This window comes from Prochlorococcus marinus str. MIT 9312 (assembly GCF_000012645.1).
GTDB classification, from domain to species: domain Bacteria; phylum Cyanobacteriota; class Cyanobacteriia; order PCC-6307; family Cyanobiaceae; genus Prochlorococcus_A; species Prochlorococcus_A marinus_L.
Window position 1 is genome coordinate 1,364,515 of sequence record NC_007577.1, and the last position, 109,908, is coordinate 1,474,422.

The 109,908-nt window shown below is 30.8% G+C and carries 143 protein-coding genes and 1 tRNA gene (2 of these 144 cut by a window edge); 71 read left to right on the top strand and 73 right to left on the bottom strand.

All coding sequences use genetic code 11. The annotated features are described in order from the left end of the window. Positions 1–361, bottom strand: partial view of a phosphoglycerate dehydrogenase gene (gene serA, locus PMT9312_RS07500; RefSeq protein ID WP_011376996.1) — the beginning only. It extends 1,226 nt beyond the left edge of the window; the window shows 361 of its 1,587 coding nt (coding positions 1–361); the start codon lies at positions 359–361; the stop codon falls past the left edge of the window. 99 nt (positions 362–460) lie between these two features. On the opposite strand from serA, the gene PMT9312_RS07505 reads away from it, so the two are divergent. The 5 genes from PMT9312_RS07505 to PMT9312_RS07525 all read left to right on the top strand — a co-directional run bounded on the left by PMT9312_RS07505 (position 461) and on the right by PMT9312_RS07525 (position 3,168). After that, complete coding sequence (locus PMT9312_RS07505; protein WP_011376997.1) at positions 461–1,027, top strand: hypothetical protein; 567 nt, start codon at positions 461–463, stop codon at positions 1,025–1,027. Next, on the top strand, positions 1,028–1,819 hold the full coding sequence (locus PMT9312_RS07510; RefSeq protein ID WP_011376998.1) for a photosystem II S4 domain protein: 792 nt from the start codon (positions 1,028–1,030) through the stop codon (positions 1,817–1,819). Between the two features lie 49 nt (positions 1,820–1,868). Then, positions 1,869–1,940 (top strand) — tRNA-Val (locus tag PMT9312_RS07515). Positions 1,941–2,006: 66 nt separating this feature from the next. Continuing rightward, positions 2,007–2,624, top strand: coding sequence for a DUF1295 domain-containing protein (locus PMT9312_RS07520; protein WP_011376999.1), 618 nt, complete (start codon positions 2,007–2,009; stop codon positions 2,622–2,624). Next, positions 2,617–3,168, top strand: coding sequence for a pyridoxamine 5'-phosphate oxidase family protein (locus tag PMT9312_RS07525; protein ID WP_011377000.1), 552 nt, complete (start codon positions 2,617–2,619; stop codon positions 3,166–3,168). The genes PMT9312_RS07520 and PMT9312_RS07525 overlap by 8 nt, the downstream gene beginning before the upstream one ends. Before the next feature lie 244 nt (positions 3,169–3,412). Here the strand turns inward: PMT9312_RS07525 and PMT9312_RS07535 are convergent, their stop codons facing one another. Together PMT9312_RS07535 and PMT9312_RS07540 are read right to left on the bottom strand one after the other, a co-directional pair. Then, positions 3,413–3,961, bottom strand: a complete 549-nt coding sequence (locus PMT9312_RS07535) for a DoxX family protein (RefSeq protein ID WP_011377001.1) — start codon at positions 3,959–3,961, stop codon at positions 3,413–3,415. A 137-nt stretch (positions 3,962–4,098) separates the two neighbouring features. Beyond that, positions 4,099–5,253, bottom strand: a complete 1,155-nt coding sequence (locus tag PMT9312_RS07540) for an FAD-binding domain-containing protein (RefSeq protein ID WP_011377002.1) — start codon at positions 5,251–5,253, stop codon at positions 4,099–4,101. 152 nt (positions 5,254–5,405) lie between these two features. Between PMT9312_RS07540 and PMT9312_RS07545 the strand changes: the two genes are divergently transcribed. Next, positions 5,406–6,335 (top strand): oxidoreductase, encoded by a 930-nt coding sequence (locus tag PMT9312_RS07545; RefSeq protein ID WP_011377003.1) that lies wholly within the window; start codon positions 5,406–5,408, stop codon positions 6,333–6,335. On the opposite strand, the gene PMT9312_RS07550 is transcribed toward PMT9312_RS07545, so the two are convergent. Further along, a complete protein-coding gene (locus tag PMT9312_RS07550) occupies positions 6,330–6,596 on the bottom strand; it encodes a hypothetical protein (protein ID WP_011377004.1) in 267 nt (88 codons plus the stop codon). The genes PMT9312_RS07545 and PMT9312_RS07550 overlap by 6 nt on opposite strands. 100 nt (positions 6,597–6,696) lie before the next feature. On the opposite strand from PMT9312_RS07550, the gene murD reads away from it, so the two are divergent. After that, a complete protein-coding gene (gene murD, locus PMT9312_RS07555; RefSeq protein WP_011377005.1) occupies positions 6,697–8,103 on the top strand; it encodes a UDP-N-acetylmuramoyl-L-alanine--D-glutamate ligase in 1,407 nt (468 codons plus the stop codon). Positions 8,104–8,219: 116 nt separating this feature from the next. Then, the gene (locus PMT9312_RS07560; protein WP_011377006.1) at positions 8,220–8,534 is read left to right on the top strand and encodes a hypothetical protein; all 315 of its coding nucleotides are present in this window, start codon (positions 8,220–8,222) and stop codon (positions 8,532–8,534) included. Between the two features lie 8 nt (positions 8,535–8,542). Here the strand turns inward: PMT9312_RS07560 and PMT9312_RS07565 are convergent, their stop codons facing one another. The 6 genes from PMT9312_RS07565 to PMT9312_RS07585 all read right to left on the bottom strand — a co-directional run bounded on the left by PMT9312_RS07565 (position 8,543) and on the right by PMT9312_RS07585 (position 12,760). Next, positions 8,543–9,271 carry a pirin family protein gene (locus PMT9312_RS07565; protein WP_011377007.1) on the bottom strand — a complete coding sequence of 243 codons (729 nt, stop codon included), beginning with the start codon at positions 9,269–9,271 and terminating at the stop codon, positions 8,543–8,545. An 81-nt stretch (positions 9,272–9,352) separates the two neighbouring features. Then, on the bottom strand, positions 9,353–9,481 hold the full coding sequence (locus PMT9312_RS10065) for a hypothetical protein (RefSeq protein WP_263890847.1): 129 nt from the start codon (positions 9,479–9,481) through the stop codon (positions 9,353–9,355). Between the two features lie 83 nt (positions 9,482–9,564). Then, a complete protein-coding gene (locus tag PMT9312_RS07570; RefSeq protein WP_011377008.1) occupies positions 9,565–10,101 on the bottom strand; it encodes a DUF1643 domain-containing protein in 537 nt (178 codons plus the stop codon). Beyond that, complete coding sequence (locus tag PMT9312_RS07575; RefSeq protein ID WP_011377009.1) at positions 10,098–10,583, bottom strand: DUF2214 family protein; 486 nt, start codon at positions 10,581–10,583, stop codon at positions 10,098–10,100. The genes PMT9312_RS07570 and PMT9312_RS07575 overlap by 4 nt, the downstream gene beginning before the upstream one ends. Positions 10,584–10,675: 92 nt before the next feature. Further along, positions 10,676–11,425: a GAF domain-containing protein gene (locus PMT9312_RS07580; RefSeq protein WP_011377010.1), complete on the bottom strand. Its 750-nt coding sequence runs from the start codon at positions 11,423–11,425 to the stop codon at positions 10,676–10,678. A gap of 102 nt (positions 11,426–11,527) precedes the next feature. Continuing rightward, positions 11,528–12,760, bottom strand: a complete 1,233-nt coding sequence (locus tag PMT9312_RS07585; protein WP_036924043.1) for an NAD(P)/FAD-dependent oxidoreductase — start codon at positions 12,758–12,760, stop codon at positions 11,528–11,530. 188 nt (positions 12,761–12,948) lie between these two features. Between PMT9312_RS07585 and PMT9312_RS07590 the strand changes: the two genes are divergently transcribed. Then, complete coding sequence (locus PMT9312_RS07590) at positions 12,949–13,185, top strand: hypothetical protein (protein ID WP_036924045.1); 237 nt, start codon at positions 12,949–12,951, stop codon at positions 13,183–13,185. Between the two features lie 148 nt (positions 13,186–13,333). After that, positions 13,334–14,206, top strand: coding sequence for a DMT family transporter (locus PMT9312_RS07595; RefSeq protein ID WP_011377012.1), 873 nt, complete (start codon positions 13,334–13,336; stop codon positions 14,204–14,206). Positions 14,207–14,403: 197 nt separating this feature from the next. Here PMT9312_RS07595 and PMT9312_RS10070 read toward each other — a convergent pair whose 3' ends face one another. After that, a complete protein-coding gene (locus PMT9312_RS10070) occupies positions 14,404–14,538 on the bottom strand; it encodes a hypothetical protein (protein WP_263890848.1) in 135 nt (44 codons plus the stop codon). A gap of 120 nt (positions 14,539–14,658) precedes the next feature. Between PMT9312_RS10070 and PMT9312_RS07600 the strand changes: the two genes are divergently transcribed. After that, complete coding sequence (locus PMT9312_RS07600) at positions 14,659–14,934, top strand: cupin domain-containing protein (protein WP_011377013.1); 276 nt, start codon at positions 14,659–14,661, stop codon at positions 14,932–14,934. Positions 14,935–15,027: 93 nt separating this feature from the next. Beyond that, on the top strand, positions 15,028–15,198 hold the full coding sequence (locus PMT9312_RS09875; RefSeq protein ID WP_193741809.1) for a hypothetical protein: 171 nt from the start codon (positions 15,028–15,030) through the stop codon (positions 15,196–15,198). A 65-nt stretch (positions 15,199–15,263) separates the two neighbouring features. Here PMT9312_RS09875 and PMT9312_RS10075 read toward each other — a convergent pair whose 3' ends face one another. Next, complete coding sequence (locus PMT9312_RS10075; RefSeq protein ID WP_263890849.1) at positions 15,264–15,395, bottom strand: hypothetical protein; 132 nt, start codon at positions 15,393–15,395, stop codon at positions 15,264–15,266. Between the two features lie 282 nt (positions 15,396–15,677). Between PMT9312_RS10075 and PMT9312_RS07610 the strand changes: the two genes are divergently transcribed. The 3 genes from PMT9312_RS07610 to PMT9312_RS07615 all read left to right on the top strand — a co-directional run bounded on the left by PMT9312_RS07610 (position 15,678) and on the right by PMT9312_RS07615 (position 17,041). Next, positions 15,678–15,860: a hypothetical protein gene (locus tag PMT9312_RS07610; protein WP_036924047.1), complete on the top strand. Its 183-nt coding sequence runs from the start codon at positions 15,678–15,680 to the stop codon at positions 15,858–15,860. Between the two features lie 612 nt (positions 15,861–16,472). Further along, complete coding sequence (locus tag PMT9312_RS09880) at positions 16,473–16,637, top strand: hypothetical protein (RefSeq protein WP_193741811.1); 165 nt, start codon at positions 16,473–16,475, stop codon at positions 16,635–16,637. 41 nt (positions 16,638–16,678) lie between these two features. Continuing rightward, positions 16,679–17,041, top strand: a complete 363-nt coding sequence (locus PMT9312_RS07615; RefSeq protein ID WP_011377014.1) for a DUF805 domain-containing protein — start codon at positions 16,679–16,681, stop codon at positions 17,039–17,041. 127 nt (positions 17,042–17,168) lie between these two features. Here PMT9312_RS07615 and PMT9312_RS07620 read toward each other — a convergent pair whose 3' ends face one another. Further along, a complete protein-coding gene (locus PMT9312_RS07620; RefSeq protein WP_036924048.1) occupies positions 17,169–17,495 on the bottom strand; it encodes a hypothetical protein in 327 nt (108 codons plus the stop codon). Between the two features lie 210 nt (positions 17,496–17,705). Between PMT9312_RS07620 and PMT9312_RS07625 the strand changes: the two genes are divergently transcribed. The 3 genes from PMT9312_RS07625 to PMT9312_RS07630 all read left to right on the top strand — a co-directional run bounded on the left by PMT9312_RS07625 (position 17,706) and on the right by PMT9312_RS07630 (position 19,388). Beyond that, positions 17,706–17,924, top strand: coding sequence for a hypothetical protein (locus PMT9312_RS07625; protein WP_011377016.1), 219 nt, complete (start codon positions 17,706–17,708; stop codon positions 17,922–17,924). A gap of 117 nt (positions 17,925–18,041) precedes the next feature. Next, on the top strand, positions 18,042–18,197 hold the full coding sequence (locus tag PMT9312_RS09885; RefSeq protein WP_193741812.1) for a hypothetical protein: 156 nt from the start codon (positions 18,042–18,044) through the stop codon (positions 18,195–18,197). Between the two features lie 84 nt (positions 18,198–18,281). Next, the gene (locus PMT9312_RS07630; protein ID WP_011377017.1) at positions 18,282–19,388 is read left to right on the top strand and encodes a fatty acid desaturase; all 1,107 of its coding nucleotides are present in this window, start codon (positions 18,282–18,284) and stop codon (positions 19,386–19,388) included. Positions 19,389–19,391: 3 nt separating this feature from the next. On the opposite strand, the gene PMT9312_RS09890 is transcribed toward PMT9312_RS07630, so the two are convergent. Continuing rightward, a complete protein-coding gene (locus PMT9312_RS09890; protein WP_193741813.1) occupies positions 19,392–19,544 on the bottom strand; it encodes a hypothetical protein in 153 nt (50 codons plus the stop codon). Positions 19,545–19,834: 290 nt separating this feature from the next. On the opposite strand from PMT9312_RS09890, the gene PMT9312_RS09895 reads away from it, so the two are divergent. Continuing rightward, a complete protein-coding gene (locus PMT9312_RS09895; RefSeq protein ID WP_011377018.1) occupies positions 19,835–19,993 on the top strand; it encodes a hypothetical protein in 159 nt (52 codons plus the stop codon). Then, positions 19,986–20,138, top strand: a complete 153-nt coding sequence (locus PMT9312_RS09900; RefSeq protein WP_011377019.1) for a hypothetical protein — start codon at positions 19,986–19,988, stop codon at positions 20,136–20,138. Before PMT9312_RS09895 ends, PMT9312_RS09900 begins: the two co-directional genes overlap by 8 nt. Positions 20,139–20,452: 314 nt before the next feature. Here PMT9312_RS09900 and PMT9312_RS09905 read toward each other — a convergent pair whose 3' ends face one another. Beyond that, entirely contained in the window at positions 20,453–20,593 is a 141-nt protein-coding gene (locus PMT9312_RS09905; RefSeq protein ID WP_193741814.1) for a hypothetical protein, read from the bottom strand. 562 nt (positions 20,594–21,155) lie between these two features. Here PMT9312_RS09905 and PMT9312_RS07635 point away from each other — a divergent pair. Both PMT9312_RS07635 and PMT9312_RS09910 read left to right on the top strand, forming a co-directional pair. Further along, positions 21,156–22,331, top strand: a complete 1,176-nt coding sequence (locus PMT9312_RS07635) for a fatty acid desaturase (protein ID WP_011377020.1) — start codon at positions 21,156–21,158, stop codon at positions 22,329–22,331. A gap of 101 nt (positions 22,332–22,432) precedes the next feature. Next, positions 22,433–22,594: a hypothetical protein gene (locus PMT9312_RS09910; protein ID WP_193741815.1), complete on the top strand. Its 162-nt coding sequence runs from the start codon at positions 22,433–22,435 to the stop codon at positions 22,592–22,594. Between the two features lie 47 nt (positions 22,595–22,641). On the opposite strand, the gene PMT9312_RS07640 is transcribed toward PMT9312_RS09910, so the two are convergent. After that, positions 22,642–23,265, bottom strand: coding sequence for a DUF938 domain-containing protein (locus PMT9312_RS07640; protein WP_011377021.1), 624 nt, complete (start codon positions 23,263–23,265; stop codon positions 22,642–22,644). Between the two features lie 580 nt (positions 23,266–23,845). On the opposite strand from PMT9312_RS07640, the gene PMT9312_RS07650 reads away from it, so the two are divergent. Both PMT9312_RS07650 and PMT9312_RS07655 read left to right on the top strand, forming a co-directional pair. Continuing rightward, positions 23,846–23,953: a high light inducible protein gene (locus PMT9312_RS07650; protein WP_011132751.1), complete on the top strand. Its 108-nt coding sequence runs from the start codon at positions 23,846–23,848 to the stop codon at positions 23,951–23,953. After that, entirely contained in the window at positions 23,953–24,093 is a 141-nt protein-coding gene (locus PMT9312_RS07655; protein ID WP_011377023.1) for a high light inducible protein, read from the top strand. Before PMT9312_RS07650 ends, PMT9312_RS07655 begins: the two co-directional genes overlap by 1 nt. A gap of 641 nt (positions 24,094–24,734) precedes the next feature. Here the strand turns inward: PMT9312_RS07655 and PMT9312_RS07660 are convergent. Then, complete coding sequence (locus tag PMT9312_RS07660) at positions 24,735–24,941, bottom strand: high light inducible protein (protein ID WP_011377024.1); 207 nt, start codon at positions 24,939–24,941, stop codon at positions 24,735–24,737. Positions 24,942–25,932: 991 nt separating this feature from the next. On the opposite strand from PMT9312_RS07660, the gene PMT9312_RS07665 reads away from it, so the two are divergent. Then, complete coding sequence (locus PMT9312_RS07665; RefSeq protein WP_011377025.1) at positions 25,933–27,135, top strand: LptF/LptG family permease; 1,203 nt, start codon at positions 25,933–25,935, stop codon at positions 27,133–27,135. Between the two features lie 82 nt (positions 27,136–27,217). Here PMT9312_RS07665 and PMT9312_RS07670 read toward each other — a convergent pair whose 3' ends face one another. Then, a complete protein-coding gene (locus PMT9312_RS07670) occupies positions 27,218–27,802 on the bottom strand; it encodes a DUF1543 domain-containing protein (protein ID WP_011377026.1) in 585 nt (194 codons plus the stop codon). A 124-nt stretch (positions 27,803–27,926) separates the two neighbouring features. After that, the gene (locus tag PMT9312_RS09915) at positions 27,927–28,070 is read right to left on the bottom strand and encodes a hypothetical protein (RefSeq protein WP_193741816.1); all 144 of its coding nucleotides are present in this window, start codon (positions 28,068–28,070) and stop codon (positions 27,927–27,929) included. Between the two features lie 547 nt (positions 28,071–28,617). Here PMT9312_RS09915 and PMT9312_RS07675 point away from each other — a divergent pair. Continuing rightward, positions 28,618–29,067, top strand: coding sequence for a hypothetical protein (locus PMT9312_RS07675; RefSeq protein WP_011377027.1), 450 nt, complete (start codon positions 28,618–28,620; stop codon positions 29,065–29,067). 2 nt (positions 29,068–29,069) lie between these two features. Here the strand turns inward: PMT9312_RS07675 and PMT9312_RS07680 are convergent, their stop codons facing one another. After that, the gene (locus PMT9312_RS07680) at positions 29,070–29,546 is read right to left on the bottom strand and encodes a hypothetical protein (protein ID WP_011377028.1); all 477 of its coding nucleotides are present in this window, start codon (positions 29,544–29,546) and stop codon (positions 29,070–29,072) included. A 203-nt stretch (positions 29,547–29,749) separates the two neighbouring features. Between PMT9312_RS07680 and PMT9312_RS07685 the strand changes: the two genes are divergently transcribed. Continuing rightward, the gene (locus PMT9312_RS07685) at positions 29,750–30,130 is read left to right on the top strand and encodes a DoxX family protein (RefSeq protein ID WP_011377029.1); all 381 of its coding nucleotides are present in this window, start codon (positions 29,750–29,752) and stop codon (positions 30,128–30,130) included. Between the two features lie 125 nt (positions 30,131–30,255). Here the strand turns inward: PMT9312_RS07685 and PMT9312_RS07690 are convergent, their stop codons facing one another. Further along, a complete protein-coding gene (locus PMT9312_RS07690) occupies positions 30,256–30,417 on the bottom strand; it encodes a hypothetical protein (RefSeq protein ID WP_225866663.1) in 162 nt (53 codons plus the stop codon). Positions 30,418–30,743: 326 nt separating this feature from the next. On the opposite strand from PMT9312_RS07690, the gene PMT9312_RS07695 reads away from it, so the two are divergent. The 4 genes from PMT9312_RS07695 (at position 30,744) to PMT9312_RS09925 (ending at position 35,387) form a co-directional block, all read left to right on the top strand. Continuing rightward, on the top strand, positions 30,744–31,130 hold the full coding sequence (locus tag PMT9312_RS07695) for a DUF3804 family protein (RefSeq protein WP_011377031.1): 387 nt from the start codon (positions 30,744–30,746) through the stop codon (positions 31,128–31,130). Between the two features lie 2,522 nt (positions 31,131–33,652). After that, positions 33,653–33,808, top strand: a complete 156-nt coding sequence (locus PMT9312_RS09920) for a hypothetical protein (protein WP_193741817.1) — start codon at positions 33,653–33,655, stop codon at positions 33,806–33,808. 495 nt (positions 33,809–34,303) lie between these two features. Further along, positions 34,304–34,429: a hypothetical protein gene (locus tag PMT9312_RS10080; RefSeq protein WP_011377032.1), complete on the top strand. Its 126-nt coding sequence runs from the start codon at positions 34,304–34,306 to the stop codon at positions 34,427–34,429. Between the two features lie 787 nt (positions 34,430–35,216). Further along, positions 35,217–35,387 (top strand): hypothetical protein, encoded by a 171-nt coding sequence (locus tag PMT9312_RS09925; protein WP_193741818.1) that lies wholly within the window; start codon positions 35,217–35,219, stop codon positions 35,385–35,387. Positions 35,388–35,435: 48 nt separating this feature from the next. Here PMT9312_RS09925 and PMT9312_RS07710 read toward each other — a convergent pair whose 3' ends face one another. Next, positions 35,436–35,543 carry a high light inducible protein gene (locus PMT9312_RS07710; protein ID WP_025915039.1) on the bottom strand — a complete coding sequence of 36 codons (108 nt, stop codon included), beginning with the start codon at positions 35,541–35,543 and terminating at the stop codon, positions 35,436–35,438. 865 nt (positions 35,544–36,408) lie between these two features. Between PMT9312_RS07710 and PMT9312_RS09930 the strand changes: the two genes are divergently transcribed. The 5 genes from PMT9312_RS09930 (at position 36,409) to PMT9312_RS07725 (ending at position 39,879) form a co-directional block, all read left to right on the top strand. Then, positions 36,409–36,573: a hypothetical protein gene (locus tag PMT9312_RS09930; protein ID WP_011377035.1), complete on the top strand. Its 165-nt coding sequence runs from the start codon at positions 36,409–36,411 to the stop codon at positions 36,571–36,573. Positions 36,574–36,773: 200 nt separating this feature from the next. Then, positions 36,774–36,920 carry a hypothetical protein gene (locus PMT9312_RS09935; RefSeq protein ID WP_193741819.1) on the top strand — a complete coding sequence of 49 codons (147 nt, stop codon included), beginning with the start codon at positions 36,774–36,776 and terminating at the stop codon, positions 36,918–36,920. Positions 36,921–36,995: 75 nt separating this feature from the next. Continuing rightward, a complete protein-coding gene (locus PMT9312_RS07715; RefSeq protein ID WP_011377036.1) occupies positions 36,996–37,514 on the top strand; it encodes a hemagglutinin in 519 nt (172 codons plus the stop codon). A gap of 49 nt (positions 37,515–37,563) precedes the next feature. Then, positions 37,564–38,955 carry a PhoH family protein gene (locus tag PMT9312_RS07720; protein ID WP_011377037.1) on the top strand — a complete coding sequence of 464 codons (1,392 nt, stop codon included), beginning with the start codon at positions 37,564–37,566 and terminating at the stop codon, positions 38,953–38,955. Between the two features lie 48 nt (positions 38,956–39,003). Beyond that, positions 39,004–39,879: an LOG family protein gene (locus PMT9312_RS07725; RefSeq protein WP_011377038.1), complete on the top strand. Its 876-nt coding sequence runs from the start codon at positions 39,004–39,006 to the stop codon at positions 39,877–39,879. A 326-nt stretch (positions 39,880–40,205) separates the two neighbouring features. On the opposite strand, the gene PMT9312_RS07730 is transcribed toward PMT9312_RS07725, so the two are convergent. Then, positions 40,206–40,514, bottom strand: coding sequence for a hypothetical protein (locus tag PMT9312_RS07730; protein WP_036924072.1), 309 nt, complete (start codon positions 40,512–40,514; stop codon positions 40,206–40,208). 317 nt (positions 40,515–40,831) lie between these two features. Between PMT9312_RS07730 and PMT9312_RS07735 the strand changes: the two genes are divergently transcribed. The 6 genes from PMT9312_RS07735 to PMT9312_RS07755 all read left to right on the top strand — a co-directional run bounded on the left by PMT9312_RS07735 (position 40,832) and on the right by PMT9312_RS07755 (position 43,889). Then, positions 40,832–41,548 carry a dienelactone hydrolase family protein gene (locus tag PMT9312_RS07735; protein ID WP_011377040.1) on the top strand — a complete coding sequence of 239 codons (717 nt, stop codon included), beginning with the start codon at positions 40,832–40,834 and terminating at the stop codon, positions 41,546–41,548. 50 nt (positions 41,549–41,598) lie between these two features. Continuing rightward, positions 41,599–41,748: a hypothetical protein gene (locus PMT9312_RS09940; protein WP_193741821.1), complete on the top strand. Its 150-nt coding sequence runs from the start codon at positions 41,599–41,601 to the stop codon at positions 41,746–41,748. An 850-nt stretch (positions 41,749–42,598) separates the two neighbouring features. Then, positions 42,599–42,940, top strand: coding sequence for a DUF1330 domain-containing protein (locus PMT9312_RS07740; protein WP_011377041.1), 342 nt, complete (start codon positions 42,599–42,601; stop codon positions 42,938–42,940). Positions 42,941–43,073: 133 nt separating this feature from the next. Beyond that, positions 43,074–43,376, top strand: coding sequence for an RNA recognition motif domain-containing protein (locus tag PMT9312_RS07745; RefSeq protein WP_011377042.1), 303 nt, complete (start codon positions 43,074–43,076; stop codon positions 43,374–43,376). Between the two features lie 126 nt (positions 43,377–43,502). Beyond that, entirely contained in the window at positions 43,503–43,640 is a 138-nt protein-coding gene (locus tag PMT9312_RS07750) for a gibberellin regulated protein-like (RefSeq protein WP_011377043.1), read from the top strand. Next, positions 43,641–43,889, top strand: a complete 249-nt coding sequence (locus tag PMT9312_RS07755) for a hypothetical protein (RefSeq protein WP_011377044.1) — start codon at positions 43,641–43,643, stop codon at positions 43,887–43,889. It abuts the gene before it with no gap. A 753-nt stretch (positions 43,890–44,642) separates the two neighbouring features. Here PMT9312_RS07755 and PMT9312_RS09545 read toward each other — a convergent pair. The 4 genes from PMT9312_RS09545 to PMT9312_RS07770 all read right to left on the bottom strand — a co-directional run bounded on the left by PMT9312_RS09545 (position 44,643) and on the right by PMT9312_RS07770 (position 46,279). Further along, complete coding sequence (locus PMT9312_RS09545; RefSeq protein WP_011377045.1) at positions 44,643–44,957, bottom strand: hypothetical protein; 315 nt, start codon at positions 44,955–44,957, stop codon at positions 44,643–44,645. An 86-nt stretch (positions 44,958–45,043) separates the two neighbouring features. After that, positions 45,044–45,442, bottom strand: a complete 399-nt coding sequence (locus PMT9312_RS07765) for a hypothetical protein (RefSeq protein ID WP_011377046.1) — start codon at positions 45,440–45,442, stop codon at positions 45,044–45,046. Between the two features lie 117 nt (positions 45,443–45,559). Next, a complete protein-coding gene (locus PMT9312_RS10085) occupies positions 45,560–45,694 on the bottom strand; it encodes a hypothetical protein (RefSeq protein WP_263890851.1) in 135 nt (44 codons plus the stop codon). A gap of 75 nt (positions 45,695–45,769) precedes the next feature. Further along, positions 45,770–46,279, bottom strand: coding sequence for a hypothetical protein (locus PMT9312_RS07770; protein ID WP_036924078.1), 510 nt, complete (start codon positions 46,277–46,279; stop codon positions 45,770–45,772). A 477-nt stretch (positions 46,280–46,756) separates the two neighbouring features. On the opposite strand from PMT9312_RS07770, the gene PMT9312_RS07780 reads away from it, so the two are divergent. Then, positions 46,757–47,182: a cupin domain-containing protein gene (locus PMT9312_RS07780; protein WP_011377049.1), complete on the top strand. Its 426-nt coding sequence runs from the start codon at positions 46,757–46,759 to the stop codon at positions 47,180–47,182. Positions 47,183–47,215: 33 nt separating this feature from the next. Here the strand turns inward: PMT9312_RS07780 and PMT9312_RS07785 are convergent, their stop codons facing one another. The 6 genes from PMT9312_RS07785 to PMT9312_RS07810 all read right to left on the bottom strand — a co-directional run bounded on the left by PMT9312_RS07785 (position 47,216) and on the right by PMT9312_RS07810 (position 49,961). Beyond that, positions 47,216–47,395 carry a hypothetical protein gene (locus PMT9312_RS07785; RefSeq protein ID WP_011377050.1) on the bottom strand — a complete coding sequence of 60 codons (180 nt, stop codon included), beginning with the start codon at positions 47,393–47,395 and terminating at the stop codon, positions 47,216–47,218. Between the two features lie 96 nt (positions 47,396–47,491). Continuing rightward, on the bottom strand, positions 47,492–47,692 hold the full coding sequence (locus PMT9312_RS10090) for a chlorophyll a/b-binding protein (RefSeq protein ID WP_263891584.1): 201 nt from the start codon (positions 47,690–47,692) through the stop codon (positions 47,492–47,494). Further along, positions 47,653–47,805: a high light inducible protein gene (locus PMT9312_RS09630; protein ID WP_011377052.1), complete on the bottom strand. Its 153-nt coding sequence runs from the start codon at positions 47,803–47,805 to the stop codon at positions 47,653–47,655. The genes PMT9312_RS10090 and PMT9312_RS09630 overlap by 40 nt, the downstream gene beginning before the upstream one ends. 109 nt (positions 47,806–47,914) lie before the next feature. Beyond that, complete coding sequence (locus tag PMT9312_RS07800; protein ID WP_011377053.1) at positions 47,915–48,124, bottom strand: high light inducible protein; 210 nt, start codon at positions 48,122–48,124, stop codon at positions 47,915–47,917. Next, on the bottom strand, positions 48,124–48,231 hold the full coding sequence (locus PMT9312_RS07805) for a high light inducible protein (protein ID WP_011132751.1): 108 nt from the start codon (positions 48,229–48,231) through the stop codon (positions 48,124–48,126). Before PMT9312_RS07805 ends, PMT9312_RS07800 begins: the two co-directional genes overlap by 1 nt. Before the next feature lie 434 nt (positions 48,232–48,665). Further along, on the bottom strand, positions 48,666–49,961 hold the full coding sequence (locus tag PMT9312_RS07810) for a hypothetical protein (RefSeq protein WP_011377055.1): 1,296 nt from the start codon (positions 49,959–49,961) through the stop codon (positions 48,666–48,668). A 342-nt stretch (positions 49,962–50,303) separates the two neighbouring features. Here PMT9312_RS07810 and PMT9312_RS07815 point away from each other — a divergent pair, with 342 nt between their 5' ends. Continuing rightward, a complete protein-coding gene (locus PMT9312_RS07815) occupies positions 50,304–50,936 on the top strand; it encodes a 2OG-Fe(II) oxygenase (RefSeq protein ID WP_011377056.1) in 633 nt (210 codons plus the stop codon). A gap of 237 nt (positions 50,937–51,173) precedes the next feature. Here PMT9312_RS07815 and PMT9312_RS07820 read toward each other — a convergent pair whose 3' ends face one another. Both PMT9312_RS07820 and PMT9312_RS07825 read right to left on the bottom strand, forming a co-directional pair. Next, the gene (locus PMT9312_RS07820; protein ID WP_011377057.1) at positions 51,174–51,791 is read right to left on the bottom strand and encodes a hypothetical protein; all 618 of its coding nucleotides are present in this window, start codon (positions 51,789–51,791) and stop codon (positions 51,174–51,176) included. Between the two features lie 135 nt (positions 51,792–51,926). Then, positions 51,927–53,081: a carbohydrate porin gene (locus PMT9312_RS07825; RefSeq protein ID WP_011377058.1), complete on the bottom strand. Its 1,155-nt coding sequence runs from the start codon at positions 53,079–53,081 to the stop codon at positions 51,927–51,929. A gap of 74 nt (positions 53,082–53,155) precedes the next feature. Between PMT9312_RS07825 and PMT9312_RS07830 the strand changes: the two genes are divergently transcribed. The 4 genes from PMT9312_RS07830 to PMT9312_RS07840 all read left to right on the top strand — a co-directional run bounded on the left by PMT9312_RS07830 (position 53,156) and on the right by PMT9312_RS07840 (position 54,437). After that, the gene (locus PMT9312_RS07830) at positions 53,156–53,413 is read left to right on the top strand and encodes a DUF3721 domain-containing protein (protein ID WP_011377059.1); all 258 of its coding nucleotides are present in this window, start codon (positions 53,156–53,158) and stop codon (positions 53,411–53,413) included. Between the two features lie 7 nt (positions 53,414–53,420). After that, positions 53,421–53,864 (top strand): hypothetical protein, encoded by a 444-nt coding sequence (locus PMT9312_RS07835; RefSeq protein WP_011377060.1) that lies wholly within the window; start codon positions 53,421–53,423, stop codon positions 53,862–53,864. Between the two features lie 63 nt (positions 53,865–53,927). After that, positions 53,928–54,137: an alkaline phosphatase PhoX gene (locus tag PMT9312_RS09515; protein WP_225866686.1), complete on the top strand. Its 210-nt coding sequence runs from the start codon at positions 53,928–53,930 to the stop codon at positions 54,135–54,137. Between the two features lie 30 nt (positions 54,138–54,167). Continuing rightward, positions 54,168–54,437: a TatA/E family twin arginine-targeting protein translocase gene (locus PMT9312_RS07840; protein ID WP_011377062.1), complete on the top strand. Its 270-nt coding sequence runs from the start codon at positions 54,168–54,170 to the stop codon at positions 54,435–54,437. A 37-nt stretch (positions 54,438–54,474) separates the two neighbouring features. Here PMT9312_RS07840 and PMT9312_RS09635 read toward each other — a convergent pair whose 3' ends face one another. Then, positions 54,475–54,630, bottom strand: coding sequence for a hypothetical protein (locus PMT9312_RS09635; RefSeq protein ID WP_155105306.1), 156 nt, complete (start codon positions 54,628–54,630; stop codon positions 54,475–54,477). A gap of 188 nt (positions 54,631–54,818) precedes the next feature. Next, positions 54,819–55,073 carry a hypothetical protein gene (locus PMT9312_RS07845; RefSeq protein ID WP_011377063.1) on the bottom strand — a complete coding sequence of 85 codons (255 nt, stop codon included), beginning with the start codon at positions 55,071–55,073 and terminating at the stop codon, positions 54,819–54,821. A gap of 269 nt (positions 55,074–55,342) precedes the next feature. On the opposite strand from PMT9312_RS07845, the gene PMT9312_RS07850 reads away from it, so the two are divergent. Then, positions 55,343–55,801, top strand: coding sequence for an EVE domain-containing protein (locus PMT9312_RS07850; protein ID WP_011377064.1), 459 nt, complete (start codon positions 55,343–55,345; stop codon positions 55,799–55,801). Positions 55,802–55,809: 8 nt separating this feature from the next. On the opposite strand, the gene PMT9312_RS07855 is transcribed toward PMT9312_RS07850, so the two are convergent. From PMT9312_RS07855 to PMT9312_RS07865, 3 genes are all read right to left on the bottom strand, one after another. Beyond that, on the bottom strand, positions 55,810–56,061 hold the full coding sequence (locus tag PMT9312_RS07855; protein WP_011377065.1) for a DUF2811 domain-containing protein: 252 nt from the start codon (positions 56,059–56,061) through the stop codon (positions 55,810–55,812). A 314-nt stretch (positions 56,062–56,375) separates the two neighbouring features. Further along, on the bottom strand, positions 56,376–56,747 hold the full coding sequence (locus PMT9312_RS07860) for a DUF1818 family protein (RefSeq protein WP_011377066.1): 372 nt from the start codon (positions 56,745–56,747) through the stop codon (positions 56,376–56,378). A gap of 2 nt (positions 56,748–56,749) precedes the next feature. Next, positions 56,750–56,986, bottom strand: coding sequence for a DNA-directed RNA polymerase subunit omega (locus tag PMT9312_RS07865; protein ID WP_011377067.1), 237 nt, complete (start codon positions 56,984–56,986; stop codon positions 56,750–56,752). Positions 56,987–57,082: 96 nt separating this feature from the next. Between PMT9312_RS07865 and PMT9312_RS07870 the strand changes: the two genes are divergently transcribed. Next, positions 57,083–58,651, top strand: coding sequence for an Hsp70 family protein (locus tag PMT9312_RS07870; protein WP_011377068.1), 1,569 nt, complete (start codon positions 57,083–57,085; stop codon positions 58,649–58,651). A 7-nt stretch (positions 58,652–58,658) separates the two neighbouring features. Here PMT9312_RS07870 and pyrR read toward each other — a convergent pair whose 3' ends face one another. Continuing rightward, the gene (pyrR, locus tag PMT9312_RS07875) at positions 58,659–59,195 is read right to left on the bottom strand and encodes a bifunctional pyr operon transcriptional regulator/uracil phosphoribosyltransferase PyrR (RefSeq protein ID WP_011377069.1); all 537 of its coding nucleotides are present in this window, start codon (positions 59,193–59,195) and stop codon (positions 58,659–58,661) included. A gap of 136 nt (positions 59,196–59,331) precedes the next feature. Here pyrR and gpmI point away from each other — a divergent pair, with 136 nt between their 5' ends. Both gpmI and secG read left to right on the top strand, forming a co-directional pair. Then, positions 59,332–60,954 carry a 2,3-bisphosphoglycerate-independent phosphoglycerate mutase gene (gene gpmI / locus PMT9312_RS07880; RefSeq protein ID WP_011377070.1) on the top strand — a complete coding sequence of 541 codons (1,623 nt, stop codon included), beginning with the start codon at positions 59,332–59,334 and terminating at the stop codon, positions 60,952–60,954. A gap of 23 nt (positions 60,955–60,977) precedes the next feature. Next, positions 60,978–61,205: a preprotein translocase subunit SecG gene (secG, locus tag PMT9312_RS07885; protein ID WP_011377071.1), complete on the top strand. Its 228-nt coding sequence runs from the start codon at positions 60,978–60,980 to the stop codon at positions 61,203–61,205. 72 nt (positions 61,206–61,277) lie between these two features. On the opposite strand, the gene groL is transcribed toward secG, so the two are convergent. Continuing rightward, positions 61,278–62,915, bottom strand: a complete 1,638-nt coding sequence (groL, locus tag PMT9312_RS07890) for a chaperonin GroEL (RefSeq protein WP_011377072.1) — start codon at positions 62,913–62,915, stop codon at positions 61,278–61,280. A 51-nt stretch (positions 62,916–62,966) separates the two neighbouring features. Then, positions 62,967–63,278 carry a co-chaperone GroES gene (groES, locus tag PMT9312_RS07895; protein WP_011377073.1) on the bottom strand — a complete coding sequence of 104 codons (312 nt, stop codon included), beginning with the start codon at positions 63,276–63,278 and terminating at the stop codon, positions 62,967–62,969. Positions 63,279–63,497: 219 nt separating this feature from the next. Here groES and atpD point away from each other — a divergent pair, with 219 nt between their 5' ends. Both atpD and atpC read left to right on the top strand, forming a co-directional pair. Continuing rightward, complete coding sequence (gene atpD, locus PMT9312_RS07900) at positions 63,498–64,958, top strand: F0F1 ATP synthase subunit beta (RefSeq protein WP_011377074.1); 1,461 nt, start codon at positions 63,498–63,500, stop codon at positions 64,956–64,958. A gap of 41 nt (positions 64,959–64,999) precedes the next feature. After that, entirely contained in the window at positions 65,000–65,404 is a 405-nt protein-coding gene (atpC, locus tag PMT9312_RS07905) for an ATP synthase F1 subunit epsilon (protein WP_011377075.1), read from the top strand. Positions 65,405–65,407: 3 nt separating this feature from the next. Here the strand turns inward: atpC and PMT9312_RS07910 are convergent, their stop codons facing one another. From PMT9312_RS07910 to PMT9312_RS07915, 3 genes are all read right to left on the bottom strand, one after another. Then, positions 65,408–65,884, bottom strand: a complete 477-nt coding sequence (locus tag PMT9312_RS07910; RefSeq protein ID WP_011377076.1) for a 30S ribosomal protein PSRP-3 — start codon at positions 65,882–65,884, stop codon at positions 65,408–65,410. 105 nt (positions 65,885–65,989) lie between these two features. Next, a complete protein-coding gene (locus tag PMT9312_RS09945) occupies positions 65,990–66,148 on the bottom strand; it encodes a hypothetical protein (RefSeq protein WP_011377077.1) in 159 nt (52 codons plus the stop codon). Between the two features lie 55 nt (positions 66,149–66,203). Further along, positions 66,204–67,529 carry an aminopeptidase P N-terminal domain-containing protein gene (locus tag PMT9312_RS07915; RefSeq protein ID WP_011377078.1) on the bottom strand — a complete coding sequence of 442 codons (1,326 nt, stop codon included), beginning with the start codon at positions 67,527–67,529 and terminating at the stop codon, positions 66,204–66,206. Positions 67,530–67,603: 74 nt separating this feature from the next. Between PMT9312_RS07915 and PMT9312_RS07920 the strand changes: the two genes are divergently transcribed. Genes PMT9312_RS07920 through PMT9312_RS07935 form a run of 4 tightly spaced genes read left to right on the top strand, consistent with a single transcriptional unit; the run spans position 67,604 to position 72,107 of the window. Further along, the gene (locus PMT9312_RS07920; protein WP_011377079.1) at positions 67,604–68,581 is read left to right on the top strand and encodes a CNNM domain-containing protein; all 978 of its coding nucleotides are present in this window, start codon (positions 67,604–67,606) and stop codon (positions 68,579–68,581) included. Positions 68,582–68,584: 3 nt separating this feature from the next. Continuing rightward, entirely contained in the window at positions 68,585–69,826 is a 1,242-nt protein-coding gene (locus PMT9312_RS07925; RefSeq protein WP_011377080.1) for a DUF697 domain-containing protein, read from the top strand. 8 nt (positions 69,827–69,834) lie between these two features. Next, positions 69,835–70,413, top strand: coding sequence for a nicotinate-nucleotide adenylyltransferase (locus PMT9312_RS07930; protein WP_011377081.1), 579 nt, complete (start codon positions 69,835–69,837; stop codon positions 70,411–70,413). Then, the gene (locus tag PMT9312_RS07935; RefSeq protein WP_011377082.1) at positions 70,410–72,107 is read left to right on the top strand and encodes an NAD+ synthase; all 1,698 of its coding nucleotides are present in this window, start codon (positions 70,410–70,412) and stop codon (positions 72,105–72,107) included. Before PMT9312_RS07930 ends, PMT9312_RS07935 begins: the two co-directional genes overlap by 4 nt. Here the strand turns inward: PMT9312_RS07935 and PMT9312_RS07940 are convergent. The 11 genes from PMT9312_RS07940 to PMT9312_RS07990 all read right to left on the bottom strand — a co-directional run bounded on the left by PMT9312_RS07940 (position 72,104) and on the right by PMT9312_RS07990 (position 79,463). Further along, positions 72,104–73,162 (bottom strand): DUF3326 domain-containing protein, encoded by a 1,059-nt coding sequence (locus tag PMT9312_RS07940; RefSeq protein ID WP_011377083.1) that lies wholly within the window; start codon positions 73,160–73,162, stop codon positions 72,104–72,106. The two genes, PMT9312_RS07935 and PMT9312_RS07940, sit on opposite strands and share 4 nt — an antisense overlap. A gap of 30 nt (positions 73,163–73,192) precedes the next feature. After that, positions 73,193–73,384: a hypothetical protein gene (locus PMT9312_RS07945; RefSeq protein ID WP_011377084.1), complete on the bottom strand. Its 192-nt coding sequence runs from the start codon at positions 73,382–73,384 to the stop codon at positions 73,193–73,195. Beyond that, entirely contained in the window at positions 73,381–73,707 is a 327-nt protein-coding gene (locus tag PMT9312_RS07950) for a 2Fe-2S iron-sulfur cluster-binding protein (protein WP_011377085.1), read from the bottom strand. Before PMT9312_RS07950 ends, PMT9312_RS07945 begins: the two co-directional genes overlap by 4 nt. A 20-nt stretch (positions 73,708–73,727) precedes the next feature. Beyond that, entirely contained in the window at positions 73,728–74,678 is a 951-nt protein-coding gene (locus PMT9312_RS07955; RefSeq protein WP_011377086.1) for a F0F1 ATP synthase subunit gamma, read from the bottom strand. A 19-nt stretch (positions 74,679–74,697) separates the two neighbouring features. Continuing rightward, complete coding sequence (gene atpA, locus PMT9312_RS07960; RefSeq protein WP_011377087.1) at positions 74,698–76,215, bottom strand: F0F1 ATP synthase subunit alpha; 1,518 nt, start codon at positions 76,213–76,215, stop codon at positions 74,698–74,700. Between the two features lie 30 nt (positions 76,216–76,245). Continuing rightward, positions 76,246–76,788 (bottom strand): ATP synthase F1 subunit delta, encoded by a 543-nt coding sequence (gene atpH, locus PMT9312_RS07965; RefSeq protein WP_011377088.1) that lies wholly within the window; start codon positions 76,786–76,788, stop codon positions 76,246–76,248. Further along, positions 76,788–77,300: a F0F1 ATP synthase subunit B gene (locus PMT9312_RS07970; RefSeq protein ID WP_011377089.1), complete on the bottom strand. Its 513-nt coding sequence runs from the start codon at positions 77,298–77,300 to the stop codon at positions 76,788–76,790. Before PMT9312_RS07970 ends, atpH begins: the two co-directional genes overlap by 1 nt. After that, positions 77,297–77,758 (bottom strand): F0F1 ATP synthase subunit B', encoded by a 462-nt coding sequence (locus PMT9312_RS07975; RefSeq protein ID WP_011377090.1) that lies wholly within the window; start codon positions 77,756–77,758, stop codon positions 77,297–77,299. Before PMT9312_RS07975 ends, PMT9312_RS07970 begins: the two co-directional genes overlap by 4 nt. A gap of 68 nt (positions 77,759–77,826) precedes the next feature. After that, positions 77,827–78,072: an ATP synthase F0 subunit C gene (gene atpE / locus PMT9312_RS07980; protein ID WP_002805169.1), complete on the bottom strand. Its 246-nt coding sequence runs from the start codon at positions 78,070–78,072 to the stop codon at positions 77,827–77,829. Positions 78,073–78,237: 165 nt separating this feature from the next. After that, complete coding sequence (gene atpB, locus PMT9312_RS07985; RefSeq protein ID WP_011377091.1) at positions 78,238–78,963, bottom strand: F0F1 ATP synthase subunit A; 726 nt, start codon at positions 78,961–78,963, stop codon at positions 78,238–78,240. Between the two features lie 23 nt (positions 78,964–78,986). Then, positions 78,987–79,463, bottom strand: a complete 477-nt coding sequence (locus PMT9312_RS07990; RefSeq protein ID WP_011377092.1) for an ATP synthase subunit I — start codon at positions 79,461–79,463, stop codon at positions 78,987–78,989. Between the two features lie 259 nt (positions 79,464–79,722). On the opposite strand from PMT9312_RS07990, the gene PMT9312_RS07995 reads away from it, so the two are divergent. The 3 genes from PMT9312_RS07995 to PMT9312_RS08005 all read left to right on the top strand — a co-directional run bounded on the left by PMT9312_RS07995 (position 79,723) and on the right by PMT9312_RS08005 (position 82,984). Then, entirely contained in the window at positions 79,723–80,958 is a 1,236-nt protein-coding gene (locus tag PMT9312_RS07995; RefSeq protein ID WP_011377093.1) for an FtsW/RodA/SpoVE family cell cycle protein, read from the top strand. An 82-nt stretch (positions 80,959–81,040) separates the two neighbouring features. Continuing rightward, positions 81,041–81,697 (top strand): cytochrome c biogenesis protein CcdA, encoded by a 657-nt coding sequence (locus PMT9312_RS08000; RefSeq protein ID WP_011377094.1) that lies wholly within the window; start codon positions 81,041–81,043, stop codon positions 81,695–81,697. Next, the gene (locus PMT9312_RS08005) at positions 81,698–82,984 is read left to right on the top strand and encodes a cytochrome c biogenesis protein ResB (protein WP_011377095.1); all 1,287 of its coding nucleotides are present in this window, start codon (positions 81,698–81,700) and stop codon (positions 82,982–82,984) included. It begins immediately after the preceding gene. On the opposite strand, the gene queF is transcribed toward PMT9312_RS08005, so the two are convergent. Next, entirely contained in the window at positions 82,981–83,391 is a 411-nt protein-coding gene (queF, locus tag PMT9312_RS08010) for a preQ(1) synthase (RefSeq protein ID WP_011377096.1), read from the bottom strand. The two genes, PMT9312_RS08005 and queF, sit on opposite strands and share 4 nt — an antisense overlap. 177 nt (positions 83,392–83,568) lie before the next feature. Here queF and PMT9312_RS08015 point away from each other — a divergent pair, with 177 nt between their 5' ends. Both PMT9312_RS08015 and PMT9312_RS08020 read left to right on the top strand, forming a co-directional pair. Then, positions 83,569–83,814, top strand: a complete 246-nt coding sequence (locus PMT9312_RS08015) for a hypothetical protein (protein WP_011377097.1) — start codon at positions 83,569–83,571, stop codon at positions 83,812–83,814. 24 nt (positions 83,815–83,838) lie between these two features. After that, positions 83,839–84,177, top strand: coding sequence for a P-II family nitrogen regulator (locus PMT9312_RS08020; protein WP_011377098.1), 339 nt, complete (start codon positions 83,839–83,841; stop codon positions 84,175–84,177). Position 84,178: 1 nt separating this feature from the next. Here the strand turns inward: PMT9312_RS08020 and PMT9312_RS08025 are convergent, their stop codons facing one another. Next, positions 84,179–84,991 (bottom strand): TlyA family RNA methyltransferase, encoded by an 813-nt coding sequence (locus tag PMT9312_RS08025; RefSeq protein ID WP_011377099.1) that lies wholly within the window; start codon positions 84,989–84,991, stop codon positions 84,179–84,181. A 282-nt stretch (positions 84,992–85,273) separates the two neighbouring features. Between PMT9312_RS08025 and purB the strand changes: the two genes are divergently transcribed. Then, a complete protein-coding gene (gene purB, locus PMT9312_RS08030; RefSeq protein ID WP_011377100.1) occupies positions 85,274–86,569 on the top strand; it encodes an adenylosuccinate lyase in 1,296 nt (431 codons plus the stop codon). 48 nt (positions 86,570–86,617) lie between these two features. Continuing rightward, positions 86,618–88,003, top strand: coding sequence for a class II fumarate hydratase (locus tag PMT9312_RS08035; RefSeq protein ID WP_011377101.1), 1,386 nt, complete (start codon positions 86,618–86,620; stop codon positions 88,001–88,003). Between the two features lie 7 nt (positions 88,004–88,010). On the opposite strand, the gene PMT9312_RS08040 is transcribed toward PMT9312_RS08035, so the two are convergent. Continuing rightward, positions 88,011–90,737 (bottom strand): DEAD/DEAH box helicase, encoded by a 2,727-nt coding sequence (locus PMT9312_RS08040; RefSeq protein ID WP_011377102.1) that lies wholly within the window; start codon positions 90,735–90,737, stop codon positions 88,011–88,013. 139 nt (positions 90,738–90,876) lie between these two features. On the opposite strand from PMT9312_RS08040, the gene PMT9312_RS08045 reads away from it, so the two are divergent. The 5 genes from PMT9312_RS08045 to bioA are packed head-to-tail and all read left to right on the top strand — an operon-like array spanning position 90,877 to position 95,444. Beyond that, complete coding sequence (locus PMT9312_RS08045) at positions 90,877–92,016, top strand: aminotransferase class I/II-fold pyridoxal phosphate-dependent enzyme (protein ID WP_011377103.1); 1,140 nt, start codon at positions 90,877–90,879, stop codon at positions 92,014–92,016. After that, on the top strand, positions 92,013–92,717 hold the full coding sequence (locus PMT9312_RS08050) for a hypothetical protein (RefSeq protein ID WP_011377104.1): 705 nt from the start codon (positions 92,013–92,015) through the stop codon (positions 92,715–92,717). Before PMT9312_RS08045 ends, PMT9312_RS08050 begins: the two co-directional genes overlap by 4 nt. Beyond that, positions 92,710–93,480, top strand: a complete 771-nt coding sequence (locus tag PMT9312_RS08055; RefSeq protein ID WP_011377105.1) for a methyltransferase domain-containing protein — start codon at positions 92,710–92,712, stop codon at positions 93,478–93,480. The genes PMT9312_RS08050 and PMT9312_RS08055 overlap by 8 nt, the downstream gene beginning before the upstream one ends. Beyond that, positions 93,477–94,142, top strand: a complete 666-nt coding sequence (gene bioD / locus PMT9312_RS08060) for a dethiobiotin synthase (RefSeq protein ID WP_011377106.1) — start codon at positions 93,477–93,479, stop codon at positions 94,140–94,142. The genes PMT9312_RS08055 and bioD overlap by 4 nt, the downstream gene beginning before the upstream one ends. Then, complete coding sequence (gene bioA, locus PMT9312_RS08065; RefSeq protein ID WP_011377107.1) at positions 94,143–95,444, top strand: adenosylmethionine--8-amino-7-oxononanoate transaminase; 1,302 nt, start codon at positions 94,143–94,145, stop codon at positions 95,442–95,444. 8 nt (positions 95,445–95,452) lie between these two features. Here bioA and PMT9312_RS08070 read toward each other — a convergent pair whose 3' ends face one another. Together PMT9312_RS08070 and PMT9312_RS08075 are read right to left on the bottom strand one after the other, a co-directional pair. Beyond that, positions 95,453–95,710, bottom strand: a complete 258-nt coding sequence (locus PMT9312_RS08070; protein WP_011377108.1) for a DUF3143 domain-containing protein — start codon at positions 95,708–95,710, stop codon at positions 95,453–95,455. Positions 95,711–95,726: 16 nt separating this feature from the next. Next, entirely contained in the window at positions 95,727–96,167 is a 441-nt protein-coding gene (locus PMT9312_RS08075) for a J domain-containing protein (RefSeq protein ID WP_011377109.1), read from the bottom strand. 89 nt (positions 96,168–96,256) lie between these two features. Between PMT9312_RS08075 and rsmG the strand changes: the two genes are divergently transcribed. Beyond that, positions 96,257–96,970 (top strand): 16S rRNA (guanine(527)-N(7))-methyltransferase RsmG, encoded by a 714-nt coding sequence (gene rsmG, locus PMT9312_RS08080; RefSeq protein WP_011377110.1) that lies wholly within the window; start codon positions 96,257–96,259, stop codon positions 96,968–96,970. 2 nt (positions 96,971–96,972) lie between these two features. Here the strand turns inward: rsmG and PMT9312_RS08085 are convergent, their stop codons facing one another. The 11 genes from PMT9312_RS08085 to rpoB form a co-directional block, all read right to left on the bottom strand. Next, complete coding sequence (locus tag PMT9312_RS08085; protein ID WP_011377111.1) at positions 96,973–98,166, bottom strand: aldo/keto reductase; 1,194 nt, start codon at positions 98,164–98,166, stop codon at positions 96,973–96,975. An 8-nt stretch (positions 98,167–98,174) separates the two neighbouring features. Further along, positions 98,175–98,534: a ferredoxin gene (locus PMT9312_RS08090; protein ID WP_011377112.1), complete on the bottom strand. Its 360-nt coding sequence runs from the start codon at positions 98,532–98,534 to the stop codon at positions 98,175–98,177. A gap of 9 nt (positions 98,535–98,543) precedes the next feature. After that, the gene (locus PMT9312_RS08095; protein ID WP_011377113.1) at positions 98,544–98,936 is read right to left on the bottom strand and encodes a DUF1257 domain-containing protein; all 393 of its coding nucleotides are present in this window, start codon (positions 98,934–98,936) and stop codon (positions 98,544–98,546) included. After that, a complete protein-coding gene (locus tag PMT9312_RS08100; protein ID WP_011377114.1) occupies positions 98,923–99,138 on the bottom strand; it encodes a DUF2997 domain-containing protein in 216 nt (71 codons plus the stop codon). Before PMT9312_RS08100 ends, PMT9312_RS08095 begins: the two co-directional genes overlap by 14 nt. A 149-nt stretch (positions 99,139–99,287) precedes the next feature. Further along, a complete protein-coding gene (locus PMT9312_RS08105) occupies positions 99,288–100,055 on the bottom strand; it encodes a HEAT repeat domain-containing protein (RefSeq protein WP_011377115.1) in 768 nt (255 codons plus the stop codon). Between the two features lie 18 nt (positions 100,056–100,073). Further along, on the bottom strand, positions 100,074–100,199 hold the full coding sequence (locus PMT9312_RS10095) for a hypothetical protein (RefSeq protein WP_263890856.1): 126 nt from the start codon (positions 100,197–100,199) through the stop codon (positions 100,074–100,076). A gap of 69 nt (positions 100,200–100,268) precedes the next feature. Further along, the gene (gene rlmN, locus PMT9312_RS08110) at positions 100,269–101,315 is read right to left on the bottom strand and encodes a 23S rRNA (adenine(2503)-C(2))-methyltransferase RlmN (RefSeq protein WP_011377116.1); all 1,047 of its coding nucleotides are present in this window, start codon (positions 101,313–101,315) and stop codon (positions 100,269–100,271) included. A 29-nt stretch (positions 101,316–101,344) separates the two neighbouring features. Further along, positions 101,345–101,497 (bottom strand): high light inducible protein, encoded by a 153-nt coding sequence (locus tag PMT9312_RS08115; protein ID WP_011377117.1) that lies wholly within the window; start codon positions 101,495–101,497, stop codon positions 101,345–101,347. Between the two features lie 53 nt (positions 101,498–101,550). Next, positions 101,551–105,651: a DNA-directed RNA polymerase subunit beta' gene (locus PMT9312_RS08120; protein ID WP_011377118.1), complete on the bottom strand. Its 4,101-nt coding sequence runs from the start codon at positions 105,649–105,651 to the stop codon at positions 101,551–101,553. A 33-nt stretch (positions 105,652–105,684) separates the two neighbouring features. Beyond that, positions 105,685–107,589: a DNA-directed RNA polymerase subunit gamma gene (locus PMT9312_RS08125; protein WP_011377119.1), complete on the bottom strand. Its 1,905-nt coding sequence runs from the start codon at positions 107,587–107,589 to the stop codon at positions 105,685–105,687. Between the two features lie 38 nt (positions 107,590–107,627). Next, a protein-coding gene (gene rpoB, locus PMT9312_RS08130) for a DNA-directed RNA polymerase subunit beta (protein WP_011377120.1) crosses the window boundary here: on the bottom strand, positions 107,628–109,908 show its 3' portion. 1,013 nt of this gene lie beyond the right edge of the window; the window shows 2,281 of its 3,294 coding nt (coding positions 1,014–3,294); its start codon lies off the right edge, out of view; its stop codon occupies positions 107,628–107,630.

Consider the following 109,908-nt stretch of genomic DNA (forward strand, 5'->3'; position numbering starts at 1 on the left):
TACTATTAGCTATTGGAATATTTCTAGATAAGGCCAACATCATAGCTATGGTGTGTTCAGCAGCAGCAATAGTATTTCCTCCTGGCGAATTAACAACAAGAACCCCTTTTTGTGTAGCAGCTTTAACATCTACATTATCAACTCCTACTCCTGCTCTTCCAATAATCCTCAGTTTATTTGAAGAGTTAATAATTTCTTCAGTCACTTGAGTGCCAGATCGTATCATTAGGGCATCATATTCTTTGATAATTGATGCCAATTCAGAGTTTGAGATTCCTATTCGCTGATCTACTTGCGCTACCTGTGAAAGAATATCAATTCCTGTTTGATCAATTGGATCTGTAATGAGAACTTTTGTCATTTACGAGTTGTTCTTTAATCTTTTACTTTAACTTAATCTATAGTAGTTATATCTTATTTTATTAATTTGAATAAAACACAAACATTTGAGGAATGAACTTTGACTAAAAGTATAGTGATATTTGAAGACCTTGAAAAATGTATCCAACTATTTAATGTTTTCAAAGAAAAGTCAGTATTGCTCCAAGAAGCTATATTAATTCCGCCCTCAAATGCGAAAATCTCCCCTGATAAAACTAAATTGCTAAACGAATCAGCCAATAATTTCATTAAATCTCAATTAATTGAAGAGATAAGAATCCTCAATCCTAAACTTGACCGGAAACTAAGGCAAAAAGATATGAGTAGATGGCTCATGCCGTTTGGTTTTATAGCTGGGATAGCTTTTACTAATATGACTAACTTATCTACTTTCAGCTTTCTTGGTTTAAATAACATAGGTGAAACGTTAATAGGAGGTCTCTTAGGAATGGGTTCAGGATATTTAGGAAGCGTTTTTTCTGCTGCAAGTATAAATCTAAATAGAAATAAAGAATTGAGATCAATTATTAACTTGAATAAAGAGGGTAAATGGCTTGTAATGCTTGAAAATCAAATTGGAACTGAATTACCTTGGGCTTTGATAAAGCAATCAGAAGCAAAAGATATAATTTTTTTAGAAGGCTGAATGATTGACTTAAAAGAAATCTTAATAAACTCAAACTACAAAGAAGAAACTGAGGAATTAATAAATATTGCTAACTTAGCTTACAAACACTGGGAAACTTATTGGACTGGATTTAACTCAACTTATGTTTGCGAGGAGATTTCAAAAGATTTTGAAAATTTAAATGATTTCAAATTTTTTGTTTATGGAGGATTCTCTTCCTCTCAAAGATCAAGAATAGCTTGCTTTAGAGGAGATAACATTCCTGAAGAGGATGCACTAAAAAGTAATTTTCCAGCTCAAGGGATAAAAATTAATGGCAATTTTTTATTTGATAATGCTACACAAGACGATTTTAGATCCCTCTTAATTGAAAATGGGGTACATAAAGTAAAAGTAGGCGATATATGGACTATTGGAGATAGGGGGGCACAAGGAATAATTGATAATTTAGATATTGAGCATCTAAATGAAAAGATTTTTTATTTGAGAGACGTAAAAGTAAAAATTAATTTAGTTGGTATAGATGAATTACAAATACCTTCTGGAAGAACAAAAAAACTTGTTAATACAGTAGAAGCTTCAACAAGATTAGATGCTATAGCTTCAGCAGGTTTTAGGATATCACGAACCAAAATCATTGAAAGGATAGAAAATGGAATGCTCAAATTAAATGGAAGCAAAGTTAACAAGCCAACTATTAATCTAAAAATTGGCGACAAACTAGAACTAGAAAATAAAGGATTTATCGAAATTCTAAATTTAGAAATCACCAAAAGAGAAAGATGGAAAGTTAAATTACTTAGAAAATGAAACATAACCTGCTATTTTCTTATAAGGGGGATTTAATATTCTTCAATTTGGGCGATTAGCTCAGTGGTAGAGCACTACCTCGACACGGTAGTGGCCACTGGTTCGAATCCAGTATCGCCCATTAAAACTTTGACGAACTAGCTTATATCCACATAAAATAATTTCATTTTTTAGATTATTAAAAAAGATGAAACTTAATCAAATAATTAATCTTCATAAGGGGCTCACAGCATTTGTAGTTATAGGTCTTATGATTTTTTTTGATAATTTTACAATCGCTCCCTACGTTTATTTAGCTCTGCATGGTACTTATGGATTACTTTGGCTTCTAAAAGAAAAGATATTCCCGGATCCTTATTTTAAAGAAAAAATCAATTTTTTAACTTCAGTCACTGGTTTTATTTTCCTTGGAAGTTACTGGGTAGCGCCATACATTCTTATTTCATCTCAGAAATCTGTTCCGAATATCGTAATAGCTGCATCTGTATCTATAAATATAATTGGTGTGTTTTTACACTTTGCTAGTGATGCTCAAAAATATTTTTCTCTTAAATTAAAAAAAGACCTAATTAAAGAAGGATTTTTCAAAAATATAAGGAATACAAATTATCTAGGAGAAATACTAATTTATCTATCCTTCGTAATCCTTTCAATGAGTTTCATTCCATTAGTAATTCTTGCAATATTTTTCTTTATAGTTTTTCTGCCAAGAATGATAAAAAAAGATAAGTCGCTCTCAAAGTATGATTCATTCAAAGAATACAAAAAGAAAAGTGGTCTTATTTTGCCTAAATTAAATGCTTGATAACAACTTACCAAGTTGGAGACAAGATTTAAAATCTTCTAGGAAAAAAGAGGGTAAATCACCCTCTAATAAATGGATACAGCTTGCAACAGTTAGCGAAAAAAATGAGCCAAGATTAAGAACAGTTGTTTTCAGAGGATGGCATAAAGATAGTTCAATGATTATTTTTACAGATAGAAGAAGTGAAAAAATTGGTCATTTGAAATCTAACCCTAATGCAGAAATATTATGGTTCTTTTTGAAAACCAAATCACAATATAGATTTAAAGGAAAAATACGTGAATTAAGTAATAACAAAAATTATTGGGATTCATTATCTGAAAAATCAAAATCTTCTTGGTATTGTGGATCTCCTGGAGAGAAAATAAACCCAAAAGTGCAATCTGCTTATGAAATATTATCCAATCTACCAAAGTCAGAAAATTTTGTAGTTCTAAATTTTGAAATCTATTCAGTAGATCTTCTTAAATTAGAACAGCCTATTCATAAAAGATATCTATGGGAAAAGATTAAGAAATGGGAAAAAACAGAAATCAATCCTTAAATATTTCTAAATTGTATATTTAGGTTGAAAAAGATGTATTGATCGGTCAATTTTTAAAAAGAAGTATTTTTGATATGAATTTTTCAGAAATTCCAGATAACCCTTTTATCTTTTTATCTTGGGTAACTGCTATAGGTCTTTTTATAAGTCTTTCTGAAGCAACGATTAAGATAAAACTCGAGAAGAGAAACAATTATCTTAAAAGGGTAAAACTGATTAACAGTCTTTACCCTAAAAAATTAGCTTAAATATCTGAGAGGATGTTAGCTTGAATATATTGGAATAAACCGCCTTTCTTTGATTCTTCTTTAATTTCAGATTCCTTAGAGGAAGGTTTTAATTTTGCTGAACGAATACTTTCTTCATCATCTTCTGATCTAAGAATTCTAATAATAACCTCATCTAAGGAGAAATTACCAGGACCTGTCAAAACAATTGAAGTTGCTGAAGCAAAATAAAGAAGTAAAAGCTCTAATAAAAAAATATTAAAACCTGAGGTAACAAGTGCGTGATATATAGCGACAGAAATTGTTCCTACAATAGCTAAAGCTCCAAATCTTGTAGCTAACCCGATAATTATTAACCAACTACCACCTATCTCTGAAAATGCAGCAATATATGATAAAAAGATTGGGAATGGAAGATGCAATGGTCTGACAAAAGCATCAGCAAAATTTTCTATATTTGCTAATTTCTCATAACCGTGATGAATAAGAACTGTACCAGTTATAACTCTAAGAATTAATAAAGCAGTATCTTTGCTAAACGACTTAGTAAGAATTGTTGAAAGCACTATAAAAAAATTATCCTTAAGTAAAAATAACTAGTCACAGATTTCATCGTGGATTAAACAGCAAAAGTCATACCTAATTAAGTATTTATACTTAGTTACCTAAAGAATTCTTTTTTCTAGTTAAGAATTTACTGCAGTTAAAAATCATTTTTTGAATAATTTTCTAATATTCTTTGATTTATTTCGGGAATGTTTTCTTTAAATTTAAAGAAGCCTTTTTTAGCAAATTTCCATGCGAATAAATCTACATCTCTGACGAGATTAAATATCTTCTTATTGTGTAAATTTTTGAACTTAATTATAAAGTCATAATTTTCTCCCACCCCAGGATAAATAATATCTATTTGATTAATATTTTCAAAGGTGAGTTCTAGTGAATTAGGCTCAATCTGTTCAACATTATCAAATTGCTCTGCAAATTCAGAGACCAATGCATGTTTAAATTTCAAAACAGATTCAGACAATTTAATTTGTCTTTGTTCATTCTTTAGAAGAATAATGAATACCTTTTTATAGCTTGGAAGTAAATTTTTAAGAGTTGCAACGTTCAGATCATTTTCAAACAAAATCAAATTATCTGATTTAGGATCCATATTATTTTTATAAATCTCATCTTCTAATGGAATTTGATCCAATTCCTCAATAGAAATTTGTTTGTTAATTATTTTTTCTACATTAAATCTATTATTTGAAAATTTTCTGAGGTTTGAAGATGAAAAAAGATATCGCTTCCCTTTAGTTTGTAATCCTGCGACCCATCTCCAACTAAGAAGATTAGATGCAGCATCACCATCAAAGAGATATTTAAAGAAAAACTTTGCTCCTAATTGCCATGGAAGGCCTAAATTAAATATCCAAGTACTCGCAAACCACATTCTTGTGTGATTATGCAAATAGTTATACTGCTTTAATTCAAGGACCCAAGAGTTAAAAAAATCTAATTCTGTATTTCCACTAATTGCATTTTCATACAGCTCATAATCAAAATCAAGATTTTTTTCTAAAGTAAAATATTGCCAAACTTTAGGTCTATTTTCCATCCACCCTTTCCAGTAAACTCTCCAAAATATTTCTTCAACAAATTTAGTTGAATTTTTGATTTTGTACTTACTTTTAATATCATTAATCAGATCATATTCCGATAATATTCTATGCGTAATGAAAGGTGATAATTTTGAAACTGAACCTTCATTATTTGGCCCAAAATCGAAATTTCTTAACTTTGAATAATCATTAATTTTGTATTTTGCAAAATTGTCCCAAACATTTTGAGCTTCTAATAAAAATGACATTTTTTTGATAACTATAAAAATATTTTTTGTTTATTGAAAAAAATTTGAAAAATTAGAGGTTAAATTTAGCTCACGATACTGAATTCAATTATTTACAGTAATTAGGTAATTAAGTTTTAATTAAATCTCTAAACAATTTGCAGGATTACTAAATGACTGCCACTATTTCTAGACCTACGATTTCTAATTGGGAAACATCTGATATTCCTAATCTTAATGGAAAAACTGCACTTATTACTGGTGCAAATAGTGGCCTTGGATATTACACGGCAAAGGCCTTAGCCGAAAAAAATGCCCATGTAATCCTGGCATGTAGATCACTTGAAAAAGCTAATAAATCTATTCAAAAGCTTAGAGCTTCAAATCCTGAAGGAATATTTTCTCCACTTGAATTAGATTTATCAGATTTAAATAATGTTGTTGAAATTCAACCCAAAATTTTTGATGATTTTGAAAATCTGGATTTACTAATCAATAATGCAGGCATAATGCACCCGCCTAAAACACTTAGTGCTCAGGGATATGAAATACAATTTGCAGTTAATCATTTAGCTCATATGCTTTTGACCCTAAAGCTTCTTCCAATTATTGAAAAAAAAGAGGAGTCGAGAATAGTAACGGTTACTTCTGGTGCACAATTTTTTGGCAAAGTTGGCTGGAAAAATCTGAAAGCAGAGAACTATTACAACAAATGGGAATCTTACTCCAATAGCAAATTGGCAAATGTAATGTTCGCATTGGAACTAAATGAAAACTTAAAGCCCAAAAATATACTTTCTTTAGCTGCTCACCCAGGGATAGCAAAAACAAATCTTTTTACTGCTCAAAAACCTAAACCTAGTCCAATCGAAACATTCTCCATGGAATTATTTAGCCCTATTTTTCAATCCGCTGAGATGGGTGCCTTACCTCAACTTTTTGCAGCTACTTCTCCAGAGGCAAGAGGCGGAGATCATTATGGTCCTAAATTTAATTTCAGAGGTTATCCAAAACTATCGCCTACTTCTCCTGTTGCCATTAATAAAAAAGAAAGAAAAAATTTATGGGAAAAAAGCCTTCAAATACTGAGTAATTTCTTATAAATTTTTCATTTTTACTAACTTTAGAAAATACTTCAATATATGTAACTCACTCTCTGAGAGTTTCATAAATTCTATTAAGACATCATAATTTTTTTCATCAATTTTTTTTGATAATTGAATAAAACTATCATGGTTTTCATTAACAAAGCGCTCAGCAATCTGAGATGGGGTTAAACCCTTTTCTATTAATTCACCTGGAGCATTTTTCTCCCACTTTTCATAAAACCAAGAGAACCAATATTTTGCAGTATTATCTTCCATTAATTAACTTTTATTTGGCGAATTCTATAAATACTAAAGAGTGATCTCATGATTGAATTAACCCTCAAACACATTTAATATAAATTCAATTATAAATTTAATGATAGATAATAATCATTTAAGAAAAAGAAAAAATATTAATCTTGTAATTGGATTAGGTAAATCTGGAGTTTGGGCTGCCAAGTATTTGAGAAGTATCGATAAGAGAGTAATTATTTGGGAAAGTAAAGATGGGAAAGAATTCTTAGAAATAAAAACAGAATTGGAGGAACTTAATATATTAGTTTCTCTGAATAAAGAATTTGTATTTAAAGAAATTCATCCCTTTATAAAAGAGATTGAATCTGTTGTTGTAAGTCCATCAATACCTTATGACCATGAAACTATTATTAAATTAAAAAAAAAGGGAATAAAAGTAATTGGAGAAATTAATGTTGCATGGGAAATTTTAAAAGAGACAAATTGGATAGGTATTACTGGCACTAATGGTAAGACTACTGTTACTCATTTACTAAGTCATATACTCTGCGAGAATAAATTATATGCTCCTTTTGCTGGAAATATTGGTACACCTTTATGTAAATATGCTTACTCCAAAAAATACGAAAAAATTGACTGGGTTGTAGCTGAATTAAGCAGTTATCAAATAGAAATATCTCCAGAAGTAAAACCTAATATAGGAATCTGGACAACCTTCACAGAAGATCATCTTGAAAGACATAAAACACTTGAAAACTATTTCAACATAAAAAAAAGCTTGCTAGAAAAATCAGATTTCAGAATTTATAATTATGACGATAAAAATCTAAGAAATCACTATAGTTCACTATCAAAAGGGGTTTGGATAACAACTAGTCTAGATAAATCAAATTTCATTCAATGCGATTATTGGATAGATGATCAAGCATTCATTATTGAGAGAGGAAAGAGACTATTCAAACTTGAACATTTTTCTTTAAAAGGAATTCATAATCTTCAAAATCTTCTATTAGTAATAGCAGCAGCAAGAAAAGTTGGATTGTCAGGAAAGAAGATTAAAGATTCTTTATCTAATTACAAACAATTACCGCATAGGATGGAAACAATTTACAAAAATAATGATCTGGAAATAATTAATGATAGTAAAGCTACGAATTTTGATTCATCTATTGCAGGAATAAATTCAATTGAAGGTCAAATAATAATAATTTCTGGAGGCAGATTAAAAGGCAATAAATACAGTGAGTGGGTACAAGTTTTAAAGCAAAAAGTTAAATGTATTTTTCTTTTTGGAGAAAGCTCAAAAGTCCTAAAGATGGCCCTTATTAATGAAGGATTTAAAAAAGATATTTTTGAATTTTCAGAACTCAAAGAGCTTTTAAATTTTGTTTTTCATTATTTACAAAATAATAAAGTTGGAACATTATTATTCTCACCATCATGCTCAAGTTTTGATCAATTTAAAAATTATGAAGAGCGAGGAGATCATTTCAAGAAACTAATAAGTGAAAAATTAAAGGTTAATTAATTCAGTTTTTATTTAAAGATCATTAAGTCATTTTCAGGTCGGTCATCACAACCGTCTCACCCCTAGCGAATATTCACTTAATTAGTTAGATTTTGACTATAAATTTATTACTAACAATGAGTGAATCTAACAATTTACCTCAAGCAATAAGTCATAAAAAATTAAGTTACTTAATGCTGAAGGCACAAAAAGATTCTCATTTTTCTGATGAATTAGCAGAAATAGAAAGTCCCGAAAAAAGAGAATTTGACGAGTTAATAAACAAATGGGAAGCTTCAACTAAGAAATTAATTAACGATTTATCAAAAAGAAAAGAGAATATACTAAAAGATAAATCACCAAATTCTTTAATTGCTCTTGGTGCTATGGAAGTTCACCTTAACATGGCTTTGCAAGCCTTAAATGCATTTAATAAAGGAGTTGATGAGTAATAGATAAACTATAAGGAAGGCATTGAAAATAAAAGAAAATCTAGTTTTTTTTCAGTCTCTATAGAAATATCATCATAATTAATAACTTCAAATCCCAAGCCATCTCCAGAAGAGAGACATATATTTGAATTAGTGTCTTTATTTTTTAATAAAAGATTACCTTCTATTATTTGTATCCAATTATATTTATCGATTTTTAATGGCAATTTTTTTTCTTTAATAGGTTTATATTTACAACGCCATAAAGATATATCTTGATTTATTAAAAGTTTATTTTTCAGATCTAAGTAATCAATAATGAGATTCTCACCTATGACATTTTTAAATGATGTTTGCTTGTAGACAGGTTTAAGATTATTTTTTTTGGGATAAATCCAAATCTGAAACAACTTGCAGGTCTCATTTTCTTCATTCTTCTCGCTATGAGAGATCCCAGTACCTGCAGACATAACTTGCACTTCATCTTCATGAACCTTTCCAAAGTTGTTTAACGAGTCTCTATGCGTTATTGCTCCTTTTGTTACGACAGTAATTATTTCCATATTTGAATGAGAATGTGAATTAAAGCCCGCATTCGGAGAAATAATATCTTCGTTTATAACTCTAATATTCCCAAAATTATCCCATTTTGGATCTCTATGCTCTGCGAAAGAAAATGAATGTTTCGAACTTAGCCATTCTCTACTTGTGCTAAATCTATCTTGAGATTTCCTTATTTTAATAATTTGCAAAGACACTAATGCTTAGAAATAAATATTTAGATTATTAGTTAGACAAATATATTTTGGGGATAATCAATGACGAATAAGTAATTTTATTTATTGGTTAATTTTACTTTGTGCTTTATTTGCTTTATAGATTATTTTTTTTGCTTCTTCTCTTGTAGAACATTTTTCTGCCTCAACATTTAAATTTTTTAGTTTATTTATTTGCTTTGAAACTTTCATATAAAGTTTGAATTAACAACTAGAAATTAACACATATTTAATGGAAAAGCTAAAAATAATAGATTGCATTTCAGCCTTGTTACCTAAAAATAAGATTGAAGGATGGAATTATCGGAACAGTAGAGAGGATGTATTGGATTATCTTTGATTGTTTTCTTAATAAGAAGCGGTCCAAGAGGTTTATCAAAATTATTTTTCCTAATTGAATTATATTCCATTATTTTTTTTGATATTTTTTTATTTCTATTTAAAAATTTCCCTTTGTTACCCCAACCCATCCATAAATCACAATTTTTATTTTCAGACCAGTGTTTTAAGTTTTTATAAATATGATTATTGTTTAGATAACCAACAGGGTTTTTGTGATTAAAAAGTTTTTCTGGATTACTTGAAATAAGAGCAAATAAATTTATTAATTTTACTTTGCCATAATTATTGTTTTTCAAAATTTTGATTATCTTTTTTGTTGTATTATCCAAGAAAACTGCATCTGATAATGAAGGATTTAAACCAATAAAAATAATTTCTTTTTTAGATTTAGAAATCTTATAGCTTAAACTCCATCTATATTGTTTGTTCTGACTTATTAAACAATTTCTTTCTAAAAATAAATTTTTCAACCTAAACCTACACCTCTAGCCATGAGAGTTGCAAATAAAGGTATTATTGAAAAGCCTACTAACTCGGTCGTGATGATGAGTCTAAACCTCTTAACAAGGTTCTCAGAAATTTCAGGTAATTTATTCTTACTCAATGGAATTGCCCATAAAATATATGTTGTTGTTGGGTATAAAGAAAGTAATCCTACCAAAATGTAAAGAGAAACCTTTATCCAAAACACAGGATTACCTGTATAAAAATCACCGCCTTGTCCAAAATACTTAACACGCAATATACCAGTAACTAATATTGCAACTCCTGCCAAACCATAAACCACATCTGCAATTATCATTGAGATCGTTTCATTTCTATTAAGACCTACTTTGAGAGTCAATCTTTCAAACAAAAGAGAACCAAAGCACAAAATAATTCCCAAATAATGAACATATGCTACCAATGCACTTTTAGCTAATTCGCCTGTTAATAAAGTTCCTAATAACATTTTCTAGTCAAAATTTATACAATACTAACCACCAAATAAAGAATTTGTTTAGAAATAGATTAATAACTTAAAAGCAAGGTATTGAATTTAAGCTAAGACTCTAAATACCTTTTTTGACCATCTTCAAAAAAATCCTTTTTATTCCATACTTCGATTACATCAGGGAAATGTTTTTCCATGCAATTATCACAAACCCCATGACTAAATCTAATATCACTAATTTTTGAAAGATATTTTTCCAAATGCATCCAATCTCCCTCCTTATTTTTTACTTCTCTGCAATATGAACATACAGATAAAATCCCTTCCTGTTTATGCAAATTAGACAATGCATCTAGCAAGTTTAATGACTTTTTTCTAAGCTCTAAGAATGAAACTATTTGCCTGGATAATAATTCCATGATGTTGAATTGTTGTGTAGTTAGATTTCCTGGCTTTCTGTCTATTACACAAAGAGTTCCAAGCTTATTACCATCACTAGTTTTTAGGGGGAAACCTGCATAAAAACGAATCTTTGGGTCTCCTGTTACCAATGGATTATTTATAAATCTTTCATCTTGGAAAGCATCATGAATAATTAGTGGACTATTTTCTTTTATTGCATGGGTACAAAAAGACCAATCTCTTCTAGTTTCTGATATTTGAAGTCCAACTTTGGACTTAAACCATTGTCTATCTTTGTCAACCAAAGTCATTAAAGAAATAGGCACATTACAAGTTGCAGCCGCAATTTTTGTAATATCGTCATAACATGATTCTGGCTTGGTTCCCAAAATTCTATATTCTGCTAAAGATTTTAATCTTCTTTCCTCATCTTCTTTTTTTGACACAAGATTCTGCATTAATCTTCACCAATTAATTAAAACTTTAAAATTAAAGTTTCTTCAAAAAACTTTTTCCGTCTAATACTTAATAAAAAAAAGATAAACTTATTGATTTGTTACTTATTGATTTAACTTTGAGACTGCCATCCCAGCGATCCATCCACTTGTCCAACAATGTTGAAAATTAAATCCACCTGTAATCCCATCAACATCTAAAACTTCTCCAGAAAAATATAATCCTGGGCAAATTAAGCTCTCCATAGTTTTAAAATTAACTTCATTAATTTTTACGCCTCCAGAAGTAACAAATTCCTCTCCAAATGGTCCTTTGCCCGAAATTATATATTTATCCCGCATAAGAGTATTTATCATTTTGTCTCTTTCATAAGCCATTAAATCAGCCCACTTTTTCTCTTTATCAATGCCTATTTTATTTAATAAAAAAATCCATAATCTTTTTGTTAATAATGAAACCGGTCTACTATTTATTAAATTTACCTTACCTTTATTTAATCTTAAAAAATTAATTTTTTCTTTCAACTCCTCATAACTTAAAAATGACCATTTAATGATTAGGTTGAATTTATATTTTTGGCTAAAAAGTTCCCTTGCTGCAATTGATGAAAGTTTTAACACCGCTGGTCCACTAAAACCCCAATGAGTAATAAGTAAATCTCCTCTGTTTTGAAAGGTCTTGTTATTTAATTTAATTTCAATATCTATACCTTTTATCGATACGCCACTACATTCATCTAAATTTGGTTCTTTTGTGGAAAAAGTAAAAAGTGATGGTACTGGTTTAACAATACTGTGGCCAAGATTTTGAGCCAATTTATACCCGCTGGGGTGACCTCCAGTAGAAAGAATAATATTTTTTGTAATTACCGTTTCTTCTTTAAGACTAAAAATTTTAAATATATTATCTGGAGTTTTTAAAATTTCCTTCACAAAACATTTTGTTAATATCTCTACATTTTTTGATAAAGCACTTTTTCTCAAGCACTCAATAACATCCGAAGAAGAATTTGACGCTGGGAATACTCTTAGATCTTCTTCAATTTTTAATTTCAAACCTTTTTTCTCAAACCAATCAAATACATCTCCTGAAGCAAAACGGTTAAATGATTCCAATAGCTGAATACCACCTCTGGGATAATTCTCAACTAGTTCATTTGGTATCCATGTTGCATTAGTAACGTTACATCTTCCACCTCCACTAATCCTTATTTTCTCCATAAGTTTTGAAGTCCCTTCTAAAATTATTATTCTTTTGACTCCATTTTCAGCAGCAGTTATTGCCGTCATGAAACCAGCAGCACCACCTCCTACAACTGCTAAATCATAAGGTTCCAAAAACTTATCCTGCAATATTTCCTAATCTAATAATAGCAAGGAGATACCAAGAAAAATTATTCCAAAAAACTATAAAAAATATTTAAAAAACATAATTAAATCCTTAATAAATAGCTTCAATTAACTAATGTCTTGAATTTTTTTAAAAAATCAACGCAGTCGTTATTTTTATGCTCTATTTTAATTAAATGAGTCTAATATTTTCTTACGTTAAATATTCTGAGGCCAGCTTTCCTATGACTGGCCAATACACCGCTCTTCTTTTAATTACCTCTATTATTTGGGTTTTACTTTGGTTTGGATATAGGCAAAACAAGATAAATGATGAGATCAAGAAAAAAGAAAAAGATGAAAGAATTAATGCAAAAGTTCAAAGAAGAAAAAAATTAGAAAGTCTATACCCTATTAGAAAAAAAACAGTTTAAAATAAATAGATTATTTTTAGAGTAAATATGAAAACAAATAATTTTAAATCTTTAATTCAGTACTTACCAGGGATCTTGATTCTTATTTATGTATTCTTTTTAGCATTAACACAATTTATAAAATAAAATTTTCTAAAAATTATTCGTTTTGATTGGAATACTTTCTGCTTTTGGCGCGGCTACATCTTGGACTTATGCATGCTTTATTTGGCGATCACAAACTCAAAAATATAACTCAATAGATATTAATTTAATAAAAAATTTAATAGCTTTTTTAGTTTTTATTCCTGCCTTTATCAATCTCAGTTCTGCAACTGAATTGAAATACATATTTATCCTACTATTTAGTGGAATAATAGGTATTGGTTTAGGTGATACCTTCTACCTAAAGTCATTACAAACAATAGGCACAAGAAAAACTCTATCTGTAGAAACTCTTTCTCCTTTAATAGCTGCTTTGTCGGGAGAAATTTTTATTAATGAAACTTTAACACCCAAGTCATGGATTGGAATAATCATAGTATCTATTTCACTTTTCATAATTCTAAAAAATGGGATTAATTTTAAAGAGGGAAGCTCCTCTTTTTCAGATAAAAATAACTTTAAGATTTATGCATTTCCTTTTTTATCAGTTTTATGTGCTGTTTTAGGAGGTCTTTTTTCAAGGATAGTTTTCCTTCAAAGTAATTTATCTCCTTTCCTTACAACTGAGATTAGATTATTAGGTGCAATAATTTTTTTGATTACTTTAAAAAGATTTAAGATTAATTTTTTCTTAAAAAATCTAGAGAAAAAACAACAAAAAAGATTTTTGCTCTCAATATTTCTTGGAACCAATATAGGAATATTGCTTCAACAAATTGTATTTAAAACTCTTCCCTTAGGAGTAGGATGGGCTTTATTAAGTACATCTCCATTGATTTCTTTATTTTTTGCTAAGAATGAGGAAAGAGAAATTACAAACAATATAATATTTTTTACTTGTTTTTTATTTTTTGGCTTGACATTAATAATTCTTTAATCTCTGAGTTAATGTAATAAATACTCATGTTAATGGAAATCACATTAAATAAAATTATCCTATAAATAGTCAGAAACAATGAAAATTTTAAAGAAAAAAAAACTTGGGGCACTTGAAGTTTATGTTATTTTCCTAAGCTGTATTTATGCAGGCTTTATAAGCTACAAATCTCTATTGAAAGTTTTATTTACTTGAAATTAATTAATTTTTTGGACTGACTTAATCAACTTACCCCCATCTTCGTCATCATCATCATTTGAGGCGAAAAATAAAAAAAATATTCCAAGAGAAGCTATAGATAAAGAAATCGATAATACAGAAAGTTCATCCATAAATTAAATTTTTTTTTATAATAAACTAAAAAAAATAAAAGACAGTAAAAAAATACACATTCTCGAAAACAAAAATTTCTTTTATTTGTAAAATATAAAGAAATATATCCGAACTAATTCGTGAAAGTTCTAATCACTTCTCCCTGTAGTGCTAGCTTAATAATTCAGTATGGCATAAAAAGTTGGCCTATTTGGGAATGTGAGCCAAGCAAATTTCAATGGAATTACGATGATAAGGAGATTTGCTTAGTTATTGAAGGCCAAGCGATTATAAGTACCCAAAAAGGTGATATTTATTTAATTAAAGCTGGAGATCTAGTTGAGTTTCCAGCTGGGCTTTCCTGCGAGTGGGAGATAACCAAGAGTATTAAAAAACATTATCGGTTAGGTAGCTAAATATAAGAAAAAAGATTTTTTTCTTGTTTTACTATTAATTCAATGCAGATAAAATATAGTTAATACATAATTTTCAAAAGGGAAAAGAATATTATGCCTTTTACTGATCAAGAATATTTTGAGGTTCTCGATAAAAACAAAACCGTAAAAGAAGCTTATGAAAACATTAAGCAAATTTGCTTTGATTTACAAAAACAAACAAATTGTCCTGAAGAGGACTTAAAAGAGTTTCTTGAGTTTATTTCTAGACAATGGAATAAGTAATTATATCAAGCCCTCTAAAAATACTAGATTCAAACTCTTAATTTATTTTTACGAGGGAACAAGTTCTAATCTAATTCCTTTTTTGGCTTAGTATTGATACTTGAAGTGCCCTTAGCTGCAGAAACATAGAAAAAGAAGCCTACAATTCCTGATATACCAAATATCGCAGCCAAAGGATCAAAAGTGAAAGAAAACATAGAATTTATAAAATCAAGATAAATAATAGTTTTTGAATCAAAATTGTACAATTATTGTTAAGTATAAAAAATAACAATTGGGCGATTCATTATGTCATTATTAGTTTCTTATTAGGTAGAAGTAAATTATTATCCAAATTCATATTTAAAAATAAAAATATCAATATATAACTAATATTTATTCGTATGACAGCAAAAAGTTTTAAATAATATTAATAGAAATCTAGAATAACACTACCCAATGAATCCACAATATTTGTTTCTTTTGATTAATATTGATTTATGACAGATTTGTACTCAGCTTCTTCTTCAATTAATCCTTTTACAGCAGTAATATGGTGTTTTTATCCAATTGCTTTACTTATTATCATTGAATTAATTCTAGGTGGAGGATTTGATGATGATAATAATGATGACCAAGATGGTGGCATGCTAATACCGGCTTATTCAAGATCAAATGTTTAATTTGAATCTTAAGATTTAAACCCTTAAATCAAAGTCAGTTAAATGTTCATAGATATTAATGCAACTCATATATCCCTAACTTCACTTACTATTCTTATCATATCTACTCTCTCCTGGCTAATATTAAAGACCCTCAAAGAAGGTAGACAAGCTCTTAAAGATTTAAATAAGGATTCATCATAAATAACACAAAAAAATTTAAGAATTTAGAAGTTATTGATCAGGATTATTCATCTTTTTGCTTTATAAGTTTTACTCACTTAAATATATATTCCAAATAAATACAGACTTTCCCTTATTAAAGGTTGGCAAATTCATAAAAAGCTTAAATAAATATTAGAATTTGAAAATACTAAATTAAATAATTTTCAATTTATAGTTATACCTTTTGTGTAAGAGGTTTATTCTACTTACTTACTTACTTAAATAAAACATGCATCTAAATTCTTTACTTTATATTTGTTCTATATCTTTATTCATTTATATAATGGCACTATTTTGGAGAGACTTACCAAATCAAAAAAAGTAAATAAATAATAAATATTAATTTTGTTGCCTATCAAAATAAATTGAGTTATTAATTTAATATTGGCTTTAATTTTTTCTATATAAATGCTAAAAGAATCTTCAAATAATCATAATAAAAATACATTCTCAGAAACTACAAATATTGCAAAAACAAAGATGATTTGCAAAGACGGATTCTGCTCATTACCAAATCAAAAAGAAACCCCAAAAGAAGATACAAATGATATAAATTTTTTTGATCCTATTTAGTAAATAAATAACATTTTGATAAATTTAAGATTTAATCGATAATGATAAATTCTTTGAATTTTAAGTTATGCTTAAAGAATTTCTTAAATGCATATCAAGAGTTTTGGATTAAAGCTACAGACTTCAAAGGATTCACATCAAGGTCAGACTGGTGGTTCGTTCAATTAGCGAATCTAATAATTTCTTTCCTAACTATCCCAATATTTTTAAAGACGTTTGGCTTCAATGCTTATGGAATTGCTTGCATCATTCCTCAAATAGCTATTGATATAAGAAGAATCAGAGATTTTGGTAAGGATTGGAAATGGATCTTTATAAATTTAATACCAATATTTGGATGGATTTTGTGGTTTATCTGGTTAGGATTTGGGACGTCAGGTAATGGTAAAAATAAATTTATCTAAAAATTTAAAGATTATTCAATATAATTTTAGTGTATTTATATATGAGCTGAATTGACCCTATAAAAGAATTTAAATTAAGTTCATTTAACTTTATTAAAAAAATATTAACAGGATAATCGAATGTGAATCAACTTTTTATTTTTTTCTTGTTTTTAAAATCTACAAATCTTATCTTGTCCCTTAAGGCTATTTGGTTTTCAAGAATTCTAAACACATGCCATTCACATTCAGTCAATTTAAGAAACTGATCGAGTGTATCTTTATCTTCTTCATCAAAATTCTCGAAAACTTCTAAAATAGCATTACTATTTTTAGAAATAAAATCTTCTGCAACATCTTCTGGATTTTTACCTGAGGTGAAATCCTGAAAATCTTCATAAGAATTAAGTTCTCTCGTTAACCACCTAAACCATGGTTCATTTTTATTATTTTTGTTATTTATAATTTTCTTCATGAAATAAATTTTTACTAACTTAATCATTATGAGTTATTCATTCTTTTGCACCTGTAGAATTACTCATTCTTAAAATTCAATTAAAGATAAACCGTAATTTTTAGGTTTGCTTAGTTGATAAAATGATTGCAAAAAAAAAATTTCTAGAATTAAGTATTTATTACTCATATTTTTGTGTATCAGACAGCTAAGATTAAGTTTTAGAAACCATTGTCAGTCCCATTTTATGAATTTCCTTCATCTCCAATTTTAATTATTGGTGCTCTTGGTATTGCAGTAGCAATAGCAGTTTTTTTTGTCGCATATCAAAAATATTTTAATTCGCCTTTTAACAAAGAGCTTGCAAAAAAGAAAAAAGCCTTAATTAAGGAACAAAAAGAATTAAGTGAAAGATTAGAAAAAATAGAACAAGATTTAAAAAATTTATGAAATTAGTAATTTAAATCATAAAAATTTATGAAAAATTTACTTTTTTAAAAATGACTTAATGATCTCGAATTCAAGACCTTAATTTATTTAAATAGAAATTATGGTCTATAAGGAATTATGGATAAAGATCATCTTATTGAATTAATTTCTAATAGCCTTCTTTACGATAGTAAGGATTCTGAATCAACTAGGAGCCTTAGTGATTTTAAGAATTACTTAGAGAGATTAAATCTAGATCAATTGAGAACTATGTCTAAAGAATTTATTCTTTAGTAAAATATAAAAATATTAGTTTTTCTTTAGTTAATAATCAATACTTTTTAGAATTTGTTAGGTTCATTAAAACAACAGGGAAATATGCTCAAGGTAAATAGAAGTGATTTTTTAATAAGGCCATTTCTAAAAAGAGATAATTTTAGAGCTTTCTATCAAATTATTTCTACCATAATCCCAATTATTTCTATTTGGTTAATTGTTTACCAAATAATAAATCATCCTTTTTCATTATTAATAAAAGTTTTCTTATTTATACCTATTATTTGTCTTCTAACTCTATTCTCTTCTAGAACATTCTCATTAATGCATGATTGCGGTCATAATTCTCTTTTTACAAAACGTAAGTTAAACCGATTTTTTGGATTTTTACTTGGTTTGATAAATGGTATTCCCCAGAAATCATGGTCGATTGATCATGCATTTCATCATAGAAATAATGGAAATTGGGAAATTTACAAAGGTCCGATAGATGTTTTAAGTCTTGAAGATTACAATTCCCTCACTAAAAGAGAGCAAATATTTTATAGAGTAAGTCGAAATTGGATAATGCTTTTCCCTGGAGGCTTTTATTACTTAGTTTTGAAACCTAGATTAGGACTAATTATTATTATTTTTAATTTCACTAAAGATATATTGGGAGAGACTTTTAACAAAATAAAAAACAGAGAATTTTTTAAACTTTTAGATATTAATTCAAGAGTCAAACCACCTTTTTCTGATTATGGAGATAATTTTAGTGAACTATTTGAATTAATAATAAATAACATAGTAGTAATAATAGGATGGATTTTTATGTGCAAATGGTTGGGGTTATTTTTTTTCTTATCATTTTATTCCATAGTTTTAACCCTATCAGCAGCAATTTTAATATGTGTTTTTTTCGTACAACATAACTATAAAAATGCATATGCTAAAAATACAAAGAATTGGGATATCGTCGATGGCGCGATTTATGGTAGTAGTAATTTAGATATACCTAATTGGCTAAATTGGTTTTTAGCAGACATATCCTTCCACAGCATTCATCATCTCTCTGAGAGAATACCAAATTACAACTTAAGAGCTTGTCATAAAGCAAATAGTCATTTACTTAATCAATCAAAGTTTTTAAAATTAAGCGATTTTTCAAACTGTTTCAAATTTATTATATGGGACAGTAAAGATGAAAAATTAATACCCATAAGTTAATACCTAATTAAACCTTCTTCTGAATTTTCTTTTTACAGGAATACTGCTATATGCATGTGTACCGATAGATGGGGGCAAGTCATTCTTTAAAGGATGCATAAAAGCGTTTGCCATACTCTCTAACATTTTCGAAAGCCAATTAATTACTGATTTCATTATGAAAATCTAAAAGTGTACTTCTTTATCATCTAACTAATTTACTGAAAAGTAAATCAGTCTTTATGCTGATTTTCATGAAAGATTGCTTTATAAAAAATGAATATTAAATACTTAAAACTTTTGTTTTTTTAATCTTTTAAACGTATATCGTTAACAAATTTTCAAGGTAAATTAAGTAGGAAATTAATTTAGTAAATAATACTTATTTTTTCTAATTAACTTAATAAATTAAATTTTTAGACTTTATTTCGTGCTATATCTCTATTCCAAATAAATCTACCGAATTCATGAATGATTCTTTTATTTCTAATAACCAGAATACAGAAATAGATTCTATTAATTCATATTTTGAATGTATTACTGAATGCAGTATTGTGGATGGTCATCAAGAATGCATTACTCGTTGTTTAGAAATTCATTTAAAGGGAGGGGACCAAAATGAATAAAAAAAATTCCCCACAAAGGAAAACAACTTTAAAATGGAATTCCAATGGAGAGCTTTCGGAAATTGATATGTTAAGAATTTTAGATAAAATATCATCTAGTGATCTTAATCAATGTGAATTGACATGCGATTCTGATCAAGTTTAAAAATTATTTTTTCTATAACTTTTTAAATTAATAAATTATTAATTACGCAATTAAATTTAACCCTATTATCAAAAGAAAAACATTTTTATTTATTACCTTTAAAAAAAATTCCTAATAAGCTGCATTTTTAACAATCTGAAGTCAGACCAAATTTTAAAACTTTATATATATATTTAACTATTCAGGTTATTAAAAAGCAGCTAAAGTGATAGTTGTAAGATATTAATTTAATTTTTACTTGATAAGTTTTTCAATAAAGGGTTAGAACCTTTTCTTAGAACCTTTTCTCTAGTCTTTGGGTATATGCTAAATAGTTAATTTTTAGGACTCCTGTCTTTTTTTAAGAAATTTTTACTAACTTCTTTTTTTGTTATTTTAATCGTATTTCCTATACCTAAATCGCCATGAGTTGGACAATAATAGGTTATTAGCATCCAATTTTTTTCTTCATCCATAATAAATTAACCTAGGCTTTAATAAAACTTCTGGATAATTAAATAGGATAAATTATGAGAAAATTGATTTTTTTTAATATTTTTTTCTTTTTTGCTTAATAATTTATAGAAGTTTTGAAGCAATCCTCACTAAATAGATATAAATACGGATGACTTTTAAAAAAAATACTGCTATTTATTTATTAATTAAAATTCTTTAATGTCATTAGAATCTATATTGATGGTAGTCGCTCCAATCTGTCTTTTCACGGCAGGAGTAATTATTCTACCTATCTTAGTAAAGCCTCGTAAACAACCAGGTCTCCCAAAGAGGTATATACGTGGTCTTTAAATTAATAAATAAGTTTTAAAGAGAGAACAAGGACAGGCAATTTAAAAAAATAATTGCATTCATAAATAAATTAATTTTTTTGAAGATAAAAACATGCTTTTTAAAAATTCTATTGACAAAAAAAATGATACATTCTTTTGATAAGAAGATCTTCTGATGGATAATAGAATATGTAAATTGATTTTTATTTAACAAAATTCTTACCTAACAAAATTCTTACCTAACAAAAATTTGAGTAATATAAAATTTTCAGGTCTTAAAGGCCAAGCGCTTGCAATAGAGAATAAAGATATTCCAAGCCTCAAAGAATTTAAGGATGTTATCCCAAATCACTATTTCAAGTGCAACACGAAAACTTCTTTAAGGTATCTTTTACAATCAGCTTTAATTCAATTTGTTGTAGTTTTAATAGGTTTATCTATTCCATTTACTCCAAAAATGATCCCAATTTGGATCATTTTCTCATTACTATCAGGTACCACTATGATGGGATTCTGGGTAATTGCCCATGAATGTGGACATGGAGCATTTTCTAAAAACAAAACATTGGAAACTATAACTGGATATTTACTACATTCATTACTACTAGTTCCTTATTTCTCTTGGCAACGTTCTCATGCAGTTCATCATCGATTTACAAATAATGTAACCAATGGCGAAACTCACGTTCCTTTAGTTGTTGAGGGAAACGGAGTTACAGAAAAGGTTGGAGGAGAAAGAGAGTTACATTTTTCAAATTCCATAGGTAAGAAAAATTATGGAATTCTTCAACTTGTTTTACATCTAATATTTGGCTGGCCTGCTTATTTACTTACAGGTAGTACCGGAGGTACTAAATATGGAACTTCGAATCATTTTTGGCCAATCAAACCATTTTCCAAATCATTATGGCCATCAATATGGACTAAGAAAGTTTGGATATCAGATATAGGAGTAGGTTTAACATTATTAGGCATTTTTTTCTTTGTTTTTAAATATGGATTATTTCCAGTAATTGCAATTTATATTGGTCCTTTATTAGTAGTTAATAGTTGGTTAGTAGTTTATACATGGCTTCATCATACAGATTCAGATGTCCCCCATCTTTCAAATACGAAATTTTCATTTATGAAAGGAGCCTTTCTATCTATTGACAGGCCTTACGGTAAAATTCTTAATTTTCTGCATCATAATATTGGTTCGAGCCATGTAGTTCATCATGTCTGTCCAACCATTCCTCACTATCATGCTAAAAAGGCTACCGTCTTAATTAAAAAAGCCTTTAAAAAGGCATATCTTTTTAATCCTGATCCTGTCCCTAAAGCACTTTGGAATATAGCTTGCAATTGCGTAGCTGTTAAGTCAGATATCAAAGAAGGTAGATATATCTGGCAATCTTCGTACAATAAAAGAGGATTTAAAACATAATTTGTCTTGATCACATTAGTTTACGCAAATCTGAAAAAAATATAAAATAATTAACAAAATCCTAATTTTCATATTAAAAATAATCTGATTTATTATTTTATATGAGTGGAGACAACTTACATGGCAAGCAGCCTATTAAATTTTATTCAGAGAAAATAACTCTTACAAAAGTGGAATTATTAGAAAGACAGTTAAGTTTAGGAGAAAAAATTTTAGATTTAGATGAAAAGCATAAAGAATGGAGCAGAAAGCTATCAAGTTGATGAATTAATAAAATACTATCTCATTATTCATTAATAATAAATTTTATTTAACAAGAAACTTTTTTATAAATTATTGAAAAATTATTTGCCGGCATCCTCATAATATTTTCTTGAAAAAAACCATTGTATTTAGCTTCGTCACAAACTTCCTCGAGATTTCTAATCCCCCAAAGATCATTTGTCGTTTTTATTGAATTATCGAAAAAATAATTACTTTGACTTGTATGCTTATTACCAATTTTAAATGGGCCATACAATAACAAAAATTGTCCCTTCTTAAGTAATTTTCCTGCACCCTTAAAGAGCTCTATAGTACAATTCCATTCTGCTACATGAATCATATTTATAGAAACTATACCTTGTAAAGAATTTGCTAATTTTAGTGGTAATTTCCAAGGAGTTTTTTTTACATCAAGATCAAGAGGTTGGGGCATTTTCTTATCTAATTCTTCATACTCAATCCAAGAAATTATACTTTCTCTATGTAGTAAATTTGGATCACTTGTTTGCCAAATTATTTTAGGAAAGCGTTTTTGAAAGACCACTCCATGCTCACCACTGCCACTACCAATTTCCAATATTGAACCATTCTTTTTTATGATTTGGGATAATACATCTCCAATGCAGTCTCTATTTCTTTGAGTCGCCGAGAAAAAAAGTCTATTATCCAAAATTATAAAAATGGGAAAATATAGTAGAAATAATTATTCTGAGATCCTCTTTACTTCACTTTTCTCAATTTTGGAGTCTTAAAAAACATTATTTTAAGGCTAAAGAATAATATTGAAATTGTAAGTGCAGGCAAAATATAAAGTATTAGATCAGAATTTAATAGAGAAGGAATTCTTGCAAAAATTAAATGCATGTAATAGCTTGCTAATGACATTAATTTATATATATCTAATTTATTAATAGCAATTTTTTGACTTCCAAAACTACTTTTTCTTAAAACTAAAAATTCCAATTAAAAAGAGTCAGCCTGTATCCCTACTAGCTGACTCTCAATTCCATAGTAATTTAAATTAATTCTAAATGAGGGTTTACTACTAAAAAGAAAAAGCTTTTAAATTGTATTTTTTTTGTTTCGAATTTATTAGCTTTAACGCCAAAAGTCTTAAGACAAATAGAGTAACATATGATACATATTTGTCGCATATCTGATGATATCCAGGGAAAAATGGGGAACTTTCACATATTTGTTTACATAAGTAAATAATTATGTTATATTAATTAACAAATTATTCAAAAAAAATGACTCCAGAAGCAGAACGTTTTAATGGTTGGGCAGCAATGTTAGGTTTTGTTGCAGCAGTTGGCGCATATGTAACAACTGGTCAAATTATTCCAGGTTGGTTCTAATGAAAAACACTGACTCCAAAATTGTAGAAAAAGAAAAAATAGTTGCTGAAATGCTTAATGGCAGATTTGCCATGATAGGTTTTGTAGCACTTGTTGGGGCTTACCTAACAACTGGACAAATCATTCCGGGTTTTGTCTAAAAAACTTGATATTTATTCAGAGAACAGAATTTAAAATTGAATTCTGTTCTTTTTTTTTGAATATTTTGTTTTTTTAATAAAAGATATGAATTTTCTTAATTTTCAGATTTAACAATCTCATTTAAAACTTAGTTATGTTTTAAAAAAATCAGTATAAAAACTCTATCGCAATAATAAAAATAGAATTAATATAATCTTATTGATTGGAGGCAAATTTCATGGTTAACCCAGTGTTGGAAATAGGTTTTTGGCTAGTTTTACTAATTTACATAGGCGCAAGACTAACGCAAAATAAGAAAGTTTTTAAACAACAAAACTAAAAATTCCCATACAAAAAGTTGAGAAAAATACAGAAAAATTAAATTAAAAAAAAACTAAAGTCAAACCTATTAATTTCAACTTTTCTTCTTCTTTAATACAAAAAAATTTATTTAATAAAAAATGATATCCTAATCAAGATAACTAGAGGATTTTATGAGAGTAAAGCTTGAACCAGAAACAGCATTTATTGGCAAAAAATTTGCATATATATTTCTTGGAGTAGTATTTAGCCTTAATGCGATAATTTTTATTTGGTTTTTCTTATTCTCAAAATTAAATTAATTTTTTGTATATTGATAGGAAGTTAATAAAAATATTTATTAAAAAATTCCTGGTATAACTTGTCCTGTTGTTACGTAGGCACCTAATAATGCAACAAAACCAACCATAGCCCATCTACCATTTACTTTTTCTGCATTTAGAGGGTATCCTTCATAAGATACAGATTCATCAATATAAGGTATAGTTTCAGATGGGAACATATTTTGTCTTCCACCTGATTCTGTTGTAACTCCTGAGTTGGACATCAAAAAAATATAATTATTAACAAAAGTAACACAAATATTAATTTTTGTAAACTAAATCAATGGTTATGTTTGTTTTGACCGCCTATAAGGATTAATAAGTGACATTTTTGTTAAAAAAAAGGGCGTTTTTAAAAAAATATGAAAAATTACTTTTTCTTTATTTTTTTTTGGTAAACCAATAAAATAAGCATTTATACTCACAATAAGTATTTTTACTTAGTATGATTAAATAGCATTTAGGAAGTGCTTAACTGGTTAAGATCAAAAAATCTGAATTTAACTAGGTCGTCATGAGTTTGCCAGTGGTATATACTTGCAAGCTCTTTTATTTTTAAAAGCAACCAAAAATAATCAATTAAATAATTTTTACCTATTGCATAAAAACTTATAGTAATTAAAAATTAAAGCTGTAGAAATTTGTTTTTATTGCTAAAAAGAAAATAGACTAGATAAAGAATATGTCTTTAGATTTTATTCTAATACCTTCATGTATTTTGATTATTATTTTTCTTTTAAATAGAGAAAATAGAATCTACAAAAGAAATCAAAAAGCTAAGTAATTTCTTGAATTTACAAAAGTATTTAAGGAGAAGTTCTAACAACTTAAGTGATTATCTATTCAAAAAAGATTTATAGAATTACTATTTTGAGTTAGTTGTGAATTGAAGAAAGTTTGCAAAAAGCTAGGCTAAAATTTTACTTGAAATTAATTTGCTCCAATATGATCGTGAATTATTAACTTGCTCTAATTTTTGTTGGCAATGTATGCACTTACATTCTTTTAATAAAGTTTTATTTTTCATTAATTTCTTCTTTTTTTTAAAGAAACCAAATTATTTGTATTAATGCAAGTTTTAATTAAATATATTTTGGTTTGTTTGGAAGATTAAAAATATAAAAATTTCTTCTTAACCACAAATCGCATATTGGTTTCTAAATCTTTAATATTTTATAATGAAATAAAAGATCGTACAAATTAAATAAACTCCTTTTGAAACTTTCAAATCAATCCCTAATTAAAAAAACTATTTCCAAAATAATTACTCCTTGGTATGCAATAGCTTTAATAGATAGATGGTTATTAGGTCAAATAATACCTCCAATGTTATTTGCCATTTCTGCTTTTACTGTGATTTCTCTTTCAGTGGGTGTAATGTTTGATTTGATAAGAAAAATAGTTGAATATGGCTTACCTGTATTAAAAGCTTTACAAGCTTTAATTTATAGCCTTCCTAGCTTTTTAGTTTTATCATTTCCTATGGCTGTATTATTGTCCACACTATTATCTTATGGAAAGCTATCAGCCAATTCTGAATTATTAGCTTTAAGGTCATTAGGAATTAAAACCTCTCGGATCATAGCTCCGGCCATTGCAGTTTCAATATTCATGACAGGATTAACTTTTTATTTCAATGATAATCTAGTTCCCAATAGTAATAAGCTTGCTGAATTGACATTGAGATCAGGAGTAGGAAGTTCTTTTAATAGAGAAAAATCTAAAAATAACATTATTTTTTCTAGAAAAGGATCAAGAATAGATACTAATAATAAGCCAACAAAAACAAATACTTTCCTAACTCATATTTTCTACGCTTCGCGTTTTGAAAACAATACTATGAGGGAAGTTACAGTTTTAGACTTTTCCAGAGTAAATATAAAGCAAATTCTCACTGCAAAAAGTGCCGTATTTGATAAAAAAAACTCTTCCTGGGTATTCGCAGATGGGAGTATTGTCTCAACTGACTCTACTGGTCAAACAACAAGTATTAATTTCAAACAATATTTATATCCCTTTGTTGAAGGCCCATTAGATCTTGCAAGAGTTCCAAAGGATGCAAGCGATATGTCTTTAAAAGAAGCTTTAGAGGCAGAAAGAATATATAAAAAGATAGGAGATCTGAAGCAGATTAGAAAGATTCAAGTACGAATCCAAGAAAAATTTACTTTACCTTGTGCATGTTTGGTCTTTGGATTGATAGGTAGTATTTTGGGATCTCAATCTAATTTAAGATCTTCAAAAAGTCAGGGTTTTGGATTGAGTGTAATTCTGATATTAATGTATTATGTGATTTCATTTATATGCAGTTCTTTTGGGGTCAAGGGATTACTTCCTCCAATAATTGCAGCTTGGTTTCCAGTAATAATTTCTCTTTCTGGTGGATTTTATTTCTTAAGAAATTCAAATTATAAATGATCTTTTATTTATACAATTAGACTATTCTATTTAGTGGAAACATTAGCAAACTTATCTATGAATTAAAAGGTTCCATCCTTTGTTAAATCTTATCTATTCTTTTATAACCATACCAATCAGGATTATTAGTTTCTTGAATACAATTATTTTCTAAAGTTAATTCTATTTCCCAATTACCTATTGTTTTTATAAGTTGGCAATCATCACAACCAATTAATATTTGAAGAGAGGCAATATCGTCCTTATGCTTTTTTTTGCAGCCCATAAGCCATTTAGATTTTGCTATATTTTTTGCCTCTAATTTACTTGAAGCCACAACCAAGCCAAATTCATGTTTTTCTTGCATAGAATTTGGATCATAGCCTCCAATATTGACAAACCACAAATTCTTTTTAGTATTATTTCCATTAAAAAATTTCTTATTTTTAAATTTCTTTTTTTCAATATTTTTTAAATTTATCTTATACCCATCTACATAATTTATTTTCTTATAGCTATCAATATGTAATCCCTGAAAGGTTCCAAACCAATGCCTTCTTAGTACATCAAATGTATCCTCAATTCTTGATCCTACAACCCATCTAACATCATGCAATTCTATATTAGCCATTTCTGCTCTTCCTCCAAGAACAACCAAAAAAAGATATGTTTTTTCTATTTTTGTCACTATTAAAAAAAGAATTTGATGCTCTTAAGCTAAAATTCTATATTAACGGATTACTAATAAATGTATAAATATTTAAACCTCAAGATTGATGTTGTAAGTAATTACTAATTAATTAAATGAATCTTTAACTAAACCAACCTTTTTTCTTTGCTTTCACTTCTTGGGCAGCTTGAATTCTAGGAGATTCGTCTTTTCTTCCTTTAATAATCATTAAAGGAACAATTCCGCATAGAGCTAAAAATAATATCCAAAATAAATAAATGTTCATGACATTAACTTCAATTTTTATTCATTAAAGTCGAAATAAATAATAACTGTGAGTTTCTTTTTAAAGTTCTAATTTACATGTATAATCAAAATCTTTTGTTTAATTAAAAAATTTATCTAACACAAACAAAATTAATATTCATTTCAAAATCATGAAATTTTGAAATTAAAATTTATGACTATCAATTGAAAAGATTTGCACTCAACATGACCACTGCTTTGCTTCAGAAGATGTGAAGTGCATAACTATAATGACACCATAAAAACTTATTCGTGAATATTACTTAATAAATAATTATTTCTAATAAGAATCTTTAAATAGAGTATTTAAATTAATTATTTAGATACTTTATACCTTAAGAAAAAAATTTAAATTCTTCGACTATGCTGATAAATGACCAGAAACCGTGAGAATTATAAAATTTAAAAAAATAAGGTATTGACAATTAATGATGGTTTAGAAACATATACTATGAAATTTACCTACAAAAATAACTATGTTTTATTTATTTAATTTATCTTTTTAATGTACTTTTTTTAAAATAATCTTGTCTTATTTTGCCGAACCAAACTTTATAAAATATGACGAATGGTTTGATGATGATCTAGAAAAAAACAAACTTGATGTTGAACATAAAAAAATAAAAACCACTTCAAAAATTCATGATTTTTTTTATGAGCAATCCAATTACAAAATTGGCGGATCAGAAAATAACTTTCAATTAGAAATAAAAGTAAATGAAAAAGAACTAATTTCTAATAACTATTTTGAAAACACTTCAACAAAAAATAATTCACTATCAAATAAAAAATTTCAGTTATTAAAAAAAATCACCAAAAACAAACTTAAATTTAATCTTACAAAAAAATTAATTTATTCTTTATCAATTTTTGGCTTAGTTTTCATTTTTGGGTTTATTTTGTTTTTTATTTCGCAATCTAAAAAAAATGAATCAAACATGACAAATAAATTATTTAGTATTGAAAAAGAATTTTAATTTCAAAAGAGATCATTAATTTCTTTTTTTATAGATTTATATTCTGAATTAATGTCTTTAATAAATTTATCAACTTCTTTTTTAATATCCTTATATTCATTAATTTTTTGTTTGCTTTTCTCATAGAAAATTGAAGTAAATGTTCCTGGATTTAACTCCTCAATCCAATATCCCGCAAAACAATAAATTTCATTAGGCAAAAAAGTTATAATAAATAATTTTTTGGAAGATTTATATTGATCAATTATCTTATTAGCCAAAGCTCCTTTAGTTTTATTAGTGCCAATTACAGTAATATCTTTTGCCAAAGAGTGGACCTTCTTAGATAAATTTTTACTTTCTTCTAATGAATTTCTTGAAAGGATTTTTTCTAGACAAAAACAATAATCAAACAAATTAGTATTTTCTTTTTTTGAAGGATAAAAAGTTATGAAAGAACTAAAAAATAAAAAAAAAGTTAAAAGTAAATTCTTAAACATTTTTAATTTAATTTAATTTAATTATTGCATAACAATGAAAAGACTAGTAAAAAAGGACTCTTATTTATCTTTTAAAGAGTCACATTAGTTCAAACATTTCTATTAATTAATCTAACCCTATAAAAAACTTCTAAAAGTTTTAAGTGATAATGACTAATTAAATATTTATTTATCAAATAAAATTTTTTTCTTATAATAAATTCATGAAAAATTTAATTTTTAAAAATAAAGGTACCAAGTCTCTTTTAGATTTTTTTTCAAGAGTAGCAATCTCGGCAATTTTTATCTCAGCCATACCAGGCAAAATAAATGGTTTTGAAAGAACTGTTGAATATATTACTTCAAAAGGTATTCCTGATCCAATTGCATCTTTTCTTCTTGTAGGTGCAATAATGTGCCTTATATTGGGTTCTGGATTTTTTATCTTTGGAGAAAATCAAAAAATTGGATCAATATTTTTATTACTTTTTCTTATTCCAACAACAATAATTTTTCATATGTTTCCTTTCCATCAAAGAGCCGTGCTTATGAATCTTGGATTGATAGGGGGATTACTTATCACTGCATTGCGAGAACCAACATAATTATCCTTAATTAAATTAACCTAAACATTTTTTAATTTTTGAAAGTGGCTAATTAATATTAAGTAATTTTTGATGATTGCAAAAAAATTAGAAGAATAGGGAATTAAAATTTATATAGATAATTTTTATTCATTTTTTCCTCTTAATTCTGCAAAGCAATTAGATATATGAATTAATTCATAAACTTCTTGACTATCGTATTTTTTATTAGGAACTCCACTACCTATCTCTATTCCTTTAGCTTTCATCTTCTTTAAAATCAATGTCTTTCGTTCAAAACTAGACATAGACTTGAATTTTTTTATTCGTTCTTCTTTATTCACTGAATATTTATTTAATTACATTTTTTTATAAGGGTAATATCATTTAGCGATTCATTAGATAAGTAAGAAAGCCAGTAAATGTAAGTAATTTAAATCCAATAAAAAAAGGCAAATATTTTTTGACCTTTTTACCAACAGGTAATAATTTGTTGAATGAATTCACTATAGTTTGCATCAAAATTCTAATTACTTTGAGCATTCTAACGAATTTTTTTTAAATTATACTAGTTGCGATTTGTACAATTTAAATAGTAGATCAAGACTTGAAGGGAAAACTACCCTATTTTTTTATGAATGATAAAGAAACAATAATTTCATTATTAAATGAGTTTGCTAATCCAAAAAAAATGGCTTCATTTTTTGTTAACAATGCAACTCCAGATTTTTTATTCATAAGACCAAGTGGTAATCCTATAGAGGCAGAAGGATATGAAAAAATGATTTCTCATGATGTAGTTCAGGAAAAGACAGAAATAACCAAAATTCACCGATTCGAATTTTTAAGTGAAAATATAGTAATGTGCATTTTTACTCTAGGTTCAAAATTTACTTATAAAGGTAAACTTAATGATGACTTACCAACAGTTACGTCCATTTTTAAAAAAGTCGATAATGTTTGGAAAATTCATTGGATGCAAAGATCTACAGGAAATTCAGATTTATCTTTATGGGATTAGCAAAGTTAATAGCCCTATTAATGGTACTTCTACTGGTGGGTAGCTCTTTTGTTGGTTTAATTATTTATTTTATAAAATAAATCAAGATAAATAATACCTAATATTTATTTCTTATCTTCAAAAAGTAATAAGTTCTTTTTTGTTAAGTAATTTGATTGTCAAATAAAAATATAAACTTTAGAAAGACTAACGCCTATATCTAAAGCTAATAAAGCAATTAGTAACTTACTCATTTTTTAGAACTCTCAACTATTTTGTTGTAAAGTTCTTCAGAAATAGGTTGCATACCCCTTTAAAAATCTGATTATAAATTAGTTATTTCTAAGTTAGTTTCTAGTTACGAAATATACGAATAAATAATTTTTTTAATTAGGAAAAAATATCATCACCATAAGTTTTTCTTATAAAGTATCAATAAATACTTGGATAAAAATAACTTAAATAAATTCCATAGTACCTCTTAAATAAATGTTTGTTAAATATCTAAAAAGAAATTGGAAATCTTATTTCAAGTAACTAGATCCTCTATAAGTAAACTTTATTGCCTTTTCTTCTTGTTTTTTGCAATATACGAATGACTTTCCGTTGAAATACATGTTTACCATGATGCAAGTCCCTGAAGTTGCTCAAGTCCCCGTCCTATGGCTTGAGTCGTACTGCGGTCTATCAGATGGCAGATCGGACGATTAAGTAGCATTTACTACAATCTATATATAAAGTATTTATACTTAGCTGTCAACCATTTAGCGAAACTAAACCTTAATTTAAGCTTAGATTCTTCTCTTATAAACTCTCTTCAAAGAACAAAGAACATATCGCTAAAAGTAACTCCTATGAATACTGAAATAAATGCTAAGACGACAAAAACAGGAAAATGTGGAAATCCTATTATTAATTTTCCAATATAAATTTTAATTGAGTCTCTGCACTAAGAATATCAATTCTTCTCTTAAATAATTTCAAAAATTTAATTATTTTTTTCAAAATTAAACCATTTTTAATCATTGATAATAATATTCTTCTGAGAATGAATATATCAATAAGCAAAAATACTGAATCTATTGATATAACTAAAGTCTTGTAACATAATTATACAATAAATAACACCAACATATTCTTAGATACTCTTGTTCTAATTAACTGATAAAGGATTATTGGGAATGCAAGAATAGTAATTGGTGATCGAGCTCTCTTGCAGTGCTATTTTTCATTTACTAAAAAGATAGAGTGGGCTGAATTTCGATACTTCACGAGGATTTAGTCTGCTGCCTTTAGCCTGAAGGTGCAAATCTTTCTAAATTAATATGAATCTATGTTTTTTTTGATATAAATATCTTGATTACTTAAAAAATTTATTTTGTATATTGCTATTACAAAATTTATGAGGTTATTTAGATTAGTGACTAAATTCTCGTGGAAAAAGCTTTAGTTAACTTTTTTTACTGGTTACTAATAAGATCAGCCGAATCACATTACGGCGAATCATTGGTATCCGGAGAAGTTCCATCTAATTCAATCAAAATTTTATCTTGATTTTAAAAAGTTATTTAAAGTTATTTATTTAAATGTTTTTATATTTAAATTCATAGCTTTCTAGAAATTGAATAACTTTTTTAAGTTAAATTGGTTAATTATCTCTATTGCAAATAAAGATGAGATTGTTACTCTGACACTTAAAGAATATAATTAATGTCTTAATCTGATGCAATTTGATCGTTTAAATTCCAACCAAGATGATAACCTTATGTCAATAGAAGATTTAAGGGCTTTACGTCTTCGAAAACAGAAAATTGAAAGTGATAAAAAAGCCAGGAAATATATCCTGGAGATAAACCAAAGATATAGAAAAATGAGTTCCCACAAAACCAATAACTTATTTAAAAATATGAACCCTTTTAAAAAGGCCGCTTAAATTTTTAATATTAATTTTATTAATTTGTTTAACTTTGCATCTTTCAGAGTAAAATTTAAACGGTGTTTCTTTGGAAGAGTTTCACCAAGAGGGGTCAATTTTTGGCCCCTTCTTCTTTAAGATATTTTTTTAATTGAAAGTAAGAGTGATTAAAAATGTATTTATTAAAAGGTAGTTATTCCCACTTTATGCAAACCCTATATTTTTCCCTAAATCCACTGATATGAAAAAGAAAAGTTTTAGCTAATTAACTAAATAACAAAATTTATAGACTTGTTTTGCAAAAATCATATGAATTTCATTCACGATTCTTATGGCCTCTAGCATAAGTTAGTAATCCTACGAAGAAGATCAAACTAAAATTTATGGAAATATTTGTACCCAGGATTTAGAAGGAGTAGCTATTTCAATCAATAACTGCTGGGAGACAAGATATCCAGAATAAAAAAAAACAGAGTGGTTTCTAAAAAAGAATTTGAATTAATAAAATTAAATAGTAGAAACAGCAGAAAAAAATTAATCTTTGGTAAATTTTGATGCTGAATATTTAATTTATGTAGCTATTATAAATTCATTAAATAAATAAATAAATAAATAAATAAATGAATAAATGAATTCCGCATTCTCAAAAGTATCAAATTTAAAAATTAAAAGAGTTTCTAAAATAGCTATTACTATCTCATCATCAACTTTCTTCTTATACGCATTAGGTCAAGCAGCAATTTTTAAAAATATTATTGCAGGAGCCTTCTCTTGTTATAACTAAAAAAAATACTTGTTTTTGAAAAAATCTAAAATAGACAGTAATTGACAGTAGATCTAAAATTAGAGGGATAAATCCCTCTTTTTTAATGTTTAATAGATTTATTGCTGAAAAAATAATGACTCTTCTTATTTCTCTTGTCAGCTGATGAATATCTCCCCACACCTATTAATTGATGCTGTAATTCTAAGCGCTGCACTTACAATAACTTTGGTATTAAGAGCTAAAGGTAATGCTGCTAGAAAAGAAAAAGAAAGTAAATGATTACTAAAAAAGAAGAACAAGAATTTAAAAAACCTAAATTATTAAAAATTTGGAACTTTCTTCTTTATGGAAGTTCTATTGCCATTGGACTTTTCTTAGTTTATTTATATTCCGCCTATATCTTTATAAATAAATGATTATCATGTATTCCATAGCAATTACTTTTGGGTTTCTGAGTCTTTTATTGCTTGGTGGGCTTGCATACATTACTTTTATAATTAAAGGCTAATTTTTATGTCCTCTTCAATGAAAGATTTCTTAGATAAATTTTTTAATTTATGTAGAGAATATCAACAAGTAATTCCCCCTCAAAAGATGGCTGAAGTTTTAAGAGAATACGCAGATAGATTAGATGGATGAGGATACTATACTGACTGATCTGAGAAAAGATATAAAGGATAATACTTTTTATCCAAATTTTAACCAATTTTTTTTAAAACTTGAAAAAATTTTTTTAACATTATTCAGTTCATAATTTTTTTGAATTTGAGAGTCTTTTTTGATCCTTAATCCGTACAATTTAGTACCCCTAACCGCACACATATAACTCGAAATCAATTAACTAAATGGATTAGACCATAGATATAGATAATAGGTAAGTAGCATGAAACTAAATTCAACATTCAGTATTCAAGATAAGAAGCTTAAAAATCTTGATAACATAAAAGATTTTCCAACTGATAGTGCGTTTATGAGTGAGCAAAATGTTTCTGAAACTCATTGTGATTACTGGCATAAAGAATGTGAACTAAATCCATCTAACCCACATTGTTTGGTCTATGAAGACTAAATGTTGAAGGTTTATTACCTTCGACCGTATACTTACTTAATGATTTAAAGTCAATCTAGACAAAGTGGCTTTAAATTTAATTTTTTTGTTTAATAATTTTTCAAAAACTTTGACATTTGATTTTTGGCAAGTTCTCTTAATCGATAATCCTTTAAAACCATTTCACTATTTTCACAATCAGTATTTTTGCTCTAGGAAATTTCAATCATTACATCTATGTTAGTTCCACTGATTGAGGTTTTACTTCATGAATACGTATAGAACGAAATACTTAAAAAAAACAAAAAAGATTAACAACACTTTATGGTTGGACAAATTAATTAATCAACTTGAAAAACAAGCAAAGGGAGTTTGACTATGAATACTTTTAGAAATAAACAATTCAAAAATCAATTGGATCCGAATTATGCCTTCTATGATTGCCTTAGAAGCTGCGAACTAAAGAGTTCTTCTGAAAAATCTTTAGAAAAATGCATAGATAGTTGTGAATGGAAACCTCCATCAAAACATTCCAATAACAAAAAATAAGAAAGGGGCTTATAAAGCCCCAAATAAAAATTCAAAACGAGATTTTTATTAGAAAATACCTGGCACAATTTGACCAGTAAAATAGTATGCCCCCACAAGAGCAAACATCCCAAGCATTGCTGCTTTACCGTTAAGCTTTTCAGCTTTTTCGGTCATAAATTTTTTAGCGAATTCCATAAATAAGTAAATTGGATTTAATATCTATAAATTATGCATTTAAAATTTTCAAATGATGTAGTATTTTCTACCAAATTGGTATCTTTAAAAGATAAATCTTTAATGGATTTTTACGAATATAAAAGATATTTTATTTCAATTTGAATCTGATTAATGTAAATCTATTAATGACATTGATACTTTGAATTAGTAATGAAAAAAGGGTACTTCTTCTACTTGTTCAAGTCTATAGTCGCATATACCAAATTGCATACACTCCAGTTTCTCATCACTTAACTGCTTTTCTGTCGAGATGGTATCACTAAAAGGTGTAAAAGCATTCTTTGTAGTATGTTTATAAGGATTTCCGCAAGACATAATTAACCTCCTGTATTGAAGCAATTAATCCACTACTGCACATTTATGCAATAGGGATTACTATATGATTTAACGCAAAAAATGTTTTTGCGTAGATGAGCTCTCAAACCTTGTTGATAAAAATTTTGTGTCATAAAAACGCCAAAATAAATTAATAAAACCGTCAATATAAGAAGCTCTAATCCTAGGTTTGTCATTTGATTGACCTCCTTTGGGCTAATAATTATTTAGTATCTCTTACATAGAAAAATCAAGAGTGGTAATACCTAAAAAAAATAAGAGGGCATTTTTTTGCCCTCTTCGAGTCGTATGCACCTCACTGTCCACAAAGTCGATGAAGTACTTTTGACTCCTGATTAATTTCTACTCCTATTGAATTGGTAAAGATAGTCTTGAAAACCACAATGCATTTATACTCGGGTAATAATACTCTATTAATTTCAAGTTAAAAGGAGGATAATTAAGAAGTAGAGATAAAGGAGGTTTTATGAAACTTACTACTCCGTTCATAGCTCTAAGAAATGCAACTTCAGACATGTGGTGCATGCATGATTTCAATTATCAATTACCCATAAAAGAACTTGAAAAATATTGGGATCAAGAATGTATGGCGCATCCTGCCAATAGTCATTGCAAAATTTATTGTGATTAATCTTTGATCTTTTTAGGTATTCTTACGCTTGATTTTTATATTTAATCCGTACTAAAGCTCAGTTAGTAAAAAAGGAGGAAAAGTAGATGACTAATTTAAGTTTAGAGATTCTTTTTTGGACAATCTTAATTGCATATCTTGGATTAAGGTTGAATCAAACTTGGAATAGCTACAAACAACAATATTAATAGGAGGGCAAAATGAAACTGCAAACACAATTCACTGTTCCAAAAAAAGATTTGCGAGATCTTGATTACTTAAGAAAAATGCAAACTTTAGAAAAAACTCTAAAACAAAGTTGTATAGATTATCCATCTGAGGAAGATTGTTTAGTTTGTTGCGACTAAGAATCAATAAATAATTATTTTTTTGTAAATAAATTCTAATCGTATTTGTTAATTCACTAGCAGAGAGGTTGAATTATGGAATTAAAATTCTGCCCTACAACTATTTTTAGAGAAACTCCCAAAGTAACTTTTTTTGATGCTGGCATAGAGTCAACTAATGGTTGTGATGTAGTTATGCATTCAGGAGAAGCTATATCCCCTCCAGATGAATTTGAGTATGAGCAGTACTACGTACACAATCATCAAATTGATCACAATTTAGTTATTACTGGTGAGAGGAAATTTATTTTGATAAATCCAACTTGGGACGAGCCACATCATGTTATTTATCTAAAAAGATCTATGGGAGCACTTGAAATTCCTATTGGAACTTATCACAGGTCAATCTCTGGAAAAGAAGGGAGCATTGTTTTAAATCAACCTATCAGAGATAAATTTTTTGATCCAAAACAAGAATTTATCCCTCAAAAACTAAACAAATTAAGCCTTATTAAGGCTAGAAAAAGTCCTCCCGTTTATTGGATTTGGGAAAATGATCAAATCAAAAGATTGATGTTTAATCCTTTAGTTAAAAAAACTGCAAATTCCAATTGATATTAAAACTCAAACTCACTTCACACTTAATTTAGAGAGGACCTTAATCATGAAAAAAAGAGTTATTGTTCTTGATACAAATGTTTTATTACATGATCCCGAGTCACCTCTACATTTTACCAATGAAAATGTTGTAATTCCAATTCAGGTAGTTGAAGAGGTTGATAGATTCAAAAGGGATCCTGGCGAGAAGGGACGTAATGCCAGAAGAGTTTCAAGATTATTAGATGGTCTGCGAGAAAAAGGTAATCTATCATCGGGCGTAAAAATTAATAATAAATCTGAGGGTACAATAAAAGTTGCATTTTGCAGAAAAGAGACTACTGATAGATTACCATCAGAGCTTAGTGACAGTAGTGGAGATAATAAGATTTTAGCTGTCGCTCTTGAAGAAAAAAATACCAAAATCTTATCAGACTTTCCTGAAGTCGTACTTATTTCGAAAGATACAAATTTAAGAATCAAAGCAGATGCTGTTGGTCTTAAAGCTGAAGATTTTACTAAAGATAAGGTTTCTTTAGATAATTTAGATAAGGGGTTTAGGGAAATAAGTTCAAATTCAGGGGAGATAAATAAGGTTCAAAAAGATGGGTTTATTTATTTAAGAGATATCAAATCAAAATTTGAACCATCTTTAGTGAGTAATGAGGGTGTAATCTTGCGAGATAATTTAAAAGAGAATCATACTTACTTAACAAGATATGATCGATCTGAGAAAAAGTTAGTAGGTCTAAATTTTTTAAAAAGATCAAATTTAGGCAAAGTAAAACCTAAGAATCTTGAACAAAGTTTTGCTTTAGATTTACTCCTAGACCCAAAAGTTCAATTAGTAAGTCTTGTAGGAAAAGCTGGGACAGGTAAAACTTTACTTGCTTTGGCAGTAGGATTACATCAAGTTGCAGACGAAAATTTATACGAAAGATTATTAGTATCTAGACCACCAATACCTTTGGGCAAAGAATTAGGCTATCTCCCAGGTAGTCTTGATGAAAAATTAGCTCCTTGGATGAAGCCAATAATTGATAATTTAGATTATTTAACCAGTCCAAATTCAAATAAAAATGGGGCAAGAGTTAATCAAAAAGAAAGAGATATTAACTCTAAAAATTCATGGGAAGACTTGAGAGGCATGGGTCTCTTGGAAGTAGAAGCAATAAACTACATTAGAGGAAGATCAATACCACATCAATTTATTCTTATTGATGAAGCCCAAAATTTAACACCTTTAGAAGTAAAAACTATCGTTACTAGAGCTGGAGAAGGAACAAAAATTGTTTTTACAGGAGATCCAAATCAAATAGATCATCCATATCTTGATTCTGATAGTAACGGATTGACTTGGTTAGCTAAAAAATTACATGGTCAAAAAATAATTGGACACATAACTTTATCTCAAGGCGAGAGAAGTGGTTTGGCAGAATTAGCGGCTGATCTTTTGTAGAAAAAGCTTTAAAATTTTTATATACAAAATAACAACATGGAGAACGATATGAATGACAAATTTAAATGTAATTTCGAAAACGAAAGAAGTAACGAGGTTAAATTAGTTGCTAGTAATTTAGAAGCAATTTTAAAATCTAGTACTTATAAACTTGCTCACGAAGATATTGAATTATTGAATACTGATGAAATGCGAGGAGTGAGGATGCTCCTTGAAATTACAAAGCCCGAACAAGTTATTGAAAAAGAAAATATAATTTCAACTGTTATTGTTTTTGGAGGAGTCCACATATCAGAAGAAATTACCTCAAAAAGAAGGCTAGATGATGCAGAACAACTTCTTTCAAGTAATCCTAAATCTAAATCTTCCAAGATAAATATCGAGAGATTAAAAAATTTGCACTCCCTCTCACATTATTATTCTGCAGCAAGAGAATTATCTAAATTAATCTCACTGGATAGCAAAACAAAAAATCCTCATTCTCATGTAATAGTCACTGGCGGCGGACCTGGGATTATGGAAGCAGCTAATAGGGGAGCATTTGATGCTGGATGTAAATCGATTGGATTAAATATAAGCCTGCCCAATGAGCAACACCCTAATTCTTTTATTACTCCAGGATTATGTTTTAAATTTAATTATTTTGCCATGAGGAAATTTCATTTTGTTATGAGATCTGCTGCTGCAGTTTTTTTTCCTGGAGGATTTGGAACTCTAGATGAATTATTTGAATTATTAACATTAAGACAAACTGGGATGAAGAAGAATATTCCAATAATTTTATTTGGCAGAAGCCACTGGGAAAAGGTAATTAATTTTCAATTCCTATCTGATATGGGCTTAATTGGAGAAAATGATTTATCTATTTTTCAATACGCTGATACAGCAAAGGAAGCTTGGAATTTAATAAAAAATTTTTCATAATCAACTTTTTATATAAAAAATGGCCAAAAGCATCAAATAAATAACTCAATCAAAAAAGCTTTTCATAAACTAACTAGGGAAATCTATTATATTAAGTATTTTCTACGATGTTTTTATTTGAGATTCTAATTTGAATTAGTATAGTTATAGAGCTTCGTATGGAAAAATCATTTCTTAATTTCATTTATTGGATCTTAGTAAAGTCAGCTGAAAGTTACTACGGCGACTCAATCAACACAAAAACTCCATACACTCCTTATTTTTAGATTTAATGAAGTTTATCTTTTAGTATAAAGAATATACTTTCAGCTTTATTAATTTTAGATCTAGCTTCTTCTTACCCAATCAGGAGATCCACTAAACCAATCAGCAAGATCATCATTTTGGGGATCAAAATGATTTTCAGTTTCTAAACCATTAAGTGCAAGATTTTGGATTAGTCCATTTATTCCGTCTGAATTTTGTTTCCCATATCTTCTCAAGCTGTTAGCTTTCTTAAGCCATGTCCATATAGTTGAATTTTTTTTTGAAAACTTTTCTACATAAATTCTTTCCTCCAATGAAACAGGTTCATCTAGTGAGATCCTCTTAACGATATCCTTAATTTTTAAACGAGTCTTGTTTGTTAGAAACATATTCATAAAAGAAGTTAATGATTTATAAAAGTTTTTTTTAGGAATGTCTTGTCAGTCTTTATTTCAAGAAAAAGTATGTTTTAGGAGGTTTTCAAGGACAAAAATATTCATTCAAAAACAGGTACATTTAATTGGTAATAACGACTACTTAATTTGATTTATATAACTTATGTAAAATAACTCCAATATAAGTTTCTCTAACTAATTTAAGATTTAATTTATAAAAAAAGAATAAGGTAAATTTACATTTACAATCGATCTAAACTTAGAGAGATTAAACCTCTTTTTTCTAGCACAAACTTTTCACATAGAAACAAATGGAAGGAAAATGGACCACCATTTATAGTGGAGATTTACCTCTAAGATCTTGGTGGGTAGATTCAGGTAATGCTTGTGAATATATATCAATAGTTTTACCAGAGGTATTTGGGATTAATAATTGGATAAGGAGTTTTTCTAAAAAATTAGCTAAACAAAATGTTTCTGTATTAGCCTTACCTCTTTACGGTAGAACAGCTCCAAAATTGGATTTAGCATACAGCGAAGAAGATTTGAAATTAGGCAGGCATCATAAAAATTTAACAACTTCAAAAAATATTATTCAAGATGTTTCTGCAGCTATAAATTGGTTTAAAGAAAAATATCCACAAAAGAAAATCTCAATTATTGGATTTTGTTTTGGGGGTCATGCAGCACTTATTGCTTCTTCATTAAAAGAAATAGAAAGTTCATTTTGTTTTTATGGAGCTGGGGTTACAGCTCCAAGATCTGATACTAACTTTGCACCTATAGATTTACTTGAAAAAGTTTCTGGAAAATTAAATTTTATTTGCGGTTCTTCAGATGATTTAATTCCCTTAAAAGATAGATTAGAAATTAAAAAAAGATTTAAAAAATTAGATCCATTAGAAGAGAGATTTATTTATGTTGAAGTTGAAGGAGCTTATCATGGCTTTATGTGTGAGGAAAGAGAATCCTTCGATAAAGATGCATCATTAATTGGTTGGAATTTATTGATGAAAGAATTCAATTAACAAAAATCTTATGGTTGCTATCCTTATTGGCAGATAGCAATTAAGTATTAATGAAGGAATTACAAGAAAATACTATTGATCAAATAAGAACTCTTCTTAGGTATTTAACGGATACAGATCTATTAAATAATAAAGAGGTTCTTAGGTGTTTAGATGTAATAGCGAGAGAGCATGGAGGAGAAGTAGTAGATAAAAATTAAATAGCAAATCCAAACAAAAAACAATATAACTAGAGCAAGCTTATGACGAAATTACAGTCATTTGTACCAAGTTCCAAGACTAATCCGGGGCTACAGATATGGAAGTTAAAACTCTTCAAAGAGAACTTCCCAGGGTCTGGGGAAAAGATATTAATGACGATTAAGACATAGATTGTGAGAGCTAGGTTCTTTCTAAGGCTCTCCCTGTGAGTTCTTCATTAGTTTTTTACGTCTAAGTATTATTACTTATATCTTGAGTTAAAGACTTATTCGTATTTAACTTTCCATAAAGGTTATAAGTTAAATATGGACAAAGAACATTTAATTGATTTGATATCAAATAGTATGATTTTTGAGATTAAGGATCTCGAATCTAATGAGAACAGATTCAATACAACTAATTACCTAAATAACCTAAATATAAATCAGTTGCGAATTATTTCCAAAGAATTTATTTTGTAATTTATGTTATTATTGTTAAATCTCAGGTAGAGATAAGGAATAGATATATTGACCAAGCTAAAGAACTTATGAAAAAGAGTGCCACCTGCAATAGTCAAATACTTTCTAAAAACAAATTATTTGATCTACCCAATGTAGAAAAGTTTAAGATTCACCTTACTTATTAAGCCTGTGTATTTGACATTAAAAAAACAAACCAATGAAAAAATTAACCAAAAAGTATGCTGAATTATTACATCAAGCATCTATCGCAACTGGGAGAAAAGAAGTAGTAGGTTTATTGCATAAGGCAGCGAAGCTTCAGAATAAACTAGATAAAAATTCTAAGAGCCAGATTCCCTTTGATTGACAGTTGATCTAAATTTAACATTACAAGCATAAATACATCATGGATAAAAAAGGAGCTAAAGGTTACTGGGTATCAACGGCAAGAATAATAAATCAGGACTTATTTGATGAATATGTAAATAAAGTTGGTCCATGGCTAAAGGAAGCTGGTGGAAAAGTTTTTGCAAAAGACACAGAGCCTCAAGGGAAGGAGAGGACGGAGGATGTCAATTTAGCAGTTATTTGTGAATTTCCTAGTATGAGAGCAGCAGTTGAAGCTTATGAATCTGAAGAATATAGAGAGCTTTCAAAACTTAGACAAGAAGCCACTGACAATTCTACATTTACAATTATGGAAGGTTTAGATGAGGCTGCAAAGCTAAGAAGAGCAATGGGTATGTAGGGGCATTCTAAGTTTTTATTCTTCTTACCTAGGGAATCAAAAGTTAGAATAGGAACAATGGAAGCATTTGATTGGAGATAACTTCACTAGTCCAAGGCAACTATTTGTACATTCACTGAAAGGCTAAAAAGAAATGACTATTTTTATTGGAAATCTATCTTGGGAAACTGAAGTTGAAGATCTTGAACAACTTTTTAGTAATTATGGGGTGGTAAAGAAATGTTATTTACCTCTTGATAGAGAAACAGGTAGAAAAAGAGGTTTTGCTTTTTTAGATTTAAATAACCAAAATTCCGAAAAAAAAGCTATAGATGACCTTCAAGATGTTGAATGGATGGGGAGAGAGATAAGGGTGAACGAGGCTGAGAAAAGAAAAGGGCCCAATAATAAAAAACGCAATAAGTCTTATAGCAATAATAGGAACTTGAATGCATAATAAATTCATATCTGAAAAAGTTATCCAAACTTTATTTAATAATGACTTTTGTTTTTAGAAATATAAAAATTCTTTCTTTATTCTTTTTTTATATCACTAAATTTCAATCACTATTCACATGCTCATATGAGAGGACAATTTTCTTCTAAACAAGAGGCTGTAAAAAAATCTTTAGAACTTGGTTGCGAAGAAATTCATAAGAACCAAGAGAAATGGCTTTCATGTAAGAACGAAAAAGAATTACACAAGTACCTAAGAATATAAATGCAAAAATTTCAACTTTTACATAGAAAAGTAGCTGCTCTCTCTGCAATACCTCTAATAATTACTCTTATATCTGGTACTTTCTATAGTTTTCTTCAACCATTAGGAGTAGATGCTTTTTGGTTGATCAAATGGCATACAGGTAATTTTGGCATTATTAATTTGCAGCCTTTTTATTCTATATTTCTTGGTATTGCATCGATAATCTCTGTCATATCAGGAGTTAAATTATTACAAAAAATTTCTTAGATTTATAATCACTATATTCCGCAATTAGATAGGTCAAGCTTTACCTACACTTTCCTAAATAGGTAATTTGCTCGATAATAAATTTACACAAAAAAGGGTCGAATAGCATCTATCTCAATCTTTAAAATCGCCCAAATCTATTAATATGACTGAATAAAAGTTTTGACTAATGAAAAGAACATCCTTCTAGCTATTACTAGGATCTCAAGGAATCGTAATTTTTTATTCAAACTTTACTCAAACTTTTACAGACTAAGAAACTAACCGATATTGAGTTCGGTGCGAAGAAAAAAAAACCTTAAACTATTAATCTCTTTAATACATAGTCTTAAATGACAAAGACACAAAGGATGAGAGCAAAATTCAGGAAAATGCTAAGTGTCTTGAAAGTGATCTTCATAAATCAGAAAGGTTTTTTTTCTCCTCATGTGTAGGAGTGCGGAGTTAACCTTTAAACCGCAAGGTTCAAGTCCTTAGACCACCTATAAGGAATTTATTTATTTATTTAAGAAAATGTTTTATAACTTGCTAGTCGCAATAACTAACAAATTGTTTCTAGCTACTACCGCATTCAAATATTTCAAGAGATAACAATAATAATTAACTTTATTCTGTGATTTCACTTTCGATATTTCTAATCATTCTTGGTCTTTATGGAGCTTTAGGTACAAAGATTTATGCCATTTTTCTTAGGTAAGCATTGAAAAGAAAAAGAGAGGTATAAGAACCTCTTTTTTTAACTTTTTATTCCCTTTATTCTGCTTTTTCATTAATTTCACTACCGTTTAACTCTTCCGCTTTTACTTCCTCTTCTTTAATTTCACTGCCGTTTACCTCTTCCTCTTTTACTTCCTCTTCTTTAACTTCAACTACTTTTACCTTTGGCTCTTCCGCTTTTACTTCCTCTTCTTTAACTTCAACTACTTTTACCTTTGGCTCTTCCGCTTTTACTTCAACTACTTTTGCTGTTATAGATTCAAACTTACCTTTAATGAAATTGACTATGAAGATTAATATTGGAACATGGGCTAGACCACCAATTATCACTTTGGTTTCTGAATAATACATTTGTAAGTTAATGAGAACTGAAATATTTAAGCATAAATTTAATTTGATAATTACTTATATTAAGTTGATATATTGAGTTTATAAAATTAGTTTATAAGAATTGTTTGAGATCCATCTTTATTATCTGTTACGGTTATTCTTTTATCTGGAAATAACTTCGATAGTAATCTTTTCAATTTCGAATCGGGAAATGATTTCGCAACTAAACTTTTCAAGTTTGAATCTTCATAAGAAATTATATTTTTCGAACCTTCTGAATTAAATTTAAAATTATTATCAAAATATAATTCTCTATCATTAATAGTTTGGCCTTCAATTAAGGCTTTCTTTTGGTATTTCAGTATTAAGTCAACCAATAATGCCTTGTTTTTTCGACTATACAAAGGTACTGATAATTTCTTTGCTTCTTGCCGTAATATTCTGACGGATAGTTTGGATAACTGATCTTTTTTGTTTTCGTGATTATCTAAGTGATTTTTAATCATTATATTAAAAACTGATAAATGAAGATAGTATGAAAGTTCTGAATAACGCAATTTATTAATTACTTTTTAATAATTAAAAATCGATATATTCTTACTAAACCAAGCTAATATAATTTTCTATTTTAGGGCTATCAAAAGTACACCAAAAATAAGTGTTGATGCTAAAAAGCCAACTCCTAGTAAAGTAGCAATAATGCTAGTATTTAAATAAACCTTTACCGTAGCAAGTTCATTTCCTTCTTTTTTAGCCATAAAAAATTTTAATTAAATAACGATCTTTTAAAATATCAATTATTACAAATAAGTTTAAGTGTCTGATACAAATATTTATTTGGAATATAAATTCTTTAAAAAGTTAAATAAAAACCCAGTCTTCTCATAAATATGAATTTTTTTTCTTCTTAATTCAATGCCATAAGGATTTGTAAATATGGCCAATAAGATTCTTAGAAATCTAAGCAAATTACTTTTTTTTTCTGACTTCATATCAATTGGCTTATTAAGTTGTGCGTAACAATCCTGATTAATAATTTTATTTACCAGTAAGTCCTTTAAAACTTTTTTTCTTATTGCAGGAGAAAGACTATTTAAAAGCACTTGCAAGCCTTTCAATGAAGATAAATCTCCATTTATTATTTCTCTTATAATACTTTGAAATAACATCTCCCACTTATAAGGTTCTTTCTCAAATAGATATAAAGCTGGACTATCTTTATTAGCAATTAATAACCTATTCCTTTCATCCAAATCATTTTGTTCTGAATGCCAATAAGAATATAAAGGTGAAAGATTTTTAAGCTTAGATAAATCAACCAAAAACTTAAATAATAATTTCATTGATATTATAAGTAAATAAAGAAACATAATCATCAATTCCATTATCATTAATACTTAAATAAAAGATTCAGGTTTTAAGTTCTTATAAATTGGGTATTTCTTTCAGGTAGTAAAAATTATTTTATTTAGCAAAATAGTTATATAAAATCTAATCTTTCTAAACATTATGCATTGTGTAATTATTTTTGGAACTAGTAATTGGGTTCCTTCAGATTACCTTATATATCTTGTTTTGATTATGGGGGGGCTGCTAACAGCTGGCGTGGCTATGTCTGTTTTTTTATTTTACGAAGATCACTATTGGGGGGATGAGAATTTTAGAAATAAACTTAGATTTCATACTTCACATAGGAACTTATCCAAACAAGATACTCAGAAAATCTGAACAAAATAATTAAAAAAAGTTAAATCAATTACTGAAAGATATTTAAATAATAAATACTATAAGTCTAAATAATTTTCTAGAAATTCAAATTCATGATAAAGAATTTATTCATAGCATTAGCTTTTGCATTAATGCTTATAAACCCAAGCATTTCTATAGCTGCGGAATCTCCGGTTGATGTACAAGAAATCTTCACCTCTTCAGAAAACATTGATGGAGATAATTTTAAGTATCCAAAAGGAAAAGCTGAAATGCGTTTGATTAGAGTAGAAGTTGAAAATGGAGCAACTATACCAATGCATTCTCATCCTGTACCTTTACTAGGTCATATTGAAAGTGGTGAATTAACGCTTGCTGAAAAGACAGGTATTAGTAAAACCTTTAAGGAAGGAGATTCATTTGTTCTCTCAGCAAATACTCCTGCTCATACAATGGCTAATAGTGGTGATTCTTCAGCAGTTATGTGGGTTGCTGTTGCTTCAGCAGAAGGTGTACCTACTTTGAATCCTGAAGAATAAATCAACCTGATGGGACGATTTTATGTAAATAATTTATGCTGGCAATCTACAATCAAGTTCTATTATTCCTTCATCCATTAGACGACCAATTTTTAAAACTAGTGCCATATCTAACCTTGAAAATTCTGATTGATGATTTGCAATCCAATCCAATTCAGATAAAGTTATTACTCCAGTTGTATTAACCTTGAGAAAGAGAATTCCTAAATTCATATTTTTTAGTTAGTTGCTTTTTTCCCTTTAGCTATCATTACCACTGGCACTAATAGATATATAAAGAAAGAGATTAAGAAAATGTCTACGTTCATTTTAAAAAATACCTGGTATGATCCAGCCAAAAAGACCGTAGTTTACTACTAATGCGAAGAAGCCCATCATTGCCATCCTTCCATTAGTCATTTCAGCATTTTGCCAATAGTTAGGTTGTGATTTGTCCATTTGATTTAAAGTGAATTGTTTGAATTTTTTGGCTAAACGAAACCAGGAATAATTTGTCCAGTAGTTAGATATGCACCAATAGCAGCCATAAGACCGAGCATTGCGAATCTACCGTTGATTGTTTCTGCAACTGCTTTTTCCTTTTCGATTGTTTTTGTTTTAGTGTTTGAGTTTGTTTTGTTCATTTGATTTTGGTTTGAATAAATTAGATTTTCTTGAAATTGTTTAGTTAAATAAGCAACAACTAAAGCAGTTAATGAGACTATTAAATCAAAAAACTGACTAGAGGGCTCATTAAAAAATACCTGGAATGATTTGACCAGTTAAAACGTAAGCACCTAGTAATGCAACAAAGCCGACCATTGCCCAACGACCATTAACTTTTTCTGCGTTTTGAGGGTAACCTTCATAAGAAACAGACTCATCTATATAAGGGCGTGTCTCTGAAGGAAACATATTTTGTCTTCCGCCAGACTCAGTTGTAATGTATGAAGAATTAGACATTAGAACCAACCTGGAATGATTTGACCAGTTGTTACATATGCGCCAACAGCTGCTACAAAACCGAGCATTGCCGCCCAACCGTTGAATCTTTCTGCTTCTGGAGTCATAATTAAGAGTGAATTTATTATGTAAAGAAATATAACATAAATATTAAACAATGTAAAGCAATTTACCATAAGTCTCCCTGATAAAAGTATTTCTATACAGTACTGTTACATAACTGTATAGAAGTAAGTTAAACGCGGCTGGAATTTTTAACGAACTGCTTTGGATTTAAAAAAAGTAATGACATGAAAATCTGGAATGCACGGCTATTTAAAACTTGTGTCTTTGTAATCTTTCAAGCTTTCTTAGGTTTTATCTCTCTTCTGACGAACAACCCTATAGCTGCAAAACACTTATTTAATTAGAAAAACGTCTAATTAAATTTTAAAAAAGTCTCTAGTAAGGTAAATAGTAAAAATACAAATAATTAAATCAAGAAAAAACCCAGTCCTTTTTGTTTAAGTAAAGGACTACTTAATTATTCTTAAATTGTTTTTTAGAACTTGAAAGTAGCCCCTACACCAAAAGCGGTACGCTCAAATAAAAAGAAAGCTAATTCATCATCACCAGCTGCAATATCATCAGCATCCTGAGTAGGCATTGCCATTGATATACCCGGTCTAAGCGTTAAGGAATCATTAACGTTATAAGTGTAATAAAGTTCGATAAAATAACCCAAATCATCCTGCTGAATCCTATCACCATTTAAGTCAGGTACTTTGTAGAAAGGGAAAGTTTTATAAGTAGCATGTAAGGTTCCATCACCCCATTCTCTATCAACTGCAAATTGAAAATCTTGGATTGTATCAACTCTTGCTCCACTAATGGTTGGATCAATAAAACTGGATGTAATGCTAAATGTTAATTTCTCATCTGGGCTGTAATATCCTCCAAATGTAGTAGTTCTATAACCTTCATCTAAAATTGCAGTTATTCCAAAATCATTACAAAGGTCAACCGTAAAATCATTAGCAAGAGTACAAAGAGAATCAGAATTTTGAAAAATAATTCCTCCACCAAAATTATCAGCGTCATAGCCTAATGAAAAAGTAGTAACATCAATACCTTCTGCAGTTAGTAATCCACTATTGGTATTTGCCCCAGTGCCTACAATACTTGCTGAAGCATTTAATCCACCATCAAAAGTTCTTGCCACTGCTAGACCAGCTCCTGTTCCTCGACTCGCATAAAAATTAGACTTTAAACCATATTGGCTTTCAAAGAAAAACTTATCAGAATAAGCCGATGTCTTTGTAGGCATTAAGTCATCACTGTCTAATTCTGGACCTACAGCTATTTGGAATTCTCCAAGAGGAAATTGATAATACATTGAAGCCACACTTAAAGTATCTCCTCCAACAACAGAGCTCTCTAAATCAAAATCAATTAAAGCTGATGAGCTTCCAGTTTCAATACCGACATAAAGATTATCTTCTCCTGTAAAAGAAGTATTCAAGTCGGTTTTTATAGAGTAAGTAGCTGTAACAGCTTCAGTTATATTAGAGTTATCCACAACACCAAACTGAAAATTAGTAGAACCACTCATTGTTGTTGTTTCTGAGAAACTTCCCGCTTCTAACTCATTAATTCTAGAATCTATCCTTTCAACACTTTCATTAAAGTTTGCAAGATCTTGTGAGAAAGTTTGGCTATTAAATTGTTTTTTTGAAGATGACTTTTTTCGAACATAACGATTTATCTCATCAATATTTATCTCAGATGCTGTTGCAGTTATAGGTGCTAAAAGACCTAAAAAAGCTGATGTAACTAATAAGCTTTTAAAAAGTTTCAAAATTCCCTCACACGAAATTTTTTACGTAAATTAACACATGTCAAATAGATTTCCAGAGATAAATTGCACTTTAAGCAAATAACCTCTACCCTTACTTTCCTAATTAGGAACTTTGATGGATAATAAATTTATACCAAAAAAAGTTTGGATAACACGTACTCCAAGCTTCAAAAATCGCTAAGATCCCTTGATATGAATGAAGAAAAGTTTTGGCTAATGAAGAGTGAGCGCGTCTAGCTATTACTGGGATTTCAAGGAATCGTAATTTTTTATCCAAACTTTATCCAAACTTTTAGCGATTGACAGTCGATCTAACATGGAGGGGTAAAACCCTCTTTTTTTATGGAACTAATTGGGAAATATAAAAATTCAGGATTCGAAGCGGTAGCTGATGGTGTTATTTCTTTTTTTGATCGCCGTAAAGACTTACATACTAATGGTATAGCTTTTGGTCAAAGCATCTCTTTGAATTCTGATCCTTACAAAGTTTCCACTGATATTAGTCTTGTTTCTATAGATCGTTCAGATCCAGAAGCCTTTGCAATCTCTGAAGTTATAATTAGAGGAGTTAATGCTGCACTAAAAAAATATCTAGAAGATCGGCCACTAGTGAAGGAATGTTGCCCAGAACAATCTTTATTTGTTAACCCAATATTTAATTTACAACGTTATGCTCCGGGAGAAGGATTTAAGAAATGGCATTGCGATTGGACTATTAGTAATGAATCTACAGAACCTGTACACCGAGTATTAGCTTGGATTCTTTATTGTAATGATGTCACTTCTGGCGGGACTGAATTTCGTTGGCAGCAGCATCATGAAGAAGCTGAAAGAGGAAAACTTATTATCTTTCCCGCAGGAATTTCTCATATTCATCGCGGTAGAGTCAATAATACTGATTTTAAAACTATCGCAACCGGTTGGATAAATGCAGGTAATCTTGAAACCTATATTTCACGATTAGCGAACTCCTAAACTTTTTCAAACCTATATTTTCACCGAGATCCCATGCCACAAAAGGAACCTAGCTACTGGCTAATATAAAAGTACACCCGTCTAGCTATTACTGCGATCTCAAGGATTAGAGATTTTCTACCCAAACTTTACCCAAACTCTTTATTGATTAAAAGTAGATCCAAAATCGTTATTAGTCATTACTTGATAAATATCTAACTTCAAATTCAATTAAGGATGGATTAAAACAGATCTATCCTAAATATCTAGATCACTAATCAACTCAGCTCCTTTTGCGCGGATAATTTGCTCTGAAGGAAAATTACTATTCGAACAAGAACATTTTCCTTTTTCTGAATTGTTAATCCAATTAATTATTCCAGTTCTTAGAGGAGAAGGACAAATTTGACTATCCTTAAGAGAATTCATTTCATCACAATCAAGTGAATCTCCATGATCGATAAACAGAATCTCTTTTAATCTAAGTGAACATTTTTCATTCCATTTATCAAAGCAATTCAAATGACTAATTAGGTCATTACATGCATCTTTAGTTGAATTATATTTTTTTCTCTTAACTTCTTTTTGGAAAATAGCTTTAACAAAATCATTAAAGTTAGCTGCTTCTTGAGGAGTAAAATCAGGAAACTTTTTCTTTTGTTTTATAGCTAAACCAATATTTTCTTCAATCAACTTCAATCTATTTTCATGATTACTTAATCTTATTTCTACATCATCTGAAGCATCGTTATTTAGATGTTTTTTGAAAAAATCATTTACATACTCAACTAAAGATTTACCTTCCTTTCTTGCACTAGTTTTTATTTCTTTTAAAAGATTTGGATCAATATTAATATTGAGTTGAGTCCTTTTCATCGAAAAATCAACTAAAAATTACTAAATAATCATTCATATAATAACCAAATTATTAATTTTTAATGACTCTCAAAATATAATCATTTTATACACTTCTAAACTTGCCAAAATATTCTGAATATATTGACTTCTTGTTTAGAATTTAAAGCTGGTTTTCACTATCACTCCTGATACATCATCAGCTCCATCCTGCTGCACTGCAAAGATTGAGGGGGTTATTGAAATATTGTCATTGATTTGCATCTTATAAAAAGTCTCCCATGCTAAGGGATCATCATAGCCATCATCATCCCTATGAGTTTCCGCTGTTCCAATAGCAAATCCTAGGTTATTTCCTTCTTTAATTACATCGTTCCAAAGAATACCAACTGTCCATGTATTACCATCCTCAATAGAATTTGCAGCTGTATCTGGATCATCATGATTATCTGGATTCTTCCATCCAAAGCCAGCACTTATTGAAGAAGGTAAGAAGACATCTGACTGATTCAAGAAATTGTAAGTGCCATTTATTCCATAAGATGAATAATCATTGGCATCAGGACTATTATCTGTATTTCCACCATCAGAATGTGTATAAGCAAAGGCGAGAGTATACGAATCATCTACCAATGCAAGCTGTGTAGTAATGTTGTCTCTTCCTTCTTTAGTTAAAATTCCTTCATTAGAATCAGCATCTTCTGAAACGAGAACAGTACTTGCTATGAATTTATCTTTGGAATAAGTAACTCCTACTCCTGCTCCCATTCTTTTTGAATAGGTGTCATTAGCTCCAGCTTGATTTAAAACAAATAAAATTCCATCTTCACCAGGATAAGCTGTTGGCTTAACACCAAGTAAATCATCTTGACGAAGTTGAGGTCCCAATGTGACTTTGACAGTATCACTTACAGGAAACTTATAAAACAGCTTATGAAGTTCAAGACGGTCATTACTATTAAATGCTGTATCTAGCCTAGACTCTCCATTCATTCCAAAGGGATCCATCATATTAAAATCACCCGCACGAATAGCAGTCATCAACATGTCTTCTCCTGTAAAGCTTGTCATGCCCATTAACTTTAAGTCGTAGTTAAAATGTACAGCATCTGTTCTAGTGGAACCATCAACGCCTCCTAAAACAAACGTACTCTTTCCCATAAACATCGTTGTTGGGAACGCGTCAGTCATATTCATATGAGAATCATGCATATGATGATCATGATGATTCATTCCTCCTGCATGAATAGCAAGAGGCATAATTGTTCCAAGAAAAGCAGGTGCAAATAATTTCTGAGGAGAAAGCTTCATTAAAAATAATTTCTAGGGCATCTAGATTAACTAGTAATTACATATTAATATTGGTATAAATTCTTACAATTCCTTTGAAACAAACATTCATTCTTTCTCCAATTTTCTTAATAACCATACTATTTAGTCTTGGCTGCACTTCAAAAGTTGAAGAAACAAAAACCCCTGCACTTTTTGATTCCAAAAGAGAAGCTGAAAAAGCTGCTAAAAGTTTTAATTGCACTGGAGCGCATAAGATGGGAAATAAGTGGATGCCTTGCGCAACTCATGAAGCTCATGAAAATTCTCATGACAAGAACAAAAAGGATCACAATCACCACCATCATCATTAATTCTTAAATGAAGGATTCAGAAAATACTAATCAGAATAAAACTGATGGTCCCGCACATTGCGGTAGTAAGCCAAAGAAAATTGCAATTGGAATAGCTCCGCTTGGATACATATCAATTGGAATAGTCCCCATGGGTATTGTCACCATAGGAATTGTGCCAATGGGAGTAGTCTCTTTTGGCGTAGTTGCAATGGGAGTAATAAATGCCTCCATAGTTGGAATGGGTGTTTTCTCTGCTGGAATTACAACGATGGGATTAAAAGTTTGGACTCCTATAGGACCTAACATTGAACAAAGCACTAAACAAAATAATTCTTCAGATTCAATGAATATTTATGCATATCCCACAAAAGCCAAAGCTATTGAAGAAGCGAAAAAACTTGGATGCAAGGGGATTCATAAAATGGGTGATTTATGGATGCCATGCGCAACACATGGTTTAAATAAATAAAAAAGAGGCTTTAAAACCTCTTTTTAGAAAGGAGGAGAGTTAGAGGATATATCTTTTAAATCAATATTCAATAATAGTAGATTTCTTGTTGGTCCTAAGGAATGTGAAATTACTGGCATAACTTGGAGTTCTGATAAGAAGACAATGTTTGTAGGTGTACAACATCCTGGAGAAAAAAATCCAGATAGTTGTCATTTCCCTGATGGAGGTAATAGCGTTCCAAGGTCTACAGTTATTGCCATCACAAGAAATAATGGAAGAGCAATTGGATAATGTATAAAACAAAAAAATTAGGCTGATAACATGAATATATTTGGTGTTGGAATTCCAGAAATTGCTGTAATTTTTGTTTTAGCTCTTTTAATATTTGGACCTAAAAAGCTACCAGAACTAGGACGTTCAATTGGAAAAACATTGAAAAGCTTGCAACAAGCTTCAGGAGAGTTTCAAAAAGAAATTGAGAAGGCAGTTAAAGAAACTGACGAAGAAGTAATAAATGATGGTTCTGAAGTTTTTTCAGACAATAGTTTAATAACTGCCAATATTGATGAGGATGAAGATGATGACGATTAAAGTCAATTAAATCGTTTTTTTAAGATACATTAGCCATCTAAACAAAATAGTTTTCATCATTTTCCTCAATACTTGTTTCGACCCATTCAGGCGGATAGTCGCCAAGTTTGACATATTGATAAAGCTTATCTAGATCTGGATCGTAATAAGTGTCATTGATTTTTGGATCTTTGATTACTTTACTTGGATGCATAAATAAAATCTGATTTATAAAAGTGAATTTTTAAAATCATTTATTGCTTTAAATGGTTTGTCTTCAATATTTAAGGCGTGAAAATAAAGAAGACTTTTAAAAGTTAAGATGCCAAGATTAAGGAAAAATTAATTAAAAAATAAATTTGTTTAAAACAATTTCACTCATAATTGTTTAGCAAGTAATCCCTAAAAAGAAATTTTATCTAAAGACAAAATATCTTGTACTTTAACCGTATTTAGCTGATCATTATTTTCTAGATTTTTATACAATCTTCTTGATTGGGGTGATTTAAGTGCGTTATTGTAATTTTCAATAAATTCCGAATCATCCAAAATAGATTTATCTTTACTTTTGAATCTTTCTTTCTGGATATTTTTTAAATTTCCAATCTCTTTTGTTTGAGCATCACGATTGCGTGGAGGAAAATTTTCTAATTTCATTATTAAATTTTGTTTTTTATATCTCCAAACCTTAAAGCGTTAAAGTAATGCAGATTCCTGAATTTTAATTTCCACTGTTTAAGAGAGATTTAAGTTGGCAATAAATTTTTTTTAAACAACTTTAATTGATCAAAACTGTTTTAACCCCCCTTACCCATTATCACTTTCCTAAAAAGGAAATTTGATGGATAATGAACCTAGAATTGAGCATTTTCAGCATTCTGTTCACACACCGTTCACACATTGTAATTTTCTTATAACTAATTGATATGACTGAAATTAATTACTGGCTAATGAAGAGTGAGCCTGATGCGTACAGCATAGATAATTTAAAAAATGACGGGATAACTTTATGGGACGGCATAAGAAATTATCAAGCTCGGAATTTCATGAGAAATATGAACATAGGAGATAAAGTATTTTTCTATCATTCAAACTGCAAACCCCCAGGTATTGTTGGACTTATGGAGGTGATAAGTCTAAAAATTGTTGATCCTACGCAATTTGATAAAGCTTCAAAGTATTTTGACCCAAAATCAAAGCCTAATAATCCTAGATGGGATTGTGTAAAAGTAAAATATATATCTAAGTCAAATAAGATGCTAAGTTTGCCTGAATTAAAGGCTTTATTTAGTGAAGATGAGTTATTAGTTGTTAAAAAAGGTAATAGGTTATCTATATTACCTATCCGAAATGATATAGCAAAATCACTACTAGAAAAAATATAATTAAATTTTCAGTTCTTAAAGTTCATCGAAAACATATTTCCAATATAAAGTCTTGTTAGATTTCTATTTTGAAATCCTTTTTGAATCAAAAATCCTGCAATAGCAGCTTGTAGAATCCTGTATTGATCCCAGTTAGGATGTTCCTCAACAAATTCTTTCATAGCCTTTTGGAGATGTTCTTGAAGTTCACATTTGAAACTAATTACTTCATCGTCCTGATTTGAAATTATTGGATTTACATTGTAATTTAACTTTTGCATTTTCAAAAAAAATTTTGTTGAATTTAAATCTTCAAGATCCAGTTTTCTTTAAAATCACAAAATCGTCAACAAGTATTAATTGGAAGCAGTCTCAGTTAATAGAATAATGAGAATTCAGTCATAAAAGGGGGGATCATAGAAATTATTTTTTTTTTTAAAAATCCTACTTTAATATGAAGAATTATATACAATCAAAAGTTTTCCACACACTTCAGATGATTAAATATTTTTGAAAAAATAGTTGTGGAAAAGTTGTGAATTCTTTTTTTAGACACGGGGAAATATTTTCTAAAATTTCCAATTTTATTTATCTTTTAATCCATTGATTCCCACATTTTTTTTATTTCATAAAATAAATTTTGTGCTATTGGTATCGGCCAATACATTTCGAAAGATCTAGTTTGGTTTTGACTTTCAAAAACAAACCTTAAACTCCATTCATTCTTGTTCCCTTTTAACTCAATATACCAAGGCAGTTGTTCTAATTCTAAGGTGATAGACTCCTCATCCATTAATTCATTCTTGATGCCTAATAGTTGTTCATTAATTCTTAGAAGTAAAATATAAAGTGAATAAAATTCACTTTTCTGTAACTCAATTGACCAATTATCCACACCAATTAAAAAGCAGAATTTGCCTTTTGTAAAATCTCTATATAATCTCCATCTTTTTTGCTCTTTTATCAAAGCTAACCAGGAAGTAAATCTGGTTGGTCTTGTTCATCGCTTAGTTCAATAATTGACCTTTGAACAGGTTTAATAGTTGACTCTTCTAGCAACCCATCAAAATCATCAAAACGTCTTTGTTTAGCTCTGAAAGCAATTCTCACTGTAGTTAAGTATCTATTAGTTGATTTTCTAATTAAGCTCTCACCTCTTTTGGCAAGATCATTAGAATCAATTCCAGCATTATTGGATACGTTCATTAAAAATTTTTTTTAATATATTATGTATCTTACAGTTTATTGGAACGATTCAAAATATAAATTACAAAAAGAACTTAATTGATTCAAAAAATTCATATGGAAGAAAATTTATCTGGAACTCTTGCTATTGATCTAGGAAATACTAATACCGTAGTCGCTTTTCAAGATGAAAAAGATATAAACACTATATTAGTTGAAATCCCGAATATTACATCATCTCCTGGAGTTATCCCTACAGCAGTTTGGTTCGAGAAACCTTCAGAAATTTTGAAAATTGGTGACAGTGCTTTAAAGATGATAAATAGCTCTAATTCAGAATTATTTTTTCATTCGAATTTTAAAAGATTAATTGGAAATCCTGTTGAAAAAATTAATCAGAAAAATATTTTAAGCCCTACTGAATGTGGCGAAAAATTTTTTAAATTTTTGTGGGCAAACATTCCTCAAAAATATAAAATTAAGAGACTTGTTTTAACTGCTCCTATTGACACATACAAGGGTTACAGAGAATGGTTAGTTAACCTTTGTGAGGAAATATCTGTAGATGAAATAGCGCTAGTTGATGAACCTACTGCCGCAAGTTTAGGGATAAATGTACCATTTGGCTCGAAAATTATGACACTAGATATTGGAGGAAGCACAATAGATATGAATATAGTCAAAATAGAAGGGGGAGAAGGTAAATCTGATCCTATAGCTGAATTATTAAAATTTAAAGGAAATAATGTAAGTTCAATTTCAAAACAAAAAGTAAGATGTGCTGAAATCATTAGTAAAAGTGGCTCGAAAATTGGTGGTAAAGATATTGATCAATGGATTGTTGATTTTTTTATACCTGATAATAAATATCCAATTAATCTTTTAAAGGCAGAAGTAATTAAATGTAAACTAAGTTCATCTGCAATTAAAGATGACAATAAATATCCAACAAAACTTTTAACTGAAGGACATCAAGAAAAAGAATTTTTCCTAAGTAGAGAAACCTTTGAGAAAATTATTATTGAGAATAATCTTCTTAATCACCTTAACTCCTTACTTAAAGATTTATTAAATGAAGCAAGAGGCAAATATTGCACAGTAGATGATTTAAGTGCAATCATTTTGGTTGGAGGGGGTACTCAAATACCATTAATTAAAGAATGGATAGCAAAAAAGATTCCAAAAATTCATATAAAGTCGCCACCTCCAATTGAATCAATAGCATTAGGAGCTTTAGCAATGACTCCAGGAGTAAAAATTAAAGATATCTTAAACAAAGGATTATCAATAAGGTTATTAAATAAAAGAGAACAAACACACTTCTGGCATCCAATTTTTTGCAAAGGCCAAACATGGCCTACTGAAAACCCATTTAAATTAATTCTTCAAGCCAGTAAAATTAATCAGAAAATATTTGAAATAATTATTGGAGAAACAAAAAAAGACAGGGAGTATGATGTGATTTTTGAAAATGGATTACCAAAATTATCCGAGATTCAAAGTGAAGAAGAAATTATTAGATGGGACAAAAAACCACTCAAAATCTTACTAAAAAATAGTTCTAATATTGGAGAAGATAACTTAATACTTTTCTTCAAAATCAACAAAAAAGCTGATTTGCTAGTTAAGTGTTTTGATATTCAAGATGAATTTTTAGGGGAATATAATTTAGGAAATATCTACTAACTTATAGCTATTCAAGAAAAACTCCTTCTTCATTATCAACATTATTAAGACGTAAACTAATACTTTCATTTTTACTAGTTGGAACTCTTTTACCGCAAAAATCCGGTTGAATAGGTAATTCCCTATGACCTCTATCTACCATGACTAATAACATCACTCTTTGAGGTCTTCCCCATGAATAAAGAGCATCAATTGCAGCTCTAATTGTTCTCCCTGTAAAAATAACGTCATCTATCAAGAGAATTTCTTGTTTCTCAATTGGGGTTGGAATATCAGTTGCTTTTATTAGCCTAGTTCCAACTCTATTTTGATCATCTCTATAAAAGGTTGGATCAATTGTTCCTTTTCTTATTTTTAGACCTGTTTTACAGAATAATTCTTTTTCTAGAACTTCTGCTATATCAATTCCTCTAGTAGGAATACCTACCAAAATTAGGTTATCTAGGTTTTTTACTTTTTCAATAATTTCGGAAGTTAAACGTGAAAGGGTTTTTCTAAGCTCAACTTCAGTAAGTATTACGACCCTTTTTGTTTTATTGGACATGATTTATCAATAAATAAAATTCGTTCAATATTTTTATAAATTAGCAAAAGCTAACTATGTTAAATATAAATTGTTAAAGAGTAAGGTTTAAAGCTAGATTGAAGATTAGATCACTTAAATTAGACTTGATCTAAATATGTCAAAGATTAGGAGCAAAAGTATAAATAAATTAAGTAAGCCTCAGAGTCCTGTAGTTCTTGCAATACTAGATGGATGGGGGTATCGAGAAGCAATATCCGACAATGCCATAAAAAGTGCTAAAACACCAATCATGGATTCATTATGGCATGCATACCCTCACACTCTTATAAGCGCTAGTGGTTCTGAGGTAGGCCTTCCAGATGGTCAAATGGGCAACTCAGAGGTGGGGCACCTTACTATTGGTTCGGGAAGAATAATCCAACAAGAACTTGTAAGGATTTCAAATGTTGTAAAAAATAATCAGTTATGCATAGTCAATGAGTTAAAGGAGATGGCTGATTCATTAAAGAGAAATAAATCTACTTTGCATATTACGGGATTATGTTCTGATGGAGGCGTACATAGTCATATTGATCATTTATTGGGTTTAATAAAATGGGCATCTGATAATGGCATCAAAAAAGTAGCAATTCATATTATTACTGATGGAAGAGATACTCCGGCAAAAAGTGCATCTAAATATCTAAACCAAATAGAGTCATGCATAAAAAAATTCGATACAGGGGAAATAGCCTCTATATGCGGAAGATACTGGATAATGGATAGAAATCTTTTATGGGATAGAACAGAAAAAGCATATGCTAATTTGACTGATCCAGATATTAAAGTGAGCAATATCTCTCCTCAGGATTACATAAAACAAAGTTATGACAAAAATATAACTGATGAATTTATTGAGCCCATACGAATATCTGAAAACTATCTTAAAGATGGAGATAGTTTAATTTGCTTTAATTTTCGTCCAGACAGAGCAAGACAAATCATCAAATCCCTTTCAGAAAAGAAATTCTCAGACTTTAAAAGAAAAGTCGTTCCAAATTTAGATTTAGTTACTTTTACTCAATATGACCAAAATTTTTCAGTTAAAGTAGCGTTTCCTCCTGAGTCTCTTAATAATTTTATCGGCCAAATAGTTTCAGAAAATGGCCTCAAGCAATACAGAACAGCAGAAACAGAAAAATATCCTCATGTAACATATTTCTTTAATGGAGGAGTAGAAATTCCTTTACCAGGTGAAGAAAGGCATTTAATTCCATCTCCAAGAGTTGCAACCTATGATATGGAACCCGAAATGTCTGCAGAAGAATTAACTATTAGTTGCTCTAAAGCTATAAAGAGTGGTGACTATGCTTTTGTCGTAATCAATTTTGCTAATCCTGATATGGTGGGTCATACAGGCAACATGAATGCAACAATAAAAGCTATAGAAACAGTCGATAAATGTATAGGTCAGATAGTTAATGCTACTGGAGAAATGGGTGGAAGCATTCTGATTACTGCTGATCATGGTAATGCAGAGGTAATGAAAGGTCCAGCAGGAGAACCATGGACGGCTCACACGATAAACAAAGTTCCCTTAATTTTTATTGAGGGTGAAAAAAGAAAAATCCCGAATATGGGAAATGAGATTTATTTAAGGGATAATGCTGGTTTAGCAGATATTGCACCAACTCTATTGCAATTATTAAATCTACCAATTCCAAAAGAGATGACAGGAAAATCCCTAATTAAAGAAATTGAATTAAAAGGTTATAATAAAGTCGTACAACACGTTTAAAGTTAATAAGAGATTTTCAAGCAATGATTCAAGTTTTAAGTTGGATATGGGTATTTTCTGGAGTACTTCTCATTCTCTTAGTTTTACTTCATAGTCCCAAAGGTGATGGAATGGGAGGAATAGCTGCCAGTGGAAGCTCCATGTTCAATAGCGCAAGTAGTGCAGAAGCCTCTCTTAACAAAATAACGTGGACGTTTTTAGTTATATTTTTGTCACTGGCAATTATTCTTAGCGCTGGTTGGATTTCATAATAATTGAATAAAAAAGAGAGATCATTCAAAATGATCTCTCTTTAAAAAGTTAATTTATTAACTAATATTTAGTTAATAATCAAAGTCACCACCCATACCTGGAGCGCCTCCAGGAGTAGCTGCATCTTTTTTCTCAGGTAAATCTGCAACTATACATTCAGTGGTTAAAACCATTCCTGCAATTGAAGCTGCATTTTGTAATCCTGAACGTGTAACTTTTGCAGGATCAACAATACCAGCGGAGGACATATCAACGTATTCCCCAGTAGCAGCGTTAAATCCATCATTAAATGGCTTAGATTTTACATTTTCAGCAATCACAGCACCATTAGAACCAGCATTTTCTGCAATTCTCATAAGAGGAGCCGTCAATGAAGCTTCAACAATGTTAGCTCCAATTAATTCCTCTCCTTCTAAATTTTTATCAGCCCATTCTTTTAAAATAGGAGATAAATGAGCGAGAGTTGTTCCGCCTCCAGGTACAATTCCTTCTTCAACAGCTGCTTTTGTTGCGTTAATAGCATCCTCAAGACGAAGCTTTTTATCCTTCATCTCAGTTTCAGTAGCAGCCCCAACCTTAATTACTGCAACTCCTCCAGCTAACTTGGCTAGACGTTCTTGAAGCTTTTCTTTATCGTACGAAGAATCGGTTTCATCCATTTGCTTCTTAATTTGATCACATCTAGCTTTAACTGCTTGCTCATTACCTTCAGCTACAATAGTTGTAGTTTCTTTATTGATAGTTATTCTTCTACCAGTTCCAAGCATATCTAAGGTAGCATTCTCTAATTTCAAGCCTGCATCTTCAGTAATAAGTTGTCCATTAGTTAAAACTGCCATATCTTCAAGCATGGCTTTTCTTCTATCACCAAATCCAGGCGCTTTTACTGCAGCAACATTTAACACACCTCGTAATCTATTAACAACAAGAGTTGCTAAAGCCTCTTTTTCAATATCTTCTGCAATAATGACTAGTGGTTTACCTGTTTTAGCTATTTGTTCCAAAACAGGAACTAAATCTTGAACTAAGGCAATTTTTTTATCAGTCAGAAGGATATAAGGTTCATCTAAAACAGCCTCCATTCTCTCAGTGTCTGTTGCGAAATATGGTGAAATGTAGCCTTTATCAAAACGCATCCCCTCAGTAACTTCTAATTCAGTAGTCATTGATTTTCCTTCTTCTAAGGAAATAACACCTTCTTTTCCAACTTTATCCATAGCATTGGCTATCATTTGACCTACTTCGTCGTCGTTTCCAGCAGCAATAGTTCCACATTGAGCTATAGCGTTACTATCACTTATAGGCTTGGAATTCTCTTGAATTTTACCAACTAGAAATTCAGTCGCTTTATCAATACCTTTTTTCAAGGTGATTGCATTAGCTCCTGCCGCAACGTTTCTCAACCCTGCTTTAACCATTGCATGTGCCAAAACGGTAGCTGTAGTAGTACCATCTCCAGCTGCATCATTAGTTTTTGAAGCTGCTTGTCTGATTAAAGCAACCCCTGTGTTTTCAATGTGGTCCTCTAATTCAATCTCCTTAGCGATTGTGACACCATCATTAATAATTTGTGGAGCACCAAATTTTTTTTCTAAGACAACATTTCTTCCTTTTGGTCCAAGCGTTACAGCAACAGACTCAGCAAGGATATCGATTCCTCTCTCGAGCGCTCTACGAGCTTGCTCATTGTAAATAATTCTTTTAGCCATGTTTAGGCAGCAATTTAGTAATAAGTTTTAATAATTTTTGAAACAAATATTTTAGCCTACTACAGCTAAAATATCCTTTTCCGAGAGCAAGACATATTCATCTCCTCCCAATTTAATGTCTGTTCCAGCATATTTGCTGTATAAGACTTTATCGCCAATACTCACTTCTGGAGTTTGTCGAGAACCATCGTCATTAAGTTTGCCAGGGCCCACCTGAGCAACTTCTCCTACCTGTGGTTTTTCTTTAGCTGAATCAGGCAAAAGAATGCCCCCAGCAGTTTTTTCCTCAGATGCGGAAACTTTAATAAATATTCTATCTCCCAGTGGTTTTACTGTAGAGACTGTAAGTGAAACAGCTGCCATAGATTAATGGAGGATCATGATTGAGACGCTTTGCGTCATAAAAATGGAAAGAGCAGCACTCGATCCGTATCTTCAACAACATAATCTGAGAAGCGGCAATTAAACCATAGTTAAACTGTGCGGGTGGCCGAACCCATTTAACGAATCTACCCATTAAGTGGTAGTATTTTCGGATTATGAGCTGTTTAAAATCAGCTAATCATCACCAATCAATAAAAAATGGTAGCAACTCCATCAACTTCTTCACAAACTAAAGGCGTAGTACGTCAGGTAATTGGCCCAGTTCTAGATGTAGAATTTCCAGCTGGTAAATTGCCCAAAATATTAAATGCTTTAAGAATTGAAGCAAAAAATCCTGCTGGACAAGAAATAGCGCTCACTGCTGAGGTCCAACAGCTCCTTGGTGATCATAGAGTCAGGGCAGTGGCAATGAGTGGCACAGACGGCCTTGTAAGGGGTATGGAGGCAGTCGACACAGGTGCCCCAATATCTGTACCGGTAGGAGAAGCAACCTTAGGAAGAATATTTAATGTTTTAGGAGAACCAGTAGATGAACAAGGTCCAGTAAAAACTAAAGATACTGCGCCAATTCATAGAGCTGCTCCAAAGTTAACTGACCTAGAAACTAAGCCAAAAGTGTTTGAAACCGGAATTAAAGTTATCGACCTTTTAGCTCCTTACAGACAAGGAGGAAAAGTCGGATTATTTGGAGGCGCTGGTGTTGGGAAGACTGTTCTTATTCAAGAGTTAATAAATAACATTGCAAAGGAACATGGTGGAGTTTCTGTTTTTGGCGGCGTAGGAGAAAGAACCAGAGAAGGGAACGATTTATATGAAGAATTTAAAGAATCAGGGGTTATCAATGCTGATGATTTAACTCAATCAAAAGTTGCCTTATGTTTTGGACAGATGAATGAGCCACCTGGTGCAAGAATGAGAGTAGGCTTATCAGCACTTACAATGGCCGAACATTTTAGAGATGTAAATAAACAAGACGTTCTACTTTTTGTTGATAACATTTTTAGATTTGTTCAAGCTGGTTCTGAAGTATCGGCTTTACTTGGAAGAATGCCTTCAGCTGTTGGGTACCAACCAACTCTTGGGACTGATGTTGGTGAATTGCAAGAGAGGATTACATCTACATTAGAAGGCTCAATAACATCTATTCAGGCTGTTTATGTACCTGCAGATGATCTAACTGATCCTGCTCCAGCAACAACCTTTGCACATTTAGACGCTACTACTGTGCTTGCAAGAGCTCTTGCAGCTAAGGGAATTTATCCCGCAGTTGACCCATTAGACTCAACAAGTACTATGCTTCAACCATCAGTTGTTGGCGATGAGCATTACAAAACAGCCAGAGCGGTTCAATCAACTTTGCAAAGATATAAAGAATTACAAGACATTATTGCAATTCTTGGTTTGGATGAGCTTTCTGAAGAGGATAGATTAACAGTTGACAGGGCTAGAAAAATTGAAAAATTCCTTTCCCAACCTTTCTTCGTAGCAGAAATATTTACTGGGATGTCAGGTAAATACGTCAAATTAGAAGAAACCATAGCTGGTTTCAACATGATTTTGTCAGGCGAATTAGATGATTTACCAGAACAGGCATTTTACTTGGTTGGTAACATTGATGAAGTCAAAGCAAAGGCTGAAAAACTAAAGTCAGAAAAATAAATACCTAAAATATTTTTTTAACCTTCAATAATTTTAAATTAATGCCAATTTCTCTCAAAGTTTTAGCTCCTAACAAAAATGTTTATCAAGGCGAAGCTGAAGAAGTAATTCTTCCTAGTACTACTGGGCAACTGGGTGTACTTCCTGGACATATTTCTTTAGTTACAGCTATTGATATTGGCGTTTTAAGGCTAAGAATGAATTCCCAGTGGCAATCAATAGCTTTAATGGGTGGCTTCGCTGAAATTGAATCAGATGAAGTAATAGTTTTAGTAAACAACGCAGAAATTGGATCTGATATTGATGTTCAAAATGCTGAACAAGATCTCAAAGAAGCAAAATTAGTAATGACTAAATTTCCTGAAAATGAAAAAAATTCAGAGAAAATCAAAGCCCTTCAGGAGATTTCAAAGGCTGAGGCTAGAATACAAGCTGCAAAAAACTAATTTTTATGCAGTTCCACAAAAAGTTACTTCAGGAAACTTTAGCTTGGCTTCTTCTAATTTTTTAGTTTTACCCTCTTCTTGCCAATAATTAATTACTTCTGTCGCTTTATTCAATATTTCAACTCTCTCATTATCTGTAATCCACCCTTTATTCTCTAATTCGCTTTTTAATTTTTCCCAAGCATCATCTCTTGGCCAAAAATTATAAGCAGTGAGAGGGCTTGGGCCTCCCCCTACTATTTGATCAACAGCCAAAGCAACATTATCAGGTAACCATAATACTTTAATAATGAATCTTCCTTCATCGGGTTTAGGGGTATAACCAGTAGGTACTCCATCTTCATCAATTGTAGCCGCAGCCATTACAGCTGTAGCACCCATCATTCCTGAATTAGGAGAAGAATTTTTAGAATTTGAATCATCACTGTTTTTTGCTGTTTTTTCTGTTGAGTTTTGATTTAATTTATCTGATGAAGACATTCACTTTTTTATGTTCAATAATTAATTTATCAGTTTATGGTCACATTTTGATTTATTTATTCAAAATTTCTTGATTTTAATTATTGAAAATATTTAGACAGAATTTTATCTATCATGAGAAACATGATAAAAATCATAAATTGTAGCTTCCAGTGCATCCCAAAGATCTTTAGGAATATCGTTTTCTTCTGCAAACATACCAAGCTGACTAGCCAAACCTCTTGCTTGAGAAAGTTTCGAATCATATGAATCTGACTTATTCATTTTTGAATTTTAAACTTTATAAAAAATAAATCTATTAACTAGATAAGTCAAATTTTTAAAATTCTAAATCAGAAATTTCTTTAAGTGCAGCAATACTTAAAACTTCTGGATTTTTATCTTTGACTAAGACATCATCTTCAATTCTTATCCCAATGCCTTTCCATTTTTCATCAATCCTGGGTTGCCCTTCAGGAACTGGGATCCTGTCACTTATATAAATACCAGGTTCTACAGTAAGAACCATTCCATTCTGAAATGGCACTTCATATTCTCCCATTCTATATGCTCCAACATCATGAACATCTAAGCCAAGCCAATGACCAGTTCTATGCATGTAAAGGTGTTTATATGATTGATTCTCAATTATATCCTCAGTACTGCCTGACAATAAACCAATTTCTTTTAAGCCTTCTATTAAAATTGTTAAAGCAACATTATGCACAGTATTAGAATTTGATCCAATTGTGGCACTTTTAATTGCAGTTTTCTGAGCACTCAATACAATTTCATAAATGACTTTTTGTTCTTTTGAAAATTTACCGCTTATAGGAATAGTTCGTGTTATGTCTCCATTGTAATAATCAGTTAATGAACAGCCAGCATCTACCAACAATAAATCTCCTTTATTCAAGGGTGCGTTATTTGAGGTGTAATGCAAAATACATGCATTATCTCCTGAAGCAACAATAGAATTATAGGCAGGACCTCTCGCCCCTTTTTCCAAAAAGAATCCCTCTAAAAGACCCTGAATTTGTCTTTCATTTTTCTTGGATGAGATAGATTCTCTAACTAGTTCATGAGCTTCTGCGGAAATTTGTATAGCCTCTTTCATTCTCTTAATTTCAAATTCACTTTTAATTAATCTCATCTCATTTAAATAAATTTCTGGGGATTTTATAGAATTTGCACCAATGCCCAATCTTGAGATATTTTCCAGTTGTTGTGAAAATATCTCAAGTACTATTTTTTCAATCGATGCATGCTTACCAATTGAAAAGACAAGTTCATCAGAACCATTTATATAACCTGGAAGCAAATCTCTTAGTTCATTTATTGAGTGAGCCTTGTCGGCCTTAAATATTTTTTCAGCGCCTTCTAAACCCCATCTAAAGCCATGCCAAACCTCGCTAATAACATCTTTAGGAGCAACAAACAAAATAAATCTCTCTCCCTCTGGCTTATGAGATAAGAAAAGAGCGATAGCATCCGGCTCATCAAAACCAGTTAAATACCAAAAATTACTATCTTGTCTAAAAGGATATTCACAATCGGCATGATGTTTTACAAGATTAGCTCCAGGGATAATAGCAGCTTTACCATCTAATTTATTTAGGAAAATTTCTCTTCTTTCTTCAAAAACTTTATTGTCAGGTTTAAACATAAAATGTGTATTGGCGTATTTTAAAAAAAAATGGAAGAATGAATTAAAAAAGATTTATTTCCTAATCTATTTTAATGGAACCAAGTGTTTACGGTTTAATTTTACTTATAATTATCATTTTAATTGGATCAGCATGTTGTTCGGGAGTCGAAGCAGCTTTTTTAGCCGTAAATTCAATTAGAATTATAGAAATAGCCTCAAGACAAAAGCCAAAAAGTTCCGCAAATCAACTCCTTAAACTTAGGAAACATCTTGGAAGGACATTAACTGTAATTACTATTACTAATAATGGATTTAACATCATTGGAAGTCTAATTTTAGGTGTATACGGAGCATTGGTAATACATAGCAGTTATGGCTTAACCCTTTTTTCAATTGCTTTTTATATACTAGTTGTCTTAGTGGGAGAAGTACTACCCAAAGCTCTTGGTACAAGATTTTCAGTCCAAATAGCATTGTTATCCGTTCCAATCCTGAGAATATTAAATTCTTTAATGAAGCCGTTCTTAATATTAATAGAGCAAATATTTCCAGTTATTACCGCAGAAAATGAAATTTCAACTGATGAAGAAGAAATTAGGCAAATGGCAAAAATTGGTAGTCAGAAAGGTTTCATAGAAGCTGATGAGGCAGCAATGATATTTAAGGTTTTTCAATTAAATGATTTAAAAGCTAAAGATTTAATGATCCCAAGGGTATCAGCACCCTGTCTTGATGGGTCTTCGAATCTTGATGAAATTTCAAAACTAATAATGTCTGACAACTCTCCTTGGTGGGTTATTTTGGGAGATAAAGTTGACAAAATACAAGGGGTAGTTAAACGTGAAAGCATGTTAGCAGAATTAATAAATGGGGGAAATAAAAAATCATTATCAGAAATCTGCGAACCTGTCGAATATATTCCCGAAATGATTAAGGCAGATCAATTATTAACAAGATTTGACAAGAATCATAAAGGAGTAAAAGTAGTAGTAGATGAATTTGGGGGATTCGTGGGAATTATTGGTGCGGAAGCTGTGTTAGCTGTATTAGCTGGTTGGTGGAAAAAATAAATTATGCAAAAATTGAAAATTAATAAAAATTATTTACTTTTAAAAAATTGGTGGGAGACTATTGACCTTAGCAACTATGAAAAAAGTTTTTTTAATAGAGAAATAATTTCTTTTAATCAACAACTTTTTAGGCTCAAAGAAAAAAAAATAAGAATTGGAGCATATGGCAAATCAGGCGTAGGTAAATCCTCTGTTTTAAATTCTTTATTAAAAAAAGATATATTCAAAACAGATATTATCAATGGGTCCACAAGAGAAATACAAAACGCAGAGTGGACACTTAAAGATCAAACGCTCAATAGTATAGAGTTGCTAGATTCGCCAGGATTTGATTTCTGCAATATTAAATTCACAGAGAAAATTTACTCTTGCATACATCATTCAGACCTTATTTTATTTATAGTTTCGGGAGATATAAATAGAAATGAATTAAGCGAAATCACCTCATTAATTAAGGATGGGAAAAAAATTATTATAATTTTAAATAAAATCGATCTTTTTAAAAAATATGAACTAAAGGAAGTAATAGAAAATATAAAATTAAAGCTTCCAAAAAATTTAAATATTCCAATTATTATGAATCATGAAAACAATCTTAAAAATTACATAACAAACATAATAAATCAACATGGAGAGATATTATTAACACTAAATTCTCTTCAATTAGCTGACAAATTGTTTCTGCAGATAAAAAAACAAAGGTTAAAAAGAAGACAGAAATTAGCTCAATCAACTATTGGTAAGTTTTCAACAATAAAGGCATCAGCGGTAGCTCTTAATCCTTTTATTTTGTTTGATGTTGCTGGTAGTTTTGCACTAGATACTGCATTGATTAGCGAATTAAGTAAAATTTATGACTTAAATTTGAAGAGTGAATCTACAAGGAAAATATTCAAAAATATATCTATCAATAATTTATTTTTGGGAGTTACTCAAATTGGTATGAATACATCTTTCAATCTTATTAAGAAAGTAATATTATTAACTGCACCTTTCACTAATGGGCTATCATTATTACCCTATGGACCAATAGCAGTTCTTCAAGCAGCAATTGCAGTGCATTCTACAAAAAACCTTGGAAGATTAGCAGCAAAAGAACTATTCATAAGAAGCAAAGTTTCATTTATAGAACCTTCTATTATGATTCAAAATATAACTTTTAAAGAACCAGAGATTTTTAACCACCTAAATATTTATTTATCAAATAGGAATTTAAATAATAATTTTGTAAGTTTTTTGCCTTAAAATCTAAAATGGAAAGAAGCATTGCATTATTTGGTACTAGTGCAGATCCACCTACCATTGGTCATAAACAAATACTTGAAGAATTATCTAAAATTTATTCTTTTACCATTAGTTATGTAAGCAACAACCCCAACAAAAATCACAAAGAGGTTATCTCAATTCGTAGCCATTTATTAAAAACTTTGATTGAAGATTTAGGTAATCCTAAAATTTTATTTAATCAAAGAATAAGTAGCCAATGGGCAGTAGAATCTATCAAAAAATGTAAAAAAATTTATGAGTTTAATAATTTAGATTTTGTTATTGGGAGTGATTTAATTAATGATATTTTCTACTGGAAAAATTTTGATAAAATTATAAAAGAGGTAAGTTTTTTTATAATTTTAAGAGAGGGATATCCTGTGGAATCAAATACTCTTAAAATGTTAGAAACTTATAAAGTAAAATTTAGGATTTCAAACATAAAAATCCCAAACATTTCAAGTTCAAAATTCAGATTAAATTTTAATTATTCTAATTTACCAACATCCTTAATAGATATTGTTAAGAAGAATAATTTATATGAACCCACTAAATTAGTTGAATGAAGTTTTTACTTGCTCAAATTAATCCAGTAGTTGGGGATTTAGAAGGCAATGCAAAAAAAATACTTTATATTGCTTCGCAAGCCTACTCAATTTCTGCTGATTTTGTTCTCACTCCAGAGTTGTCACTATGGGGCTATCCAGCTAATGACTTACTTCTAAAGAAAAATTTAATCAACAATCAATCTCAAATACTTCACCAATTAGCGTTAGATATTAATAAAAAATATGGAAACTTAAGCATCACAGTTGGAATAGCTGAGAGAATAAATGATTCTTTTTTCCCAAATCTTTATAATTCTATTGCTTTGATTGAGAACGGAGCATGGAAAATAATTGCTCGTAAAATTATTCTTCCCACTTATGAAGTATTTGATGAAAAAAGATACTTTAGATCAGCAGAAAAAGTTTCGATATTGATAAAAAAAATTAAAAATAAAAATTGGCGAATTGGTTTTACTATATGTGAGGATTTATGGGTCAACAAAGATATAGAAGGTAGAGGAATTCACAAAAAAAATCCTATTATTGATTTAAAGAAAAAAAAAGTTGATCTTTTAGTGAATTTATCAGCCTCCCCATATACCTTTAAAAAGTTAGAGCTGAGATCTAAAGTTTCCAGTTTTGCTGCTCAATATCTTCAAGTGCCCTTGATTTATGTGAACCAGATAGGCGCGAATGATAATTTAATTTTTGATGGGAATAGTTTTATTCTTGATAAGAATGGATCTAAAATTAAGCAATTAAAAGCTTTCTCAGAAGACCACTCCAGTTGGGAAATTGAGCAAACAAAACCTGAAAAAAATAAATTTGAAACCTCTGAAATATCATCAATTTTTGATGCATTAGTTCTTGGTGTTAGGGATTATGCTAAAAAATGCGGATTTAAAACAGCTTTAATTGGATTAAGTGGTGGCATTGATTCGGCACTAGTTTCGGCAATTGCGACGGCTGCTCTTGGCAGCAATAATATTTATTGTGTCTCAATGCCCTCTAAATGGAGCTCATCTCATTCAAAAAATGATGCGAAGGATTTAGCGATAAGATTAAAAATAAATTTCAATAGTATCCCAATTGAAAATTTGATGACCTCTTTTGAAGAATCTTTAATAAAAACCTTAACTTTCGAGATGGCTGAAATAACAAATCAAAATATTCAATCAAGGATCAGAGGAACGCTTCTGATGGCTTTAGCAAATCAAGAAAAGCATTTATTACTTTCAACAGGAAATAAATCGGAATTAGCTGTTGGATATTGCACACTTTATGGTGATATGAATGGAGGATTATCTGTAATTGGAGATTTATATAAAACTAATGTTTTTAAATTATGCAATTGGCTTGATGGTGAAGATTCAATTAATCATAGAAAATCATACATGTTAGACACTAATGTAAATATAATTGGAGAAAATATACGTACAAAAGCTCCAAGTGCCGAATTAGGTCCTGATCAATTAGATACTGATTCTCTCCCACCTTATTCCACATTAGATAATATTCTTAAAGGAATTATTGAAGAGAAAAAAGATTTAAAACAACTTGAAGAGGATGGTCATGAAAAAGAATTAATTTTAAAAATAATCTCACTTATAAAAAAAGCGGAATTCAAAAGAAAGCAGGCTCCCCCTATCCTTAAACTAAGCAGTCAATCATTAGGAAGTGATTGGAGATTTCCAATTGCAATATCTTATTAATCGTTATAAGAACATTTTTGGATTTTTTTTAAAGGCCGTTTAATTGAATTAATATTGATACCTTTTTTTATAGCAAGAATTATACCTGCAGCTTCTAAATAATTATTCACTTCATAAAGATTAGGATATTCAAAAAAATCATTACTCACTTTTAATGTATTTTGATTTTTTACCGAGATAATATTTAAACCTTTTTCAATACCTGCTAGTACTGCTTCTCCACCAAGCGCCCCATTAGGAACTACAATAGATTCGATTTGATTAGGGTGCAATGTGATTAGTTCATGATTATTAGGCAATTCAACAATGTCAGGCGCATTGCTTAACCCAATCAATACTGATGGTAAAAAGGTATATCCTATTTCTTCTGCAGCAGCGCGAGGATCTAAATTTTCATTCAACTCAATTGGATTCAAAGCTGGCGCGTGTGCACATGGAACTTTTAAAAATTTACTTATCAAATGACTTATAACTGCTTCCACCCCAGAAATAGGATCGATCCCTTTCCCCTCTCTGTAACTATTAGTTTCTTGAGAATCTGAATCATCTGGAAATTTTGCCACTATTGCTATTGCCGTTATTCCTTTATCTATTAAACATTTGCCAGCATCGATTAAAGCATCAGGATTCTCAATTATGCCACCACTGATTCTTGACGAATCAGAATCAATAACTATGCCTAAAGGTTTTTTTGTAATCACATAAGAATGAACATTAATGCCTAAAGTAGAAACGCAGGCATCAGCGACTTGTAAATGTCTTACTAATATTTCATTTTCAATGCTTGAATCAAAAATAATTCCAATTTTCTGTTCCTTTACGCTTTTAAGGGCAATTTCTCCTTTAGCAAGTCTGTCTAAACTATAACCCTCAACATAAAAAATATTTTGATCTTTTTCAGAAAGAGCCCCACCATTCATAACATTTGGATGAGTAATTAAACATCCACTTGCCGATGCTAATAATTTGGCGGTAGGTAGTGCATCGCCTGCGAAACCTCCTATCTCGCAACCTATACCAGTTGGAACAATGAATATTGTTGGTGAAATTTCCATTAATAAAAACTTCTCAATTTATATTCTTCTTTAATTAGCAAAGACAGCTTTAATTTTAAGTTTTTTTGCACCATAAGAGTCAATAGCATTTTGAATATCAACAATTGACCATCGAATTACTTTACCTTTATTTTCTAAATTTGCAAAAATAAATTTCCTTAAATTTTTTACTTCTATTGAAACTGGCCAATCCATGTAAAAATCAACTTCACTTAATTTCATTTTTGATACTTACCAAATTGATCATTATATAAATCATCTTCAACTTGATCACCAATTACGACATGCAAATCTGACTTAGGATATGCCACACACAAAAGGGCAAAACCTTTTTCTCTTAAATCATCATTTAATCCCATAGCATCTTCTTGCTCAACAATTCCTTCCAATATCCTGGATGCGCAACTTGTACAAACTCCTGTACAACAACTATTTGGTAAATCTATCCCATTCATATTTGCCGCTGAAATAATATCTTGATCTTCTGGACATGAAAACATAAAAGTTTTTCCACCAAATTTTACTTTGATATTATATTCAGACATATACTAAATTATTTTTTCTGTTAAACAGCTGAGCCTCCTACAACCTCTAATATTTCTTGAGTAATAGCAGCTTGTCTAGCTTTATTATAGGTTAGATTTAAGGTGCTTGCCAATTCTTTCGCATTATCACTAGCATTATTCATCGCAGTCATCCTGCATGCTAGTTCTGAAGCTGCTGACTCTTGAAGAGCCCTGAGTACCTGATTCTGTAAGTACAAGGGTAATAACGAATCTAATAGTTGATCAGGACTTTGTTCAAAGACAATATCTGAAGGCAACTTCTCTGAATCACTTTTTTCAATATTTGATTTTTCAACGAGTAACTTACTATCTTTAGTTGTTAACCTAAAAATTTCATCATTTTCATCTGCAATACCTTGAGGGTCTAGTGGTAACAATGTTTGAACTACTGGTGCACAGCTTACAAGAGTGATGAATTTAGTATAAATAATCTCTACCCTATCAGCATTTTCGGATAAAAATTCAGCTAAGACTTCACTAGTTATACCTTCAGAATCTTTTGCAGTTGGCACCTGTTCTAGCTCTTTAAATGTGGTTTTAATTATGTATCTATCTTTCCTATTTTGAAAGTAACCTATTGCCTTTTTACCAACTAAGATCAAATTTGGTTCATAACCTTGTTTAATCAACTCTGCATACCTAATCTCAACCTTCTTGATTATGTTGGTATTGTATCCTCCACATAATCCTCTATCAGCAGTTATGCATACCAAAGAAATTGTTTTAACATCTCTTTTGGATAAAAGAGGAGAATCTACAGCTTCAAACTGTACTCTCGATTGAATATTTTCTAAAACTCGAGCAAGTTTATCTGCAAAAGGTCTACTCTTAAGAACTTGATCTTGTGCCCTCCTAACTTTTGCAGCTGCAACTAATCTCATTGCTTCTGTTATTTTTCGTGTGTTTTTAACAGAAACAATTCGATCTCTAATTTCTTTAAGATTTGCCATGATAATTCCTTAAATAAATTTAAACTGTGGCAAGCATTGAAGATTTGACTTCTTTTATGACCTCTTTGAGTGTTGCTTCTAAGCCATCATTTAATTTCTTCTCTTTAAGAATCTCCTCAATAAATTCTGCTTTATTCAACTTAAGATATTCTCTAAGTTCAGCAGCAAATTTAGTTACGTCTTCCACGGGAACTTCGTCAATAAGACCTTTAACACCTGCATACACAACTGCAACTTGTTCTGCGAGATTTAATGGTGAGAATTGTGCTTGTTTTAGCAACTCTCTTAATCTTTTCCCTCTTTCTAGTTGTTGTTGAGTAGCCTCATCAAGATCAGAAGCAAATTGAGAAAATGCAGCTAATTCATCAAATTGAGCTAATTCTAATTTAAGTGTTCCAGCAATTTTCTTAATTGCCTTTGTTTGAGCAGCTCCTCCAACTCTACTAACTGAAATACCTACATTAATAGCTGGTCTTAATCCTGAGTTGAATAAATCTGCACTTAAGAATATTTGTCCATCCGTAATTGAAATAACATTTGTTGGAATATAGGCAGAAACATCACCAGCTTGGGTTTCAATAATTGGTAATGCTGTCATTGAACCACCGCCCATATCATCAGATAATTTTGCTGCTCTTTCAAGTAGTCTGCTATGACAATAAAAAACATCTCCAGGATAAGCTTCTCTTCCTGGTGGTCTTCTTAAAAGGAGAGACATTTGTCTATAAGCTTGAGCTTGCTTAGTTAAATCATCATAAATAACTAGTGTTGCTTTGCCTTGGTACATAAAGTGTTCAGCTATTGCAGCACCAGTATATGGAGCCAAGTATTGTAAAGCTGCTGCTTCAGATGCTCCTGCACTAACAACAATGGTATAATCAAGGGCTCCTTTTTCTCTTAAAACCTCAACCACATTTGCTACAGACGCTGATTTCTGACCGATAGCAACATAAACGCATACGACATCTTGACCTTTTTGGTTGATTATTGTATCAATCGCAATTGCAGATTTTCCAGTTTGTCTATCACCAATTATAAGTTCCCTTTGACCTCTTCCCACAGGAATCATTGCATCAATAGAAGTTATACCTGTTTGCATTGGTTCATGTACTGATCTTCTTTTGATAATTCCAGGAGCCATTTCCTCGATCAATCTTGTATCACTTGTAGGAATTTCTCCCTTACCATCTATTGGCTGACCTAGAGGATTAACTACTCTTCCCTGCATTGCCTCGCCAACAGGAACAGAAGCTATTTTGCCTGTAGATTTAACATTACTTCCTTCTTGAACGCCCAGTGCTTCGCCCATTAAAACGGCTCCAACATTATCATCTTCAAGGTTTAAAGCTATACCTTCGGTACCATCCTCAAATTCCAATAATTCACCAGCCATGACCTGATCTAAGCCATATATTCTTGCAATGCCATCACCTATTTGCAGAACAGTTCCTACATTGCTTACACTTACAGATTGGTCATAATCAGTTATTTGTTGTTTTAAGATTGAACTGATTTCATCAGGGCGTATAGATACCATGGATTTAAGAATTTAAGGTTGATTTAAAAGTTACTTGGATAGTGACAACCCAAGTTTTCTAATTTGTGAAGCAAGAGAAGCATCAATTACTTTAGATCCTACACTTGCGACGAAACCACCAATAAGCGATGGGTCGATTTTAGTTACAAGTTCTAATTTTTGAGTTCCAGCGATATTGACGATCTTTTGGGTTATTAAACCTTTCTGTTCATCAGTAAGCTCGACTGCAGAAGTAACAGTTGCTAAAGCAATATTACTATTTTCTCGGTAAATCTCTAAAAATCTATTAAGAATAGATGTGAGAATTCCAATTCTTTGCCTATCAGCCAATAATTTTAAGAAATTTAGCAATGAAGAATTAACCTTATTTGAAAAGATTTCAATAATGATTTTCTTCTTAGCTTCAGTTTCTAAAATTGGCGAGGATAGTGCCTTTTCCAATTCAGGGGAATCATTTAATAATTCAAGAAGTTGTTTAACCTCTGAAACCATCTCTTCAGTTTGCAAATTTTCATTTACAACTTGAAGTAATGCTTCTGCATATGGTGTAGTAACTGAATTTAAAAGTGGCATTAGTTTACCTCAATATTATTAATTGATTGAGTTACCAAATTTTCTTGAGTTGTTGAATCAAGTCGATTTGGGAGAGAGTCTAAAGCTTTCTTAATTGCTAGTTCAACAGCCTCTTTTCGAAGTTGAGAAATTGCTCTGGATGCTTCAGAGCTTTCATCAGAGATTGCGCTTTGTTTAATTCGTGCCATCTCTTCAATTGCTTTTTTCTCACTTTCCATTCTGATCGATTCGGATCTTTTGAAGGAATCTGCTTTAATTTGACTAGCCTTCTCTTCTGCTGAAGATAAGTCTTTTTTTGCCTTATCTAGAGCTTTAGTAGCATTAACTAGTCGATCTTCGGCATCTTTTAATTCAAGAAGAATTCCTTCTCTTCTTTTTTGGAGCATTTTCCCTAGAAAACTAGGCAAAAATTTATATAGGCCAAAGACCACTACAGCCCAATTAAGGATATTAGTTTCGAATAAATTGAAGTTCAATCCAAAACCTTCTGTAGCTAAAAGAGTTAAATTCATTTTTCTAGAATCAATCTATTAACAATAAGTTCGCTTAGATCATCAGCCTGTTTAGAAAGTTGATCACGAGCAGCAGACGTCTGACTTTCAATTTCTAGTCTTGCTTTTTCTTTTGAAGCATTTGCTTCATTGTTAGCAAGTTCTAGCGCTTCTTTATAGAGCTTGTCAGACTCATTCTCAGCTTCGCCAACAATTCTTTGGGCTTCTGTACGAGCACTTTGAAGCTGAGTTAATAATTCAGCTTCTAATTTTTTAACCTCAGAAAGTTTATTTTTGGCCTCAATAATATTATTACTTACAAACTTTTCTCTTTTTTCTACAACATTGCCAACAGGCTTAAAAAAGAGAGAATTTAATATGTAAGTGAGCGCAACTACTTGTATCGCCATTAGTGGCAAAGTGGCATTTATATCAAATAATCCACCTTCTGTAGCACCAAAAAAATTAAAGGCCAACATATGATTCAGTTGAAGTTAAAAAATTAAATTTAAATATTGCTAATAAGGATTAGAAGCAATATTAACTTTTAGGAAAAAGGATTCGCAAAAAGTAGTACCAAAGCCACAACTAATCCGTAAATTGTTAATGACTCCATGAAAGCGAAAGATAAAAGAAGAGTTCCTCTGATTTTACCTTCAGCTTCTGGTTGACGGGCAATACCCTCAACAGCACCTTGAGCTGCGTTACCTTGTCCAAGACCTGGGCCAATAGCACCTAGACCAACTGCTAAACCAGCAGCTACAACTGATGCAGCGGAAGTAATCGAATCCATAATTTTGAAATAAAGAGCTTAATACTTGTGATAATCTTTGTTGTCATAAACGCTTGGACATCCTTTCTTTTAAGAATGGGTCTGATATTTTTCAGACCTACGCAATTAGATATCTTGCCAGATTACAGACCCTTTGTAAAAGCGTCTGAATGTATAAGAAGAAAGCTAATGATGTTCTTCAACAGCTTCTCCAATGTAGTAGGCCGCTAAAGTTGCGAAAATCAATGCCTGAATTGCACTAGTAAATAATCCTAGGAACATAACAGGTATTGGGAGAATGAGCGGAACTAAAAAGACTAGAACACCAACAACAAGTTCATCAGCCAAAATATTTCCAAATAGCCTGAAAGAGAGTGATAAAGGTTTCGTAAAGTCCTCTAGAATTTTGAAAGGAAGCATAATCGGAGTTGGGTGAACATAGTATTCGAAGTATCTCCAACCCTTATTGCTTAACCCTGCATAGAAATAAGAAAGTGAAACCAATAAAGCCAAGGCTATAGTGGTATTGATATCTGCAGTAGGCGCTCCTAATTCTCCACTTGGTAACTTAATCAATCTCCAAGGAATTAAAGCTCCTCCCCAATTACTAACAAAGACGAATAAAAATAAAGTACCTATAAATGGCATCCAATCTCTATAAACTTTTTCACCTATTTGCGTCCTAGCAAGATCTCTTATGTAATCCCAGAGAAACTCAAGCAAGTTTTGAAGGCCTTTAGGATCATTTTCCATTTTTTTAGTTCCTAAAGAAATAAAAACTAATAACGCTCCTAATAAAATCCAAGATGTTAAAAATACCTGCCCATGAAGTCTGATATTTCCAATTTGCCAATAAAGATGTTGACCAACTTCTAATGCTGCAAAATTTGTTAGCAAGGAATTAAAAAGCATTTGTTTTGAATAAAAAAATTTACTTAAGAACGTGAAAAATAAAGAATGAGTGAAGGCTTATAAATGAAAAAACCTATCATTGCAGGAAAAATATCCAAAGATCCTAGCTTGCTCGCAAAAATAAAGAGGCAAACTGGAACTAAAAGTTGCAATTTTGATACACCTGATGATTCTTTACCAAGTTTCCCTATACTTTTGGCAAGCAAACGTAAGTAAAAAATACCAGAAATTGCACCTATAAAAATACTAAAACCAAAAGTAAATCCTAGAAAAATTCCAGTTATTGATGCTAATAAAATAGAAACAATAAAAGTAATGCCAAAAATTGTTAATTGCAATTTTGTGTATTCATCATTTTGAGAAAGCAAATTATCTATTTGATTGGCAATGCCAGATTTACTTTCTTTAATGATCGAATTATTCAGGGATTGAGGAAATTGAACATTCTTATTGGAAGGATGCTCAAGTTTTTTTCTATTTGAGTCCACTGATGTGAACATAGTTTAGAAATCCTCTCTGAATGGTTTGAAGTAAGTATATAAACTCACGGAATCTATCACGGAGAGGTACCTTTTAGCTAGTTTTTTTCTACAAAAAATTAATTCTTAAGATTTACGATGAATCTGTAGACCGTATTCTTCAAAAATAAAATTTATGAAGATTAATCTTTTTAATTGCTTTAACACTTTAAAACGTTAATAAAAGACTTGGCAAAATCTCAATTAAACGTCTCAATAGTACATACTACATCTAAAAAAATTGGAGATAAGTCAAGAAAAAATAAAATATAAAAGAATTTCTAAAAGAAAAAAAACCTTTAGTTCTAATTACAAAAAAAATCTAAGCAATGTAACAGAGTCTATAGTTCCCCTACCTTGGACGATATGGCCTTATGAGGCAAAAATTCTCATTGTCCTCATTGGAATTTGGTCGATATTAGGAATATGCATACTAGGATCATCAAGTTGGTGGGTGGCTAGTAGGGAAATGGGAAATTGGGCTTACTTCTTAAAAAAACAAATTATTTGGACAATTCCAGGAATTGGTCTATTTTATTTCGTTCTTAATACAAACATTAGAAATCTTTTAAAGTTTTCAAGAATTATTTTTTATATTTTATTCTTTTTGATTTTCCTTACCAATTTTACTGGAATTACAGTTAATGGATCTTCAAGATGGCTAGTGCTTGGCAATTTACGTCTGCAGCCATCTGAATTAATTAAACCTTTTCTAATTCTAGAAGCTTCTAACCTTTTCGCACATTGGAATCTAGTAAAGAATGATAAAAAATTAATTTCAATAATATCCTTTGGTTTATTAATTTTATTAATACTAAAACAGCCTAATTTAAGTACTGCATCACTAACTGGAATTCTTCTTTGGGTAATGGGTTTATGCGGAGGTGTAAAACTTAGCTCTCTTTGCTCATTTGCTTCAATAGGATTCATTACTGGATGTATTAGCATCCTTAATAACGAATATCAAAAACTTAGAGTTACTTCATTTATTAATCCTTGGAAAGATCAACAGGAAAGTGGATTTCAATTGGTTCAGAGTTTATTAGCTATAGGTTCAGGTGGTCTATTTGGCGAAGGTTTTGGACTGTCTATACAAAAATTACAGTATCTACCGTTCATGTATACAGATTTTATTTTTGCCATTTTTGCGGAAGAATTTGGTTTGGTGGGGTGTACTTTATTCTTAGGATTTTTAGCAATATTCTCTTATATAAGCCTCATAATTAGTCTTAAGTGCAGAAACAACTATACAAAATTAGTTGCTATCGGATGTGGTGTATTGTTGACAGGTCAATCAATAATGCATATTGCTGTAGCAACAGGTTCAATGCCTACTACAGGCTTACCACTACCTTTCATTAGTTATGGTGGCAATTCATTAATAGCGTCTTTTTTTATTGCAGGGATGTTAGTGAGATGTTCATTAGAATCAACAGGATTGATTGGTATGATTAGTACACGAAAGACTCTTAATTAGTTAGAATTTAAAGGATTAAAGTCAAACTATCGAATCATTTAATTTAGTTATTTCAGAATTATCTCAAAAGGGTAATCTGCTTATGCAGAATGGTCTTAATAGTCCTGGTCCATTTACTATATTTTTGGTTTTCAGCGCAGGACTATTAACGAGTCTTGGACCATGTTCATTATCATTACTTCCAGTAACAATTGCTTATATAGGAGGAACAGAGAAAAATAAATTTAAACTTATTAGTTTTTCAGGAGGAGTAGTTTTTTCGCTTGTTGCACTGGGGGCTGCGAGTGGATTCTTAGGTAAAATATATGGGCAAATTCCATCTTATTACACATCATTTGTTGCCCTAATAGCAATAATAATGGGTTTAAATTTATTAGGAATTCTAAAGTTTCAGTTTCCGAATGGACCCGATCTAAAAAAAATAGAAGAAAAAATACCACCCCTCTTAGCACCTTTTACAATAGGAACTACTTTTGGACTAGCCTCTTCACCTTGCATCACTCCAGTTTTAGCTACTCTTTTGGCTTGGGTATCGCAAGCTAAAAACCCAATAATCTCAATTATTTTTTTATTTTTCTTCGGAATAGGCCAAGTCACTCCATTAATCATTGCGGGAGCCACGGCAGAAAACTTAAAAAAATTTTTAGAGCTTAGAAAATTTAGCCAAATAATTCCCACCTTAAGTGGGATATTTTTAGTTGCCCTAGGATTATTAAATTTATTTTCAAATTGGATCTAAATGATTATTTTTAAGAATCTAATTTTAAAAATATCAAGTTTAAGATTCGCTATATCACTGATAATCTTCATAGCCATTACAAGTGGCATAGGTACTTTTATACCTCAAGGTAATAGTAATAAATTCTATATTGATAATTTCGATAGTGCTCCCATTTTTGGATTTTTAGATGGAGAAAAAGTCTTAAAACTTCAATTGGATCATATATATACAAGCATTTGGTTTTTATTTACATTAATTCTTCTTTGCATTTCCTTATCAGCTTGTAGTTTCAGGAGACAAATTCCTTCATTAAAAGCTTCATTAAAATGGATTGAATACAATAACGAAAAAAAATTTAGCAAACTGCAATTAACTTCAAGTCACCCAATCAATCAAGATGGAGACCATATATCAAAAGTAGATTTATTACTTAAAAAAAGAGGATGGAAAACATACAAATTTAAAAGTCATATTTCTGCAAGAAGGGGTTTAATTGGAAAAATCGGTCCTTTAGTTGTACATATCGGATTAATAGTCTTGCTTCTAGGTTCAGCATATGGAAGTTTTACAAGTCAATCAAATGAACAATATTTATTGCCTGGAGAAAGTTTGGATCTTGTTAATGAGAGTACAAACTCAAAAGCGAATATTAAATTAGTCAATTTTTCTATAGAACGAGAAAGTGATGGTATACCCAAACAGTTTATTTCAAAGTTAAATTTTTCTTCTGAAGATCTAAATATAAATGAAATTAAAACCGCCAAAGTTAATCACCCAATCAGATTTAAAGGATTAACTATTTATCAAGCTGATTGGGCAATATCAAATGTTGTTTTAGAAATAGATAATATCCTTTATCAATTACAATTAAAGGAGATTCCCGAAATCGGCAATCAAGTTTGGGGAGTTTTAGTTGAATTAGGATCAGAGACAAAAAAAAATTTCCTTTTAACAATAGATAATGAAAATGGTCCTCTTAAAATTTCCAATGTAGAAAATTTTTCCGGGAATAATCTCTATATCAATGACAGACCCTTAGAAGTTAACTCTTCAAAAGTATCTCTGAAAAAAATAATCCCAAGCAGTGGATTAATAATTAAAAATGATCCTTCTATACCATTTATTTACTTTTCTTTTATTTTAATAATTTTTGGAACAATAATAAGTCTTATACCAACTAACCAATTATGGATTTTTGTGAATAAAGAATCACACAAGTTATCCATTGGAGGTCTTAGCAATAAAAATCTAGTTGGTTTTAAAAAAGAATTTTTTAAATTATCAGAAGAAATAAAAAATTTTTAATTTCTTTTCTGTCCACTAAAAATATCTAACTGCATTGAAACATTCCCCCTAGGGTTAAATGCAGCATTTAAATGTATCCAGTGAGGTGAGCCTTCATTCACTAAATCATCCATAATTCTATTAACAACTTCCTCATGTGATATTTTTATATCTCTAAAATTATTAATATAAAGCTTTAAAGACTTCAACTCATAGACACTCAAATTAGGTTGATAAATAATATTTAGCTTTGCAAAATCTGGATAACCAGAAAAGGGGCACTTACATGTGAATTCAGGTAACTGAATAGAAATTTCATAAATTCTTTTCTTATTTGGATTCTCAAAACAAATTATTTTTGATTCTTCAATAATTCTTTCACCATAAAGTGGTCTTTGCGTCGAATCATCTAATTTAGCTGTACTCATTTTTAGTAGAACTTATTTACTAAACCTATATAAAAAGATCAAAATCTGCAAAAATCACAACAAGCTTAAGTATTACAATTGAATAAGTCAAAAGCTGTTAAATCTTATTTTTGTATCATCTATAACATTCATAATGTCGCTTAAAAGGGTTATATGTGTTTAGTTCAATGAAAATTAATGGACATTTGTTTGATAACTATCGATAACAACTTAAATAAATCCCTTCAACCAAAAAGCGCAATTGGAATGTTATGGCTTCAAACACACTTTGAGAATGATCAGTGGGAAGCGTTGTCAAATAGTACAGTAATCATTTCCGAAGAAAATTCCCAATTATTAATTGAAGACGCCACGAATGCAGGTCTTAATATTAGATGTTTTTCTGATATTTCAATGTTGGATGTTTTCCCAAAAAACAATTAAAATAAGAATATTCAATCTTTAATCATGAAGAAAATTGAAGCAATCATACGTCCATTTAAGCTGGAGGATGTAAAAATTGCATTAGTCAACTCTGGTATTGTTGGAATGACAGTTAGTGAAGTCAGAGGTTTTGGAAGGCAAAAAGGACAAGTCGAAAGATATAGAGGTTCCGAATTTACTGTTGAATTCCTTCAAAAACTCAAAGTAGAAGTTGTCGTAGAAGATGAAAAGGTTAATTCAGTCATAGATGCGATTGCTGAAGCAGCAAAAACTGGAGAGATAGGTGACGGAAAAATATTCATCACATCAATTGATTCTGTTGTGAGAATTAGAACTGGTGACAAAGATGAAGAAGCTCTTTAATTCAAAGAGTTTCTTTTACTAAATTTTGTATATATTCACTATTAATTCTTGGATTTGATTCACTTCTTAAACACATCCAAGCTAGATATTCATGATTTCCAGCAGGACCTACCAGCGGAGAAGCTATCAAATTCTTAATATTCCATTGGAAATTCTCAGCAGCATAAATAACAGCCTCTATAGCCTCAGTGTGAAATTTAGGATTGCGAACAACACCACCTTTACTGACTTTATCTTTACCCACCTCAAATTGGGGTTTAATTAAAAATATTCCCTCAATACAATCACCTTCTAATAAATTACCAATAGATTTAAAAACTAACTTTAATGAAATAAAAGATAAATCAGCAACCACAAAATTTGGTAATTCATTACTTCTAGATAAAAGATCATTAGGTTTTAATTTTCGAATATTAGTTCGTTCAAAAAGTATGACTTTTGGGTTATTTCTAATCTTCCATGCAGTCTGTCCATAACCAACATCTATCCCATAAACTAACTTTGCTCCTTGTTGCAATAAGCAATCAGTAAATCCCCCAGTAGAGATTCCTGCGTCAAGACATATTTTATCTTTTACTTTAATTTCAAGTTTTTTAAATGCCTCCAATAATTTTTCGCCGCCCCTTGATACAAACATAGGTTCGGAATCAATAAAAAATTCAGATCCAATTAATACTTGTTGTCCAGGTTTATCCAATACTTTTCCATTTATATCTCTAACTTTGCCCGCAAGAATTAAACCTTGGGCTTTTTGACGAGTTTCACATAAACCTTTATTTAGAAGATAAAGGTCTAATCTACTTTTTTTAATCATCTATTACTCAATAAAAAAAGACTGAATAATGAATTTCTACAAGATTAAGATCCAGATTCTTTAATACCTTCCAATTTTAAATTAGAACTAAAAATTTACCCATTATTAACGAAAGGAATAAATGCAAACATTTTTATATTTAAGCTTTCATTATTAGCCAGAAAAATGTTACATAAGAAAATAATAAGCAGGCAAATATGTTCAATGGCAAGTACATCTTTAAGGTATAGGGCAATAATTCGATTTTGGTTATAAAGTTTAAATTGATAATTAATAAAAATTGTGATCGAGCGTTACACATTACCCGAAATGGGGGAAATCTGGACTGAAAGCGCAAAATTCCAGAGTTGGCTTAAGGTTGAAATAGCTGCATGTGAAGCAAATTTTTCCCTCGGGAAAATTCCTGAGAATGCAATGAAAGAGATACGTTCAAATGCAAAGTTTGATGAATCTAGAATTACAGAAATTGAGAAAGAAGTTAAACATGATGTCATAGCATTTCTTACAAGCGTTAATGAATTTGTAGGAGATTCTGGAAGATACATACATGTTGGTATGACCAGTAGTGATGTACTTGATTCTGGCTTATCTCTTCAGTTAAAAGATTCTTGCGAATTGTTATTAGAAGAAATTGAGAAATTAGAAAATGAAGTCAGATTATTAGCAAGGAAGCATAAAAATACATTAATGATTGGCAGATCTCATGCAATTCATGGGGAGCCAATTTCCTTCGGCTTTAAACTTGCTGGATGGTTAGCAGAAATAATAAGGAACAAAAAAAGATTGTTAACACTTAAAGAATCTGTAGCAATTGGACAAATAAGTGGTGCAATGGGAACTTATGCAAATACGAATCCCAAAGTAGAACAAATAACTTGTGATTTACTCGACTTAAAACCAGATACAGCAAGTACGCAGGTTATATCGAGAGACAGACATGCAGAATATGTGCAAACTATTGCACTAGTTGGCGCTTCTCTAGATAGATTCGCAACTGAAATCAGAAATTTACAAAGAACTGATGTTTTAGAAGTTGAGGAGGGTTTTACAAAAGGGCAAAAAGGAAGTTCTGCCATGCCTCATAAAAGAAATCCTATTAGAAGTGAAAGAGTAAGTGGTTTAGCAAGAATTTTGAGGAGTTACGTCTTAACAGCACTGGAAAATGTTCCACTTTGGCACGAGAGAGATATAAGCCATAGTTCAAATGAACGTATCATGTTACCTGACGTATCAATCTGTTTGCATTTTATGCTCAGGGAAATGAAAGATATAGTAAGCAATTTGGAAGTTTATCCAAAAAATATGCTCAAAAATTTAAATATATATGGTGGTGTAATCTTTAGTCAGAAAGTTTTACTTTTGCTTGTAGAGAAGGGCTTGTCTAGAGAAAAAGCTTATAGCTTAGTACAAAAAAATGCGCATCAGGCCTGGAATACTCAGGATGGGAATTTCAAACAAAATATAGAAAGAGATAATGAAATAATGGATTTTATTGATAAAAGTGACTTAGAAGAATGTTTTAATCCTTCAATTCATCTCAATAATTTAAGTGTAATATGGGAGAAGTTAGGTATCTAGGATTACTGAAAACCTTATCTAAGTTAAACCAGTGTTTTCAGAGGAATAATGACAAAAAACTTTAGGATTGAAAAAGATAGTATGGGAACTATAAAGGTTCCCATAGAAGCTTTGTGGGGAGCTCAAACACAAAGATCGATAATAAATTTTTCTATTGGAGAAGAATTAATTCCAATTGAGTTAATTTATTCACTAACCCTCATAAAAAAAGCTGCTTCAATTGCGAATTTCAATTTAGGTTTAATCGATAAAAGAAAAAAAGATTTGATTGTAGAGGCATGTACAGAAATACTTGATGGGATTCATGATTCACAGTTTCCCTTAAAAGTTTGGCAAACAGGCAGTGGCACGCAAACAAATATGAATGTAAATGAGGTAATTTCAAATATTGCAGCATTAAGAACAAATTCAGAGCTTGGTAGTCATCAACCAATTCATCCGAATGATGATGTAAATAAATCTCAGTCAACTAATGATACTTTTCCTGCTGCTATTCAAATATCTGTTGTTAATGAAATAATCAAAAATTTAGTTCCAACGATAAGAGAACTTACGAAGATCCTTGATAAAAAAAGTGAAGAATGGAAAGACCTTATAAAGATAGGAAGAACCCATTTTCAAGATGCAGTGCCCCTTACTTTTGGGCAAGAAATATCAGGATGGTCAGAGCAACTTAAAGATGCTGAGAATGCAATTATTATGAGCCTAAATGAATTGTATTTCTTACCTCTGGGAGGAACTGCAGTTGGTACAGGGATTAATTGTCCAAAAGGATTTTGTGAAGAGGCAATAAAATCAATTTCCGATGATACTAATCTAATGTTCTATAAATCAAAAAATAATTTTTCTATCATGGCCTCGCATGATCGTCTAGCTCAAGTAATGAGTCAGATAAAAATATTAGCAGGTGCATTATTTAAAATTTCAAATGATATAAAAATTCTATCTTCTGGTCCAAGATCAGGAATATATGAATTAATTATCCCTCAAAATGAACCTGGAAGTTCTATCATGCCGGGCAAAGTGAATCCGACTCAATGCGAAGCCTTATCAATGGTTTGCACTCAGATAATGGGTCTTGAATATGCAGTTTCAATGGCAAATTCTAGCGGTACTTTACAGATGAATGAATATAAGCCTTTGATTGGATTTAATATTCTTACAAGTTTAAAATTACTTAAAAATGCAATAGAAAACTTTAGAATAAAATTAGTTGATGGGATGGAACCTAATCAAAAGAAAATGAAGTTAAATTTAGAAAATTCACTAATGTTGGTTACAGCCATAGTGCCAAAAGTTGGTTATGAAAAAGCAGCTGAAATTGCAAACCTTGCCTTCAAAGAATCACTAAATTTAAAAGAGGCAACACTTAAATTAGGTTATTTAAACGAAGATGAATTTGATGAAGCAATGAATATTAATTCAATGATTTGATAAAAATTTAAGAATTATTGTCAATTCTTTTTGTTGCAGGATTAATATCTTCAGAGACTTTTATAAGATCATTTGATTCAGAAACAGGAAAACGATTAATAGCTTTTAATGCTAGCTTTGCTTTGCTTTTTAATTTATTACTAACACCAATACAGTATTGAACTTGAGAAAGGACATCAATTGATCTTCTAATAATCCTCACTACATCACCTTCGTCTAATGAAGTATTAAAAACCAAATCTTTCCATTTTTCCCCCCTTGCCCATGCAGAAATAATTCCAGTCAACTCTATTTCTAAATAAATAGGAATTTCAATATGAAACTTATTTTGTTGTGAAGCGACTAATTTTCTTAAACCATCTAATTCATTAAAAACATCTAATACCTTTAAAGAAGGCTTGAAATTACACCAAAGATTAGGCCTCCTTACATCAACACATATAGCTTGAATAATTGCAGCTAACTCAGGAGGATCTAAATCGTCCAAATAACCACTGACTAAAACAAGACCAATCCATAATTCATTTTCACTTCTTATTGCACAAACTGTTTGTCCAACTTCTGTCAATTCCAAATCATTTAAACAACCAAAATGATTCAAAATTTGAATCAAATCGGTAAAAGTTCTCCAGTTATGATTTTCTTTATCCCTAAGAAGTTTTTTTCTAATATTTATTTCTTGTTCAACATCAACAATTCTTTTTCTATATTTCTTTAATTTCCTGGAGTCTCCAAATCTATGTGCGGTATGATCAGTTACTTTTTCTTCTAAAGCATTAATTTGTTGCCGTTGTGCCAAAACTTCCGTTGTCAGATCATATTGTGGAGTTTGCAAATCATTTTTTTTTGAAACTTCTAAAATTCGATCCGCAAAACACTGCGACATATCATCTCCTCTAACAACCTCTCCAGAAAAATACATCTTTGGGGCTTCAAGTCCTAAGACATCAATTGCATCCAAATCATTAAAAATACTTACTATGTATGAAGCTTTTATAAGAATAAATAAATTATCAATTGTCAAACACAATAAACTCTTAATTTTTTGGGATTCATATATTTTCTTACAAATTAATCCTGGAACAATTTTTCTTTTAATTTGTGGAGCTTTGATTGAAATTAAACTTCCATCTTTAATATATGGGAGTGCATTAGTGATCTCTTCTGATAATTTTTCTGCCGCTTGTTTTTCTAAAATTTTCAAGAGTCTTCTCTCTTCTTTAAGACGATTTTTTAACTTTTCGTAGGCATCAAAATCATTCCATGAAACGTTAGATGTAATTTTTTTTAATTCAATTAAATCCTTATCTAAATTTTCAAGAATTGCATTATCACCTGAGGATTCATCTAAATATAAAAAACTACCAAAACTTCTTTTAATTAATTCTTTAGACTTCTCTAAAGTATAACTTTGTAAAAGATTAAGTACCATACCATAACTAGGAGTGAATTGACTCTCTAAAGAATTTGGTTTACTAATAGCCAGTGCACTTGCTTCTTTAGCTCCTTCGAATCTTGTTTGTAATGTAACAACATATCCTTGGGTATCTTTGCCTCTTCTTCCGGCTCTTCCTGACATTTGCAAAAATTCACTGCTAAATAATAATCTATGCCCATCTTCCGTCCTTTTTGATAAAGAAGAAATGACAGTGGTTCTTGCGGGCATATTAATTCCTGCAGCTAGAGTTTCAGTTGCAAAAACAACTTTTATCAAACCTTGCTGAAATAATTCCTCAACCAATTCTTTCCATGCAGGCAATAATCCAGCATGATGAGATGCAATACCGCGTTTTAATGCCTCGCATTGAGATTTATCTTTAATTGCCTCTTGATTATTTTTAAGATAAAGATCTAATTTTTGGGATATCATATTTGCTTCTGAATAACTTACTAAAGTTAAATCTTTTATATTCTCAATAGCCTTGTCACATCCTCTTCTACTAAAAATAAAATAAATAGCTGGCAACATATTTCGTTCAGCTAGTTTCGAGATCAAAAAGCCAATTGAGGGAGACTTTGGTTGCATTATCCTTCCCACTTTTCCTCTCTTTTTCTGCCCTTTAGGAGCTCTCCAAATCTTACAGTTTGGATGAATTCCATTACCCTTATTATTTAAAAGTGGATGGAGGCCTTTAACACTACAAAAAATAAAATCAAGTGGGACTGGTCTCTTATCACTATTAATTAGTACTGTGGGTCCATGAACTTTTTCTATCCAATTTTGTAGTTGATCTGCATTAGCTATTGTTGCTGATAAAGCTATTATTTGAGTTCTACTAGGGCAATGGATTATGGTTTCCTCCCAAACTGTGCCTCTTTGGGGGTCATTCATATAATGACATTCATCAAGAATCACAGATTCTAAATTTTCTAAGGGATCATCAAATTCATCAAATTCGCCATAAAGCATGTTCCTAAAAATCTCAGTCGTCATGACTAAGATTGGTGCTTCTCTATTTATACTAATATCGCCTGTTAAAAGGCCAACTTTATTCTCACCATATTGACTAGCAAAATCTCTAAACTTTTGGTTTGATAGGGCCTTTAAAGGCGTTGTATAAAAAACTCTGCTGTCATGAGATAAACCTCTATATATAGCAAATTCACCTATCAATGTTTTACCAGAACCTGTTGGCGCCGTTAAAACAAGAGAATTTCCGCTATTAATAGCTTGTATTGCCTCTAACTGGAAATCATCTAGCGGAAAGGGGAAATATTCCTCTAAATTAAGCAATAATTGTGATTGAAGAGAGGATGAGTTAACTTCTTAATATATGATCTATATAAATATTAATAAACAAAAAATACCTTGCAAACTTTAATAGTAAATCTAAATCTTTCTAATTAAATCCAATATATGTTATTTTGCCAAAATGAAAAAAATAAAAATTCCAAAAAATAGAACCCGTAAATTAAAAACATTTTCTTTAGGTAAAAAACCCTTCGAACTTCTAAGTTTAAATTCTCATAATAAAAAACTTATAGACTTATGCAGTAATGATTATTTTGGATTAAGTAGGGATAAGGATTTAATAAAAGCTGCTTACGAAATAAGCCTATTAGAAGGTATTGGTTCTGGAAGCTCTAGGTTTATTACAGGTTCAAGACCAATACATGAATTATTAGAGACAGAACTTGCCGAGTGGCTTGATCAACAGAAAGTATTACTTTTCCCAAGCGGATTTCAAGCAAATATAGCCGCTATCCAGGCTTTAGCAAACAGAAATAGTATCGTAATAGCTGATAAATTGATTCATAACTCTTTATTAGTGGGAGTCAAAGCTGCTCAAGCAAAACTGGTTCGATTTTCACACAATAATTTAAAAGATTTAGAAGAAAAAATTATTAAATTTAACCCTAAAAAAAATTCCATTTTAGTTGTTGTTGAATCTCTTTACAGCATGGAGGGATCAATAGCTCCGCTCAGAGAAATTTCAGAAATTTGCAAAAAAAATAGTGTTCAATTATTAGTTGACGAAGCCCATGCAATTGGGATATTGGGCCCTGAAGGTAGGGGGTTAAGTTTTAATTTACGTTCGGATATAACTATGATTACTGGAACTTTTGGGAAAGCATTTGGAAGCGGTGGAGCTTTCATAGCATCCAATTCAGAGATTGGTGAATATCTTATCCAAACAAGTGGTGCATTTAGGTATACAACTGCACTCGCTCCATCTTTAGCTGCTGGGGCACTAGAAGGTTTGAAAAAAATTTTAAAAAATAAAGAATGGGGTAATGATTTGTTATCTTCTGCGAAGGTATGGAAAGATGAAATTATTAGAAATTTTAGTTTTCCAGTTCAAGGAGATGCTCACATTTTATCAATTATTGTTGGACAAGAAGAGAATGCTATTTATCTACAAAAATATCTCGAAAAAAATGGGTTCCTAGCAGTTGCAATAAGACCTCCAACTGTTCCAGTTGGGCAATCAAGAATCAGAATAACAATAAGAAGAAACTTAGATCTTAATCTGCTAAAGCATTTCATTGCAGTATTAAAAGAGTTTAAATGAAACAAATTATTACTCAACATGGGTGGGGACTAAATCAACATTTCTGGGATGATTATAAAATTGATTTTTTAAAAAATAATTGGCATTGGCAAGATAATGAAAGAGGCTATTTTTCGAAAAATAATTATCAAGCAAAATGGATTAAAAGCGACTCTAAAAAACAAATCAGAATGACTTTATGCCATTCATATGGTTTTCATTTAATGGAAAAAACCATTTTAAAAGAAGCTACTCATATTGTTCTTATCAATTCTTTTAATAATTTTCTTCCTATAAATCATAAGAGAAGCTTTATTTTGAGGTCTCTAAAAAGAATGGAAACTAAAATCATAAAAAATGCACCTAAGGATATGTTGAAAGAATTTATACATAGATCATTTATGCCAAATGATATAAATAATAGTTTTAAAAATATCTTTTATAAAAGTTTAGAGAGTTTAAATAAAACTCTTCTTTTAAATGATTTAAAACAACTTTACCTCAATAGAGATTTTCCAGTATTTTTAAAAAAAGATTGCAAAATTATTTTTATAAAGTCAGAAAATGATTTGATTCTTGACAACGAATCAAATAATAACTTTTTAGATTTCTTCAATAGGACACTTATTAGGAAGCCAATTTTAATTAAATTAGCTCAACAAGGTCATTGCTTGAATAATTTAAATTTATACGAGATCTTGCTTAATACATTTAATGATTGAAATGGATAATAAAAAGTGGAGTGAGAAAATAAAAAATAATTTCAATGATGCTGCATATCGGTATTTAGAATATTCAAATATTCAAAAATTTTTTGCATCAAAGATTGTTCACTTTATTAAAGAATTAAATCCCCAAACAAAAGGTAAATGGATAGATCTTGGATCAGGACCAGGATTATTAGCTGACGAAATAGAAAAAGAATTTTCTTCTCAAAAAGTATGGAGAATTGATTTCAGCAAAAAAATGCTTCTTGAGAATAAATTATCTAGTAAAAGAATTTTATGGGATTTAAATAATGATTTACCCTCTGAAATTAATAACTGTTCTCTAATAACATCTAACTTTTGCATACATTGGTTAAACAACCCAGAAAAAATAATAAAAAATTGGTTTAGTAAATTAATGCCTGGTGGTTTTTTAGTTATTTCATATCCCACAAAAAATTGTTTCCCTGAATGGAAAGATACTTGTAGAAAAATTGATATTGAATATAGTGGTCTTAGTTTCCTCTACTACAAAGAATTGTTAAAAGATTTCAAGCCAAATGAAATACATTATTCAGAAAAGTTTAATTATCTAGAAAATTTTGAAGATGTATATAAGCTTTTTAGAAGCCTAATAAATTTAGGAGCACAATCAACAAACTGTAAACGCAAAACAGTGAAAGAGTTAAAAGAAATTCAAAAGTTTTGGCCAAAGAATTACAATAATACAGTTAACCTTTCATGGGAAATTGATATTCAAATCATAAAGAAATTATGAATGGTATTGATAGCATTTTCAAATTTATAATCTGTGGAACAGACACTGATATTGGTAAAACTTTAATAAGTTCTTTTTTTGTTAGAGGATTAAATTCTTTTTATTGGAAGCCTATACAAAGTGGTATTGAATCGCAAACTGATAGTCAAACTGTTGAAACACTTGCACAAGTGAGTAGAGAGAAGATAATCAAAGAAGCTTATGTGTTCACAAAACCTTTATCTCCACATTGGGCTTCTGAAATAGATCAAAAAACTATTAATTTTGACATGTTGAGAATACCAAAAGTAAAAGGCTCATTAATTTTAGAAACAGCAGGTGGATTAATGGTTCCAATAACACGCAATTTTTTGCAAATAGATCAAATAAAACAATGGAACCTTCCAGTAATACTTGTATGTAAGAGCTCACTTGGCACTCTAAACCATACTCTGCTTAGTATTGAGGCCTTAAAACGAAGAAATATTGAGATTTTAGGTTTAGTTGTTAACGGCGAAAAACACTTAGATAATCCAAAAACACTAGTTGAATTTAGTGGAATCCCTTTAATTACTGAGTTCCCTTACATCAAAAAAATTGATTCAAATAATTTGGATATACTATGGAAAGAACTTGACATCAAAAATAAGTTGGTCTCACTTTTAAACTCAAAAATAAGTTAAATGAAATCTTTGGATTCAAACACTCCAAATCAAGATTGGCATCCAAATATTTGGCCTCCTTTTACTCAAATCAATACCAGCAAACCGCAAATAGAAGTAACTCATGGTAAAGATGCCCTCCTATTTACTAAAGATCCTAAAAAAGAGCTGATAGATGCAATAAGTAGTTGGTGGGTAACTCTTCATGGCCATAGTAACGAATACATTGCGAATGCCATTTTCGATCAAGCAAAAAACCTTGAGCAAGTTATCTTTGCTGATTTCTTACATCCGCAGGCAAGAAAATTGGCAGAAAGGCTTAGTAAATTAACAAAACTAGAACGATTATTCTTTTCTGATAACGGTTCTACTGCAGTGGAAGTAGCTTTAAAAATCGCCTTCCAATCATGGCAAAATAGAGGAGAGACAAGATCTCAAATAGTAGCTTTTGATGGTGCATATCATGGCGATACATTTGGTGCAATGGCACTAGGTGAAAGAAATATTTTTAATGAAAATTTCGATGATCTTATGTTCCCAGTTAGGAGAGTCCCATGGCCTTCAACTTGGATTAATGATGATGAAGTAGAAAACAAAGAAAATGAAGCAATCCAAAAATTAGAAACTCTTCTTAAAACTCCTACAGTAGCAGTCATCCTTGAGCCACTTGTTCAAGGAGCAGGAGGAATGAATATGGTTAGGGCTCAGTTTATTAAAAAAGTTTCAGAAACTGTAAAAAATAATAATTCTTTGTTAATTGCCGATGAAGTATTAACTGGGTTTGGAAGATGTGGAAGCCTTTTCGCATTTCAAAAAGCAAAAATCATTCCTGATTTAATAAGTATCTCAAAAGGCTTAACTGGTGGATTTTTACCAATGGGAATAACTTTATGTAAAGAAAAAATTTTTCAATCCTTTATTGATGATTCCCCAAAAAAAACTTTTTGGCATGGACATAGTTTTACTGCTAATCCTTTAGGTTGTGCTGCGGCAAACGCTAGCCTTGATTTATTAGAAAAAGAACCAAACAAATATCTTTCATTTGAAGAAAAACATTTATCTCATTTAATTAAATTTAAAAAATTACCTTATATAAAAAAGATAAGAGTATCTGGAACCATTGCTGCCTTCGATTTAGAAATTGGGAATAAAAGAGGTTATTTTAATAATATTGGGAAAGAAATCAAGAGTCTAGCGATGGAGGAAGGTTTATTTATTAGGCCCCTCGGGAATGTTATTTACCTCTTGCCGCCTCTTTGTATAACAGATGATCAATTAGAAAAAAGTTACTGGATAATTAGTAAAATCTTAGACAATCTATAGATACAAATTTAAGGTCCCTGAAGTATTGCATTTTCCACATCTTCTCTATTAATGCAATAAGAAAATAGTCTTTTAGTTTCTTGTCCTTCACTTTCCCAGATAACACATAAATCTTCTTGTTCAAAAATAATAGTTGCATTCCAATTTGAAAGTAAAAGATACCATTTAGATGGATTAGTAATATCCTTCAAAGCACCTAAATCAGTTAGCCACAATTCTAATGATTGAAGTGAATTTTGATTGATAGGTTTTTTAGAGGGATGCACAGACTTTTTTAAGAAATTATTTAATTAACCAAATGGGTATTGTATCTAATTCTTTTCCAGTAAAAGACGCAATAAAAATTGAACAAATCAAACTTATAGAAATGATGATAATCAAAAGAAATAACGAAAACAATTCTCCATTTGAAAAAGGTCTTCTATTCCCTATTAAATTTTGATTATTAGAATCCATTACTAAATTATTTAAAACATTAGTACTATTTTTACTTCTAGATTTTTCTTTTATTTTCTCATCATATATTTTCCTCAAATTAAAATTATTTAAATTTTCATAAGCCTCTAAAACTTCTTGAAATTTACTTTTCGCAACATCTATTTCTAATGAAGTTGTATCAGGATGCAACTCAATGGAAAGTTTACAAAATGCCTTTCTTAATTCATGATTTGATGCATTTTCATTTACACCTAAAATTTTGTAATAGGAAGTTTCCGATTTCAAAATAATCTTTTATTAATATTGTAATTCTAATAAATTTTTACTAAATAGAATGTATTTAATGCAAGGTAAAAATTTATATTTATAACGAAATGAAAAAACAAAACATTCCGAAAGAGATTTCTGAATTCATAACTAAAGAAGAAATAGTTATGTTTCAAGAATTACAAATTAAAATTGCAGAATTAAACAATAAAACCAATCTAACAAGATTAATTAAAGGGGATGATTATTGGATATCTCAAGTATTTGACAGCATTTGGCCATTTAAAACTTTCCCGAATATTAATTTTGATAATAAAAAGTTTTTAGATATTGGATCTGGTTGTGGCTTCCCTGGTTTAGCTTATGCCATAACTCATCCTAATTCAGAGATATACCTGATTGATTCTTCAAAAAAGAAAACAGATGCGCTAAAACTCTTAATTAAAGAGATCAATTTCAAAAACAATATTCATATAATCAATGATCGTATTGAAAACTTAGCCCATCAATCGTCAATGAGAAATAGTTTCAATATAGCTACCACTAGAGCGGTGAGTAATCCATCAACAGTTTCAGAATATATACTACCAATGCTAAAAAAAGAAGGGTTAGGAGTTTTATATTGTGGCAAATGGACTGATGAAGAAAATAAAAATCTGGATAAAACCTTAGAAATATTAGAAGGAAAATTTAAAGAGACAAAGAAGATTTTGTTACCAAGAAGTAAAGGTACCCGAAATATTATTCTTATTCAACCTAAAAATTTATGTCCTGAAATTTACCCACGAAAAATTGGCAAACCTGAGAAACATCCATTATGAAATTATTTTTTTGATAATCTTTTAGCAACTTGATCTCCAAACTTTTCTTTTAAGGTTCTCAATTTATTTATAACTTTTTTTGGATTTATATGGCCTTCTAAAACTTTTAATAATTGACCTTCAGCAACATCCACATCTATTAAATTGGCGTTACATCCTGGGAACCAATGACTTCCATTACCTAGCAATTGATATCTAGCCCTTGCAAATCCTTCCATATCCAACGAATCTATTAAATTTGAAAGCCAAAGCAAAACGGGAATATTAATATTTCCTGGCGTATATTCCCAACTCGGTAAATTTCTATTCCAATTTTGATACCACTCTAAGCCTAAAGCACTAATTGATTCCTGTCTTAATCTTTTTATTATCTTTGGAACATACTTCTCAGATTCTGATAGCAACGAGACAGCTTCTAAATGAAGATCAAAATCTGCCTCTTTTGCAATACCGACACTAAGAGTGTGGACGTTTTTATTTCTTAAGCAAAAAAGATCATTGAAAACTATAGGATGAAGTGGCTTACAAAATTCCAACATTTTTATTGAAGGAGTATGAAGATGTCCCCCTTTATCCGTGGGACTTATTATGAAAACCCCAAGATCATACTTATTTGCTAAATTTATAGCCTTTGTATTTTCTTGATTGATGAAATACCAGTGCAAATTTACATAATCAAATAAGTTTGTTGATATAGCCTTCTCAATAAGTGAAGATTTTCCATGGGACGAAAATCCAATAGATCCAATTAAATTTTCTTTTTGCAAATTCCTTAAAATGTCAATACAACCTCCATCTTTAACAGCCTGATGTAAATGTTGATCTGTATTAATGCCATGTATTGCTAGCAAATCAATTCTTTTAACTTTCAATTTTTCCATACTTGTCATAACATCTCTCTCAAAAATTTCTGGATCACTATTTGGAGGAATCTTTGTTTGAATAATGTTTGGGATTTTTTTAGTATTTTGAAAACCTATTCCTAATTGCACCTCAGAAGTTCCATAATACTTAGCAGTTTCTATATGATGTAAGCCATATTTGTTTGCCATGTTTAATATATTTTCTACTTTATTTTGTTCTTCATATGAAATCTCAGAAAAATCTAATTGATCCCAACTTTTTTGAAATCTCATACCACCCAAAGATAAAATAGGCATCTTCAGATTGGTTCGACCAAATCTACGATATTCCATTTTTAAAATTAATGCTTATTCATTCTTGGGGGTTTTCCAAATGATTGAAACATATCCCTATCGAGACTATTCTCTAAATCTTCCAATTCTTCAAACTTGACCCAGTTAATACAATCAACAGGACATGTATCTATTGCTTCTTGTATAAGATCAATACTATCTCCGTCTTGTCTAACAGCTCGACTTCTACCATGAAATTCATCAACTATGAAAGTGTTTGAAGCAACGTGTACACAATATTTACAACCAATACACTTAGCCTCATCAACCCATACAGCTTTTTCGGCTAACTGACCGCCTAAAACAGCCTCCCAGCCTGTAATTTCGATATTCTCTGCAACGTTATCCAATGGATCAGTAAAATCCATACTCTGCCATTAGTTATCCCACTTGGTTAAAACCAATTCAATAGAACCGTCATTTTTGTTTTTTTGTTCAACAATTTGATAACCATCCTCTTTTGTTTTGGAAATAATTGTTTGGTAAGCATACATTTGAGTAACTTTAGAAATAAATCTTTCTACTGGTAGCTCAAATTTCCATAGATCAAGATCGGTAACTAATTCATATGCATTTGAATTATTGTCCCATTTAAATCCAATTTTAGTATCTCCAGGTAAATTCATACTTATATCAACAGCTGTAAATTTGCCCCTATAGCCTTTAACAAACTTTTCTTCTTGATTAATATTATAACCGAGGTTATTTAAAGCCTTAATTAATGGCTCTGCTTCTTTGAGCTGCGTTTTAATCGTACTAAAATGTGACATTAGATTCCTTGTTATGTTGATTTAAGTTTTCATTTTGATGAGAGATGAAAGCATCAGATGTTTTATTCTTTACTGTTACTTTGCCGAGAGCATCTTCAAGATTTTTTGTAACTTCATTACATGAATTACCAGTAAATCCTTCAACAGTCTCTTCAACTCTTCCGTCTTGATGAATTTTGAATCTCAATGTTTTTTGAGGCATTAAATTCAAGTACTGAATGTTTTAACTTTAAATATAATAACGAAAAAATTTTGTTTCAGTTGGTACAAGTTAATTAATTTTTAATTTTTATATTGAATATCTGATATATTTATTTTGAGCTACATTCTACGAAAAATAAATTAAGAAATTTAATTATAAAAACCTTGCATCCCCATTGAATCCAAGGCAGTTTTTGCTTCTTCCATAACGGATGGCTCTTTATCGAAAAGGGCTATCTTGGTACATTCATCAACGAAACTTTCTTGAAATGTATTGTTTAATTTTTCGTACAACCTACACAATGACCAAATGCAATTACTTCTTACACCTGATTCATTATCTATCTTTAAACTTATTAAAAGCTGTTCTGCTGCTAATTGAGCGTTTTCCAGAGAAACATTTCCAATTTCAGCTAAAGAACTAGATGACCATAACCTTACTGCAGCTACATCGTTCTTTAAAGCACTAATTAATGGCTGTAAAACAATTTGGTCATCATAATTAGCTAAGCTCCATGCAGTCGCCCTCCTAACATAAGCATTATCATCAGTCTCCAAAAGGCTGACAAGTTTCTTTACTGCGCTAGGACATGGATTACGACCTAAAGCATATACCGCACTCATTCTTTCAACAGGGCAAGGTTGATCAAGTAATGGTAACAAAAGGGGAAAAGATCTTTTATCTCTATATTCACAAAATATTCTTAACCCCTGTATTCTTTCTTCTCTGTTACCTTCAAGCATTTTTAAAGCTTCATTGCACTCTTGAGTTATATTGAAACCTTTTGAAAAAGCATCTTCATCAATTTGCTCTAAAGGATCTATTTCAATCTCTAAAGCCAATTCTCTCGCTAAAACATCTGGATCAACTGCAATTTCAGCTAGACTTTCTTTTTTAGGATCCTTATTTTTTGTCATTTTCAAAAACTAAAAATATTAATTTATGGGAGCAGGCGACATCATATCTCCTGGCAACCAAATTCTTGCACTAACTGCAAAGAAAGCAATCCCAAAAAGTGCGACGATAGCGAAAGGTAAAATTTTTGTCTTAATAAAACCCAAAGATTCAAAATTATTTAAGTCAATAATAACCTGTTTAATATACTTTTAAAGAATTATTCTTAGATAATATTATTTATTTCTTGCATTTTGTCTTAACTGACCACATGCTGCATTTTTATCTAAACCTCTACTTTTTCGAAAGCTAACAGTGATACCATTATTAGAAAGTCTAGATTGAAATAATTGAAGATTTTTTAAAGATGCTCGTTTAAATTCAACCTCATCAATTTGGTTGTACTGTATTAAATTGACGTGGCATTGAAAACCTCTTAGCAAATTACTCAATTCGTTGGCATGTTCTAATTTGTCATTAACCCCACTTAGCATTAAATATTCAAAACTTACCCTCCGACCAGTATCTTTTACAAATTGCTTAGAGTCTTCAATTATATTTTTGATCTCGTAGTTTTTTGCGCTTGGTATTATGGTTTCCCTTGTTTTCTGATTTGAAGCATGTAGGCTAATTGCTAATGTAAATTGACAATTACCTAAAATTTGAAAAGACCTTGCTGATAATTTACTCATCATTTTTGGAACAGCAACTGTGCTTACAGTTATCTTTCTCTGACTAATCTGAAAATCCTCATTTATTGATCTTATTGACAAAAGCAATTCATCAATATTCAACAATGGCTCGCCCATTCCCATGAAAACAATATTAGTCACTTTTCTATTCATTTCATTTTCAATAAATAAAATTTGATCTAAGATTTCACTTGCTTTTAAAGATCTCTTCAAACCCTCTTTCCCCGTTGCGCAAAATTTGCAGTCCATAGGACATCCAACTTGACTCGACAGACATGCAGTTAGCCTTTTTTCAGTGGGTATGCCGACACACTCAATGCTTTCATTATCATTTGTAGACAGTAACAACTTTAAAGTGCCATCATTGGCCAACTTTTTTTCTTGAAAACTAAGTTCACTTACTTTAAAACCATCATCCTTTAACTTTTTTCTGAAATCTAAAGGTAAAACTTCTATTTGATCAATATTTTTATTCTTATTTCTATAGTTATATATCCAACTGTAGATTTGGCGACCTCTAAAAGCAGCCTGGCCATAATCTAAAGCTATATTTTCTAAATCTTTAATGCTACTTCCAAGAAGATTTTTCAAATTATTAATTCTTTAGTTAAAAACTATTTTCACCATAACAGCAAACCATGTTTTAAAAAGAATTCTGTAAGAATAAGCGCAATAAATCCAATCATGGCCGCTCTTCCATTAAGTCTTTCATTATAAAAATGAAATCCATAACGGGGTAATTTTCTTTTGGGGACAATCTCTGGCTTAATCATGACTTCCGAATTAAAAATCTATTCTAGTCACTAAAAATGATAATAGATAGTATTTATTCATCAGACAGAAGCCCCTCCTCTTGTAATCCCTCCAATGCAGCAGGATCTGGTAATTGATCTTCAGAAAATTGATTTTCAGCACTAGGTCTTGCAAAGGCAGCAAAATTACTTGAAGAGGGATCGATTCCATGTCGGTTTCGCGTAGTCTCCAAATCTTCATCACTAGGATCGTCAAGAATTGCAGTAGAGCTTACAGCAGGTGATTGTGGCATATCAACTGTATAGTCTGGCCTTAAGTTCTGTGCTCTTCTATATCCACCTGATTCTTCAGCAAGAATATCGGGATGGGGACCTGCCTCTGAGGCTAATTCCTCTACAAATCCGCTAAACCCAGTACCTGCAGGTATTAGTCTACCGATAATAACATTTTCTTTTAAACCTCTTAACCAATCAGATTTACCTTCAATTGCGGCTTCTGTAAGAACCCTTGTAGTTTCTTGGAATGATGCTGCTGATATAAAGCTATCTGTATTAAGAGAGGCTTTAGTGATACCCAACAAAACAGGAGTGAATTCTGCTGGCGCTCCTCCTGTAATTGCCATTGCTTGATTTGTATCTTCCACTTGCCTCAACTCTATAAGTTCGCCAGGCAAGAGAGTAGTATCCCCAGCATCTTCTATACGAACTTTACTTGTCATCTGTCTAACAATAACTTCAATATGTTTATCATCGATTGCGACACCCTGTGATTTATAAACGTTTTGTACTTCGTTTACCAAACTTCTCTGTAGTTTTGATATAGATTCTCGAGCTGCATCTATTAAAGGTTTTTGATCTCTTATATCGCTAAAGTAACAATCTAATAATTCATGCGGATTAATTGGTCCGTCAGTTAAAACTTCTCCACCTGTAACTTGTTGTCCATCACTGACCATTATATTTTTCCCTGGTAATAGTTGATATTCGTTTACTAAATCATCTTTTTCAATCACCGATAAAGAAACTGATTCTTCATCATTACCTTGTTTGATCTGAACAACTCCAGATTTGTTACACAAGATAGCAGAATCTCTGGGTCTCCTAGCTTCTAATAATTCTTCAATTCGAGGCAATCCTTGAACAATATCTCCAGTTTTCTGCCTTTCAAAAACGAGTAACGCCAAACCATCTCCCCTGAGGACTAAATCTCCGTCTTCAACATGTAAAACTGAATCAGGAGAAACCATATATGGCCTGCCAATTCTTAAGGTCACTGAACTGCTAGAAACTTCTTCAATTTCTCCACATGAAATAGCTTTTTCAGAACCACTAATAGGATCACCATCAACTACACGATCACCGACTTTAACAACAGCTTTATTGCTAATCTTAATTTTAATCTTATCTTCTTCTCTTTCTACGATTAACCTTCTTATGGGATCATCCTCAACAACATTTGGTAATTGAACCAATCCCTTTTCTTTACAAAGAATTTGAGTAGTAGCTATTACATCTCCTGCTTTAACTAATGTATTATTTTTGACTTGCAATTCTGTATGTGTTGAGCCATGACTAGAATCAGACATAGTGTCTCTTCTAACAAGAATAGACTCTAAAATGACTAAATTTAATCGATTAATTGAAGCATCATTTTCATCTTCCATCGACTCGACATCAATAGTCATTTGAGGAGTAGCATTAAAGCTTTCAATACTTAAATGTGTTCTAAGCAATTCAACTCCGTCTACTGATTTTATCAATTCACCATCTTTGTAGGTAAGTCTTTGGATAGCTTTTAAGCCTAAATGTGGTCCTTTTTCCTGCTTAACATGTGATAAATTGGGTAATTGTGCTTGATCAGGAATATTGAATTCTTCTACAGTTCTTAATAATAAGCCTCTACCTTTTGATGTTTCTAATTTCTGAACAAATAATATTTCTTTATTATCAATACCATCCAAAATCTTTTCGCCAGGATTTACTAAATTGCCTTCTTCTGTAAATCTATTCAAAACTTCTTCATCATCACACTCATGAAAAGTTCCATTTCTTACAGTTATTTCACGGAGAATATCATTTTTCTGAGTCACCGTAACAATTCCTGATGTTTGACTAAAAATATCTTTTACAACTTCAGTTCCTGCTTCAATCCATTTCATATCCTCAGTCATTAGAAGGGATATATCCTTGTTGATTTCATGTGTCTCCTGGGGAATCCAAAGCAACGTTCCGCCTTGACTAACTTCAAAACCATTTTTAGATGATCTTGCTTTTTTGACACTTAATCCCGGTGAGTATTTGACTAGCCCGCCAGTTTTTGTGCGGAACCTTTCATCTGTTAAATCTGCTATAACCTGACCATTACTAACTTTACTACCAGGAGCAGTGTTCAAACGATATAAAGTTCCATCACTAGATTCCAAATTATAAATTTGGCCTGAGTGTGTAGATTCTTCAATTAATTTAAAATTATTTAAAGACATTGAAGTAGTAACAATTTGAACTTCTCTCGAATCTCCTACTGATTCTCTTAATCGAACTTGGCCACCAAACTCACTTGATTGACTTGCCTCTGCTAAAACAGTTCCTTCAACTACAGACTTTCCAGATGAGACAACTGGTCTTGCATTAGGTGGTAAGTTATAAACATCTCCAGCTAAAACCCATAAGCGGCCCAACCTTTGTGCTTTTAAAGTAATATTTCCCTGTCTATCTGTAACCTCCTTTGGTTGAATAACCTTGTCGTACTTGACTTGCCCAGCCAAATCACAAACAACATCTTTTGTTGCTTTTTCCACGCTCTTCTTAACAGCTCCAGCAATAATTTGAGCAACTGTAATATCAGAACTAATTTCTTCACCATCATCTACGAATAAGAGTGATCCACTAGAAACTTCAACTTTTTGAGACTTGTTAGAATTATTTCCTTGAGGAACTATTTTTAATATAAAATCAACTTCCGCTTGTTTAGCTTCTACGCCATGTGGAGTCCTATAACCTCTAACCTTCGCTTTTGAACTAAATTCGACTCTACCAGAAATCTTTGATCTTACTACTCCACTTTCAGCAGTTGATACCCCTCCAGTATGGAAAGTTCTCATTGTCAATTGAGTCCCCGGTTCCCCAATAGATTGAGCTGCAATAATTCCTACTGCCTCACCCAAGTCAACCAGATGATTATGAGCCAAAGCCCATCCATAACATCTCCTACAAACCGATCTATTCGCTTCACATGTTAATGGCGATCTTATTTTTACTTTTGTAATAGATGCTGTCTCAATTTTTCCTGACAATGCAGGATCAATTGCAGTATTTTGAGGAATAATTAATTTTTCTTCAGAATCTAAAATGTCCTCAGCGGTAAGTCTACCAAGAAGCCTTGCTCCAAATTTACCATCTTCAGCTTCAACAACTATTGATCTTTCTGTTCCACAGTCTTCTTCTCTAACAATTACATCTTGAGCAACATCAACTAATCTTCGAGTCAAATAACCAGAATCTGCAGTTCTCAAGGCAGTATCTACTAAGCCTTTCCTTGCTCCATAAGAAGAAATTACATATTCAGTAACAGTCAGTCCCTCTCTAAAGTTTGTTCTTATTGGCAGGTCAATGATTTCTCCTTGAGGATTAGCCATCAATCCTCTCATACCAACAAGTTGTCTCACCTGAGACATATTACCCCTTGCTCCTGAATTGGCCATCATCCAAACGGAATTTAGAGGATCATTTTGATTGAAATTATCCTTAACAGCGTCCACTAATCTTTCATTAGTTTCAGTCCATGTATCAATAACTTTTGTATGTCTCTCAACTTCTGTAATTTCACCAAGTCTATAGCATTCTTCTGTAGCAGATATTTGCTCTTCAGCTTGTCCTATCAAATCTTGTTTAGCTGCAGGAACTTTTAAGTCATCTACTGAAATGGACACTGCAGCTTGAGTAGCATATTTAAAGCCTAAGTCCTTTAAATTATCAGCCATGGCTGCGGTTATAGCAGTGCCATGAGTTTTATACGCCCAAGAGACTAAATTTTTTAATGCTTTCTTATCAACCACTTTATTCTTGAAAGATGGAGGAGTCTTAGCTAAAGGAGGCATTGTAAGTGGAATATTCTTTTTTGAGTTTTTCGTAGTTTTACGTACTCTGGAAGTTTTTTTTGGTTTAGATGATGTCATGATTTTTAGATGAATGAAAAATAGTTTTAAAGATTACGTTTTAGATACAGAATCAATGATGGTATAGTTCATAACTACTCTCCCTACAGTTGTCAAAACAAATCTACTAATTAAATTATTCTGTGAGTCAAATCTGTCTCTTCTTAACTTCCACATTTCTAATCTTGAGCCATCTTCTAGCTCTTCAATTTTTTGTGGTTTACTCATTTCGTCCTCATCTTCAACTTCTCCATTAAATCTAACCCATACCCATTCATGTAAGCTGAGTCTTTTATCTTCAAACGCAAAAATAACATCCTCTAGTGAAGCAAAAGTAGATTTATTATCTCCAAAATCAGGTTTTTGATAATTAGGTTGCAGAGCAGTCAGATAATAAGATCCCAAAACCATATCCTGTGATGGAGTAACAATTGGTTCCCCAGTAGCAGGAGAGAGAATGTTATTACTAGCCAACATCAGCATGCGTGCTTCAGTTTGTGACTCTAAAGCTAAAGGAACATGAACTGCCATTTGATCACCATCAAAGTCAGCATTAAATGCAGGACAAACTAAAGGATGAAGTTGAATTGCTCTACCTCCAACTAATTTTGGTTCGAAAGCTTGAATTCCTAACCTATGAAGAGTAGGCGCTCTATTTAAAAGAATTGGGTGGCCTTCAATTACTTCCTGAAGTACTTGCATAACTTCATCATCAGCTTTTTGTATTAATTTTTTTGCAGCTTTAATATTATTCACAATATTCTGGCGAATTAATCTATGAATTACAAAAGGTTGGAAGAGCTCAATCGCCATTTCCTTTGGAAGACCACACTGATGCATTTTTAATTTAGGGCCCACAACTATTACAGATCTTCCTGAATAGTCAACACGCTTACCGAGAAGATTCTGTCTAAATCTTCCTTGTTTTCCTTCAATGATGTCACTAAGGGACTTAAGAGCTCTATTGTTTGCTCCAACAACAGTCCTTCCCCTCCTTCCATTATCTATAAGAGCATCAACTGCCTCTTGAAGCATTCTTTTTTCATTTCTTACGATAATTTCAGGAGCTAAAATTTCTTGTAGCCTAGCTAATCTATTATTTCTATTTATAACTCTTCTGTAAAGATCGTTTAAATCAGAAGTTGCGAATCTTCCCCCATCAAGCTGGACCATAGGTCTAAGATCTGGAGGTATCACTGGAATTGCATCTAGGACCATCCATTCTGGTTTTGCATTAGTTGCAATGAAATTATCAATAACTCTTATCCTTTTAATAAGTTTTGCCCTTTTCTGTCCCTTACTTTGTGTAATTTCTTCTCTCAGCTCCTCGGCAATCTGATTTAGATCAAGGTCTTCAAGTAACTGCTTAAGGGCCTCGGCACCAATACCAACAAAAGGCTCATTCTCAATAGTTGAATCTTCAGCATAGATTTCATCTTCAATTTCCAACCATTCATCTTCAGTGAGTAATTGCTTATATTTGAGTTCTTTATGATCACCCGGGTCTAAAACAACATAACAATTAAAATAAACTATTTGTTCTACATCTCTTAGTGGAATATCCAAAAGGATAGCAACGTAACTAGGAATTCCCTTCAAATACCAAACATGGGAAACTGGAGCAGCAAGTTTTATATAGCCCATCCTATGTCTTCTTACTCTACTTTCAGTTACTTCAACCCCACACCTTTCACAAACAATCCCTCTATGTCTAACTCTTTTATATTTACCACAATGACATTCCCAATCTTTAGAAGGCCCAAATATCTTTTCACAAAACAATCCATCCATTTCTGGTTTAAGAGTCCTGTAATTAATAGTTTCAGGTTTTGTAACTTCCCCCACCACTTGTCCATTGGGTAATGTCCTCTGTCCCCAATCCATTATTCTTTGTGGAGAAGCTATTGAAATTTTGACGTAATCAAAGTGATTTTCAGTTCTTAAGTTGCTGTTTGTCATTTTTGGAAAATTTAAATTAAAAGTTTTTAATTGAATATTTAATCTTCCTCATATTCAGAGGTTCCTAGTGATTCGTAAGTCGGCCTCGATGGAGTATTCCTTCTCGGATTTATATCTTGCATTAAATCCACCTCTTTTCCTTCATCTGTATAAACCCCAATATCTAGACCTAGAGATTGTAACTCTCTCATTAGAACTTTGAATGATTCAGGAGTACCAGGCCTAGGGATTGGTTTACCCTTCACTATTGCATTAAGAGCTTCATTTCTTCCTTGCATATCATCAGATTTAACTGTTAATAGTTCTTGAAGAGTATAGGCTGCTCCATAAGCTTCAAGAGCCCAAACTTCCATTTCTCCAAGCCTTTGTCCACCTTGCTGAGCTTTACCGCCCAAAGGCTGTTGAGTAACCAAAGAGTAAGGACCAGTAGACCTTGCATGAATTTTGTCATCCACTAAATGCACTAACTTAAGGAAATGAGAATATCCAACCGCAACTGGCTGATCAAAAGGTTCACCAGTTCTACCATCTTTAAGTAATAACTTTCCAGGATCTTCAGGATTATAAATCCATGCTTTACCTGGCTGTTTTGAAGCTTCCTCTAAAAATGCTTGAACAGTCTGATGTGATTTTTCAGCACCATACATTTCATCAAATGGGACAACTTTAACCCTACAATTTAAGTTGGAAGCTGCCCAGCCCATCAATAATTCAAAAACTTGACCTACATTCATCCTACTTGGAACTCCCAAGGGATTAAGAACTATGTCTACAGGTGTTCCGTCAGGTAAATAAGGCATATCCTCTCTTGGCAGGATTCTACTTATAATTCCTTTATTGCCATGTCTTCCAGCCATTTTATCGCCTACCTGTATTTTTCTTCTCTGGGCTACATAAACTCTAACAACCATATTTGCGCCTGGAGGTAGCTCATCACCCTGTTCTCTAGTATATATTCGAACATCTAGAACCCTTCCTTTTTCTGTCTTCGGAACCCGCAAGGAGTTGTCTCTAACATCTCGAGCCTTTTCTCCGAAAATAGCTCTCAAAAGTTTTTCTTCAGGTGGTTGATCTGATTCGCCTTTTGGGGTAACTTTTCCTACCAAAATATCACCACTTTCAACAAAAGCGCCAATCCTGATTATTCCCATTTCATCAAGATTGTTCAAGCTATCTTCAGAAATATTGGGAATCTCTCTTGTAATTTCTTCAGGCCCTAGTTTTGTTTGTCTTGCCTCAATTTCATATTTTTCAATATGTACTGATGTATACAAATCATCAGTGACCATCCTCTCACTAACAAGAATAGCATCTTCGTAGTTGTAGCCCTCCCATGGCATATATGCAATTAAGACATTCTGTCCTAGTGCTATTTCCCCTCCTTCACATGCAGATCCATCTGCTAGCACTTGGCCAGATATAACTTGATCTCCAATGTTTACAATTGGTCTTTGATTTAGACAAGTATCTTGATTTGATCTTTGATATTTTTGAAGATAATGAAAATGTTCATTACCATCCTCGCCCTTAACAACAATCTCATTAGCGTCTACATAAGATACAGTTCCATTAACTTTTGTGATAGGAACCATTCCCGAATCTCTAGCAACTTGTGATTCTAAACCTGTACCAACTAAAGGACGTTCTGGCCTAAGCAATGGAACAGCCTGGCGCTGCATATTAGATCCCATCAAAGCTCTATTTGCATCATCATGTTCCAAGAAAGGGATAAGTGAAGTTGCAACTGAAATTACCTGAACAGGGGAAAGTTGAACATAATCAACTTGCTCAGGAGGTACTTTTTCAAAATCTTGCCTGTATCTTACGGGTATTAAATTTGCAAGAATATTTCCATCCTTGTCAGTTGCAACATCTCCTGGGGCGACCCTGCACTCATCCTCTAGATCAGCCGAAAGATAAATAGGATCACCGTCTTTATTGACTTTACCGTTATTAACTTTCCAAAACGGAGTTTCAATAAAACCATACTCATTTACTCTTGCGTGGGTAGCTAAAGAGTTTATAAGACCTGCATTAGGACCTTCAGGAGTTTCAATAGGACATAATCTCCCATAATGTGAAGGATGTATATCTCTTACAGCAAAGCCTGCTCTTTCTCTTGTTAAACCTCCAGGACCTAAGGCTGAGATTCTTCTTTTATGTGTTAATTCAGCTAGAGGATTAGTTTGATCCATAAATTGACTTAATTGACTGGATCCAAAAAACTCTTTTATGGCAGCAACCAAAGGTTTAGGATTGACTAGTTGAGCAGGAGTCAGAGAATCTGTTTCACCAACAGTCATTCTTTCTTTAATAATT

Coding starts and splice junctions, on each gene's coding strand:
- PMT9312_RS07850 (WP_011377064.1), top strand. CDS start 55,343: ATGACTGAAATTAATTACTGGCTAATGAAGAGTGAGCCTGATGCGTAC.
- PMT9312_RS09910 (WP_193741815.1), top strand. CDS start 22,433: ATGAGTGGAGACAACTTACATGGCAAGCAGCCTATTAAATTTTATTCA.
- secG (WP_011377071.1), top strand. CDS start 60,978: ATGATTCAAGTTTTAAGTTGGATATGGGTATTTTCTGGAGTACTTCTC.
- PMT9312_RS07845 (WP_011377063.1), bottom strand. CDS start 55,073: ATGAAATTAGAAAATTTTCCTCCACGCAATCGTGATGCTCAAACAAAA.
- PMT9312_RS08105 (WP_011377115.1), bottom strand. CDS start 100,055: ATGACAAAAAATAAGGATCCTAAAAAAGAAAGTCTAGCTGAAATTGCA.
- PMT9312_RS07930 (WP_011377081.1), top strand. CDS start 69,835: ATGGAAAGAAGCATTGCATTATTTGGTACTAGTGCAGATCCACCTACC.
- PMT9312_RS07575 (WP_011377009.1), bottom strand. CDS start 10,583: ATGTTATTAGGAACTTTATTAACAGGCGAATTAGCTAAAAGTGCATTG.
- PMT9312_RS10085 (WP_263890851.1), bottom strand. CDS start 45,694: ATGGCTAAAAAAGAAGGAAATGAACTTGCTACGGTAAAGGTTTATTTA.
- PMT9312_RS07660 (WP_011377024.1), bottom strand. CDS start 24,941: ATGTCCAACTCAGGAGTTACAACAGAATCAGGTGGAAGACAAAATATG.
- PMT9312_RS09925 (WP_193741818.1), top strand. CDS start 35,217: ATGAATACTTTTAGAAATAAACAATTCAAAAATCAATTGGATCCGAAT.
- PMT9312_RS07805 (WP_011132751.1), bottom strand. CDS start 48,231: ATGACTCCAGAAGCAGAAAGATTCAACGGTTGGGCGGCAATGCTCGGT.
- PMT9312_RS07975 (WP_011377090.1), bottom strand. CDS start 77,758: ATGTTGGCCTTTAATTTTTTTGGTGCTACAGAAGGTGGATTATTTGAT.
- atpB (WP_011377091.1), bottom strand. CDS start 78,963: ATGCTTTTTAATTCCTTGCTAACAAATTTTGCAGCATTAGAAGTTGGT.
- atpC (WP_011377075.1), top strand. CDS start 65,000: ATGCCAATTTCTCTCAAAGTTTTAGCTCCTAACAAAAATGTTTATCAA.
- atpA (WP_011377087.1), bottom strand. CDS start 76,215: ATGGTATCTATACGCCCTGATGAAATCAGTTCAATCTTAAAACAACAA.
- PMT9312_RS10075 (WP_263890849.1), bottom strand. CDS start 15,395: ATGTTTTCTTTCACTTTTGATCCTTTGGCTGCGATATTTGGTATATCA.
- PMT9312_RS07935 (WP_011377082.1), top strand. CDS start 70,410: ATGAAGTTTTTACTTGCTCAAATTAATCCAGTAGTTGGGGATTTAGAA.
- atpD (WP_011377074.1), top strand. CDS start 63,498: ATGGTAGCAACTCCATCAACTTCTTCACAAACTAAAGGCGTAGTACGT.
- PMT9312_RS07920 (WP_011377079.1), top strand. CDS start 67,604: ATGGAACCAAGTGTTTACGGTTTAATTTTACTTATAATTATCATTTTA.
- PMT9312_RS08050 (WP_011377104.1), top strand. CDS start 92,013: ATGAAACAAATTATTACTCAACATGGGTGGGGACTAAATCAACATTTC.
- PMT9312_RS08000 (WP_011377094.1), top strand. CDS start 81,041: ATGCAGAATGGTCTTAATAGTCCTGGTCCATTTACTATATTTTTGGTT.
- PMT9312_RS07710 (WP_025915039.1), bottom strand. CDS start 35,543: ATGACCGAAAAAGCTGAAAAGCTTAACGGTAAAGCAGCAATGCTTGGG.
- PMT9312_RS07695 (WP_011377031.1), top strand. CDS start 30,744: ATGAATGATAAAGAAACAATAATTTCATTATTAAATGAGTTTGCTAAT.
- PMT9312_RS07590 (WP_036924045.1), top strand. CDS start 12,949: ATGAGTCTAATATTTTCTTACGTTAAATATTCTGAGGCCAGCTTTCCT.
- PMT9312_RS07650 (WP_011132751.1), top strand. CDS start 23,846: ATGACTCCAGAAGCAGAACGTTTTAATGGTTGGGCAGCAATGTTAGGT.
- PMT9312_RS08005 (WP_011377095.1), top strand. CDS start 81,698: ATGATTATTTTTAAGAATCTAATTTTAAAAATATCAAGTTTAAGATTC.
- PMT9312_RS09915 (WP_193741816.1), bottom strand. CDS start 28,070: ATGAACATTTATTTATTTTGGATATTATTTTTAGCTCTATGCGGAATT.
- PMT9312_RS07725 (WP_011377038.1), top strand. CDS start 39,004: ATGAATGACAAATTTAAATGTAATTTCGAAAACGAAAGAAGTAACGAG.
- PMT9312_RS08085 (WP_011377111.1), bottom strand. CDS start 98,166: ATGGAATATCGTAGATTTGGTCGAACCAATCTGAAGATGCCTATTTTA.
- PMT9312_RS07820 (WP_011377057.1), bottom strand. CDS start 51,791: ATGAAAAGGACTCAACTCAATATTAATATTGATCCAAATCTTTTAAAA.
- PMT9312_RS09895 (WP_011377018.1), top strand. CDS start 19,835: ATGAATGATTCTTTTATTTCTAATAACCAGAATACAGAAATAGATTCT.
- PMT9312_RS09905 (WP_193741814.1), bottom strand. CDS start 20,593: ATGGATGAAGAAAAAAATTGGATGCTAATAACCTATTATTGTCCAACT.
- PMT9312_RS08045 (WP_011377103.1), top strand. CDS start 90,877: ATGAAAAAAATAAAAATTCCAAAAAATAGAACCCGTAAATTAAAAACA.
- PMT9312_RS07615 (WP_011377014.1), top strand. CDS start 16,679: ATGATAAATTCTTTGAATTTTAAGTTATGCTTAAAGAATTTCTTAAAT.
- PMT9312_RS07560 (WP_011377006.1), top strand. CDS start 8,220: ATGAGTGAATCTAACAATTTACCTCAAGCAATAAGTCATAAAAAATTA.
- PMT9312_RS07955 (WP_011377086.1), bottom strand. CDS start 74,678: ATGGCAAATCTTAAAGAAATTAGAGATCGAATTGTTTCTGTTAAAAAC.
- murD (WP_011377005.1), top strand. CDS start 6,697: ATGATAGATAATAATCATTTAAGAAAAAGAAAAAATATTAATCTTGTA.
- PMT9312_RS09945 (WP_011377077.1), bottom strand. CDS start 66,148: ATGAATAAGTCAGATTCATATGATTCGAAACTTTCTCAAGCAAGAGGT.
- PMT9312_RS10070 (WP_263890848.1), bottom strand. CDS start 14,538: ATGGATGAACTTTCTGTATTATCGATTTCTTTATCTATAGCTTCTCTT.
- PMT9312_RS07835 (WP_011377060.1), top strand. CDS start 53,421: ATGAAGGATTCAGAAAATACTAATCAGAATAAAACTGATGGTCCCGCA.
- PMT9312_RS07865 (WP_011377067.1), bottom strand. CDS start 56,986: ATGAACGTATCCAATAATGCTGGAATTGATTCTAATGATCTTGCCAAA.
- PMT9312_RS09940 (WP_193741821.1), top strand. CDS start 41,599: ATGAAGGAATTACAAGAAAATACTATTGATCAAATAAGAACTCTTCTT.
- bioD (WP_011377106.1), top strand. CDS start 93,477: ATGAATGGTATTGATAGCATTTTCAAATTTATAATCTGTGGAACAGAC.
- gpmI (WP_011377070.1), top strand. CDS start 59,332: ATGTCAAAGATTAGGAGCAAAAGTATAAATAAATTAAGTAAGCCTCAG.
- atpE (WP_002805169.1), bottom strand. CDS start 78,072: ATGGATTCGATTACTTCCGCTGCATCAGTTGTAGCTGCTGGTTTAGCA.
- PMT9312_RS07580 (WP_011377010.1), bottom strand. CDS start 11,425: ATGCAGAATCTTGTGTCAAAAAAAGAAGATGAGGAAAGAAGATTAAAA.
- PMT9312_RS07550 (WP_011377004.1), bottom strand. CDS start 6,596: ATGGAAGATAATACTGCAAAATATTGGTTCTCTTGGTTTTATGAAAAG.
- PMT9312_RS07940 (WP_011377083.1), bottom strand. CDS start 73,162: ATGGAAATTTCACCAACAATATTCATTGTTCCAACTGGTATAGGTTGC.
- PMT9312_RS10080 (WP_011377032.1), top strand. CDS start 34,304: ATGTCCTCTTCAATGAAAGATTTCTTAGATAAATTTTTTAATTTATGT.
- PMT9312_RS09630 (WP_011377052.1), bottom strand. CDS start 47,805: ATGAACAAAACAAACTCAAACACTAAAACAAAAACAATCGAAAAGGAA.
- PMT9312_RS09890 (WP_193741813.1), bottom strand. CDS start 19,544: ATGAAATCAGTAATTAATTGGCTTTCGAAAATGTTAGAGAGTATGGCA.
- PMT9312_RS07735 (WP_011377040.1), top strand. CDS start 40,832: ATGGAAGGAAAATGGACCACCATTTATAGTGGAGATTTACCTCTAAGA.
- PMT9312_RS07780 (WP_011377049.1), top strand. CDS start 46,757: ATGATAAAGAATTTATTCATAGCATTAGCTTTTGCATTAATGCTTATA.
- PMT9312_RS09875 (WP_193741809.1), top strand. CDS start 15,028: ATGCCTTTTACTGATCAAGAATATTTTGAGGTTCTCGATAAAAACAAA.
- PMT9312_RS07690 (WP_225866663.1), bottom strand. CDS start 30,417: ATGTCTAGTTTTGAACGAAAGACATTGATTTTAAAGAAGATGAAAGCT.
- PMT9312_RS08120 (WP_011377118.1), bottom strand. CDS start 105,651: ATGACATCATCTAAACCAAAAAAAACTTCCAGAGTACGTAAAACTACG.
- PMT9312_RS08095 (WP_011377113.1), bottom strand. CDS start 98,936: ATGTCACATTTTAGTACGATTAAAACGCAGCTCAAAGAAGCAGAGCCA.
- PMT9312_RS08125 (WP_011377119.1), bottom strand. CDS start 107,589: ATGACAAACAGCAACTTAAGAACTGAAAATCACTTTGATTACGTCAAA.
- groES (WP_011377073.1), bottom strand. CDS start 63,278: ATGGCAGCTGTTTCACTTACAGTCTCTACAGTAAAACCACTGGGAGAT.
- PMT9312_RS09935 (WP_193741819.1), top strand. CDS start 36,774: ATGAAACTGCAAACACAATTCACTGTTCCAAAAAAAGATTTGCGAGAT.
- PMT9312_RS07520 (WP_011376999.1), top strand. CDS start 2,007: ATGAAACTTAATCAAATAATTAATCTTCATAAGGGGCTCACAGCATTT.
- PMT9312_RS08015 (WP_011377097.1), top strand. CDS start 83,569: ATGGACATTTGTTTGATAACTATCGATAACAACTTAAATAAATCCCTT.
- queF (WP_011377096.1), bottom strand. CDS start 83,391: ATGAGTACAGCTAAATTAGATGATTCGACGCAAAGACCACTTTATGGT.
- PMT9312_RS07720 (WP_011377037.1), top strand. CDS start 37,564: ATGAAAAAAAGAGTTATTGTTCTTGATACAAATGTTTTATTACATGAT.
- PMT9312_RS07800 (WP_011377053.1), bottom strand. CDS start 48,124: ATGTCTAATTCTTCATACATTACAACTGAGTCTGGCGGAAGACAAAAT.
- PMT9312_RS09930 (WP_011377035.1), top strand. CDS start 36,409: ATGAAACTTACTACTCCGTTCATAGCTCTAAGAAATGCAACTTCAGAC.
- PMT9312_RS07740 (WP_011377041.1), top strand. CDS start 42,599: ATGGATAAAAAAGGAGCTAAAGGTTACTGGGTATCAACGGCAAGAATA.
- PMT9312_RS07610 (WP_036924047.1), top strand. CDS start 15,678: ATGACAGATTTGTACTCAGCTTCTTCTTCAATTAATCCTTTTACAGCA.
- PMT9312_RS07730 (WP_036924072.1), bottom strand. CDS start 40,514: ATGTTTCTAACAAACAAGACTCGTTTAAAAATTAAGGATATCGTTAAG.
- PMT9312_RS07950 (WP_011377085.1), bottom strand. CDS start 73,707: ATGTCTGAATATAATATCAAAGTAAAATTTGGTGGAAAAACTTTTATG.
- PMT9312_RS07765 (WP_011377046.1), bottom strand. CDS start 45,442: ATGATTAAAAATCACTTAGATAATCACGAAAACAAAAAAGATCAGTTA.
- PMT9312_RS08055 (WP_011377105.1), top strand. CDS start 92,710: ATGATTGAAATGGATAATAAAAAGTGGAGTGAGAAAATAAAAAATAAT.
- PMT9312_RS07970 (WP_011377089.1), bottom strand. CDS start 77,300: ATGAATTTAACTCTTTTAGCTACAGAAGGTTTTGGATTGAACTTCAAT.
- PMT9312_RS07750 (WP_011377043.1), top strand. CDS start 43,503: ATGAGAGGACAATTTTCTTCTAAACAAGAGGCTGTAAAAAAATCTTTA.
- PMT9312_RS07785 (WP_011377050.1), bottom strand. CDS start 47,395: ATGAATTTAGGAATTCTCTTTCTCAAGGTTAATACAACTGGAGTAATA.
- PMT9312_RS07945 (WP_011377084.1), bottom strand. CDS start 73,384: ATGAAATTAAGTGAAGTTGATTTTTACATGGATTGGCCAGTTTCAATA.
- PMT9312_RS07510 (WP_011376998.1), top strand. CDS start 1,028: ATGATTGACTTAAAAGAAATCTTAATAAACTCAAACTACAAAGAAGAA.
- PMT9312_RS07525 (WP_011377000.1), top strand. CDS start 2,617: ATGCTTGATAACAACTTACCAAGTTGGAGACAAGATTTAAAATCTTCT.
- PMT9312_RS07715 (WP_011377036.1), top strand. CDS start 36,996: ATGGAATTAAAATTCTGCCCTACAACTATTTTTAGAGAAACTCCCAAA.
- PMT9312_RS09635 (WP_155105306.1), bottom strand. CDS start 54,630: ATGCATCCAAGTAAAGTAATCAAAGATCCAAAAATCAATGACACTTAT.
- PMT9312_RS07630 (WP_011377017.1), top strand. CDS start 18,282: ATGCTCAAGGTAAATAGAAGTGATTTTTTAATAAGGCCATTTCTAAAA.
- PMT9312_RS07910 (WP_011377076.1), bottom strand. CDS start 65,884: ATGTCTTCATCAGATAAATTAAATCAAAACTCAACAGAAAAAACAGCA.
- PMT9312_RS07990 (WP_011377092.1), bottom strand. CDS start 79,463: ATGTTCACATCAGTGGACTCAAATAGAAAAAAACTTGAGCATCCTTCC.
- PMT9312_RS08025 (WP_011377099.1), bottom strand. CDS start 84,991: ATGATTAAAAAAAGTAGATTAGACCTTTATCTTCTAAATAAAGGTTTA.
- pyrR (WP_011377069.1), bottom strand. CDS start 59,195: ATGTCCAATAAAACAAAAAGGGTCGTAATACTTACTGAAGTTGAGCTT.
- rsmG (WP_011377110.1), top strand. CDS start 96,257: ATGAAAAAACAAAACATTCCGAAAGAGATTTCTGAATTCATAACTAAA.
- PMT9312_RS08100 (WP_011377114.1), bottom strand. CDS start 99,138: ATGCCTCAAAAAACATTGAGATTCAAAATTCATCAAGACGGAAGAGTT.
- PMT9312_RS09885 (WP_193741812.1), top strand. CDS start 18,042: ATGGATAAAGATCATCTTATTGAATTAATTTCTAATAGCCTTCTTTAC.
- PMT9312_RS09880 (WP_193741811.1), top strand. CDS start 16,473: ATGCTAAAAGAATCTTCAAATAATCATAATAAAAATACATTCTCAGAA.
- PMT9312_RS07855 (WP_011377065.1), bottom strand. CDS start 56,061: ATGCAAAAGTTAAATTACAATGTAAATCCAATAATTTCAAATCAGGAC.
- PMT9312_RS07540 (WP_011377002.1), bottom strand. CDS start 5,253: ATGTCATTTTTATTAGAAGCTCAAAATGTTTGGGACAATTTTGCAAAA.
- PMT9312_RS09545 (WP_011377045.1), bottom strand. CDS start 44,957: ATGTATTATTCAGAAACCAAAGTGATAATTGGTGGTCTAGCCCATGTT.
- PMT9312_RS08020 (WP_011377098.1), top strand. CDS start 83,839: ATGAAGAAAATTGAAGCAATCATACGTCCATTTAAGCTGGAGGATGTA.
- PMT9312_RS07915 (WP_011377078.1), bottom strand. CDS start 67,529: ATGTTTAAACCTGACAATAAAGTTTTTGAAGAAAGAAGAGAAATTTTC.
- atpH (WP_011377088.1), bottom strand. CDS start 76,788: ATGCCACTTTTAAATTCAGTTACTACACCATATGCAGAAGCATTACTT.
- PMT9312_RS07655 (WP_011377023.1), top strand. CDS start 23,953: ATGAAAAACACTGACTCCAAAATTGTAGAAAAAGAAAAAATAGTTGCT.
- PMT9312_RS09920 (WP_193741817.1), top strand. CDS start 33,653: ATGAATTCCGCATTCTCAAAAGTATCAAATTTAAAAATTAAAAGAGTT.
- PMT9312_RS07545 (WP_011377003.1), top strand. CDS start 5,406: ATGACTGCCACTATTTCTAGACCTACGATTTCTAATTGGGAAACATCT.
- PMT9312_RS07755 (WP_011377044.1), top strand. CDS start 43,641: ATGCAAAAATTTCAACTTTTACATAGAAAAGTAGCTGCTCTCTCTGCA.
- PMT9312_RS07770 (WP_036924078.1), bottom strand. CDS start 46,279: ATGAAATTATTATTTAAGTTTTTGGTTGATTTATCTAAGCTTAAAAAT.
- PMT9312_RS08115 (WP_011377117.1), bottom strand. CDS start 101,497: ATGATTAAGCCAGAGATTGTCCCCAAAAGAAAATTACCCCGTTATGGA.
- PMT9312_RS07840 (WP_011377062.1), top strand. CDS start 54,168: ATGAATATATTTGGTGTTGGAATTCCAGAAATTGCTGTAATTTTTGTT.
- PMT9312_RS07870 (WP_011377068.1), top strand. CDS start 57,083: ATGGAAGAAAATTTATCTGGAACTCTTGCTATTGATCTAGGAAATACT.
- PMT9312_RS10065 (WP_263890847.1), bottom strand. CDS start 9,481: ATGAAAGTTTCAAAGCAAATAAATAAACTAAAAAATTTAAATGTTGAG.
- PMT9312_RS07620 (WP_036924048.1), bottom strand. CDS start 17,495: ATGAAGAAAATTATAAATAACAAAAATAATAAAAATGAACCATGGTTT.
- PMT9312_RS07815 (WP_011377056.1), top strand. CDS start 50,304: ATGGAACTAATTGGGAAATATAAAAATTCAGGATTCGAAGCGGTAGCT.
- groL (WP_011377072.1), bottom strand. CDS start 62,915: ATGGCTAAAAGAATTATTTACAATGAGCAAGCTCGTAGAGCGCTCGAG.
- bioA (WP_011377107.1), top strand. CDS start 94,143: ATGAAATCTTTGGATTCAAACACTCCAAATCAAGATTGGCATCCAAAT.
- PMT9312_RS08035 (WP_011377101.1), top strand. CDS start 86,618: ATGACAAAAAACTTTAGGATTGAAAAAGATAGTATGGGAACTATAAAG.
- PMT9312_RS09900 (WP_011377019.1), top strand. CDS start 19,986: ATGAATAAAAAAAATTCCCCACAAAGGAAAACAACTTTAAAATGGAAT.
- PMT9312_RS07825 (WP_011377058.1), bottom strand. CDS start 53,081: ATGAAGCTTTCTCCTCAGAAATTATTTGCACCTGCTTTTCTTGGAACA.
- PMT9312_RS07685 (WP_011377029.1), top strand. CDS start 29,750: ATGAAAAATTTAATTTTTAAAAATAAAGGTACCAAGTCTCTTTTAGAT.
- PMT9312_RS08090 (WP_011377112.1), bottom strand. CDS start 98,534: ATGGATTTTACTGATCCATTGGATAACGTTGCAGAGAATATCGAAATT.
- PMT9312_RS07745 (WP_011377042.1), top strand. CDS start 43,074: ATGACTATTTTTATTGGAAATCTATCTTGGGAAACTGAAGTTGAAGAT.
- PMT9312_RS07680 (WP_011377028.1), bottom strand. CDS start 29,546: ATGTTTAAGAATTTACTTTTAACTTTTTTTTTATTTTTTAGTTCTTTC.
- PMT9312_RS07925 (WP_011377080.1), top strand. CDS start 68,585: ATGCAAAAATTGAAAATTAATAAAAATTATTTACTTTTAAAAAATTGG.